This window comes from Halobacillus karajensis, from assembly GCF_900108515.1.
GTDB lineage: Bacteria > Bacillota > Bacilli > Bacillales > Halobacillaceae > Halobacillus > Halobacillus karajensis.
On record NZ_FNWW01000005.1, the window covers coordinates 1 to 115,343 of the forward strand.

103 protein-coding genes, 1 pseudogene and 5 riboswitches (1 of these 109 running past the window's edge) are annotated in these 115,343 nt (G+C 42.6%); of the genes and pseudogenes, 86 read left to right on the top strand and 18 right to left on the bottom strand.

Annotated elements, in window-relative coordinates:
• The 6 genes from BLW54_RS11150 to BLW54_RS20725 all read left to right on the top strand — a co-directional run.
• On the top strand, positions 1-361 hold a 361-nt coding region (locus BLW54_RS11150), incomplete at its 5' end, for a hypothetical protein (RefSeq protein WP_074734680.1).
• A gap of 50 nt (positions 362-411) precedes the next feature.
• The gene (locus BLW54_RS11155; RefSeq protein WP_035508171.1) at positions 412-594 is read left to right on the top strand and encodes a YjzC family protein; all 183 of its coding nucleotides are present in this window, start codon (positions 412-414) and stop codon (positions 592-594) included.
• Between the two features lie 80 nt (positions 595-674).
• Complete coding sequence (locus BLW54_RS11160; protein WP_074734682.1) at positions 675-1,520, top strand: manganese catalase; 846 nt, start codon at positions 675-677, stop codon at positions 1,518-1,520.
• A 15-nt stretch (positions 1,521-1,535) separates the two neighbouring features.
• Complete coding sequence (locus BLW54_RS11165; protein WP_074734684.1) at positions 1,536-1,739, top strand: hypothetical protein; 204 nt, start codon at positions 1,536-1,538, stop codon at positions 1,737-1,739.
• Positions 1,740-1,754: 15 nt separating this feature from the next.
• On the top strand, positions 1,755-2,060 hold the full coding sequence (locus tag BLW54_RS11170) for a spore coat protein (protein ID WP_074734686.1): 306 nt from the start codon (positions 1,755-1,757) through the stop codon (positions 2,058-2,060).
• Between the two features lie 20 nt (positions 2,061-2,080).
• Positions 2,081-2,236 carry a hypothetical protein gene (locus BLW54_RS20725; RefSeq protein WP_167358810.1) on the top strand — a complete coding sequence of 52 codons (156 nt, stop codon included), beginning with the start codon at positions 2,081-2,083 and terminating at the stop codon, positions 2,234-2,236.
• A 256-nt stretch (positions 2,237-2,492) separates the two neighbouring features.
• On the opposite strand, the gene BLW54_RS11175 is transcribed toward BLW54_RS20725, so the two are convergent.
• Positions 2,493-3,191: a DUF421 domain-containing protein gene (locus BLW54_RS11175; RefSeq protein ID WP_074734688.1), complete on the bottom strand. Its 699-nt coding sequence runs from the start codon at positions 3,189-3,191 to the stop codon at positions 2,493-2,495.
• Between the two features lie 266 nt (positions 3,192-3,457).
• Between BLW54_RS11175 and BLW54_RS11180 the strand changes: the two genes are divergently transcribed.
• On the top strand, positions 3,458-4,300 hold the full coding sequence (locus tag BLW54_RS11180) for a manganese catalase (RefSeq protein WP_074734691.1): 843 nt from the start codon (positions 3,458-3,460) through the stop codon (positions 4,298-4,300).
• A gap of 153 nt (positions 4,301-4,453) precedes the next feature.
• Here BLW54_RS11180 and prpB read toward each other — a convergent pair whose 3' ends face one another.
• The 4 genes from prpB to BLW54_RS11200 all read right to left on the bottom strand — a co-directional run bounded on the left by prpB (position 4,454) and on the right by BLW54_RS11200 (position 8,301).
• A complete protein-coding gene (prpB, locus tag BLW54_RS11185; RefSeq protein WP_035508173.1) occupies positions 4,454-5,374 on the bottom strand; it encodes a methylisocitrate lyase in 921 nt (306 codons plus the stop codon).
• A gap of 26 nt (positions 5,375-5,400) precedes the next feature.
• The gene (locus BLW54_RS11190) at positions 5,401-6,849 is read right to left on the bottom strand and encodes a bifunctional 2-methylcitrate dehydratase/aconitate hydratase (protein ID WP_439330198.1); all 1,449 of its coding nucleotides are present in this window, start codon (positions 6,847-6,849) and stop codon (positions 5,401-5,403) included.
• Positions 6,850-6,914: 65 nt separating this feature from the next.
• Positions 6,915-8,030, bottom strand: coding sequence for a citrate synthase (mmgD, locus tag BLW54_RS11195; RefSeq protein WP_074734695.1), 1,116 nt, complete (start codon positions 8,028-8,030; stop codon positions 6,915-6,917).
• A gap of 49 nt (positions 8,031-8,079) precedes the next feature.
• Complete coding sequence (locus BLW54_RS11200) at positions 8,080-8,301, bottom strand: hypothetical protein (RefSeq protein ID WP_035508178.1); 222 nt, start codon at positions 8,299-8,301, stop codon at positions 8,080-8,082.
• Positions 8,302-8,470: 169 nt separating this feature from the next.
• Positions 8,471-8,669: riboswitch (cobalamin riboswitch) on the bottom strand.
• A 268-nt stretch (positions 8,670-8,937) separates the two neighbouring features.
• Positions 8,938-9,136, top strand: a riboswitch (cobalamin riboswitch).
• Positions 9,137-9,449: 313 nt separating this feature from the next.
• On the opposite strand from BLW54_RS11200, the gene BLW54_RS11205 reads away from it, so the two are divergent.
• Genes BLW54_RS11205 through BLW54_RS11225 form a run of 5 tightly spaced genes read left to right on the top strand, consistent with a single transcriptional unit; the run spans position 9,450 to position 15,406 of the window.
• A complete protein-coding gene (locus BLW54_RS11205) occupies positions 9,450-11,141 on the top strand; it encodes an acyl-CoA dehydrogenase FadE (protein ID WP_074734697.1) in 1,692 nt (563 codons plus the stop codon).
• A gap of 19 nt (positions 11,142-11,160) precedes the next feature.
• Complete coding sequence (locus BLW54_RS11210) at positions 11,161-12,048, top strand: NAD(P)-dependent oxidoreductase (RefSeq protein ID WP_074735043.1); 888 nt, start codon at positions 11,161-11,163, stop codon at positions 12,046-12,048.
• Positions 12,049-12,061: 13 nt separating this feature from the next.
• Positions 12,062-13,519 carry a CoA-acylating methylmalonate-semialdehyde dehydrogenase gene (locus tag BLW54_RS11215; protein WP_074734699.1) on the top strand — a complete coding sequence of 486 codons (1,458 nt, stop codon included), beginning with the start codon at positions 12,062-12,064 and terminating at the stop codon, positions 13,517-13,519.
• Between the two features lie 20 nt (positions 13,520-13,539).
• Positions 13,540-14,325 carry an enoyl-CoA hydratase-related protein gene (locus BLW54_RS11220; protein ID WP_074734701.1) on the top strand — a complete coding sequence of 262 codons (786 nt, stop codon included), beginning with the start codon at positions 13,540-13,542 and terminating at the stop codon, positions 14,323-14,325.
• Between the two features lie 10 nt (positions 14,326-14,335).
• Positions 14,336-15,406, top strand: a complete 1,071-nt coding sequence (locus BLW54_RS11225; protein WP_074734703.1) for an enoyl-CoA hydratase/isomerase family protein — start codon at positions 14,336-14,338, stop codon at positions 15,404-15,406.
• 355 nt (positions 15,407-15,761) lie between these two features.
• Here BLW54_RS11225 and BLW54_RS11230 read toward each other — a convergent pair whose 3' ends face one another.
• From BLW54_RS11230 to BLW54_RS11250, 5 genes are all read right to left on the bottom strand, one after another.
• Positions 15,762-16,865: an ABC transporter permease gene (locus tag BLW54_RS11230; protein WP_074734705.1), complete on the bottom strand. Its 1,104-nt coding sequence runs from the start codon at positions 16,863-16,865 to the stop codon at positions 15,762-15,764.
• Entirely contained in the window at positions 16,862-18,139 is a 1,278-nt protein-coding gene (locus BLW54_RS11235; RefSeq protein ID WP_074734707.1) for an ABC transporter permease, read from the bottom strand. The genes BLW54_RS11230 and BLW54_RS11235 overlap by 4 nt, the downstream gene beginning before the upstream one ends.
• A 13-nt stretch (positions 18,140-18,152) precedes the next feature.
• Complete coding sequence (locus tag BLW54_RS11240; protein WP_074734709.1) at positions 18,153-19,085, bottom strand: ABC transporter ATP-binding protein; 933 nt, start codon at positions 19,083-19,085, stop codon at positions 18,153-18,155.
• A 118-nt stretch (positions 19,086-19,203) separates the two neighbouring features.
• Complete coding sequence (locus BLW54_RS11245; protein ID WP_074734711.1) at positions 19,204-19,839, bottom strand: response regulator; 636 nt, start codon at positions 19,837-19,839, stop codon at positions 19,204-19,206.
• Positions 19,817-20,977 (bottom strand): sensor histidine kinase, encoded by a 1,161-nt coding sequence (locus tag BLW54_RS11250; RefSeq protein ID WP_074734713.1) that lies wholly within the window; start codon positions 20,975-20,977, stop codon positions 19,817-19,819. The genes BLW54_RS11245 and BLW54_RS11250 overlap by 23 nt, the downstream gene beginning before the upstream one ends.
• Positions 20,978-21,315: 338 nt before the next feature.
• On the opposite strand from BLW54_RS11250, the pseudogene BLW54_RS11255 reads away from it, so the two are divergent.
• Positions 21,316-21,950 (top strand): annotated as a pseudogene (locus BLW54_RS11255) (2OG-Fe(II) oxygenase).
• A 222-nt stretch (positions 21,951-22,172) separates the two neighbouring features.
• A complete protein-coding gene (locus tag BLW54_RS11265; protein WP_074734717.1) occupies positions 22,173-24,305 on the top strand; it encodes a type IA DNA topoisomerase in 2,133 nt (710 codons plus the stop codon).
• Positions 24,306-24,373: 68 nt separating this feature from the next.
• Here the strand turns inward: BLW54_RS11265 and BLW54_RS11270 are convergent, their stop codons facing one another.
• Positions 24,374-25,888, bottom strand: a complete 1,515-nt coding sequence (locus tag BLW54_RS11270; protein ID WP_074734719.1) for a BCCT family transporter — start codon at positions 25,886-25,888, stop codon at positions 24,374-24,376.
• Positions 25,889-26,418: 530 nt separating this feature from the next.
• Here BLW54_RS11270 and BLW54_RS11275 point away from each other — a divergent pair.
• The 20 genes from BLW54_RS11275 (at position 26,419) to BLW54_RS11370 (ending at position 46,924) form a co-directional block, all read left to right on the top strand.
• Positions 26,419-27,486: an amidohydrolase family protein gene (locus BLW54_RS11275; RefSeq protein WP_051744115.1), complete on the top strand. Its 1,068-nt coding sequence runs from the start codon at positions 26,419-26,421 to the stop codon at positions 27,484-27,486.
• Position 27,487: 1 nt separating this feature from the next.
• Positions 27,488-27,847, top strand: coding sequence for a Rieske (2Fe-2S) protein (locus BLW54_RS11280; protein ID WP_035508206.1), 360 nt, complete (start codon positions 27,488-27,490; stop codon positions 27,845-27,847).
• Positions 27,848-27,870: 23 nt separating this feature from the next.
• Positions 27,871-28,878, top strand: coding sequence for an NAD(P)/FAD-dependent oxidoreductase (locus BLW54_RS11285; RefSeq protein WP_208598922.1), 1,008 nt, complete (start codon positions 27,871-27,873; stop codon positions 28,876-28,878).
• 4 nt (positions 28,879-28,882) lie between these two features.
• On the top strand, positions 28,883-29,467 hold the full coding sequence (locus BLW54_RS11290) for a chromate transporter (RefSeq protein ID WP_081867066.1): 585 nt from the start codon (positions 28,883-28,885) through the stop codon (positions 29,465-29,467).
• Entirely contained in the window at positions 29,442-30,005 is a 564-nt protein-coding gene (locus BLW54_RS11295; protein WP_051744116.1) for a chromate transporter, read from the top strand. The genes BLW54_RS11290 and BLW54_RS11295 overlap by 26 nt, the downstream gene beginning before the upstream one ends.
• A 15-nt stretch (positions 30,006-30,020) precedes the next feature.
• The gene (gene betB / locus BLW54_RS11300; protein WP_392387196.1) at positions 30,021-31,490 is read left to right on the top strand and encodes a betaine-aldehyde dehydrogenase; all 1,470 of its coding nucleotides are present in this window, start codon (positions 30,021-30,023) and stop codon (positions 31,488-31,490) included.
• 218 nt (positions 31,491-31,708) lie between these two features.
• Positions 31,709-32,668, top strand: coding sequence for a 6-phosphofructokinase (gene pfkA, locus BLW54_RS11305; RefSeq protein ID WP_074735049.1), 960 nt, complete (start codon positions 31,709-31,711; stop codon positions 32,666-32,668).
• Between the two features lie 301 nt (positions 32,669-32,969).
• The gene (locus BLW54_RS11310; protein WP_074734721.1) at positions 32,970-34,154 is read left to right on the top strand and encodes an alanyl-tRNA editing protein; all 1,185 of its coding nucleotides are present in this window, start codon (positions 32,970-32,972) and stop codon (positions 34,152-34,154) included.
• Positions 34,155-34,386: 232 nt separating this feature from the next.
• Positions 34,387-36,432 (top strand): BglG family transcription antiterminator, encoded by a 2,046-nt coding sequence (locus BLW54_RS11315; protein WP_074734723.1) that lies wholly within the window; start codon positions 34,387-34,389, stop codon positions 36,430-36,432.
• A 33-nt stretch (positions 36,433-36,465) separates the two neighbouring features.
• Positions 36,466-36,954 carry a PTS sugar transporter subunit IIA gene (locus tag BLW54_RS11320; RefSeq protein WP_341853313.1) on the top strand — a complete coding sequence of 163 codons (489 nt, stop codon included), beginning with the start codon at positions 36,466-36,468 and terminating at the stop codon, positions 36,952-36,954.
• Positions 36,955-36,956: 2 nt separating this feature from the next.
• The gene (locus BLW54_RS11325; RefSeq protein WP_074734725.1) at positions 36,957-37,241 is read left to right on the top strand and encodes a PTS sugar transporter subunit IIB; all 285 of its coding nucleotides are present in this window, start codon (positions 36,957-36,959) and stop codon (positions 37,239-37,241) included.
• 29 nt (positions 37,242-37,270) lie between these two features.
• Positions 37,271-37,555, top strand: a complete 285-nt coding sequence (locus BLW54_RS11330) for a PTS sugar transporter subunit IIB (protein WP_035508216.1) — start codon at positions 37,271-37,273, stop codon at positions 37,553-37,555.
• Positions 37,556-37,601: 46 nt separating this feature from the next.
• Complete coding sequence (locus BLW54_RS11335) at positions 37,602-38,861, top strand: galactitol-specific PTS transporter subunit IIC (protein ID WP_074734727.1); 1,260 nt, start codon at positions 37,602-37,604, stop codon at positions 38,859-38,861.
• Positions 38,862-38,875: 14 nt separating this feature from the next.
• The gene (locus tag BLW54_RS11340) at positions 38,876-39,910 is read left to right on the top strand and encodes a zinc-binding dehydrogenase (protein ID WP_035508220.1); all 1,035 of its coding nucleotides are present in this window, start codon (positions 38,876-38,878) and stop codon (positions 39,908-39,910) included.
• Between the two features lie 21 nt (positions 39,911-39,931).
• On the top strand, positions 39,932-40,111 hold the full coding sequence (locus BLW54_RS11345; protein ID WP_074734729.1) for a hypothetical protein: 180 nt from the start codon (positions 39,932-39,934) through the stop codon (positions 40,109-40,111).
• 12 nt (positions 40,112-40,123) lie between these two features.
• Entirely contained in the window at positions 40,124-41,179 is a 1,056-nt protein-coding gene (locus BLW54_RS11350; RefSeq protein WP_074734731.1) for a galactitol-1-phosphate 5-dehydrogenase, read from the top strand.
• A gap of 172 nt (positions 41,180-41,351) precedes the next feature.
• Complete coding sequence (locus BLW54_RS11355) at positions 41,352-42,968, top strand: metal ABC transporter solute-binding protein, Zn/Mn family (RefSeq protein ID WP_083391523.1); 1,617 nt, start codon at positions 41,352-41,354, stop codon at positions 42,966-42,968.
• Between the two features lie 180 nt (positions 42,969-43,148).
• Positions 43,149-43,667, top strand: coding sequence for a YehS family protein (locus tag BLW54_RS11360; protein WP_074734735.1), 519 nt, complete (start codon positions 43,149-43,151; stop codon positions 43,665-43,667).
• Positions 43,668-43,860: 193 nt separating this feature from the next.
• Complete coding sequence (locus tag BLW54_RS11365) at positions 43,861-44,511, top strand: SDR family oxidoreductase (RefSeq protein ID WP_074734740.1); 651 nt, start codon at positions 43,861-43,863, stop codon at positions 44,509-44,511.
• Between the two features lie 496 nt (positions 44,512-45,007).
• Positions 45,008-46,924, top strand: coding sequence for an LTA synthase family protein (locus BLW54_RS11370; protein ID WP_083391524.1), 1,917 nt, complete (start codon positions 45,008-45,010; stop codon positions 46,922-46,924).
• Between the two features lie 157 nt (positions 46,925-47,081).
• Here BLW54_RS11370 and BLW54_RS11375 read toward each other — a convergent pair whose 3' ends face one another.
• Positions 47,082-47,651 (bottom strand): TetR/AcrR family transcriptional regulator, encoded by a 570-nt coding sequence (locus BLW54_RS11375; protein ID WP_035508231.1) that lies wholly within the window; start codon positions 47,649-47,651, stop codon positions 47,082-47,084.
• 183 nt (positions 47,652-47,834) lie between these two features.
• Here BLW54_RS11375 and BLW54_RS11380 point away from each other — a divergent pair, with 183 nt between their 5' ends.
• The 3 genes from BLW54_RS11380 (at position 47,835) to BLW54_RS11390 (ending at position 52,909) form a co-directional block, all read left to right on the top strand.
• Entirely contained in the window at positions 47,835-49,868 is a 2,034-nt protein-coding gene (locus tag BLW54_RS11380) for an efflux RND transporter permease subunit (RefSeq protein WP_167358811.1), read from the top strand.
• Between the two features lie 2 nt (positions 49,869-49,870).
• A complete protein-coding gene (locus tag BLW54_RS11385) occupies positions 49,871-51,697 on the top strand; it encodes a methyl-accepting chemotaxis protein (RefSeq protein WP_074734742.1) in 1,827 nt (608 codons plus the stop codon).
• A gap of 201 nt (positions 51,698-51,898) precedes the next feature.
• Positions 51,899-52,909, top strand: coding sequence for a DUF3231 family protein (locus BLW54_RS11390; protein WP_074734744.1), 1,011 nt, complete (start codon positions 51,899-51,901; stop codon positions 52,907-52,909).
• A gap of 107 nt (positions 52,910-53,016) precedes the next feature.
• Here the strand turns inward: BLW54_RS11390 and BLW54_RS11395 are convergent, their stop codons facing one another.
• Positions 53,017-53,907 (bottom strand): fructose bisphosphate aldolase, encoded by an 891-nt coding sequence (locus BLW54_RS11395; protein WP_035508236.1) that lies wholly within the window; start codon positions 53,905-53,907, stop codon positions 53,017-53,019.
• A gap of 168 nt (positions 53,908-54,075) precedes the next feature.
• The gene (locus BLW54_RS11400) at positions 54,076-55,275 is read right to left on the bottom strand and encodes a cytochrome P450 family protein (protein ID WP_074734746.1); all 1,200 of its coding nucleotides are present in this window, start codon (positions 55,273-55,275) and stop codon (positions 54,076-54,078) included.
• Between the two features lie 167 nt (positions 55,276-55,442).
• Here BLW54_RS11400 and BLW54_RS11405 point away from each other — a divergent pair, with 167 nt between their 5' ends.
• The 4 genes from BLW54_RS11405 to BLW54_RS11420 all read left to right on the top strand — a co-directional run bounded on the left by BLW54_RS11405 (position 55,443) and on the right by BLW54_RS11420 (position 59,143).
• The gene (locus BLW54_RS11405; protein WP_035508241.1) at positions 55,443-56,363 is read left to right on the top strand and encodes an aldo/keto reductase; all 921 of its coding nucleotides are present in this window, start codon (positions 55,443-55,445) and stop codon (positions 56,361-56,363) included.
• 71 nt (positions 56,364-56,434) lie between these two features.
• On the top strand, positions 56,435-57,211 hold the full coding sequence (locus BLW54_RS11410; protein WP_083391526.1) for a serine hydrolase: 777 nt from the start codon (positions 56,435-56,437) through the stop codon (positions 57,209-57,211).
• A gap of 301 nt (positions 57,212-57,512) precedes the next feature.
• Positions 57,513-57,944 carry a helical membrane plugin domain-containing protein gene (locus BLW54_RS11415; RefSeq protein ID WP_074734748.1) on the top strand — a complete coding sequence of 144 codons (432 nt, stop codon included), beginning with the start codon at positions 57,513-57,515 and terminating at the stop codon, positions 57,942-57,944.
• A gap of 17 nt (positions 57,945-57,961) precedes the next feature.
• A complete protein-coding gene (locus BLW54_RS11420; protein WP_074734750.1) occupies positions 57,962-59,143 on the top strand; it encodes an NAD(P)/FAD-dependent oxidoreductase in 1,182 nt (393 codons plus the stop codon).
• A 183-nt stretch (positions 59,144-59,326) separates the two neighbouring features.
• On the opposite strand, the gene BLW54_RS11425 is transcribed toward BLW54_RS11420, so the two are convergent.
• Both BLW54_RS11425 and BLW54_RS11430 read right to left on the bottom strand, forming a co-directional pair.
• Entirely contained in the window at positions 59,327-59,839 is a 513-nt protein-coding gene (locus BLW54_RS11425) for a hypothetical protein (protein ID WP_035508248.1), read from the bottom strand.
• 113 nt (positions 59,840-59,952) lie between these two features.
• A complete protein-coding gene (locus tag BLW54_RS11430) occupies positions 59,953-60,384 on the bottom strand; it encodes a hypothetical protein (protein WP_074734752.1) in 432 nt (143 codons plus the stop codon).
• A gap of 506 nt (positions 60,385-60,890) precedes the next feature.
• On the opposite strand from BLW54_RS11430, the gene BLW54_RS11440 reads away from it, so the two are divergent.
• From BLW54_RS11440 to BLW54_RS11485, 10 genes are all read left to right on the top strand, one after another.
• Entirely contained in the window at positions 60,891-61,622 is a 732-nt protein-coding gene (locus tag BLW54_RS11440; protein WP_074734756.1) for a ZIP family metal transporter, read from the top strand.
• A gap of 93 nt (positions 61,623-61,715) precedes the next feature.
• The gene (locus BLW54_RS11445) at positions 61,716-62,087 is read left to right on the top strand and encodes a VOC family protein (RefSeq protein WP_035508254.1); all 372 of its coding nucleotides are present in this window, start codon (positions 61,716-61,718) and stop codon (positions 62,085-62,087) included.
• A 260-nt stretch (positions 62,088-62,347) separates the two neighbouring features.
• The gene (locus BLW54_RS11450) at positions 62,348-63,580 is read left to right on the top strand and encodes a hypothetical protein (protein ID WP_074734758.1); all 1,233 of its coding nucleotides are present in this window, start codon (positions 62,348-62,350) and stop codon (positions 63,578-63,580) included.
• A 134-nt stretch (positions 63,581-63,714) separates the two neighbouring features.
• A complete protein-coding gene (locus BLW54_RS11455) occupies positions 63,715-65,244 on the top strand; it encodes a BCCT family transporter (protein ID WP_074734760.1) in 1,530 nt (509 codons plus the stop codon).
• A gap of 99 nt (positions 65,245-65,343) precedes the next feature.
• Positions 65,344-67,368, top strand: a complete 2,025-nt coding sequence (locus BLW54_RS11460; protein ID WP_244153508.1) for a penicillin-binding transpeptidase domain-containing protein — start codon at positions 65,344-65,346, stop codon at positions 67,366-67,368.
• 308 nt (positions 67,369-67,676) lie between these two features.
• Positions 67,677-68,789 (top strand): polysaccharide pyruvyl transferase family protein, encoded by a 1,113-nt coding sequence (locus tag BLW54_RS11465; protein ID WP_083391527.1) that lies wholly within the window; start codon positions 67,677-67,679, stop codon positions 68,787-68,789.
• A 388-nt stretch (positions 68,790-69,177) separates the two neighbouring features.
• Entirely contained in the window at positions 69,178-70,428 is a 1,251-nt protein-coding gene (gene pgsB / locus BLW54_RS11470; RefSeq protein ID WP_083391536.1) for a poly-gamma-glutamate synthase PgsB, read from the top strand.
• Positions 70,429-70,449: 21 nt separating this feature from the next.
• Positions 70,450-70,899 carry a poly-gamma-glutamate biosynthesis protein PgsC gene (gene pgsC / locus BLW54_RS11475; protein WP_074734766.1) on the top strand — a complete coding sequence of 150 codons (450 nt, stop codon included), beginning with the start codon at positions 70,450-70,452 and terminating at the stop codon, positions 70,897-70,899.
• A gap of 13 nt (positions 70,900-70,912) precedes the next feature.
• Positions 70,913-72,169, top strand: coding sequence for a CapA family protein (locus tag BLW54_RS11480; RefSeq protein ID WP_074734769.1), 1,257 nt, complete (start codon positions 70,913-70,915; stop codon positions 72,167-72,169).
• Positions 72,170-72,182: 13 nt separating this feature from the next.
• Positions 72,183-74,030 (top strand): gamma-glutamyltransferase family protein, encoded by a 1,848-nt coding sequence (locus BLW54_RS11485; RefSeq protein ID WP_074734771.1) that lies wholly within the window; start codon positions 72,183-72,185, stop codon positions 74,028-74,030.
• 170 nt (positions 74,031-74,200) lie between these two features.
• Here the strand turns inward: BLW54_RS11485 and BLW54_RS11490 are convergent, their stop codons facing one another.
• Positions 74,201-75,595, bottom strand: a complete 1,395-nt coding sequence (locus tag BLW54_RS11490; RefSeq protein ID WP_074734773.1) for an L-cystine transporter — start codon at positions 75,593-75,595, stop codon at positions 74,201-74,203.
• A 249-nt stretch (positions 75,596-75,844) separates the two neighbouring features.
• On the opposite strand from BLW54_RS11490, the gene BLW54_RS11495 reads away from it, so the two are divergent.
• The 23 genes from BLW54_RS11495 to BLW54_RS11605 all read left to right on the top strand — a co-directional run bounded on the left by BLW54_RS11495 (position 75,845) and on the right by BLW54_RS11605 (position 103,810).
• Entirely contained in the window at positions 75,845-76,828 is a 984-nt protein-coding gene (locus tag BLW54_RS11495; RefSeq protein ID WP_074734775.1) for a ring-cleaving dioxygenase, read from the top strand.
• A gap of 141 nt (positions 76,829-76,969) precedes the next feature.
• The gene (locus BLW54_RS11500) at positions 76,970-78,382 is read left to right on the top strand and encodes a CDP-glycerol glycerophosphotransferase family protein (RefSeq protein ID WP_074734777.1); all 1,413 of its coding nucleotides are present in this window, start codon (positions 76,970-76,972) and stop codon (positions 78,380-78,382) included.
• A gap of 4 nt (positions 78,383-78,386) precedes the next feature.
• The gene (locus BLW54_RS11505; protein WP_074734779.1) at positions 78,387-79,805 is read left to right on the top strand and encodes a CDP-glycerol glycerophosphotransferase family protein; all 1,419 of its coding nucleotides are present in this window, start codon (positions 78,387-78,389) and stop codon (positions 79,803-79,805) included.
• 157 nt (positions 79,806-79,962) lie between these two features.
• Positions 79,963-81,213 (top strand): surface carbohydrate biosynthesis protein, encoded by a 1,251-nt coding sequence (locus BLW54_RS11510; RefSeq protein WP_035508276.1) that lies wholly within the window; start codon positions 79,963-79,965, stop codon positions 81,211-81,213.
• Complete coding sequence (locus BLW54_RS11515) at positions 81,210-82,586, top strand: capsular polysaccharide export protein, LipB/KpsS family (RefSeq protein ID WP_035508279.1); 1,377 nt, start codon at positions 81,210-81,212, stop codon at positions 82,584-82,586. Before BLW54_RS11510 ends, BLW54_RS11515 begins: the two co-directional genes overlap by 4 nt.
• A 203-nt stretch (positions 82,587-82,789) precedes the next feature.
• Positions 82,790-83,794 (top strand): UDP-N-acetylglucosamine 4,6-dehydratase family protein, encoded by a 1,005-nt coding sequence (locus tag BLW54_RS11520; protein WP_035508281.1) that lies wholly within the window; start codon positions 82,790-82,792, stop codon positions 83,792-83,794.
• Between the two features lie 24 nt (positions 83,795-83,818).
• Positions 83,819-85,228 (top strand): glycosyltransferase family protein, encoded by a 1,410-nt coding sequence (locus tag BLW54_RS11525; protein WP_074734781.1) that lies wholly within the window; start codon positions 83,819-83,821, stop codon positions 85,226-85,228.
• 69 nt (positions 85,229-85,297) lie between these two features.
• Positions 85,298-86,242, top strand: a complete 945-nt coding sequence (locus BLW54_RS11530; protein ID WP_074734783.1) for a dTDP-glucose 4,6-dehydratase — start codon at positions 85,298-85,300, stop codon at positions 86,240-86,242.
• 14 nt (positions 86,243-86,256) lie between these two features.
• A complete protein-coding gene (gene pseC / locus BLW54_RS11535) occupies positions 86,257-87,465 on the top strand; it encodes a UDP-4-amino-4,6-dideoxy-N-acetyl-beta-L-altrosamine transaminase (RefSeq protein ID WP_074734785.1) in 1,209 nt (402 codons plus the stop codon).
• The gene (gene pseG, locus BLW54_RS11540; RefSeq protein ID WP_074734787.1) at positions 87,462-88,511 is read left to right on the top strand and encodes a UDP-2,4-diacetamido-2,4,6-trideoxy-beta-L-altropyranose hydrolase; all 1,050 of its coding nucleotides are present in this window, start codon (positions 87,462-87,464) and stop codon (positions 88,509-88,511) included. The genes pseC and pseG overlap by 4 nt, the downstream gene beginning before the upstream one ends.
• On the top strand, positions 88,504-89,058 hold the full coding sequence (gene pseH / locus BLW54_RS11545) for a UDP-4-amino-4,6-dideoxy-N-acetyl-beta-L-altrosamine N-acetyltransferase (RefSeq protein ID WP_083391528.1): 555 nt from the start codon (positions 88,504-88,506) through the stop codon (positions 89,056-89,058). The genes pseG and pseH overlap by 8 nt, the downstream gene beginning before the upstream one ends.
• Positions 89,039-90,088, top strand: a complete 1,050-nt coding sequence (gene pseI, locus BLW54_RS11550) for a pseudaminic acid synthase (protein ID WP_074734791.1) — start codon at positions 89,039-89,041, stop codon at positions 90,086-90,088. The genes pseH and pseI overlap by 20 nt, the downstream gene beginning before the upstream one ends.
• Before the next feature lie 16 nt (positions 90,089-90,104).
• A complete protein-coding gene (locus BLW54_RS11555) occupies positions 90,105-90,839 on the top strand; it encodes a cytidylyltransferase domain-containing protein (RefSeq protein WP_074734793.1) in 735 nt (244 codons plus the stop codon).
• Between the two features lie 54 nt (positions 90,840-90,893).
• A complete protein-coding gene (locus BLW54_RS11560) occupies positions 90,894-91,601 on the top strand; it encodes a hypothetical protein (RefSeq protein WP_139254177.1) in 708 nt (235 codons plus the stop codon).
• A gap of 19 nt (positions 91,602-91,620) precedes the next feature.
• A complete protein-coding gene (locus BLW54_RS11565) occupies positions 91,621-92,937 on the top strand; it encodes a methyltransferase domain-containing protein (protein ID WP_074734797.1) in 1,317 nt (438 codons plus the stop codon).
• A 278-nt stretch (positions 92,938-93,215) separates the two neighbouring features.
• Positions 93,216-93,668 (top strand): hypothetical protein, encoded by a 453-nt coding sequence (locus BLW54_RS11570; protein ID WP_139254179.1) that lies wholly within the window; start codon positions 93,216-93,218, stop codon positions 93,666-93,668.
• A 205-nt stretch (positions 93,669-93,873) separates the two neighbouring features.
• Positions 93,874-94,623 (top strand): cytochrome c biogenesis CcdA family protein, encoded by a 750-nt coding sequence (locus BLW54_RS11575; RefSeq protein WP_035508302.1) that lies wholly within the window; start codon positions 93,874-93,876, stop codon positions 94,621-94,623.
• Between the two features lie 18 nt (positions 94,624-94,641).
• Positions 94,642-95,211, top strand: a complete 570-nt coding sequence (locus BLW54_RS11580; protein WP_074734801.1) for a redoxin domain-containing protein — start codon at positions 94,642-94,644, stop codon at positions 95,209-95,211.
• Positions 95,212-95,760: 549 nt separating this feature from the next.
• Complete coding sequence (locus BLW54_RS11585) at positions 95,761-96,726, top strand: AAA family ATPase (RefSeq protein WP_035508306.1); 966 nt, start codon at positions 95,761-95,763, stop codon at positions 96,724-96,726.
• Positions 96,723-97,988, top strand: a complete 1,266-nt coding sequence (locus BLW54_RS11590; protein WP_074734803.1) for a DUF58 domain-containing protein — start codon at positions 96,723-96,725, stop codon at positions 97,986-97,988. Before BLW54_RS11585 ends, BLW54_RS11590 begins: the two co-directional genes overlap by 4 nt.
• On the top strand, positions 97,988-100,180 hold the full coding sequence (locus tag BLW54_RS11595; RefSeq protein WP_074734805.1) for a transglutaminase TgpA family protein: 2,193 nt from the start codon (positions 97,988-97,990) through the stop codon (positions 100,178-100,180). The genes BLW54_RS11590 and BLW54_RS11595 overlap by 1 nt, the downstream gene beginning before the upstream one ends.
• 34 nt (positions 100,181-100,214) lie before the next feature.
• Positions 100,215-100,316, top strand: a riboswitch (purine riboswitch).
• Between the two features lie 202 nt (positions 100,317-100,518).
• A complete protein-coding gene (guaA, locus tag BLW54_RS11600; RefSeq protein ID WP_074735064.1) occupies positions 100,519-102,057 on the top strand; it encodes a glutamine-hydrolyzing GMP synthase in 1,539 nt (512 codons plus the stop codon).
• A gap of 79 nt (positions 102,058-102,136) precedes the next feature.
• Positions 102,137-102,239, top strand: a riboswitch (purine riboswitch).
• Positions 102,240-102,475: 236 nt separating this feature from the next.
• Entirely contained in the window at positions 102,476-103,810 is a 1,335-nt protein-coding gene (locus BLW54_RS11605) for an NCS2 family permease (protein ID WP_035508314.1), read from the top strand.
• Between the two features lie 108 nt (positions 103,811-103,918).
• Here the strand turns inward: BLW54_RS11605 and BLW54_RS11610 are convergent, their stop codons facing one another.
• Positions 103,919-104,344: an Hsp20/alpha crystallin family protein gene (locus BLW54_RS11610; protein WP_074734808.1), complete on the bottom strand. Its 426-nt coding sequence runs from the start codon at positions 104,342-104,344 to the stop codon at positions 103,919-103,921.
• A gap of 143 nt (positions 104,345-104,487) precedes the next feature.
• Between BLW54_RS11610 and BLW54_RS11615 the strand changes: the two genes are divergently transcribed.
• From BLW54_RS11615 to purN, 12 genes are all read left to right on the top strand, one after another.
• Positions 104,488-105,060 (top strand): DUF2179 domain-containing protein, encoded by a 573-nt coding sequence (locus BLW54_RS11615; protein ID WP_035508319.1) that lies wholly within the window; start codon positions 104,488-104,490, stop codon positions 105,058-105,060.
• On the top strand, positions 105,026-105,229 hold the full coding sequence (locus BLW54_RS11620; protein WP_035508321.1) for an NETI motif-containing protein: 204 nt from the start codon (positions 105,026-105,028) through the stop codon (positions 105,227-105,229). Before BLW54_RS11615 ends, BLW54_RS11620 begins: the two co-directional genes overlap by 35 nt.
• Before the next feature lie 80 nt (positions 105,230-105,309).
• Positions 105,310-105,410: riboswitch (purine riboswitch) on the top strand.
• Between the two features lie 120 nt (positions 105,411-105,530).
• Entirely contained in the window at positions 105,531-106,022 is a 492-nt protein-coding gene (gene purE, locus BLW54_RS11625) for a 5-(carboxyamino)imidazole ribonucleotide mutase (RefSeq protein ID WP_035508322.1), read from the top strand.
• Positions 106,012-107,139: a 5-(carboxyamino)imidazole ribonucleotide synthase gene (gene purK, locus BLW54_RS11630; RefSeq protein WP_074734810.1), complete on the top strand. Its 1,128-nt coding sequence runs from the start codon at positions 106,012-106,014 to the stop codon at positions 107,137-107,139. Before purE ends, purK begins: the two co-directional genes overlap by 11 nt.
• A 10-nt stretch (positions 107,140-107,149) precedes the next feature.
• Positions 107,150-108,442 carry an adenylosuccinate lyase gene (gene purB / locus BLW54_RS11635; RefSeq protein WP_074734812.1) on the top strand — a complete coding sequence of 431 codons (1,293 nt, stop codon included), beginning with the start codon at positions 107,150-107,152 and terminating at the stop codon, positions 108,440-108,442.
• Between the two features lie 86 nt (positions 108,443-108,528).
• Positions 108,529-109,251, top strand: a complete 723-nt coding sequence (gene purC, locus BLW54_RS11640) for a phosphoribosylaminoimidazolesuccinocarboxamide synthase (protein ID WP_074734814.1) — start codon at positions 108,529-108,531, stop codon at positions 109,249-109,251.
• Positions 109,239-109,484, top strand: coding sequence for a phosphoribosylformylglycinamidine synthase subunit PurS (purS, locus tag BLW54_RS11645; protein WP_074734816.1), 246 nt, complete (start codon positions 109,239-109,241; stop codon positions 109,482-109,484). Before purC ends, purS begins: the two co-directional genes overlap by 13 nt.
• Before the next feature lies 1 nt (position 109,485).
• Positions 109,486-110,169 carry a phosphoribosylformylglycinamidine synthase subunit PurQ gene (purQ, locus tag BLW54_RS11650; protein ID WP_074734818.1) on the top strand — a complete coding sequence of 228 codons (684 nt, stop codon included), beginning with the start codon at positions 109,486-109,488 and terminating at the stop codon, positions 110,167-110,169.
• Entirely contained in the window at positions 110,153-112,381 is a 2,229-nt protein-coding gene (gene purL / locus BLW54_RS11655) for a phosphoribosylformylglycinamidine synthase subunit PurL (RefSeq protein ID WP_074734820.1), read from the top strand. The genes purQ and purL overlap by 17 nt, the downstream gene beginning before the upstream one ends.
• On the top strand, positions 112,357-113,769 hold the full coding sequence (gene purF / locus BLW54_RS11660; RefSeq protein WP_074735066.1) for an amidophosphoribosyltransferase: 1,413 nt from the start codon (positions 112,357-112,359) through the stop codon (positions 113,767-113,769). Before purL ends, purF begins: the two co-directional genes overlap by 25 nt.
• Positions 113,770-113,781: 12 nt before the next feature.
• Positions 113,782-114,786, top strand: coding sequence for a phosphoribosylformylglycinamidine cyclo-ligase (gene purM / locus BLW54_RS11665; protein ID WP_074734823.1), 1,005 nt, complete (start codon positions 113,782-113,784; stop codon positions 114,784-114,786).
• Positions 114,783-115,343 carry the 5' portion of a phosphoribosylglycinamide formyltransferase gene (purN, locus tag BLW54_RS11670; protein ID WP_035508337.1) on the top strand. 18 nt of this gene lie beyond the right edge of the window, so only the first 561 of its 579 coding nucleotides appear in the window; it begins with the start codon at positions 114,783-114,785; its stop codon lies off the right edge, out of view. The genes purM and purN overlap by 4 nt, the downstream gene beginning before the upstream one ends.

Genomic DNA, 115,343 nt, shown 5'->3' on the forward strand with positions numbered 1-115,343 from the left:
AGAGGAAGCTGGACGTAAAGGCGGAGAAAAAACGTCCCGTAAATACGATCAAGAGCATTTTGAAGAGATCGGTAAAAAGGGTGGAGAAAAAGTAGCGGAAGAATACAGCCAAGAGCACTTTGAAAACATTGGTCAAAAAGGCGGAGAAACGACTAGCGAAGAATATGGTCAAGATCACTTCGAAGAGATTGGCCAAAAAGGTGGAGAAAAAGTGGCGGAAGAATACAGCCAGGAACACTTTGAAGATATCGGTCAAAAGGGTGGAGAAACCACCAGCGAAAAATACGGGGAAGAACATTATGAGAAAATTGGCCAAAAAGGCGGGCGTAAATCAGGAAACGGCTCCAACCGTAATTCCTAATTTAGGATAATCATTATTCGTAAATTCAAAAATATTGGAGGTGCTTTCATATGGCAAAGAATGAACAATTCAAAACTGGCGAGAAGGCTCCAGAAAGTGGCACATATAAAGTAGACAGCCTAGTCAATGGAAACTCTAGTAAAGATAAGCAAACCATTGAGCTGAGTGAAGGGGATCAGTTCCCACCATCTCCAGCAGATAACGATGCCGCATATTGGGTTAAAACCTCTTAAAAAACCTGCCCCTCTATGAAAGGAGGGGCTCCTTTATTCTCTAAACTAGTGAAAAGAATGTAAAGAAGGAGTGTTGACTTATCTTTTTCCATAGAAAAGAACTACAATTCCACGCGAAACCTGAACGTTCCGATCCTATGTATGCAAAAAAACTCCAAGAGATCCTCGGCGGCCAGTTTGGGGAAATATCTGTGGCGATGCAATATCTCTTCCAAGGCTGGAACGCCAGGGGTGATGAACGGTATAAAGATCTGATAATGGATACAGGTACAGAGGAATTGGGGCACGTAGAAATGATTTCAACGATGATTGCACGTCTTCTTGACGATGCACCTGTGAATGAACAGGAAAAAGCGGCTGAGGATCCGGTCATTGGAGCCATTATGGGTGGTATGAACCCTCACCATGCGATCGTTTCAGGGCTTGGAGCTATGCCTGAAAATAGTACAGGTGTGCCATGGAGCGGGGGGTATATTGTTGCGAGCGGGAACTTGATTACAGATTTACGTGCAAACTTAAATGCAGAGTCTCAAGGAAGACTCCAAGTTGCCCGTTTATATGAAATGACAGATGATCGCGGCGTGAAAGAGATGCTGTCTTTCTTACTTGCGAGGGATACGATGCATCAAAACCAATGGATTGCTGCTCTCAAGGAACTAGAAGAGGAGCATGGAACCACTGTCCCATCCAGTGTACCAAAAGAATGGGAAGCCACTGATTTTTCTTATGATTTGCTTAACTTCTCAGAAGGAGAGGAAAGTAAAGAGGGGAGTTGGACATCTGGAAAAACACCAGATGGAGAAGGAGAGTTTGACTATGTGAAAGAACCCCAATCATATGGAGGAAAGCAAGAATTAAAACCAGCTCCTTCCTATATGCATGGCACGCCACCAAAGAAAAAAGAAAAGAGTGGAAATTTTAAATAAAGAGGAGGAAGTTACATGGGTAAAGGTAATAATTATGCTCAACATGAAGTTTTGGAAGTCCATGAAATGTTGACAGTGAAATCGGCTTGTGCAGCCAAATCCTCCCTAATGCAGGGTTTAGCAACGGATAGCAAACTGAAAGAATTGCTTAAGGAAGACTCTAAAGTTGCCCAGAAAGCGGTAGAAGAATTGAAAGGTATTCTTGAAGAAGCTAAATAAAAGGAGGATACAATCATGTCTGGTATTTTAGATCAAATCAACAATAAAGAATTGATTAATGATGAAGTCATCGCAACAGACTTGTTGGTCTCGGCAAAAGCTGCGGTTAGACATTACTCCGTAGCGATTACAGAAACCGCAAGTCCGGAAATTCATAAAGTGTTAAAAAAACAATTAAATGATGCAATCGATCTTCATCATAAAATCGCCACGTATATGATCGATAATGAGTTGTACCATGCCTATGATATGAAAGAACAGGTTAATCATGATCTTGAAAAGGCAGACTTGGCGCTTAAAATGCCAATAAACAGTCAATAGGTGTTAGGGAGTGTATATGTATGGCTGAAAAGAATGATAAACAAGATAAGCGAGACGGTCTTTCTCCTGAACAGAAGCTGAAGGAGAAAGATCCTAATCGTGATATTGAGCCTCAACGTGAAGTGGAGGATACAAATAAGAAAGAAAGTGAAAAGAATCCTGATGATTATGAATAAAGAATTTTAACCAATGGATTTTCTAGGTGGTTTATGGGGGAGTGCTGAATGCTATTCTTCGCATTCTAATTTCGCCCATAAACCGCCTTATTTTATGATTTAATCATTCCACTATAGGTAAAAAAGGAAGATTGTACCCAAATAAAGGATCCAGGGACAATATTTCAGTTTTCCTAGATCGAATTCCAGGCATGAATGATCCATGCCTGGAACTATCGCTAAGTCGAATAAATCTAAAGTTTATTTTTGGGTAGATTTAATTTGTGAGTGTATCGTCCTTTTTGTCAATATACAAGGATCCATTCGGAAGAACTTCTGCATAAAAGATTTGATCAATATCTTTGATGCCCATATTTTGCAATTGGAGGTAAAGCCAATCCTTATTCTTTCCTAATCTTTGCAAGTTGTTCGTGTTAATTTTACCATCTGTTATTATTTCAGTTGCTAAGGGGTAAATATTATTTTTGGGAAGAATATTCAAATCTTTTTTTGTTACCGGTTGATTACTTTCATATTTCATTACGGAGAGTTGGCCACTTGTCTCGAAAATAGCAAATTGTACATCTTTTAAAGTGAAAATATTTTTTTGTCTGAGCAAGGTTCGGAGAGCATCGATTTCAAGCTGTGTAGACCTAAGAGCATCTTCCATTATCCTTCCTTCTTTAATGACAATGATAGGCTCTCCGGTAGTGAATTTACGGGCTCTTTTTGACTTGATATCAATAAAGGCTATTAAGAGTGTGAAGGCAGTCCATAAGACAAGTGCAATCACTCCGTTTCGAACACTTAGATTCGCATTAACAGCTAAGTTGGCAGTGATGGAACCAATCGAGATGGCTGAAACAAAGTTGAAAAAAGTCATTTGGCTAATCTCTTTTCTCCCCATCATTCTGGTCAGGAGAAAAAGTCCAATAAAGGATAGAGCAACTCTCCAAATAATTTCAGTCGTGGTCATTTAATTTAACTCCTTAAAATGAACTATGGAATACTCTTTACAAACGGGCACTACTTATAGTCCCTTTAAGAAAATTTTTCATTCATACAGCGAAAAAAATGGTCATAATGTTTTGTTTCCCAAAATTAACTTATAAAGTAAAACTTCTCTCAGGAATTTTGAAGAAGGAGCTCATTTTAACTGAGCATCTTTTTTAAATGATGATTTCGTGCATGTAAAAGTAAATGTGGACATATGGTAATTTTGAATTACAAAGGGGGATTAAAATGTTTTATCATGTAAAGGAATTGCAGTACGAAGCAAAAGTTTCTCAGCCGGACCCTATTTTTGCAAAGCAGCTGCAAGAAGTACTGGGAGGACAGTGGGGAGAGATTTCAGTCATGATGCAGTACTTATTTCAAGGGATGAACGTTCGTGGTGGTAATAAGAAATACCGTGACTTGTTGATGGATATTGGTACAGAAGAAATTGCGCATGTGGAAATTCTTGCTACCTTAATTGCTCGTTTATTAGATAATACATCGCTTGAACAACAAGAAAATGCTTATCAATCAGATCCTGCCATAGCTGCAATTATGGGGGGAATGAATCCTCAACATGCTATCGTCTCAGGGTTAGGAGCTATGCCTGCAGATAGTGTTGGAAACCGATGGACAGCGGATTATATTATATCCAGTGGAAATTTATTAGCTGATTTCCGGGCAAATTTAACAGCTGAATCACAAGGAAGACTTCAGGTAGCACGACTGTTTGAGTTAACGGATGATCCTTGCGTTAAAGATACGTTAAGCTTTTTACTAGCAAGAGATACAGCTCATCAAAACCAATGGATTCAGGCTATTAGGGAGATCGAAGCGAAATCAGGAGACGTTGTTGTTCCGACCACCTTCCCAAGGTCGAATGAGAAACAGGCAGTTGCTTATGACTTCTACAATACTTCACGTGGAGAAGCAGATGCTAGTGGACCTTGGGCTCAAGGTGTTGCTCCCGATGGGAGAGGACAGTTTAGATACGTATCGAACCCTGCCCCATATGGAGGACCTGCTAAGCTCTTGCCTGCTCCGCAAGATGTTTACGATACTCCTCCTACTAAAAGAGATAAATTCTAATGAATGTTTGTAACCTCATATCTTTACACCAAATTCTTATGTAACTTCATATAGAAAACACGGTCAATAGTCCCTGCGAACGTTATTGACCGTGTTTATTAAGGTCCATATTTAAAAGTGACCCATTAATTTTACGTTTAGCTGCTTCTTTAATTATTTCTTTTCTTTCCCTATCTCTGGAAGAATAGTTTTTGCTACTTTTTCATCCAGTGCTTCATAGTCATAATACTTAATGGTTTCATAAAGCTCTTCACGCGACTGCATATCCTCGAGCTTTTTCTTCTGCGTGTCCTGCTCCAGTATTTCGGTGAAAACCCGCTCATACGCTTTAGCTGCTACACGAAGGGAGGTGACAGGGTAGATGACCATATCCATCCCAAAGGAGTGAAATTCTTCACCTGTAAAGTAAGGCGTTTTTCCAAATTCGGTCATATTTGCGAGCAAAGGTGCAAGAATGAGGGAGGAGGCATATCGAAAATCTTCCTCACTCGTGAGCGCTTCTGGGAAAATGGCATCGGCCCCGGCTTCAATATATTGATTGGCCCGCTCAATGGCTTTTTCAATCCCTTCCACTGATTTGGCGTCTGTCCGGGCCACTATGACAAGGGTGGGAGCCACTTCTTTAATTGTACGGATTTTTTGCACCATTTCTTTGGTTTCGATCAGCTTTTTCCCGTTTAAGTGGCCACATTTTTTTGGTAAGAGCTGGTCTTCGATTTGTACAGCGGCGACTCCAGCTTCAACCATTTCTCTTGCAGCGCGTGCGACGTTGATCACTCCGCCATAGCCTGTATCAATATCAACAAGTAGAGGGAGGTCCGAAGCACGGATCAGCTCTTGGGCTTTTTCGGCCATTTCATTTGAGTATATGAGCCCGAGATCGGGTAGGGCGCGACTTGCCGTATAAGCGGCTCCGGATAAATAAATAGCCTGAAAGCCCACATCTCTTGCTATTTTCGCCGACATCCCATCATGAGCGCCAGGGATTTTTAATAAATCTGGATGTTTGATCAGTCGTTTGAAAGCTTCTGCTCTTTCCGACTGAGTGGATTTAGGTTCGACAATCCATGACATATATAATTCCTCCTTACAGAATGAAGTTATATTCTGAACAGTTCCATGAATTGATGGACAGGAGTATCTGTCAGTTCATCATAGTCCTCACATAAGTTAAGTATCTGGTTTACTTGACGAAGTGGGAAACGTGTCTTCAAATTGTTTTGGAATTTATTCAGAAGGAGCGGGAGTCCTTCCTCACGGCGCCGTCGGTGACCGATTGGATATTCAATTGCAATCTCATCTGTGCAAGTGCCGTCATGGAAGAACACTTGGACAGCATTAGCAATCGAACGTTTATCTGGATCTAGATAATCTTTACTGTATTGTTCATTTTCGATTGTCTCCATCACATCACGCAACCGATCGATTTCGGGGTTGCGTGCAACCTCATCTTCATAATGGTCTGCATTTAATGATCCATAGAGAAGCCCAATAGCTGTGATGTATTGCAAACAATGATCCCGGTCGGCCGGGTTATGAAGGGGGCCTTTTTTATCGATGATACGGATAGCTGATTCATGTGTAGTAATGGTGACCTTTTTGATATCATCGATTTTTCCTTTTACCTGGTCATGAAGTTCAATGGCTGCTTCCGCTGCTGTTTGGGCATGAAATTCAGCCGGGAAGGATATTTTGAACAGAATGTTTTCCATAACGTATGACCCCAACGGACGAGCTAAAGTCAATTCTTTTCCTCCGAAGAGCACATCTTCAAACCCCCACCCAGGCGCAGACAAGGCTGTTTTATAACCCATTTCTCCCTTCATTGTCATTAAGGCGAGTCTTACACCGCGACTTGTCGCATCACCGGCAGCCCAGGATTTCCGTGATCCTGTGTTTGGTGCATGACGATAAGTACGAAGGCTGGAATTATCAATCCACGCTTGAGAAACAGCGTTAATGACATCTTCTTTACTCCCGCCTAACATAGCGGTCACCACAGCTGTAGTTGCAACTTTGACATAGAGCACATGGTCAAGTCCCTCACGGTTAAGACTATTCTCAAGCGCTAAGACGCCTTGAATTTCGTGAGCTTTTACAATATTTTCAAGAACGGTGTCCATCTTCAATGCTTGTTTTCCTTCTGATATTCGCTTACGGCTGATGTAATCGGAAATCGCTAAAATCCCGCCTAAGTTGTCTGAAGGGTGTCCCCACTCTGCCGCCAGCCATGTATCGTTGTAATCGAGCCAGCGGATCATGCATCCAATATTGAAGGCCGCGTGGACGGGATCCAGTTCGTAGGACGTACCGGGCACCCTTGAACCATTTGGTACTATGGTACCCGGGGCGATGGGCCCTAAGTGCTTGGTACACTCAGGATAACGGAGAGCTAAAAACCCACAGCCTAATGTATCCATCAGTACATATTGCGCGGTTTTTAAAGCTTCATTGCTAGTGATTTCTCCATAAACGGCATATTCCGCGATACGCTCTAATACCTGATCGGTTGTCTGTGCGGGGCTTACTTTTACTTCAGTCATTTTCATCTCCACCTTTTATAAAAATATGTAATGACATTTAAAAGACAGCCGGGACAAGCCCGGCTTATCTTCTAAGGATGCAGCCCACGTGGCCCTGTGTAGAGGACTCTTGGTCTGAACAATTTGTTGTTGGCATATTGTTCAGACACATGGGCGCACAATCCAAGTGTTCGTGCAGCAAAGAAGATTGGTGTGTACAAATCGATAGGGATACCCAGCAGATAATAGACAGGTGCAGCGTAGTAATCCAGGTTCGGATATAGACCTTTTTCTTCTTTCATCAGTTGTTCTCCTGCTTCGCACATTTCAAAAAGGTCTTCCCGTTGTCTCTCTGCAGAAAGTTCTCGTAAGGCTTCTTTCATGAGTGCGGCTCTTGGGTCCATCTTTTTCATGTACACGCGATGTCCGAATCCCATAACTTTTTCTTTATTGGTAAGCTTTTCATAGAGAAGGTGGCGGAACCCATCTGTAGTGCCTCCTTCTAATAACATGTGCATGACCGCTTCATTTGCTCCGCCATGAAGGTTTCCTTTCAATGAAGCTACTGCTCCTGTAAGGGCGCCGTATATATCAGCATTTGTCGAAGCGATTACCCGTGCTGTAAAAGTCGAGTTCGGCATTTCGTGTTCACTATATACCATTAAAGATTGATCAAAATATGCAGCTTCCGCTGCTGTCGGTTCCTTGCCTGTAATCATGTATAGGAAATTCGCGCTATAAGAGAGTGTCTGGTCAGGCTCTATTACAGCTTCATCATGAAGCGTGTGGTAACTGTTGGCGACGATGTTAGGTATTTTTGCTAGAAGTCTAATAGCGGTCTGTCTAATCTCATCTTCCCGGCGTTCATCTAAATCCTTCTCGTATCCTGCCAGTGCGGATATTCCTGTTCGTAAAGCGTCCATGGGATGTGTTTTTTTTGGCAGTTTATGAAAAAGGGAAAAGAAGTCCTCAGGGAGCTCATATTCTTTTTTTAATTCTTTTTCCAGAATGGGTCGTGTGTCTTCATCGGGGAGTTGACCTCGCAATAACAGCTGAACTAAGTCGAGATATTGCTTGCTTTCGGCAAGTTCAATCAGATCATATCCAAGAAGGACGATTTCTTCCGCATCAACATCTAGGTAAGACAGCTTGGTTTCTGTTGCAATCACACCATCTAATCCTTTTTTATAAGTCGTTTGCTCTGGCATAATACTCCTCCTAACCTTAATGGGGAAACGCTTTCAAAAAAGAGGGTACTTAAAATTCTGATCCCGCTCGTATTCTTCCTGAGATTTCTTTATGGATAAGGGAGATAGCTGCTTCAAGGTTTTTTAGTTCTTGATTGTGGTCGGCTTGATCGATGATTTCTTCTTTTAATTGTCTGTAGGTATCTTCTAGCGGGCAAGGAATAGAAGAAAACAGGTGGTTCATGATACAAGATTTGAGCAGGTTTACGTAAGACTCAGTTGAAGTCGTCAAATAAAACACCTCTAGTCAAATAGAAATGAAGACAATAAAAAAACAACTTCTAAAGAAGTTGTTAAGTTGAGATTTGGCAGAAAATCAGAGAGAGTAGGGAATGCACTAGGTATACACACCTGACCATACTCTTTCACTCGCACTTAACACCTCCTATCCTCGTAGGGAATGATGCTCGCTGAAACAGGCAGGTCTCCTGGCTTATGATCATCGCTTGCTGGATCCTTCCCATTCTCGTTACCCCCCGAGAAAAGTGGTCTTCCAGTTCGCTCCCAAATACAGTTGCGGGACAGCATCGGATTATCACCGATTTCCCTTTTAAGCAAATAAGCTGGGCGCTTATCAGCACCTGAATCAAAAATATATTCAGTTGTGACTTTTTTAATATAACAAAGATTCCGAAAATAGACAATTATTTCTAAGGGATGGGGACGAGGAGTCTGGGAATGATTCGTTTCACGGCTGGGGAGGATCATATTTATTACTCAAATGATTGGATATAAGCATTTTAAAGTGAAAAATTTGAAATGTTTCAATCCCCGCGGTTGTAAGAGTTGACACGGGTTTATTTTGAAAGCGCTTCAAAAAGTTAATTGTTAATATTCAAATGATTTGGTATGTTTAATCTGAACAAATGAATATAGTGTAGATTCGGGTGCTGGTAAACCATTGAAGGTTTAATCAGCTTAAAAGGGAAGCCGGTGCGAATCCGGCGCTGTCCCGCAACTGTAAGTAGGAGCAATCCAGCGAACCACTGTACTCTGAAGAGGAGGATGGGAAGGGCTGGAAAGCGTAGATCATAAGCCAGGAGACCTGCCCGGATCAGGAAACACTACATCCTACGAGGATAGGAGGTGTTAAGCACGTCAGAAGAAGCATGCTTTTTTGAACAAGTATGTTTATTTATGGATTTCTGAATGACTTAACAACTTCGATTAAGAAGTTGTTTTTTTATTTTGAGTCTGGGTTAAATCTCTATATCTGAATGCTCAGAATCGAGGGACTATTGGCCATTACGGTAGGAAACTCATACCCTTATATGGCAACTTAAACGATCTTTTAGTCGTTCACATATGAAAAATTAACACTAGGGTTTAATAAAACCTTTGCCAGAAATGCCAAGAGTAAGTATGTAAGGGGAGAAAACGATGGAAATTAGACAAGGATTTTTGCCTTTTCAAAACCGCAGGGATTTCTTCACTCCCGAAGATTTTACGAACGAAGAGGAACTCATGTTGAAGACGACTGAATCCTTTGTAAAAAACCACGTACAACCGCAAATGGAAGCGATTGAACAGCATCAGTATTCTGTTGCGGCTCGCTTATTCAAGGAGGCAGGGGACCTTGGTCTTCTTGGTGTAGAAGTGCCTGAAGAGTACGGGGGTTTATCACTGAGTAAAAAAATCTCAGGCTTAATAGCGGAAAAAATGGGGCATGCGGGATCGTTTAGTGTATCATTCAATATTCACGCAGGCGTTGGAACGTTACCTTTTATTTACTTCGGTACAGAAAAACAAAAACATAAATACCTGCCTAAGCTGGCAAGTGGGCGATGGATCGGGGCTTATGCTTTGACAGAGCCTGATGCAGGGTCAGATGCGTTAAACTCAAAAACCCGTGCTATATGGGATGGAGAGAAGGGGGCATGGGTACTGAATGGAGGAAAGCAATGGATTACGAATGCCCATGTTGCAGATGTTTATGTAGTATTTGCAAAGACCCACCAAGGAATGACCGCCTTTATTGTGGAAAAATCCCTGCCCGGAATATCCGTTGGACCTGAAGAAAAGAAGATGGGGATTAAAGGATCTTCCACAGCTACGCTTGTTTTGGAGGATGTTGAAATCCCATCTGAAAACGTCCTTGGGAAAGTTGGTAACGGACACAGGATTGCGCTCAATATTCTTAACATGGCAAGGCTCAAGTTAGCTTTTTCAAATATTGGAACAGCTAAGCAGGCACTGCAATTAGCGGGAGATTATGCGAAAGAGCGTCTTCAATTTCAATCACCGCTCATTGAATTTACGATGATCCAAGAGAAAATCGCGGATATGGCCATCGCCATTTACGGAGCGGAAAGTGCGGCATATCGAACAGCAGATGGATTGGACCAAGGGATGGAAGGTACAGCAGAAGTTCAAGATGTCAGCGAGTTGATATTTACATTTGCTATGGAGTGTTCAATCAATAAAGTGAACTGTTCGGAAGTGTTGGCTCGAGTAGTGGACGAAGCTGTGCAAATTCATGGCGGATATGGTTATATGCAAGAATATGAAGTGGAGAGGTTATACAGGGATGCGAGAATCAGCCGAATTTTTGAAGGCACGAATGAGATTAACCGTTTAACTATTTCCAAATTGTTTATGAAACACTATCAGAACCATAAACATAGGGAGATAGAAAACATTGAGAGCAATCAAGGTCAAAATGGGAAATGGATGCAGGCTTCTGAACAACTTTTATACTTAGCTTTGAAAGCGCTTACTGAATCGGGTGTTGAGATTGAGCAGGAACAGGAATACTCACGTTTGTTATCTGATATGGTTAGTGATTTATACGTGATGGAATCCGCATTCTTACGATCAGAGAAATCAGGACAGAGGGGACGTCTGAGCATAACCCATAAAGGGATGACGGAGGTCTTATGTGCCGAGAGATACAGGAAAATCGCCGAGGCAGTAAAGACGATCCTCTCTTCAGTGGAGGCGAGTGAGAAGAAACGGAAGGATTGGTTTAATGCTTTGAAAGGCATTGAAGATCCTGAATTTTCAGGAATATTTGAGAAGAAGAGGAACATAGCCAAAGACGTTACCGGCTGGGATGCAGCCCATGCCATTTAAGCAAGGGAGAGGAGAAATAATGATGAAAATAGGATTTATTGGCTTAGGTAACATGGGGTTTCCAATGGCCAAAAATTTGCTTGAAGCTGGTTATTCCGTTTATGGGGTCGATTTGAACAAGCAGGCCGAACAACGTCTCACCGAACATGGCGGAAAAATAGGGACATCCATCCCTGAATTGGCGAAAATCTGTGATTTCATTTTTACTAGTTTACCTTCTTCAGAAGCGGTTGAGGAAATCTACCTTGGCAAGGAAGGACTTATCGAAGAGGGAACCTCTGATGTTCTTTTGATAGATACAAGTACGGTAACCCCAGGGGTTAATAGGAGAATTGCTGAAGCTTGCGAAGGAAAGTCCGTTTCATTTCTGGCGGCGCCTGTCAGCGGAGGAGTCATTGGAGCCGTTAACAAGACGTTGACCTTCATGATCGGCGGTCCTAAAAAAGACTATCATCGTATTTCACCTATTGTAGAAAGGTTGGGTGAAGATATCTTCCATGTAAATGAAGATGTTGATAGTGGAACGAAAGCAAAGCTGATCAACAATCTATTCATTGGTTTTTATACAGCAGGTGTCAGCGAGGCATTGAACCTCGCAAGGGAAAGCGGCATTGATTTGGAGAATCTTTATCATATCCTGAATGTCAGCTATGCGAGCAGCAGGATTTATGATCGGAATTATAACGGGTTCATCAAAGATGAACAGTACGATCCTGGATTCACTTTGAAGCTGCTGAAAAAAGACTTAGGTTTTGCAATGGAATTGGCTGATCAGCATCATTTAGATTTGCCAATCAGCAGAAACTTGCTCTCTATGTATGAAGAAGCCATAGAGGATGGATACGGCGACAAAGATATGTCTGTCCTTTATCGAAAGATTAGAGAACAGGCGAAATCGACCTTATAAGAGGAGTGAGAATATGCTTACGATAAAAGCAGAGAAAGTAAAAAATTATATAAACGGTGAGAAGGTAGAGTCGACAGGCAAGGAAGTTGAGGAAGTTCCAAACCCGGCAACCGGGGAAATCATCGCTTATGTTCCACTATCTTCAGTAGAAGATGTAAACCGTGCAACAGAATCCTGCGCCGCTGCTTATCCATCATGGTCCAGTCAACCAGTGCCTCAGAGGGCACGTCTTTTATATACGTATTTAGAAAAATTGAAGGCGAACCAGGAAGAGCTGGCACAAATCATTACCTTGGAAAGTGGAAAAACGTTGAAGGATGCAAGGGGAGAAGTCCAAAGAGGGATAGAAGTTGTCGAATTGGCGACGTCGACGCCGAACCTGATGATGGGAGATGCTCTTCCCAATATCGCTGAAGGAATTGACGGGTCCATTTTCCGGTATCCCCTGGGAGTTGTAGCTGGGATCACTCCTTTCAACTTTCCAATGATGGTGCCGCTCTGGATGTTCCCTCTTGCGATTGCCTGCGGCAACACGTTTGTCCTAAAGCCCTCGGAACGGACACCTGTCTTAGCTGGGAAACTGGTAGAACTTTTCTATCAATCTGGATTCCCAAAAGGAGTATTAAACCTTGTTCACGGCGGGAAAGCGGTAGTCAATGGGCTGCTTAGTCATCCAGAGATCGAGGCGGTTTCTTTTGTGGGATCCGAGCCGGTGGCTAAGCATGTTTATGAAACTGGAACGGCTCATGGCAAGCGGGTTCAGGCACTGGCAGGAGCGAAAAACCACGCCGTAGTCCTTCCTGACTGCAATTTGGATAAAACAGTCCAGGGAGTGATCGGAGCTGCTTTTGCAAGCAGTGGGGAACGCTGTATGGCTTGCTCCGTAGTGGCTGTGGTGGATGAAGTGGCGGATGTTTTTATCGAAAAGCTGATAGAGGAAACGAATAAGCTTAAGGTTGGCGATGGCTCGAAGGAAGGTAATTTTGTAGGACCACTTATCAGAGAAGTTCATCGTCAGAAGGTCCATGATTATATTGAAAGCGGAGTAAAAGAAGGGGCAGAACTGCGTGTTGATGGGAGGAGTCCAGAGACAACGGAGGAAGGATATTTCGTCGGTGCGACGATCTTCGATCACGTCCAAACCGATATGAGAATCTGGCAGGACGAGTTGTTTGCTCCAGTATTAAGCATTGTAAGAGTTAAAGATTTGAAAGAAGGGATCACGCTAACTAACGAATCGAAGTTCGCTAACGGAGCCGTTATCTATACGGATAGTGGAAAGGCTGCACAGCAGTTCAGAGAGGAAATTGACGCGGGTATGGTCGGTGTCAATGTCAATGTCCCAGCTCCAATGGCCTTTTTCTCTTTTGCAGGAAACAAAGCATCTTTCTATGGGGATTTGGGAACGAATGGAAAAGATGGTGTCCAGTTTTATACACGTAAAAAAGTTATCACCCAACGATGGTTCTAGCTTGAAAGGGGGAGAATTGAATGACGGAAAAGTATGTGAACGTTACCCTTGAACAATCGATTGCTACGGTTGAAATCCAGCATCCGCCTGCGAACGCGCTGTCTTCAGGGTGTATCGATGAATTGCGAAAAACCTTCCGTAATCTCGCAGGTGAAGAAAAGGCGAAAGCTATCATTCTTACGGGATCAGGGCGTTTTTTTGTTGCTGGAGCGGATATAAAAGAGTTTGTTCATGCTTTTGATCATGAGAAGAAATCATACGCGATGGCAGAAGCTGGACAGGCATTATGTGATGAAATTGAAGCCATGAATAAACCTGTTATTGCTGCCATTAATGGGCCTGCTCTTGGAGGCGGCTTAGAAGTGGCCTTAAGCTGCCATTACAGAATAGCTTCCCAAACAGCTATCCTTGGATTACCAGAATTGAAGTTAGGATTGATTCCTTCTTTCGGTGGTACACAGCGTCTAACGGAAATTATCGGAACGGCAAAAGCCCTCGACATGATTTTATCTAGTAAACAACTGAGCGTGGAGGAAGCGGCCGAATTGTGTCTCGTTCAAACGATTGCCGAACCTGATGAGCTTTATCAGACGGCTCACACATTAGCAGCATCCTGGATAGATGGGAAGAGTATGACGAGTGTGACACGTGCCCTCGAATGCATTATCCAAGGATCTCAGGAAACAAGAGAAAATGGACTCCAGAGAGAAAGGCAGAAATTTTCCGAATTATTTTGTACAGAGGATGCAAAAGAAGGGGTACAGGCCTTTATTGATAAACGTAAACCAGAGTTCATCCATGGATAGGAGGGATAGTATGTCAGCTCAAGTACTTTTTTCTCAACAGGAAAATGGAGTAGCATCGATCATATTAAACAGACCTGAGGCCATTCATTCCCTTAATTATGACATGTTGGATGCGATTGGGAAGAAACTGAAGGAGTGGGAGCAGGATGATCGCGTTCTATTTATCCTTTTAAAGGGAACAGAGTCTAAGGGATTTTGCGCTGGTGGAGATATCAAAACATTGTATGAAGCCCAACAAAGTCAAGAAGCAATGGAGAAGGCAGTGAATTTCTTTGAACGAGAGTATGAAGTCGATGAGTTTGTCCATTCCTGCCAGAAGCCGATCGTTGCCTGCCTGGATGGAATCGTTATGGGTGGGGGCGTCGGTCTCAGTTATGGAGCAGACTTCCGAATTGTCACAGAAAAAACAAAATGGGCGATGCCGGAAATGAATATCGGCTTTTTTCCGGATGTGGGCGCGGCTTATTTCCTGAATCGTGCTCCCGGTTATACTGGTCGGTACGTGGCGTTGTCCGCCTCTGTCTTAAGCGGAGCTGATGCGCTTTACATCAAGGCAGCGGATAATTATATGTCGAGAGAGAACCTAAATCATTTTCTTTCCGTTATTGAGGCCACTGATTGGCATAAGAATTCTGTAGAAACTACCTTGCAGCGGAAAATAGAAAAATTTTCAGATTCTCCGTCAGAGCCTAGTGAATTGAGAGACGTGCAGCATGAGATTGATGAACACTTCTCCAAAGCATCCATGGAAGAAATGACAGCGTCTCTCCAAAAGTCAGGCACTACTTTTGCAGAAAAAACCCATGCCACACTCTTATCAAAGTCTCCGTGCTCCCTTAAAGTTACTCTTCAGCAGTTGATTCATGGAGAAGGGAAATCGATAAAGGAATGTCTGGAAAGAGATTTAATCATTGCCAAGAACTTCTTGCTTAACGAGGATTTTTATGAGGGAATCCGGTCGGTATTGATTGATAAAGATCATCGTCCAGACTACAGATTTAAAAGGTTATCTGATGTGGATGATCAACTGGTTCGGAGTTTCTTCACAGATAGGAATATTTTAAAAACAAATGAAATATAGTTCCTCTTGTTTTAGGAAAGGACGTTTGGAATTTTTTCGTGTCCGTGTATCACTGGATGGTCCGGTCTCATGTTTCGCTTTTTGCGATTAGGGTTGGAGAACAGAGGAAACATGATTAGGAATCGATGCGTTTTGGAACAAACATGGATTTAAAGACGTGGAGATAGATTTTTCATCTCCATGTCTTTTTTATCGGTACATAGGTTCCTTTTTTAAGAATTCTCAAGCATGGAACAAGGCCTTTGGACGTTGATGTTTTTTCAGGTTTTATTACAGTAAAAGAAAACACCATTCAGATGAAAGTCATCTAAATGGTGTTAACCATTGAAATATATTGGACGAAAAGGGGGAGAAGTCAGTTCTTCCTTCGTTCCACAAGGTTTACACCAATTCCCATGGCAACCACTCCTATAAGAGTCATGAATAGAAGGGAATGAGTAATATCGTGCAAAGTCCCATCATACATGACTACATTTAAGATCGCATCCATGGCGTGAGAAACGGGAAAAAGGTCTGCGATGAATGTCAGCACAGGATTGCTGATCGTTCCCGGCATCATATAAGCCCCACTGATTAAAGGAATAATCGGAATAACCGAAGGATAAATGGCGTAAAATTGTTCTGGTTTCTTAACTAGTCCTGTTAATAATGTTGCCACACTCACCATACTGAAGGTGAAGAAAGCAATAATAATAATTAATAAATCTAATCGGTCCCCAATGTCATAGTTTAATACGTATTTAAAAGTGAGGATCACACTCAGCGTTTGGACAACCCCGATAAAAAAGGCGTATGCAATGTATGCTGTGTACATGCCTGTTTTGGAAACAGGAGATAAAATCATCCGATCCCATAAACCATAGACTTTATCTTTCAAGATATTATTGATTCGAAAGCCGATGATAAACATCGCTACCAACAAGGTGAAGGCGAACATTAATTGAGTTCCCATATCATAATTTGGAAGTTCATCCCCTGTAATAGAATCAACTTCCATTTCCATAGGGGGGTCTTCCAACTTTGTTTCAATATCTGCCCTCAATCCCTCAGCATCCTCCGACTGTTCTATTGCCGATTGAATGGTTGCTTCCTTTTCAAACACTTTTCTTACGTGTTGATCGACATAGGCAACGGTCGGCAAATTGGATGTGGTCACCAGTCGGTAATCATCTTCCAATAGCTTGATAGCTAGATCTGCTCTCCCTTGTTGGACATCTTCTCTCGCTTCTTCGGAATCAGTGATGACGAATCGCATGTCACTATCCTCATTTAATAGGGGTTCCCATTTTTCCTCAATGGATCGGGCGTTCTCTTCTTCACTGAAAATAGAAACAGTCGTTGGTGATTGGGTTCCATCTGTAAAAATGATTGTTGCTCCAATACTAGCTGCGATAAATATAATGAGCAGGAGTGGATTGCGACATTCTTTTGTCAATTGTGCCAAGAACACTGGAATCATGAGATTTCCCCCCTTCTAGGGTATAACATCGTACTAACTCCAATGGCGATCAGGGTCAGCCCGAGTAAACGGATGGCCGGGAGCCAAAGTGTGGACACGTCTTCAAATTGAAGCCATTCGATTAATATAGCCAGTGTCAGGCCGTTCGGAGTCCATTCCCCGATTTGTTGCAGCCAGTTCGGTAATACATAGATTGGAATGAAATTTCCGCCGATGGTGCCAAAAACCATGAGGATGGTCATGAAAATACCGTCCGCAGCATCCGGGTTTTTCAGTCTTAGTGAAACGGATGTCATAATGGATGACAACCCTGCAATAGCAAGGGCATAGACCGAGGCCATAAAAATCATCCCCATCCAAAATGTAAAGGATCGTTCTGAAAATACGCCTAAAATCAAATGCGACCCTATAAAAATTAATAGGATTTGAAGCAAGGAAAGGACGAAGGTAGCACAGGTTTTACCGAACAGAAAGTGAAGGCCTGGTGTATTCGTTAAAGCGATGCGGTTAAACGTATGTTCACGTTTTTCGATGCCTGTTCTACTTGCAACTGTACTGGCCATAAACAATACAAATAAAGCGCCTATGGATAACGCAAAATATTGATCCATCGTAAGTGAAAAAGAGTGGTCATTATCCACGACTTCCGTGCCACCCTCAGGGTGTTCGACTTGATTCATACTCACTTCGCCACCTGACATGGACACAACATATTGCAGGTTCAATTGTTCTAGGAATCCATCAATGACATCATGAATCATATCTACTTCCACCGCTGTTTCCTTAGCCGAAAATTGTAGAGAAGGAGCTGTCCCTTGATCGAGATATATGTTTTTTAATAATTGCGCTGTATACCCTTCAGGAATGAGGAGCATGGCATTACTTTCACCATTTTCAATCCTTTCTTTCGCCTCACCTTTGGACATGGTTTCTACCGTCAACCAATTTTCTAACTCAGGACTAGTAAGAAAATCCATGAGTGATTCCACAGGAGGATGTTCCTCAACGCCTGCTATCACTTCCTGTTTCCCATTATCAGGTATTCGGTCCGATTGATGGACAGACGCTTTAAATTCTTCGATTGCTTTGCTTTGGTGATCTTCCATCACCAAACTTAAGGCTAAATCATAGTTATCGCTTTGGTTCTCATCAAATAAGCCTGCCATTGAAATACTTAATACAACGACTAATACTAGGGGTAAGAGGATCACGGTCAATACTTCTTTGCGATCGCGCCAAAATAATAGTAAATCCTTCATTAAAAATGTCAGCATTCAGGCCCCCCCCCTAATCTCTCAGTGTCCGACCAGTTAAATGGAGGAAAACATCTTCAAGGCTCGGATTTTCCATTTGGAAGTTCAGAATCTTAATGTTTTGCTGATCGGCAAGTTTGACAAGATTGCTGATGAGATTGGTTGATTTTTTGGCAATGATTTTAATGCCATCTCCTGTTTCTTCCACTTGGCGTATAACATCAATTTCCTGTATGGCTTTTACAAGGCTGTGGCTCATTTGATTTAATTGAACTCTCATTGTATCTTCATTTGAAAGAATGCTTAATAATTCTGATTGACTTCCAGAAGCGATCACTTTTCCGTGATCCATGATGTAGACACGGTCACAAAGTTGTTCGACTTCTTCCATATAATGACTGGTGTAAAGGATTGTTGTTCCACTTTGTTCGTTCAATTGGCGGATCATTTCTAAAATATAGTTGCGCGACTGCGGATCGATTCCGACGGTTGGCTCATCAAGTATTAAAACTTTGGGATGGTGCAGAAGGGCTGAAGCAATATTGATCCGGCGCTTCATTCCCCCGGAAAAGGTTTTGATCCTATCTTTTTGCCGGTCTTTTAGACCCACTAGTTTAAGGGTGGTTTGAATACGCGTTTCCAATTTATCCTTTGGTACTCGGTAAATACGTCCGAAGAATTTCAAATTTTCATAAGCCGTCAGTTCTTGGTAAAGAGCAATTTCCTGTGGAACGACACCGAGTACTTTTCTTAGCTCACTCGGATGTTTGACTACACTTTCCCCATTTAATTTTACGTCCCCTGATGTTGGCTTTAATAAGGATGAAATCATCGATATCGTTGTGGATTTTCCTGCTCCATTAGGGCCAAGTAGACCAACAGATTCTCCCTTATCTAAATAAAGGTCAACATCTTCAACAACGGTTTTCTCTTTGAAATCTTTCCTTAGTTTTATCGTTTCAATCATCGCTGAACCTCCCCGATTGGTTTTGTTTGTACTACAAAAATAAGCGAAAAAAACTAGAGCCGATACTGACTCTAGTCATTTAATCCCTGAAAACCATGACTTCCGTCATTTTATTAACTTACACCAGGTGGTGGCGAATAGCATAGATAGCTAATTGGGTGCGGTCACGTAGATCAAGCTTATCCAGGATGTGGCTCGTATTATTTTTGACAGTGCCGACAGAAAGACCGATTCTTGTGGCGATCTCTTGATTGTTTAACCCTTCCCCTATACATTTTAAGATGGCTCTTTCTCGAGGGGTTAAATGTTCATCCGCTTTTTTTGAAGAAGTTTGTTGTTTCAACAAGGTGGGAACTACTTTAGCTGCTACTTGATCTTCGATGCTTAACCCGCCTGACAAGGCACTTTTAATGGAACGGATCAGTGATTCTGTATCCCCGTTTTTTAACATATAACCGTTGACCCCGAGTTTGAGTGAATCCAACACATATTGATCATCGTCAAAAGTGGTCAACATCAATATTTTTATTGATGGCCATCGTTCACGCAGTATCCGGGCTGTTTCAATACCGTTCATGGTCAGCATGCGTATATCAAGTATCGCAATGTCAAACGCCTGTTTCTCACAAAGTTTAATCGCTGATTTACCTTCATCCGCTTCCCCAGTGACTTTGATATCCGGATCCGATTCAATCATCACTTTTAATCCTTGGCGGACCATAATTTGGTCTTCAGCTAGAAGTACTCGAATCATGAAGATCTCCACGTCCTTTCAACTTTACCCATCCTTTTAAAATAAATTGTTTTTCATTCCTTTGTGCTTCCAGACCTCCGCCTAACTTTTCCAATCTCTCTCGCATGGAGGCAAGCCCATAATCTTCTTTAAACGGGAGGGCGTGTTTGATCGGATTTATGATTTCAAATCTGAAAATGCTCCCCCCAGGTGCCTCGAATGTAATTTGAGCTTCTCTTGCTTGACTATGCTTCATAATATTGGTTAATCCTTCTTGAACGGCACGATAAATGGCAAAAGATTGTTCACCTGTTAATGGGGCTGCGAAAGCTCCATGATGAACAGAGAAATGAATGCGGATAAAGCTTTCTAGCTCCAGTTTCCGAATCAGCCGCATCACCCCTTGTAAGCCTCCGATCTCCTGCTGTTTAAATGTTTTTACTGCTCGGCGTGTTTCTTCCAGACTTTCATTAGCTAACTCTTTCAAACGTTCTACATGAAGTTGTTCGTTTGTGTTGGACTGAATTCTGTAAACTTCTAATTGCATGATGAGGGAGGTGAGTTTATGTCCAACAGAATCATGTATTTCTTTGCCGATCATCTGCCGCTCTTCTTGTCTAGCGTTTTCCTCGTCCTGAGCCAAACGTCTTTTGAGTCGGCGATATTCATTTTGAATATGTTCATGGTGAGATAAAAGCTTCTGATGTTGTTTATCTTTTAGTTTATAATAAATGAACGCTGTGACGAGCATCACGCTAAACAGGATAATAAATAACAGGGACATCCTAGGAATTTCACCAAAAATTAAGAAACTCATGATAGATAGGAAACTGAATAAGTAAGGGACAGCCATGTGCCTGATCGGTAACCGCTCAGCTGCTTCTGCCATAAGTAGGGTATAAACGAATAAAACGGGCATGTTGAATTCGTACGTTTCATGAGGGAAGAAAATGATAGCAGCTATGGCGGCATTGAAACAATACAAGAGTGTTAAAGAGCTGATTTTCTTGTAGAAAAGGGGGGTTATAAAAAATACTAAAAAATAAACCGCTACCCCGGCTAAACGCCATGCATGGAGGTCTAAATCCTTGAATAAAGGGTAAGTTAAGACAGCCCAGACCAATAAGTGCAGGGTTAACCATATTAAAAATGATTTCATTTATATCACCTTATTTCAATATAAAAACTTGTGAAGGGGCTCAACATTGTTTTATTCCGCTATTACCTTAATTCTCAAGCAAAAAAACAGAATATCGGCTGCTCTCTAATCGTAAGGGTAGTCATATATTACCACATTTCACCTGTCAAAAAATGTCCACTCTCTTTATTACCCTTGCAGAAAAGCGAGCCGTTATAGTTGTGAACCATTTTGTGATTTTTATAAAAAACAAAGAATTAATAGTAAGAAGGTGGTAAGATTCAATTATGCTTATAAATTCTTCGCGGATATATGTTTTTGTAAGCGTTTTATCAAAACTGGAAGAGGTTGATGAAAAATTGACAACAAAAGTGAAAGAATTTTCCATTTTCGACCACACGGGAAACAAGATTAGAACGGAAGATCGTGAGATAGCGATTATCGCCCAAATGGAAGATCCTAAAGTGGCTATCCTGGGAAACGTGGCAAGTAAGGCGGAATGTGAGGAACTGATCCGTCTTTCTAAGGATCGGTTGAATCGGTCCAAAATCGGCTCAAAACATGAAGTGAGCGACATTCGAACGAGCAGCAGTACCTTCCTGCCAGAGGACGATGTCACGGCTGGAGTCGAAAAGCGTTTAGCACAAATCATGAATGTACCGGTGTCGCATGGAGAAGGACTTCATATCCTGAATTATAAACCAGGTCAAGAGTATAAAGCCCATTACGATTACTTTAAATCAAAAGGTAACGTAACGAATAACCCAAGAATCAGCACGCTTGTCCTTTACTTGAATGATGTAGAAGAGGGAGGGGAAACCTATTTCCCGCATATGAATCTATCAATCTCTCCACATCAAGGCATGGCCGTCTACTTTGAATATTTTTATTCGGATCCTGAGGTCAATGAACGGACACTTCACGGGGGGCCCCTGTGATAGTCGGAGAGAAATGGGCGACGACGATGTGGGTGCGAAGGAAACAGTATCGATAAATAGAAGTGATTAGGAGGGATCAATCCAATTGTTTGGGTTTGATCTCTTTTTGGGCGAGAAAATTATAATTCTCCGATCGCGCACTATGAAAATCCAGAGCAAACGGGCCGAAGAGCGCGCCAAAGAGCAGGAGTACCAAAGCAAAGAGCATTGGCTTCTCTTGCTTTCCTGTATATCCCATAGTACTCTGGAGGTTCATTGAAGGGAGTGGAGAGACCGTGATGCGAGTGGTCATCTTAGCCGAAAAACCCTCTCAGGCAAAAGCTTATGCAGAGGCTTTTACAATACAGGAAAAAACGAAAACTTATATTCTATTAAAACCGGATGAAACATTTCCTAATGGGGCAACAATTACGTGGGGAGTCGGCCATCTAGTGGAATTAAAAGAACCACATGATTATAAATCAGAATGGAAGAGATGGAAGCTTGATCAATTGCCGATTGTTCCGGATCAGTTCCTTGAGAAGGTATCGAAAGGAAAATGGGAGCAATTCCAAGCGGTGAAGCGGTTGTTCCAGCAAGCAGACATACTCGTTAATGCGGCCGATGTCGATAGGGAAGGGTCGAATATTTTTTATAGCATCCTCAGCTTAACAGGTGTAAAGGGAAGGCCAGTGCGACGATTGTGGATTAATTCTCTCGAGAAGGATGAAGTTCGTAAGGGATTCAAACATTTACAAGACAACGATAAGGACTTGCGATTATTTGATGAGGCGAAGGCACGTCAGATTAGTGATTGGATGGTCGGTATTAATGCGAGCCGACTCTTCACATTGCTTTTGCAAAAGAAAGGTTTCTCAAGCCACCTGACGATCGGACGTGTGCAATCGCCTACTGTTTATCTAATCTATCAGAGGCATAAGGAAATTGAAAATTTTATATCTGAGCCTTTTTACCAAATTGAGGGGCTTTTTCAATCGGAGTCAGGTGCCTACAAAGGACTTGCGAAAATTAAGGAAAAGGATAAGGCTAAAGTACAGGCGCTTATGGAAGAGTATGGACTGAAGGAAAAGGAAGATTTGACAGGAGTTGTCCAACGTGTAGACAGAAAGACCAACTACCAAAAGTCACCGAAACTCCATTCACTTTCCACTTTGCAAAGCATTGCGAACAGACGCTGGAAGTATACACCCTCACAGGTTTTGAAGACGATGCAAAAACTCTACGAAAAGCGTCTGGTCTCCTATCCAAGAACGGATTGCAATTATATTACTGAAAGTGAATTTTCTTATTTAGTCAACAACTTGGAATCTTATCAAAAAACTTTAAAGGTGTCATTCACACCTGTGTCCCTAAAGCCAAATAAACGGTACGTCGACAGTCGGAAAGTCCAAGAACACTATGCGATTATTCCGACAAAATCTGTACCCACTGAGAAAAGGCTGAGCAGCCTGAGTCGTGAGGAAAGCAACATTTACAAGGAAGTACTGGCCACAACTCTTGCCATGTTCCATGGCGATTATGTGTATGAAGAAACGGCAATTTTCACACATGTTCATGATTTACCTTTTAAATCTATAGGTCGACGAGAAGTGAAAAGGGGCTGGAAAGAACTTTTTCCTAAGCCACCCAAGTCTAAACAAGAAAAAGAAGCGCTTCTTCCTCAAGTTCAAAAGGGGGAAAATGTGGGGGCCCGTCTTTATATTAAAGAAAGCATGACGCAGCCTCCGAAGCCCTATACAGAAGGTCAGCTGATCAATATGATGAAAACATGCGGGAAGCTCATGGATGATGAGGAAGACGTGGAGATTTTAAAGGAAGTCGAAGGTTTGGGAACAGAAGCGACCCGCTCTAGTATTATAGAAACGATTAAGACACAGAAATATATTGAAGTAAAGAAGAACAACGTTTATGTAACAGCTAAAGGGGTTATGTTGTGTGAAGCCATTGAAGGAACCCTGTTATCCAGTCCTTCCATGACCGCAAAGTGGGAGTCGTATTTAAAGAAAATCGGCAGCGGTGAAGGATCTAAGCAAATGTTCATTAAACAGACGAATCAATTTATCGAAAAGTTGATTCAGGAAACTCCTGGATCTATCCAGCAGGTTCACGTGCGGGATACAGGAGAGAAAAAGAAATGGAATGCCCCCATAGCTAAGTGCCCTGCCTGTTCTAAGGGATTTATTATGGATCGATATAAGTTTTACGCATGTTCTGACTACAAAGAAGGGTGTAAAGTGAGCTTCCCCAAAAAATTAGCAGGGAAAACGTTAACCAATCATATGATCAAAGCGTTGTGTGAGAAGAAACGAACAAGAGTTTTAAAAGGATTTAAAGGCAAGAAAACGTTCAGTACAGCTCTAATCCTTGATGAAGAATATAAAATAAAATTTGATTTTGCAAAGAAAGCTTAATGGAAGTAAAAAAGTGCCTGTCCTCTAAATAGTCTTGTTTAGAGGACAGGCACTTTCAGTATAAAGGTTTAACTCGCCTTTTTTTGTTTCCTTTTGCGTTGCTTGGACGTTACCTCTGCGTTGGCTGATCTATAAAAAGAGTACCCCATCAGAAGGACGATGACTGAGAAAGGAAAGGCAGCAATGATTAAAACATTTTGTAAACCTTGAGTGCCGCCGAAATACACAATAATGGCAGCTGTAGCGGATAAGCATAACCCCCACAAAACCTTCACCGAACCTGGGGGGTTGAGCGAGCCTCCCGTTGATAACATACCTAAGACGAAAGTAGCTGAATCGGCTGAAGTAATAAAGAAGATGGCAATGATAAATAGTGTGACAAAGGACATCAATATTCCGAGTGGGTATTGTTCCAGCATCGCAAAAGTGGCGGTTTCCATTGGATAATCGGAAATGGCTGCGAGCCCTTGCTGTTCAAGGTCCAAAGCCGATACACCGAATACGGCAAAAAAGATAAAACATACAATGGCAGGGACAAATAAAACACCAAGCATAAATTCCTTTATCGTCCGTCCTCTTGAAATTCTAGCAATGAAGATTCCGACGAAAGGCGACCAGGAGATCCACCAAGCCCAGTAGAAGATCGTCCAGCTGTCAATCCACGCACGGCTGTCTTGATCCATGGGCGCAATTCGAAAACTCATATTAAAAAAGTTGGTGATATAGCCCCCAATGGAATTCGTAAACATATTCAAAATATACAATGTAGGGCCGACGATTAAGAGAAGAATCATCAGAAGGAAGCCAAGCACCATATTGATATTACTCAAATATTTTATTCCTTTGCTGACACCAGACCAGGCTGAAAAGATAAATAAAGCAGTAGAGACCACCAATATGATTAATTGGACTCCATAATTGCTGGGGGTATGAAATAGAAAGGCAAGTCCTTCGTTTATTTGGGCAGAACCGAACCCAAGAGTGGCTGCAACACCAACTACTGTTGCAACGACAGCTAACGTATCGATAATTTTACCTAGAATACCCTCCATCCGTTCTTTTCCGAATATCGGGATAAGAGTGGCACTGATCAATCCGGCATATCCTCTATGAAACTTAAAATACGCAAGCACTAGAGCAACAAGTGCGTAGACCGCCCAGGCGTGAATCCCCCAGTGAAAAAAAGAAAATTGCAGTGATTCTTTAATAGCCTGAGCGCTGCCTTCTTCTGCGTTTGGGCTGCTATTGAAGGCATGGGATATAGGTTCAGCAGTGGTCCAAAATACTAAGCCCATCCCCATTCCAGCACTGAATAGCATAGCAAACCATGATACAAGACTAAACTCTGGTTTTTCATCATCCTTACCTAGCTTAATTTGATTGAAACGGGAAAAAATTAAGTAAATACAAAAAGCCAGCATGACCATGATGATCAATAAATAATACCATCCAAACCGAGTTGAAATAAAAGCGGTTGCAGTTGATGTCATTGTTTTTAAATGTTCAGGACTGACTACGCCCCATAGGACAAAAAGGCCGCAAATCCCAAGGCTATACCAAAATACCCATGAAACATTTTTCATCTATCTCGCTCCTTATGTAAAATTTTGTCGAAAGGCGAAAATTCCAACAACATTTTCATATGTTACATACGATTTGCATCTATTGCAAATGGACTTATCTAAAAAGTAAGTCATCTCCTCCTTTAATAATTAAGGAATAAACCTCACCAATCTCCTATTCTCGGGAAATGGATCGCTTTCCGCGGGAGCATCGGTGAGCCTCCTCAAACTTTTCGTCCTGCGGGGTCTCACTAAGCATTCGCTTCAGCGATCTAAGGAGGCTTGCCGTCTTCTACAAGGAGAGCGAGTAGTTTCTCAGCCACCATAAACTCAACAAGACTCTCGGAACTTAGTGCTTACGATAGGGAGCTTCATAGGAAGTTAACTACGATTTTAAAAATTTAAAAATGTGTCACTGAGCTTCACTGAGACGAACTGAGGAGAACTGAGCTCACTGAGTAGTACTCATCGCCTCTCAGTGGATTTGGAGGCTTTAACTGTTTGGTGGTAGGTTTGTTTTATGCGTAAACAGCCAACAAGGAGGACTAGATATGCCTAAACAAATTCCACTCGTCGATACAGATATTCATGAGCGTGTTCAATATCAGGAACTTCTCGAGTATTTGGACGAACCCTTCAAACATTACATTCAAAATTGTCATTGGATTCAAGAGAAACATATGCCATATACTCAACCTTCCGTAGCAGGAGTTGATCGAGCGGATGCCGTCATACCGGACGGCAGACCAGCTGGATCTGATCTGGCCTTCATGCAGGAACAACTTTTAGATGATATCGGTCATGAGTTCGGTATTTTAACGGGAGCGTTGGACCCATCTCCTTCATCCATGCACGGATGGCACGAGATGGCAGTGGCTTTAGCGTCTGCCTACAACGACTGGCAGATTGATAAATGGTTAGACAAAGACGAACGGTTATATGGTTCCGTCCACGTGGCTGCCCAGGACCGTGACGAAGCGGTAAAAGAGATTGAAAGAGTAGGGACACATCCGAAGATGGTCCAGGTACTACTCCCAATTGATGACATCATGTGGGGCGATCCTTACTATCATCCCATTTTTGAAGCGGCTGAGAAGCACAACTTGATGATCGGCATGCACCACAATGAACCACCTGTTTATTACGGAAAATGGCCAAGGTATTTTATCGAATGGCATACGTTAATCCCTACAGCTCATATGAAACAAGTCACCAATATGATTTTTAACGGCGTGTTCGAAAAGTTCCCGAACCTCGGAATGATTATGATTGAAGGCGGGTTTACATTCATCCCTCATATGATGTGGAAAATGGATCAACAGTATAGGGACTTACGTCATGAAGTTCCATGGTTGAAGAGAAAGCCAAGTGATGTGATGAAGGAGCATGTGCGATTCTGCACACAACCATCAGAAGAATTAAATAAAAAAGATTTTATGTCACTTATTGAGCAAATGGGTACAGACGAAATGATTTGTTTTGCCACGGACTATCCTCACTGGGATTACGATTCCCCACACCGGGCTTTACCAAATTTGGACCCTAAGCTTAAAAAGAAGATTTACTTCGAGAATGCTAAGAACTTTTATCCTAAAATTCCGGACACAAAGGAGAGATAACATGAAGGAACAAGTGGTTTGTAAGACAACGGATATCCAGCCAGGTGAAATGATGGAATCCTATTTTGGAAAACAAAATGTCTTAATCTGCCGTACCCCGGATGGTGAGTTTTACGCCTTCATGAATCAATGCAACCATCAAGGGGCTCCTCTTCATAGGGGCATGATTTGTGGAGCGACCACAGATCAAAGTGAACCCGGGGAATATCATTACTGCCATAAAGGCGAAATTCTCCGCTGTCCTTGGCATGGGAGAGAATTTGATATTAAAAATGAAGGAAGAATGCTGGCTAATCCAGACAAAAAAATCCCAAGTTTTAACATCCGTATTGAAGATGAAAAAGTCATCGTGTATAAATAATTCCCAAAAAGAAGGTGATGAACATGAATATGAACCAAACGGAAAATATATCTGACGTCATTATTATTGGCGGAGGTCCTACTGGCTTATTTGCGGCTTTCTACGGTGGAATGCGGGAAATGTCAGTGAAAGTGATCGACAGCTTACCTCAGCCGGGCGGCCAATTGAGGGCTCTATACCCTGAAAAATATATTTACGATGTGGCTGGATCACCGAAAATCTTAGCTAAAGATCTAGTGCATCAGCTGGAAGAACAAGCCAATCAATTTGATCCAGAAATGTGCTTGGAAGAAAATGTTCAGAATGTAGAAAAACTTGAAGAGCATCTCTTTAAAGTAACAACAACAAAAGCCATCCACTATACGAAAACCGTTTTAATTACGAGTGGCGCAGGGGCCTTTCAGCCACGACGCCTCAAGCATGAATTGGCTGATAAGTATGAAGGGAAAAATCTTTTTTATTCCATTACGGACCTGCAAGCCCATAAAGGGCAGCGTGTATGTATTTCTGGTGGCGGAGATTCTGCCGTTGATTGGGCGCTCATGCTTTCAGAAATTGCAGAGGAAACCACGCTTGTCCATCGGAGAAATCAATTTAGAGCCCATGAACATAGTATCAATCAATTAAAAGAGACAAATGTAAAAATCAAAACCCCGATGGCCATCGATGATCTCGTTGGTACAGAAAATCAGATTCAATCCGTGGTGTTAAAAGAAACCAAGGGGGATAAATCTGAAAACTTAGAAGTCGATGCCCTGATTGTGAACCATGGATTTCTCTCAAGCTTGGGGGCAATTAAAGAGTGGGGACTGGAGATTGAGAAGAATTCAATCGTTGTCAATCAGAAAATGGAAACAAACATTCCAGGAATCTATGCAGCCGGTGATATTACCACCTATGACGGGAAAGTAAAGCTGATTGCAACTGGTTTTGGTGAAGCGCCAACCGCTATTAGTCAGGCGAAACATTATATTGATCCTCACACAAGGGTACAGCCTCCGCATAGTACAAGAGTGTTAGGCGGGGCATAATCCTTTGTTATTACAAGCCAAACGGGCCGACCTGTTCGATAATTATCTAAGTGTTTTATTTGATCTATTTCTTACGTTTATGAAAATCAGCCCCCTCACTTTTGGTGGAGGGATTGCAATCATCCCTCATATTGAAAGTGAAATAGTCAGCAAAAAAAAGTGGTTCTCAAAGGAAGATGTGCCCGAGGTTATAGCAATTGCTCAATCTGCTCCAGGTTCGATCGCTATCAACTCTGCCATTTATATCGGTTACATGGTTCGAGGGCTAGGCGGCGCCCTTGCCGCAATGGCGGGCATGCTGGTTCCCTCTGCTCTTATCATCTTTGGGTTAACTTATCTGTTCTTAACCTATCAGGATTTATCCTTTATTCAGAATGCCTTCAAAGGGATCCGCCCTGCTATTATCGGTCTTATTTTATTTGCTTCTTTTAAAATCGGCAAAAGTGCGGTAAACGATCGCTTCACCCTGTTCTTATTCATCATCGCAGCGGTCTTGCTGTTCTGTTTCCACCTATCTCCTGTGTTTCTGATTATCGGAGGGGCTATAACAGGGTGGTTCTATCATGCTTGGGTTCGTAAAGGGAGCTGAATTTATGCTCTTGTTCCAACTCTTTATTGAATTTTTTATGATTGGTTTGTTTGGGTTTGGCGGAGGATATGCCATGATTCCATTAATCGAACAAGCTGTACGTCAACATGACTGGATGTCCCACCAACAATTCACTGATATCATTGCCATTGCAGGATCAGCCCCTGGACCAATCGCCACAAATTCTGCGATATTTATAGGCTATCAAACAGCGGGAGTTGGGGGAGCCATTATAGCAGCAGGCAGCAATTTACTGCCTTCCTTGCTCATTGTGATCCTGCTCATCCAACTCATTGCCCGTCATGCGCATACTCAAGGGTTGAGTTATAGTTTATATGGGGTTCACCCAGTGGTAACGGCGTTAATTTTTTATGCAGGAATTCGAATGGGGATTCAGAATGATCTTTTTTCAAAATCAGCAGATTATCCTCAATATTTGATCATGTCTTTTGCGGTTATCCTGCTGTTCAAAAAAGTGTCGCCTGTTTGGGTGATCGGTCTTTCAGGCATCTTGGGCATTGTCATTTATGGCTTTTAAAGGAGGAGAAACAGAATGATAAAGAAAAATATGTACATTAACGGAGAATGGGTACCGGCAGAGAATGGTACCACTCGTACGATAATCAATCCCTTCAACCAGGAACCAATAGCAGAGGTTGCTGAAGGGGATGAAACAGATACTCAAGCGGCTATCCATGCAGCCAGATCAGCTTTTGATCAGGGGAAATGGCGTCACACCCCTGCAATGGAACGAGGCAAGCTTGTGCTGAAAATTGCTGAATTGATTGAACGTGATCAACGTGAGTTAGCGGAGCTTGAAACATTGGATTCAGGTAAAACCTTAACGGAAAGCCTTGATGATATGAAGGATATTGCTGAAGTGTTCCGTTATTATGGCGGCCTTGCTGATAAAGATGGAGGGGAAATGATCGAATCCCCGATCCCTGAATCTAAAAGTAAAGTCGTACGTGAGCCTGTAGGCGTTTGCGGGCAGATCACACCGTGGAACTATCCACTCCTACAGGCTTCCTGGAAACTGGCGCCAGCGCTAGCTGCAGGTAATACTCTTATCATTAAACCGAGCGAAATCACTCCTTTGACCACCATTAAAGTGATGGAACTGATTGAAGAAGCAGGTGTACCTAAAGGTGTGGCAAACTTGGTTTTAGGTTCCGGGCCAAAAACAGGTCAGCTGCTTGCTGAGAGCCATTCCGTTGACCTTATTTCCTTTACTGGCGGAATTGAAACGGGACGCAAAATTATGACCGCCGCTTCAGGAAACTTTAAGAAAATCGCGCTTGAACTCGGCGGAAAAAACCCGAATGTTGTCTTTGATGATGCAGACTTTGATACAGCTGTAGACCAGGCATTAAACGGTATTTTCTTTCACGCTGGTCAAGTATGCTCAGCGGGTGCTCGACTTCTCGTTCAAGAGTCGATTCACGATGAATTCATTGAGGCTTTGGTGGAGCGCACGAAGCAAATCAATCTTGGCAATGGATTCAATGACTCTACTCAATCCGGGCCTCTTATCTCCAAAGAACACCGTGATAAGGTGGAAAACTATGTACAAGTCGGCTTACAAGAAGGAGCGAAGCTTGTCGCAGGTGGCAAACGGCCGGAAACGAAAGAACTGCAGGATGGCTTCTTTTTTGAGCCGACGATTTTTACGGAATGTGAAACCTCCATGCGGATTGTTCAAGAAGAAACGTTTGGCCCATTATTAACGGTTGAACGTTTCAGCACCGAAGAACAAGCGGTCGAATTAGCGAATGACTCTAAATATGGACTAGCTGGAGCTGTTTGGACAACCGATATAAGGAAAGCAGAGCGTGTAGCCGGCGAACTACGGATGGGGACCGTATGGATCAACGACTTCCATCCTTATTTTGCCCAAGCACCATGGGGCGGCTATAAAGCTTCTGGCATCGGTCGTGAGCTTGGAAAGCAGGGACTTGAAGAATATACCGAAGTAAAGCATGTATATGAAAACACCAACCCCTCTCCTCTTCATTGGTTTTAAAATCACACCCCTTATATAGAAACGTTTGAATGGTTAAGAAACAGTATACAAAGTTCTAAAGGTAGATCTCCCTTTTGTTTTAGGAAGGGAGGTCTATTTTGTTATCTCTTCCTATGCACACGTTCAGGGTAAGAGGATTTCTCAAGTACTCTTGTTGCTGCAATAGGAAAAGGATAGAATGTGCATAGTAGTGACTAGAAGGAAAGCGAGTGATGAATTTGAATAAAATTGGTGTCTTAACGAGTGGGGAAGATGCACCAGGAATGAATGCGGCTATACGTTCAGTCGTTAGGTCAGGTCTATATTATGGAATAGAAATGGTTGGAATCAAGTATGGTTTCCAAGGCATTTTAGATGAAACAATGGGGGATATGAAGGCAGCATCTGTAGGCTCGATTATTCAGCGAGGAGGAACCATCCTTCAATCATATAAAAGTGAAGAGATTACTACCAATCATGGGCAGCAGAAAGCCATTGAAATATTGAAAAAGCATGGAATTGACGGCCTTGTGGTTATTGGAGGAAGAGATGCTTTAAAAGTTGCCGCCTCATTAGCCGAAAAAAACTACCCTTGTATCGGAATTCCAGCCACCATTGATAATGATATTCCATTTGTAGAAGAGGCGATTGGTTTTGATACAGCTCTCAACACAATCATAGAATATGTAGATCGTATCCGTGATACGGCCTCTTCGCATGAGAAATCCTCGATTATTGAAGTGATGGGAAGAGATACAGGGAACCTTGCATTATGGGCCGGGCTCGCCGGCGGAGCGGAAAATATTCTAATACCAGAAAAGCAAGAAGACGTAGAAGGAATTGTGGAAAAGATTAAAAACGGAAACCCTAGAGACAAAAGGTACAGTATTATCATCGTTGCAGAAGGATGTGTGAGTGGAATCGATCTCAATACCAAGCTTAAAGAGGAAGCAGGTATAGAATCGCGGGTCACTGTGCTGGGCCATACGCAGCGGGGTGGTGCCCCTACCGGTAGAGATCGAGTTTTGGCTAGTCGTTTAGGAGGATATGCCGTTGATCTATTGTTAAATAATGAATTTGGAAAATTAGCAGGGGTGGAAAATAACAAGACTGTGAGTTATCCCTTTAATGAGGTGTTTTCACAAAAACATCATATCAATGAGAGTATGTATGATTTGACTGGAAGATTGTCGATATAAAAGGAAAGGCTCATCATAAAAAGGATCCGCATGACTGATTCTTTTTTGCCCTGAAAACTACGAACTTGGTACTACCCCTGTAAAGCACAAATAGATAAGGGTGTGGAGTCAGGGACAAGCTTGCATATATAACACTACCGTAAAAAGTTACGTGGGAGAGTAAGACACCTGCTCTGGCTAAGCACAAGTATGCTCTAAGTGACAGGTGGGTGCTGTATGGAAGAGGAAGAGATACTTTTTTATTTATCTGCCGTTAGAAGAAATAGGGCGATATTTCTAGGAAGGTCGAGGAGGATTGCTAATGACGCGGAAACTATACTATTTAGATGCCTATCAAATGGAATTCAAATCAAAGGTTACGAACATAGACGAGGATGATCGTGGTCCCTATATTGTGCTGGAGGAGACGGCATTTTACCCGACCGGCGGCGGGCAACCGCATGATATAGGAATATTAAATGGAATCGAAGTGATCGATGTCGAAGAAGTGGAAGGTGAAATCCGTCATTATACAAAAGAAAAATTTCCAGATGGGATAGAAAATGTGCAGGGGACCATTGATTCAAAGCGGAGAATAGACCACATGCAGCAGCATTGCGGGCAGCATATCATCTCCGCGGTTTTCCATGACCAATTCGAGATCCTGACAACGAGTTTCCATTTAGGAAAAAACACCGTGACGATTGACCTGGATACAGAGCGTCTTACTGATGAACTTGTGCGAAGGGCGGAGGACCAAGTAAACCAGATCATTCGGGACAACGCTCCGGTGGAATCGAAGTGGATGTCTGTCGATGAGGCGTCAGATTATCCGCTTCGTAAACCGCTCGTTGTGGAAGGAGATGTTCGTCTTGTTATCATTCCGGGCATTGACTACAACGGATGCGGAGGGACACACCCACGTTTCACTGGTGAAGTGATGGCTGCCAAATTCCTTGGGTGGACAAAGAATAAGAAGAAGGTCCGTTTGGAGTTCGTATGCGGGCATCGGGTTCTTGATAAGCTGGGGCAAAAGCACCGTGTACTAACTGAACTGAAGCGGATCGTTCAGAAGCCAGAATCAGAACTTGTAGCAGAAATCGGCGAGTTAATCAAGTCAAATAAGGAAAGAGACAAGCAGATCGCTGATCTTGAAGAACAAGCTCTTAAATATGAAGCAAAAGACATTATTGCAAATTCGCAGGACAAGCAAGTCATTCAGTGTGTGTTTAAAGACCGCCCCATTCAGACGCTGCAGTCCCTGGGAAAAGCTATTATCGAACAAGCCGCTTATGCTTATCTTATTTTGATCAGTGAACAGGAACATCAGCTGCAGTTCGTGCTCGCTCATGGGGAAGATCTAGATCGGAATATGAATGAAGTCGCTAAAAAAACGATGCCTCTTATTGAGGGAAGAGGCGGAGGTAAACCGAATTTTGTGCAGGGAGGCGGTAAGCGGCTAATAGACGGGGCTGCTTTTGCTGAACGAGTAAAGAGTCTATTATGATGAATGAAACCACTATCTATTAAGTCATGTTGGCCATGATCTTCATATCTTAGGTTTAAAAACAGGGAACTTCCATAAGGGAGGTTCCTTGTTTTTTAATCCCAAATGTTTGAATTCAAAAAAGGTAAATCCCTATGATGTACAATGTATATTCACTATCTTGTGATGAAAGCGTATACATATACATCCCTATGGGTGCTAAAATGAAAATGTGGAAGGGGGGACAGTCGAAGTGGAACTCAACGAAAGAAGTAACAAAATTCTTCACGAATTAGTTGTCAATCCGAGAATTACAAGTACGACACTTAAAAAGAAATATGACCTTACACGGAGACAACTTGGCTACAGTTTCAATAAAATCAACGATTGGTTGGTGTCTCACAATTTTCCCGAAATTGAGCGTACAAGGCAAGGTCAGTTCATCATTGATCAATCCATTTTTGTTCGTATGAACGGAGAACATCAGTCAACGGTAGAAACGGGAGTATTATCGGAAAGGCAAAGGGTTCACTTAATTATCTTGATGCTTTTAAGCAGAGAAGAACTGTCCTTGAACCATTTTACCTTCGAATTGGATTTTAGTAAAAATACGATTTTGAATGACTTGAAGCAGGCCCAGTCTTTCTTGGCTCCCTATGGTGTGACCATTAAATATTCGAGGAAGACAGGCTATTTGCTGGAAGGGAAAGAATTTCAAATTCGTCGCGTTCTGATTAAGATTACTTACGAACTGTTGATGCACACCGGGGCAAGCAAAGTGAAAGAAATGACTCCTCTATCTTCAGAGCAATTGATTAGATTCAAGCAGCAAATTGAGAAATTTGAAGACAAACTTAACATTCAATTCACTGATGAAAAGATTGAAATGATGCCCTACATTCTGGCCTTAACCCTAAGAAGGATTGAAAGAGGTTTCGTCATCTCCAACTTTCCGTTAAAGCATAAGGATGTTTCGAGTACCAATGAATATCAAGTCATAGGAGAAATTTTTGCATCGATCGACATTCCTGAAGAAGAACGTTTATTCATGACCCTTCATTTATTGACGACAAACGTGTATCGGTCTGAGGAACTGGCGGATATTGATTCGATGTCTGATTTAATTGCAATCATCGAACATATGCTTCAGCTTTTTGAGAGAAGTGCTTGTATTTATTTTCAAGATAGAGAGCAGCTGGTTGATAAACTCTTTCAACATATTCGCCCTGCCTACTACCGAATCAAGTATGGGCTGACAGAGACACAAGTCATTCAAGATTCTCTTGCAGATGAACTTAAAGAAATCCACCACCTTGTCAAACGGTCCATCGCTCCTCTGGAAAGCTTCATAGGAACAGAAATTCCAGATAATGAGGTCGCCTATTTGACGATGTTGATCGGTGGGTGGATGACGAGACAGGGAGAGAGTATGGAGAAGAAAATCAAAGCGGTTGTTGTGTGTCCGCAAGGGGTTTCGGTATCTCGCTTGTTGTTCAATCAGTTGACCGAGTTGTTTCCTGAATTTATTTTCTTGGATTCTTTATCCAAACGCGAATACATGGAATATGAATTGGATTTTGATTTTGTTTTTTCCACAACCCCGTTGGAAGGTGATGAAAGGGTGATTGTGTGTCAGGCTATTCTAAATCAGGATGACCGTTTGCGCTTGAGGAAACAAGTCATGATGGAAGTACAAGGATATATCATGAATGATATTCATGTCGACCAGCTCATGGATATCATTAGGAATCATACGAATATCCACAATGAAAAAGCTCTGGTCAAAGAGCTGAATTCATACGTTCACTGTGATGAAGAATCATCCATTAAACAAAGTTTGGAGAGAAGAACTCTTCACTTAGATCAATTGATTTCTTTGGATCACATAACTGTGAAAGATTCGGTCGGTTCTTGGGAGGAAGCTCTCCGAATCGCTTCTGAGCCGCTCGTTATGAGAGGGTATGTGGAGCAAAGGTACGTGGATACGATGGTTCATCAGACGGAAAGGGACCCTTATATTATTATTGCTCCCCATTTTGCTATCCCCCATGCAGCTCCTGAGGATGGAGTGAAAAAAGCAGGGATGAGTTTATTAAGAGTGGAACAAGGGGTTTCTTTTAGCCAGGATGAGACCGTTCATGTCATTGTCGTCATTGCTGCCGAGGATAAGAAAAAGCATATGCATGGGTTGATGCAATTGATGAACTTAGCGGGTTCAGACCGAGATCGGACCAGACTCATTCAAGCGGATGAAGCAAAAGAGATCCACCAGCTGATTCAGACTTATTCTGTTGAATGAAATAGTGAAAATATCTTATATAATGTGGTGAATATGATGAGCAATATCTACTTTAATGAATCTGTCATTCTACTTAACGTAGAGGCAGCTTCCAAAGAAGATGTACTAGAAAAAATGGGTCGTAATTTATTCGAACAGAACTTAGTGAAAGAGAGTTTTATTCCCGCCATTATCGCAAGGGAAGAAGAGTATGCGACGGGACTACCGACAGCAGGAGTAGCGGTGGCGATCCCCCATACAGATGTGGAGCATGTTCTGCGTAAAACTATCAGCGTAGGGGTGTTGAGGGAGACTGTCGAGTTTGGTGTTATGGGTGATGAAATGGAAACGATTCCAGTCCGGATCGTCTTTTTACTAGCTATGGATGAAGCACATTCCCAGTTAACCTTACTTCAACAGTTAATGGGTGTTTTTCAAACAAAAGAAGTTCTATTATCCATTCTTGAAGAAGAAAATAAAACGAGCATCAGAAGTCTTTTAGAAGAAAAGTTGGACTTCGGTGTCCTTGAAGGAGAGAAATAATTATGGCTAAAAAGCAAGTATTGGTTGCGTGTGGAGCAGGAATCGCAACATCGACAATTGTAAGTGGAGCCATTGAAGAGATGGCAAAAGATAAAAACCTGGACCTCGACCTTGTGCAAATTAAAATTGCAGAAGTAGGCGGTTATGAAGATACAGCTGATTTGTTGGTGACAACAGCGATGACGCAGAAAGAATATCCGTTTCCCGTCATCAACGCAAGGTCTTTTTTAACAGGAATCGGAACGGATACAACGAAAAAGGAAATTTTGACAGCGCTTCAAAAATAGAAATCTATTAAAAAAGGAGAGGAATTATTATGGCAAAGAAACAAGTATTGGTTGCGTGTGGAGCAGGAATCGCAACATCGACAGTTGTAAATGGGGCCATTGAAGAGATGGCAAAAGACAACAATTTGGACGTCGACCTCGTCCAAATTAAAATCTCAGAAGTAGGTGGATATGAAGACACGGCCGATTTGTTGGTTACGACAGCTATGACTCAAAAAGATTATCCATTTCCGGTAATCAATGCCAGATCTTTCTTGACTGGGATTGGAACAGAAGAGACAAAAAAAGAAATTCTACAGGAACTTCAAAAGTAAAGGAACAACACTTTTTGTCACCTGTTAGAACGAGGGAGGACTATACATGCAGGGTTTCGTCGACATCGTACAAGGTTTTTTAGACTTAGGGGCAACAGTCATCTTGCCTGTCGCCATTTTCTTATTAGGCTTGCTATTCGGCCAGAAACCAGGGAAAGCCTTTCGATCTGGTTTGACGATCGGAGTAGCATTTGTAGGGATTTTTTTAGTTGTCGATTTGCTTGTCCATAACTTAGGACCAGCGGCACAAGGGATGGTCGATCGTTTAGGCGTGGAGCTAAACGTTATTGATGTAGGGTGGCCGGCCTCTTCTTCGATTGCCTGGGCGTCTGTTGTAGCGGCTTTCATCATCCCATTGGGACTAGTTGTCAACGTTATCATGCTTTTGACAAGAACAACGAAAACAATGAACGTCGATATTTGGAATTTTTGGCATTATACATTTATGGCCGCCATGGTGTATGCGGTATCGGGAAGTATTATTCAAGGGTTGATTGGAGCGGTCATTTTCCAGGTGGTCTGTCTAAAAGTGGCAGACTGGACAGCACCTATGGTCAGTAAGTTCTTTGACCTTCCTGGTGTTTCAATTGCTACAGGAAGTACCATCTCTTATGCTCCCGGAATCTTTTTAGTTCAACTATTGAATAAAGTTCCTATCGTGAAAAATTGGAATGCAGATCCGGATACGATTCAGAAGCGGTTTGGGATTTTCGGAGAATCCATTTTCATCGGCTTATTTTTGGGCGCAGCGATTGGAGTTCTTGCTGGTTACAGTGTGGGAGAAGTCATTGAAATCGGGATGGCTATGGCGGCAGTTATGGTTCTGATGCCTAGAATGGTTAAAATTCTTATGGAAGGATTAATGCCGGTGTCTGAATCTGCACGTGAATGGTTATCGAAACGCTTTGGTGATCGAGAAATTTATATTGGATTAGATGCAGCTGTTGCTTTAGGACACCCGGCTGTTATCTCAACGGCTCTGATTCTAGTCCCTATTACAGTTGTTCTAGCCGTCATCCTGCCAGGGAATTCTCTTCTTCCATTCGGGGATTTAGCCACCATTCCATTCGTTGTCGCTTTTATTGTTGGAGCCGCACGGGGAAATATCGTTCATTCCGTCATCGTCGGAACACTGATGATTGCCTTATCTCTCTATATGGCTACGGACGTTGCCCCCGTGTTCACAGAGATGGCAGTAAATGCTGATTTTGATATGCCGGAGGGGTCTGCCAAAATCTCAAGCATCGACCAAGGTGGAAACTTGGTCAATTGGATGATCTTCAAAGTATTTAGCTTGTTCAATTAACTGGAGGGATAAGGTTGAAAGCACTTGTGAAGACGGAGCTTGGATATGGAAATTTAGAAGTTCAAGATAAACAGGAACCAGAAGTCGGCAAAGGACAGGTTAAAATTGAAGTGAAATATACGGGGATATGCGGATCGGACATCCACACATATGAAGGGCACTATAAAGTGAAAGTTCCTATTACGCTGGGACATGAATTCTCTGGAGTTGTTGTCGATGTTGGAGATGACGTCACAGAGTTTGAAATTGGTGATCGCGTCACCTCTGAAACGACCTTCTATGTCTGTGGGGAATGCAAATATTGTAAAAGCGAGGACTACAACCTTTGTAATCATCGTAAAGGATTGGGTACTCAGCAGGATGGCGGATTCGCCAAGTACTTAATTGCCAGGAAGGAAAGTGTCCATCACCTTCCATCACAAGTGGATTACAAATCAGGAGCGATGACAGAGCCACTTGCTTGCACTTATCATGCTGTTGAAAAAACGGTGATCAAGCCCGGGGATTTAGTTGTCGTCATTGGACCAGGACCCATTGGGTTGTTTACAGCTCAAATCGCTAAAAGCCGAGGAGCCAGAGTTGTCATTGCTGGGTTGCCCCATGACCAAATTCGATTAAGTAAAGCAGAAGAGTTTGGTATTGACTATGCCATAGATATTCAAAAACGAGATCTCCAAGAGTTAGTCAATAGTCTTACGGATGGGTACGGAGCAGATGTAGTCTACGAATGTTCGGGAGCGGTCCCAGCTGCAAGTCTAGCCTTAGACCTGTTGAGGAAAAAAGGACAATATGGACAAGTCGGGATATTTGCGAAGCCGGAAATTGAGTTTAACTTAGAAAAAATTATCCAAAAAGAAATTCAGGTCATCGGCAGTCGCAGTCAAAAATCTGCCGATTGGAAGCCCTGTCTCGATCTGATGAACAGCGGCCGAGTGAACGCTCGCTCACTGGTCACTCATGAATTCCCAATTACAGAATGGGACCAAGCCTATCAAACCATCAAAAAAGGAGAAGCCATCAAAGTTTTGTTGACTCCGGTTGATGAATAAAAAAGAAATGAGGTTTTTAAATTGGTAGATGCATTTCTTGAATTTCTGCTAGGGCCGATGCGATCTATTGGAGAGGTTTATTTTGAAAACCAAATGATCTTCAATTCAGTCATTGTAGGTGGAGCATGTGTAAAAATATTGAATAAAAGATCTTTATCCCGTTCCGAGTCTGTAGAGGAAACGGAAAATGTGCAGGAATAGAAGGTGAGATACATGAAGACTCTGAACCTTTATGGAACACAAGATTTACGATACGAAGAGAGGCCTAATCCCGTTATGACCGGGGAGAATGACGTTGTTATAAAAGTGATGGCCGTAGGGATTTGTGGGTCAGATGTTTCCAGGTATAAGAAACTTGGACCTTATATAGAGGGGATGACCTTTGGCCATGAATTCTCCGGTGAAGTTGTTGAAACAGGATTAAAGGTGGACCAGATCAACGTAGGAGACCGTGTGGCAGGATGTCCAACTTTTTACTGTGGAAAATGCCATAGTTGCTTAAAGGGAAACATATCCCAATGCGAAAAATTGACATTGATTGGAGCACGTCACCCGGGTGCTTACGCTGAATTCGTCCGTCTTCCTGCCACACATGTTCTTCCCCTTCCTGACAACGTTAATTATGAAGCTGCAGCTATGGTTGAACCGTCATCTGTAGTCGCTCACGGATTTTATCGAACGAGTTTACAACCAGGATCCACTGTAGCCATCATGGGCTGTGGAAGTATAGGGTTATTGGCTGTTCAATGGGCGAAAATTTTTGGCGCGAAACAAGTAATCGCTATTGATATTGATGATCAGAAACTGGAAATAGCAGAGGAAATAGGGGCAGATGTGTTGATCAATCCTACGGTTCATTCCCCTTATAAGCGTGTAGCAGAAGCCACAGATAAGTTAGGGGCTGATTTAGCTGTCGAATGCGCAGGCTCTCCGATCACTTCCGAACAAATACTTGCTCTTCCTAAGAAGGGTGGGGAGGTTCTCTATATGGGGATTCCTTATGCTAATGTAGATATCGAACGGTTTTATTTTGAAAGAATCGTCCGTAATGAGCTAAGAGTGATTGGGTCTTGGAATGCTATTTCCGCGCCTTTTCCAGGGAAAGAGTGGGAATCAACGCTTCACTACATGAGTCGTGGGCAGTTGAATATTCAACCATTAATTTCTCATCGATTGTCATTAAAAGAAGGACCCGCTATGTTCGAGAATTTGATCAATCAAAGCGGTTCTTTCATTAAAGTTATGTTTTATCCGCATCATACCATTTAAGAGTGTAGATATAGGCCGCTGCTCGCGGTCTTTTTTTATGTCAAAAAAATTTAACTTCCATGATTGTAGAGGTTTTCATGAAAAGACAACAAAAAATAAAGAGTAATTATTACTGTTTACAAATAGTAATCATTACGATAATATATTTGTTATCAAAAGGAGGTAGGAAAGTTTGAAGAAATTATGGGGGATATTTAGTTTAGTTACTGTTTTGTTTGTATTGGCCGCATGTGGGGAAGAGAAAACAACCAGTAGTGAAAGTCAACAGGGGGAGCAGGAATCGAAGGAAGAATTAAAGATATTCACGACGGTCTATCCTCTTCAGTTCTTTACTGAACAAATCGCAGGAGGTGCGGCTTCCGTGGAATCTATTTTGCCACCAGGGTCTGATCCGCATACCTATGAACCAACCACCAAAGAAATGATAGCTATTGCAGAAGCGGATGCTTTCATTTATAACGGAGCTGGTTTGGAGCCATATGCCCATCAAATCTCTGATTCTATTGAATCGGAAGACGTGCAGATTCTAGAAGCATCAAATGGAATTGACTTAGAAGAGCATGTACATAACCATGCGGGAGAAGGTGCGGGTGATGATCCACATACGCACGAAGAGGAAGAAGGTCATCACGATGAGGAAGATGGCCATCATCACGGTGATGAAGATCCTCATATATGGCTTGATCCTTTGCGTTCCATCCAAATGGCGGAGCATATCAAAGGCACGCTTGTAGAATTGCTGCCAGAGCAAGAAGAAGCGTTTAACAAAAATTTTGAAGCGCTAAAGGGGAAACTCGAAGATTTAGACCAGGAATTTCATACGGAAATTGAAGGCTTACCTGGGAATAAAATGATTGTTTCTCATGCAGCTTATGGGTATTGGGAGCAAGCATATGGGATTGAACAGCTTGCGATTTCCGGTTTGAGCCCAACGAATGAACCTTCCCAGAAAGAAGTGCAAACCATAATTGATTTGGCTGAAGAATATGGGCTGAACCATGTGTTTTTTGAACAAAACGTGACTCCTAAAGTGGGAGAGGTCGTGCGAGAGGAAATAAGTGCTGAGATTTTGCGGATTCATAATCTATCCGTCCTCACAGAAGAGGATATTCAAAATAAGGAAGACTATTTTTCCATTATGCAGCACAATTTAAAAGCGTTAACTAAGGCGTTAGCCGATTCGAAACCAGTTTCTGAAAAAGAGGAGAAGGACGGACATGACCATGATCACAATCATTCCCATGATCAAGGGGAAGAAAAAATATATGAGGGATATTTCAAGGATAGTCAAGTGAAAGATCGTCCGCTATCCGATTGGGAAGGAGATTGGCAATCGGTTTACCCGTATCTTCAAGATGGGACACTTGATGACGTGTTCGCTCATAAAGCTGAAGAAGGAGACAAGACGGCGAAAGAATATAAAGAGTATTACACAGAAGGATACCAAACAGATGTTGATCGGATCGTTATTCGGGGCAATACGGTATCGTTTTATGAAAAGGGTAAAGAAACATCTGGTGAGTATCACTACGATGGGTACGAAATTCTGACATATGAAGCTGGAAATAGAGGGGTACGGTATATTTTTAAACGAAGCGAAGAAGTAGAAGAGCTCCCTGCCTATATTCAATTTAGTGACCACAGCATTGATCCGACAGTGGCTGATCACTATCACTTGTATTGGGGAGACGATCGAAATGCTTTATTGGAGGAAGTCACCAATTGGCCGACATACTATCCATCCCACATGAATGGTCAAGAAATTGCTCGTGAAATGATGGCACATTGATTTAATGATTTAAATGAGTAGGGCTGAACAATGAGAGGAGGGGGTATCGCTACCATAGCCTCCGATCCCCGCTTAGAACTTTTCCTATTCGGTTAGACTAACTTGTATTGGAACATGTTATGATTAGGACCTTGGATTATTTCTAACATAGCTTTTAGTCAATGATGGGGAGGTTTATAAATGGATAATAATGATATTGTCATTAGGTTAAGATATGCCTTGGATATAAAAGACTCAGATATGGTTGAAATCTTTAAACTTGGAGGATTCGATCTCACTCAGGAAGAAGTGAAAAAGGTCCTCACTAAGGCAGAAGATCATTATGATAACGAAGATGATGAAGTTTACGAAGATGAAGATCATATCAAATGCACGAATAGTATGCTGGAGTCGTTCTTGAATGGTCTGATTATATTCAAACGAGGACCGCAAGAACCTAAAAACGGTCAGCCGAATAAACCAGACCGATCAATCAAGAACCATTCCAGTGTGAATAATGTCATGCTGAAAAAAGTGAAAATTGCATTAAAATTAACGAGTGAAGATATTATCGATATTTTAGATGCTGCAGGGGTCACCATTACCAAGGGCGAATTAAGTGGTTTATTAAGGAAAGAAGGACACAAGAATTATCGGCAATTTGGTGATCAATACGCTAGGAATTTCTTGAAAGGATTAACGATTAAGTATAGGGGGTAAGTAAGCTCCCTTGCTCTGTTTCTTTTCATTAAAGAGGGCTTTCCATTCAATGGGCCCTCTTTTGTTTAATCTATCTAAAAAATGACAGAAGGAATGTCATAACATGAAGTGTAAGCCGTTTTCTTTATTTCCATTTGTTTTCCTTATAAGATAGAAAGTAGGTTAATCATTTTGTATAGAAAGGATGAAACATATGAAGGTTCTCGTTGTTGGTGCTAATGGTCAAGTGGGGAAACATCTTGTACAGATGATTCAAGCTAGTGAAAGCTTAAAAGCGAAAGCAATGATCCGTAAAGAAGAACAAGCTTCCTATTTTAATGAGTTAGGGGCAGAAACCGTCGTGGTAAACTTGGAAGATAACACCGATACTATTGCTAAAGCTTTTTCTGACGTAGATGCGGTTGTATTCACGGCTGGTTCTGGACCAAACACAGGACCTGATAAGACAATCTTAATCGACTTAGATGGGGCTGTTAAAACCATTGAAGCAGCGAAGAAAACAGGTGTCGAGCGTTTTGTCATGATTAGTTCATTTGATACTACCCGTAAGGCCATTCAGAGTGCTCCTTCATCATTTGCCCCATATGTCGTTGCTAAGCATTATGCAGATGACTGGTTACGAAGAACGAATTTGGATTATACGATTATTCATCCAGGAATACTTACGAATGATAAGGGGAACGCACAGGTAGAGGCTGCTGAAGCAGTTGATAGAGGTGAAATTCCTAGAGAAGATGTAGCAGCTGTGATTTTAGCTGCATTGAAAAATGAATCGACAATCGGTAAAGAATTCCAAATCGTTGGTGGGAAGGAATCGGTGGAGAAAGCCATCCAATCCCTTTGAAAAAGTATCCGGAAGGTAAGGCAATCTGCAGGGGAGCAGATTGCCTTTCTTTATAATCGGGTTATAACCTATCTGGAGGATCGATCGAGATATTTTTCCTTTTAATGGTGTGAATTAGGTGTTTTTTTTGTTTATATCACAGGTACATATTTATGAATTGAACAATAATCTATAAATATTCTTCCTATGATTTTAGAAAAATAGGTTTAATGAAATGAACGATCGGGAATTAAGGATATAAGCCTTTCAAGACTGTGAACTCTTGAGAGGCTTATATTTATGTTTTTAATTTGTGTGTAATTATTATGTAATATCATTAAATTAATATAACAGTTGAGTGGTTAATGGTTGTATTATTAAAAAATGTGTTATTATAAGTTTTGTGAAACAACCCACTTACCATTATTCTTGTGTTTTATCATAGTATTTGTTAGTATATAAAACTTGATTAAGGAAACAACAATAGATTGTGTTTATAATTAACGGAGGTTTTAAGATGTTTTCAAAGTTTAAAAAGAAAATGAAAGACCCCGCATTTAAAAAGAAATTTTGGATCTATACTGCTGTTATAGCGATTTTCTGGGCAAAGATGTCCTTTGTTCAAGGAGGCATTTTTACACTGGATGTCGAAAATGCTAACGAAGCAGCTATTTTAGCTTTTAATCCATTGAGCAGTATATTCCTCTTATTTGGAGTGGGGATTCTTCTAGCAGGTCGAAAAGGGCTGCTGGGCATGTATATTCTTGGATCAATTTTATTATATGTAAACGTCTTGTTTTATCGAGAGTACCATGACTTCCTAACCATCCCTATGTTAGGACAAGCGGCCAACTTGGCAGGGTTAGGTGGAAGTATTACCGATATTTTATCTGTCACTGATATTTTCTTATTTATAGATATCTTTGCTGCTGTTTTTCTATTATTCTATTTAAAACCAGGACGCCTCCAAAGTTTTCTCCCTAAACGAAAAGAAGGGTTGATTCTGGCTATGATTGCGATTCCTTTGTTCCTCGTGAACTTAGGGTGGGCACAAACGGAGCGTACGGAGTTGTTACAACGAGCGTTTGATCGCAATATGCTCGTTAAATATATAGGTGTTCTCAACTTCCATGCCTATGATATCGTCCTGCAGGGACAAACAGAAGCGAAAAAAACTTTTGCTGATAGTAATGCGCTTGCCCCTGTATTGAACTATTTGAATGAGAAAGAGACAGAGCCGAACAGGGATATGACTGGAGTAGCGGAAGGGAAAAACGTGATCGCTATTTCTCTCGAGAGTACCCAGACCTTTGTGGTTGATAATACACTGAATGGGAAAGAACTCACCCCATATTTCAACGACCTTAAAGAGGAAGGAGCTTACTTTAGTAACTTCTATCACCAGGTGAAACAAGGACGTACCTCTGACTCTGAGTTTATGCTCGATAATTCATTGTATGGATTGAACCGCGGTGCGGCTTTCTTTACCCATGCAGGGAATGAATATCAAGCGACTCCGGAAGTGCTTGGGGAAGAAGGGTACACGACTTCCTCTATGCACGCCAATGATGAAACTTTCTGGAACCGTAATGTGATGTATGATTCACTTGGCTATGACAAGTTTTATTCGAAGGAAGATTATAATGTAACAGAAGAAAAATCCTATGGGTGGGGTTATCTGGATGAATATTTCTTTAGTGAATCCTTAGAGAAAATGGAAGAAATGGATCAGCCGTTTTATAACAAAATGATCACATTAACGAACCACCATCCGTTTACACTTCCTGAGGATAAGAAATTCATTGAGGAAGGTAACACATCCAGTGAAACGTTGAATCGTTACTTCCAAACGATCCGCTACCAGGACGAAGCGTTGAAACAATTCGTTGAGGAATTTAAAAAGTCCGATTTGTATGATGATACAATTCTGGTCATCTATGGGGATCACTTCGGAATTTCCGAAAATCACCAGCGAGCCATGGGAGAATATCTGGATAAAGATATTAACGAATATGAACAGTTTCAACTTCAGCGCGTCCCTCTTCTTATGATCGGGGAAGGCATTGAACCACAGGAACATGATACCGTTGGTGGGCAAATTGATTTACGTCCAACCATTATGAACCTTCTAGGCGTCGAAGATGAAAATCCTATCCAATTTGGACAGGATCTCTTCAGTAAAGATCGTCGTGAAATGATGATTACCCGAGATGGGAACTTTGCCAACGAGAAATATGTCGGTGTGAATGGAAATTGTTATGAACGAGAAACAGGTGAAAAAGTAGAAAGCGAACAAGCATGTGCTCCTGGATTTAAGGAAGCAGAGGAAGAACTTGCTCTCTCTGATTCCGTTGTTTATGGAGATCTCCTTCGTTACCTTGATGAGATCAAAATGATTGAGGAAAAGGACTCCTCTGACAAGAAGAAAGAATAAGATCTGGCAAATAAGCTTGTAGAGACACTTAGGTGTCTCTACAAGCTTTTTTATTTTCCTCTGCATGATAAATAGATTCATTTTGAATCATTTTAATAAGGAGGATTATCCTGCTTCCGTAACAGTCATTGATTTAAAAAGCAAGACCCAGAACCGTTCACCCCTCCAAAGTAGAAAGTCCATAGTTAATGAAATGATTGATCATGACAGCCATTTCCTTCGGTGATTGATCCATATCATTTTCGATCCAATCTTTAATGACGTGAATGGCCCCACTTATTACAAACGTACTTAAATATTCGGATTCTTCCCATTTTACGGCAGAATCCTTCATCCAGTTATTCATCATAAATTGTTGCGTTAATTCCATCATTCGCTTTTCAAAAGTAGGAATGGCCTCTTTATTCAGCAAGGTTTGGAACATGAGTTTATTTTCTGTGACGTATTCTAAAATTTTCTCGGTCATTTGAATAGACTCTTCTTCTCGTTCGTAGCTGTAGCTATGTAGGTATTGGTTCATATCGGCCGTGATTTCTTCTTCTATTTTACTTAATAAGTCGTACTGGTCAGCGTAATGGGTGTAAAAGGTGGAACGGTTGATATCCGCAATGGCACATATTTCTTTCACAGTAATGTCTGATAATGGCTTTTGGGCTAAAAGGGTAATCAGGCTTTCTTTTAATACTTTCCGAGTATATTTTTTTCTTCGGTCTAATTTCTTGTTCATATAAGAAGCTCCTTTTTGTTAAATTTATGTGACAATCCAACAGATGTATTCGATATGTTGGGAAACTAACGATAAATAAGGAACTGTTTGTTGAATATCCAACACAGTGTTAATAAAATGATAAAGTGAGTAAATGGGATTTGCAAGAGAGGGTGACGTCTTATTGATGGTTTGATATCAAGGATGATTAAGCATAAGAAAAGTATTGTCATTATATTTATGATTATAACCTTACTCAGTACGGTCGCGCAGTTCGCCGTCTCGGTCAATTATAATATGGTTGATTATCTTCCGAAGGATTCTCCGTCCATGGAGGCGATGGATCTGATGGAAGATGAGTTCGATGAACCTGTGGAGAATGCGCGTGTCATGGTTAAAGAGGTCTCGATTACAGAGGCCCTTACCTATAAGGAAGAATTAGAATCGATTGAAGGAGTCAGTCAGGTTACCTGGCTTGATGATGTCGTCGATCTAAAAGTGCCTCTGGAAATGGGCAATTCGGATACGATTGAGTCCTATTACCAGAACAATTCCGCTTTGTACTCTTTGCATATTGATGAGGGATATGAAGTAGAGGCAACGGATGAGATTTATCAACTAATTGGTGAAGAGAATGCGGTTTCTGGGGAAGCCGTGAATACGGCAACATCACAGAAAATGGCCGGTAGTGAATCGATGTATGCCGGAGCCCTGCTTGTTCCGATCATTATACTGATTTTGATCTTATCCACGAATTCATGGATGGAGCCAGTGTTCTTCTTGACAGCAATCGGGGTATCTGTGCTTATAAACTTAGGAACAAATATTTTTATTGGAGAGGTGTCCTTTGTAACCCAGTCAGTAGCCCCTATTCTGCAACTGGCGGTTTCGCTTGATTATGCGATTTTCCTTCTCCATAGTTTTTCTGATTTCCGTAAAGAAGTCTCAGACCCTAAGCAAGCGATGCAGCTTGCGATTAAACGGTCCTTTCCTGCGATTGTTGCTAGTGCATCGACAACCTTTTTCGGGTTTACAGCTCTTACCTTCATGGACTTCGGCATCGGAGCCGATCTCGGATTAAATTTGTTGAAAGGTATTTTATTGAGTTTCATCAGTGTCATGGTCTTTTTACCAGCATTGACATTGATGTTCTACCATTGGATTGACCGCACTCAGCACCGTTCTTTTGTGCCCGATTTTAAAAATATCGGCAAGCGTGTCATGAAATTACGTATTCCAAGTTTAGTTCTAATCGTATTGATTATTGTTCCTGCCTTTTTGGCCCAAAGCCATACATCATTTATCTACGGAACTGGTGAACATCCGCAGAACACGAGGGCAGGTCAAGATGTAACAGCGATTCAGGAAGAGTTCGGGAAGAATATGCCGATGGTTTTACTCGTTCCTGAAGGAGATAGAGGGAAAGAGGAAGAGCTTGTCCAAGAGTTAGAGGACCTTCCACAAGTTTCTAGTGTGCTTTCATATGTCAATACGGTAAGCGCAGCGATTCCGCCGGCCTATATAGAAGAATCGGTGACCGAGTCTTTTTATTCCGGTAATTATGCTCGAATTACTCTATATACGGATACGGATGCCGAAGGAGAAGAAGCTTTTTCTCTAATTGAAGAAGTTCAAGCGAAGGCGGATTCTTATTATGATGAAACCCATCTTTTAGGGGAAAGTGTAACATTATATGACATGAAAAATATCGTTCAAGATGACAACAAGCTAGTGAATTGGATGACGATCCTTACAGTAACACTGGTCCTCTTGGTAACATTCAAGTCGATCTCTATTCCACTTGTGTTGTTATTGACGATACAAGCCTCCGTCTGGGTTAACTTGTCATTTCCATACTTCATGGAGACCCCGCTTGTTTATGTCGGCTATCTGCTCATTAGCACCATCCAGTTAGCAGCGACCGTCGACTATGCGATATTATTTACGGAAAATTATAACCATCTTCGAAAAGAAATGTCTGCACGGCCAGCGATTAAGAAAACCATCGATGATAAAATTTTTGCCATTTTTGTATCGGCTTCGATTTTATCAAGTGTTGGGTTTATTTTATGGGTGACCTCTTCCAATCCAATTGTGTCATCCATTGGATTACTGCTTGGACGCGGGGCACTGCTTGCATTCATTATGGTTGTATTCGTGCTTCCCGCCTTGTTGGTTGTACTGGACTATATAATTAAAAAGACAACATGGAAAGCAAACTTTTATAAGGAGAAATGATAATGAGAGCACAACGTATGACTGCAATATTCCTTGCGTTTCTTCTTGTTCTTGGGACTGCTCCGGTTGCTCCGGTATCGGCAGAGAAAAATGACTCATCAGAAGAAGGAGATAAGGAGAAAAAAGGGTCCTATTCCGAAAAGCATGAAGTGGTCTATGCGACACTTAACGCAGCTGGTGATCAAGAAGAAATGTATGTCGTCAACAATTTTACGATTGAAGATCAGGGGAAGATTGTCGATTATGGCCCTTACACAAGCGTCCAGAATCTGACAGACCTCACTGAAATTCAACAAAAAGAAGAGAAAATTGAGTTAACAGCACAAGAAGAAGAGTTTTATTACCAAGGAAATTTGGAGGGGAAGCCCCTTCCTTGGGATATCAATGTTTCCTATCAATTGAATGGGGAAACGTTGCCCCCGGAAGAATTGGCTGGAAAAGACGGTGAGCTTCAGATTAATATTGATACTCAGAAAGATGAAAAGGTCGAAGAAGTCTTTTTCAATAATTATTTGATGCAAATTACACTTCAATTCGATTCCAATATTTATGAAAACATTCAAGCTCCAGAAGGATCGGTGGCGAATGCCGGGAAAAACCGACAAGTGACGTTTACTGTTATGCCTGAAAAAGAGGGGAGTTTTGCTGTAAAGGCAGATGTTTCAGACATGGAAATGGAAAGCATCGAGTTTGCTGCCATTCCATCTTCCATGTCCATTGATGCTCCTGATGTCGGTGGCATGAAGAACGATATGAGTTCCTTATCTGATGCTACAGCAGAAATTAATAAAGGTGTAGGTGAGCTGAAGACAGGAATTTCTGACCTAAACAATGGAGCCGCAAGTCTCTATGACGGTTCTAAGGAATATAAAAGCGGGATTCAGGGGGTGAGTAACGGTTCTTCAGAGCTCGTTGAAGGATCAGCTTCTATTAAAGCCCTCCTACAGCAAATGAGTGATTCTGTCCGTGCAGGTTCCGGTGAAATAGATCTAAGTGACTTGACGAAGATGGAAGATGGACTCCGCCAAATTGCTGGAGGACTGAAGAAAACGGAAGAAGGCCTTACGAATTTAAAAGATCGGTATGGGCAAGCTAACCAGGCATTGAGCCAGTCGATTGAGTCCCTGCCTGCTTCCCAAATTTCAGAAGAAGACATTCAGAAATTGTATGAAAGTGGAGCAGATAAGGAAGTCGTCGACAAGCTTGTGGAAACTTATAAGGCGGCAAAAACAACAAAAGAAACATACGCAAATGTAAAAGAAGCTTTTAATGCCGTTGGCCCTTCCTTAGAAAAGAGTATCGGCTCCCTGAGTGAAATGAGTAGCAGCCTCCATTCGATAGCTGACCAAGTAGGGAACAGTCTTGACAACATGGACATTGCACAATCGCTGAAGGAACTGCAGCAAGGATTGCAATCCATGTCGTCCAACTATAATGAATTTCATGCAGGTCTTACTGAATACACGAGCGGTGTTGATCAGCTCGCTGGTTCATATGGAGAACTCCATAGCGGTATCGGGGAATTGACCAATGGAACGTCCAAATTGGAAAGCGGTGCAGCTGAACTTCATAATGGAACTTCAGAACTGGCCTCATCCACAAGTGATCTCCCTGGTCAAATTGATTCAGAGATTGACCAAATGGTAGATGAATATGATAAATCTGATTTTGACCCCGTCTCATTTGTATCCTCACAAAATGAAAACGTAGGTTCTGTACAATTTGTCATAAAAACAGAAAGTATAAAAAAAGAGGAAGAAGAAAAGCAAGCTCCCGAGGAAGAAGAGGAAAAAAGCTTCTGGGATCGCTTGTTGGACCTCTTTAGATAAAAAATTAAAAGCCTTCTCTCTATTTAACAATGAGGGAAGGCTTTTAATTTTTTAGATCATAAGGCAACCAAACGTTAATTTAAAGGATTGGCTTAAATTTGTGGGAAATCAATCGCCCTCTTGTCCATTTATTCTTTGGTGTATGAATATCGATCGGTCTGCACAAATTAAGGAAAAGAAGAATGGTAAGGGAGGTTTCAAATGAGTAATGAGAAAATAGACCTGACAGCTTCTGAACTTGGAAGTTTGTGGACCTCCTACTTATACGATAGTATGTCTCTCCAATTCGTTCGATTTATGTATGAAAAAGTGAGGGATGAGGAAGTAAAGACGGTTATTTATAAAGCCTTAAAGATAGCTGAACAGCAGGTCGACCACATGGAGTCCATTTTTCAAAAAGAGAACTTACCCACTCCTTATGGATTCTCAGAAAAGGATATAGAACTTCAAGCCCCGGATCTTTTTACGGATATTTTTAAGCTTACATTTATGCTGCATATGGGGCGTGTAGGCATGCTCGTTCATTCCACTAACTTATCGATTGCTTCCAGAAGAGATGTTCAGGATTATTATGGACAAGCATTAAATCAGGTACAGGATTTATACCGGACGGCTTCTGAGGTTGCTTTAGACAAGGGAGTGTTCTTAAAGAAGCCGTATATCCCCTACCCCAAACAGTTTTCTTTTATTAACGATGTTGGATATTTGAGCGGACTCAATCCTTTAAAAAAGCATCGCACTTTAAATGCTATTGAGATCACTCATTTAAGCTTGAACATAGAGACTAATCAGATTGGGCTCATGCTTATGTCGAGTTTTATGCAGTCTTCTCGATCTAAAGAAGTGAGCCAGTTTATGAGAAGGGGAAAGGACATTTCAAAGAAGCATATTCAACTTCTTTCTGAGGCCTTAATAAACGATGATATTCAGGCCCCTATTTCTTCTGATCATGCAGTCACGGACAGTACAATTCCTGTTTTTTCGGATAGATTGATGATGTTTCAAGTGAGTCTCCTTACTTCAGCAGGTTTAGGCAATTATGCCACAGCAGCTGCTGCGAGTCAGAGAAGCGATTTGGTTTTGAATTATGAACGACTATCCCTTGAGGTGGGGCGATTTGGGAAAGATGGGGTAGAGCTGATGATAAAGAATAAATGGATGGAAGAGCCACCAGCGGCACCCGATCGAGATCAACTGGGAAAAGAAAAGTGATCACCTGAAAAATGAAAAGCCTAAGGCTGTCAACAGCTTTAGGCTTTTTTCCAATTAGTTATGGAAAGCTAGAATGTAATGATGATTGATGAAGTGTCTGGCTCTTCCTACTTCTTATTCATAGAAGCATCGAAAATGGAAGTTACCGCCTCTTGTAAGGATTGATTGAATTCTTCATCGGATTGTTTAGCATTTAAGTCTGCAGCCAAAGCCCGGGAGAAACTTGCAATAAGACCTTCATTTTCTTTCAATTTTTCATTTGCCTCTTCTCGGGAGTAGCCACCGGAAAGAGCGACGACACGAATAACTCGTGGGTGGTCGACCAACTCTTTATAAGCGTTCGGCTGTGTTGGAATAGTGAGCTTCAGCATGACATTTTCATCTTCAGACAATCCATTGAGATGTTGCAAAATCTCATCATGGAGGATTTCTTCACATTTTTCTTTATTCTCGCTATGAATATTTACTTCCGGTTCGATGATCGGGATGAGATCAGAATCGATAATACGTTGACCGATTTCAAACTGCTGATCCACGACACTTTTAATACCGCTCTTGTTCGGCTCGTGAATGACGGATCTCATTTTGGTACCAAAAATATTTCGTTCCTTGGCACGTCGGAGTGTCTCGTCTAAATCATTGATCGGTTTCATTAACTGAACCCCGTTTTCTTTTTCAGCTAATCCTTTATCTACTTTAAGGAAAGGCACAATTCCTTTGCCGGCAAGATAATCAGCTGTATATTGTCCTTTAATTTCACGGTCCATGGTCTGTTCAAATAAAATGGCGCCAAGAATTTGATCCGCGTTAAAAGCAGGGGATGTAATAATTCTTGTCCGCATCTCATGAACAAGGTCAAACATCTCATCCTCTTCGGAATAAGAATCTTCCGGTACACCATAAGCCGCTAATGCTTTGGGGGTACTTCCACCGCTTTGGTCGAGAGCAGCGATAAAGCCTTTTCCGTTTTTAATCTTATCGAATTGTTGGTTATTCATGCTTTCCACTCCTTTTTCTAGTGTGAAAAAATAATTCCTATCCTACCTTTCCCCACATTCTTTCATACATAACCTCACATGAGAAGAGAAGTTTTAATATCATCCTGGAAGCGTAAAAATACAGGGCTGCTGCTTGGTTTATCGGCGTTTATTCATTCAGTGGGACTCTTAAGATTCACTATTTAACACCACAGGAAGAGCTTCTAATCCTCGTAGAAGAAAGACAGAGCGCCACTGTGGTGCTGGTGATGTTTCATCCAAACCAATCTTAGGAAAGGCATGTAACAATTTTTCCAGTGCTATTTTTCCTTCCATTCGGGCGAGCGGAGCTCCAAGGCAGAAGTGAATGCCAAATCCAAAGGCAACGTGGGCGTTTCGCTTTCTAGTTATATCAAACAAATGAGGATGATCGAATTTCTCTTCATCTCTGTTGGCAGAGCTGATGGACGCCATAACCAGGTCGCCACGACGAATGATCTGGCCGTGAAAATTCAGGTCATTTTCTGCCCACCGAGCTGTAGAAAAATCGACAGGGCTGTAATAACGGAGGCCTTCTTCAATCGCCCCTGGGATAAGGGCTGGGTCATTTTTGAGGCTTTCCAGTTGATTCGGGTGCTTAAACAAAGCATACATCGTATTGCCGATGAGGTTGACAGTGGTTTCATGCCCGGCAATGATCAGCAAAACAACCATTGAATAAAGTTCGTTTCTTGTCAGTTGTTCCCCATCTTCTTCGGTTTTCAACAGGTGGGAGATCAAATCGTCTGCAGGGTGGTTCTTTCTTTGTTCAAAAAGGTCTGTTAAGTATGTAGTGAAAGCTTGGACATCTTCCATAAAATCGGTTTCCATTTCATTGGAAGCAGAAACAATCGTATTGGACCATTTTCTGAATATGTCCCGATCTTCTGCTGGTACACCAAGCAGTTCACTAATAACAATGATTGGAAGGGGGAAGGCATAGTCATCAATTAAATCTACAGGTGTATCTTTTTGTTTCATTTCCTCTAAAAGGTTATCAGAAATTTCGCGAATGCGTGGTTCTAATTGTTTTATGGTTTTAGGATTGAAGTAAGGCTGGACAAGTTTACGGAGTCTCGTATGGTCAGGTGGATCGACGTCAAGCATCATATTTTGAAAGATGTTAAATTCATCGCTTTCCCGTGTAGAAGAAAGGAATTTACTTTGGTCTTTAATGAAGCTGTTGGATTTCAATAATTCTTTTACATGATCATATTTTGTTATGATCCAGGATTGACGGTTTCCATCATATGGCATCGGGAAAATGGGTTGGTGTTTACGCTGATTACAATAAAAAGAGTAGGCATCCTTTTTGAAGTTGGATTGATAAAGACTTTCTAAATTCCCCATTTCATTCTTCCTCCTTAGATTAAATCAAAATAGCTCCCTATAAATGGATTATAAAGGAAATACTCCTGCCTCCACAAACCATATATTCCAGAGGGAGTGTTAATCATTAAGGTTCTTGGTGGAAAGTGATAGGATGGGAGTGAATATAGATGGAGGGGTGAGGGATTTTGAGGAAATTAAAGTTAGGGAAGAGTGATTTAGAGGTTGGCGCTATTTCTCTTGGATGTATGAGAATGGGAGAACTTCCTATTAGGGATGCGTCTGAAGTGCTTGCCAATGCTCTAGAAAATGGAGTGGACTTGTTCGACCATGCAGATATTTATGGAAAAGGGGAATCCGAATCTGTTTTTGCTCAAGCTTTGAATTTAAATGAGGATGGGCGAGAAAGCATTAAAATTCAGACAAAGTGTGGGATTCGCAAGGGATTTTTTGATTTTTCGAAAGAACATATTTTAGCGTCCGTGGAGGGGAGCTTAAAGCGTTTAAACACTGACTATATTGACAGCTTGCTCCTTCATCGTCCTGATGTATTAATAGAACCGGAAGAAGTTGCCGAAGCATTTGCAGTCCTAAAAGAAAGTGGAAAAGTACGTTTCTTTGGAGTCAGCAATCAAAATCCAATGCAAATGGAATTGCTCAACAAATATCTAGGGGATGAACATCTAATGATCAATCAACTACAGTTGAGTCTTGTGCATACACCAATGATTGATGCAGGATTTAATGTGAATATGCAGAATGACCCTTCCATTAATAGAGATGGTCATGTGTTAGATTACTGCCGTTTGAATGACATTACGGTCCAGGCATGGTCTCCTTTCCAGCATGGGATGATTGAAGGTCCTTTTGTGGGGAATGATTCCTTTCCCGAAGTGAACAAGAAGCTTCAAGAACTTGCGGAGAAATACGAGGTTACCGATTCTGCCATTGCAATAGCGTGGATTCTTCGTCACCCCGCAAATATCCAGCCGGTGGTAGGGACAATGAATACCCAGCGATTGACGGACATAACTAAAGCTTTTGATATAACACTATCCCGCCAGGAGTGGTACGAGCTCTACCGGTCCGCTGGAAACAACCTTCCTTAAGTGATACAAAAGACTAATCATACCATTGTGGAAGCTTTGTTGGTTGAGAAGGGAAAGGAAGTCAAACAGATATGTCTTGGGACGTTTCTATTGCGAAACTAGCCGCGAACGTGGATGCTGAAGTAAGTATTTTTATTCGATATGGGGATCATTCCGTTCGAATAAATGAAGACTGTGTCCTCCCCGCAGCAAGCACTATAAAAATCCCTATACTTATGGAAGCATTTAGACAAAGAGATGAAGAAATGATCGATTTCTCTGAGAGGATTTCGATTTCCCCTAAAGACCGTGTGGGTGGGGATGGGGTCCTTTCTCTTTTAACAGAAAGCGCTTGCATGGAATTTGAAGATTTATTGACCCTGATGATTGTGGTATCGGATAATACCGCCTCTAATATTCTCATGGATGAACTTGGGATTTCTGCAATCAATGATCTATGCCAAAGCTTAGGATGCCCATCTACAAAAATCCGTCGTCTTTTCATGGATTTCGATGCGATGCAGGCGGGGATAAATAACACGACAACTGCTTCAGATATGATGCGGCTTATAACTGCTTTGGATCAGGGGAAAATCGGCGGGAAAAGCGGAGCCACACAGATGATAGAGATCTTACAGCACCAACGATATACCTCAGGACTTCCAGCATATATGACGGATTCGAACATTAAGTTCGCTACGAAAACGGGCCAACTCCCGGGTATATGTCATGATCTCGGCATTTTTAAGTATCGGGAGCAAAAGGTTTATGCTGTTGTAATGTTTCACCAACTCGCAGAAGGTGAAGCTGGGCGAAGAGCGCTGGGGGACATCGGAAAAGTAATCAAGGAGGAAATCTTTCGTTTATAATTCGTTCTTCTCATTTTCCTAAGAATGAGAAAAGAACTTTAGCGAATGATAAAAATAGAGATACAAGAGAAATTTTGTAAGAAAATGTTGAGGAACAAGCGTGGAAATGAAAAATTTCTATCATGAAAGCAGTTATTTTGTCAGAATGTGTTGTGCTTCACAAGATTATATTTTACTCTAGTAACGTTGGATATAAAAATGGCTCTTCTTTCTGTTTTAGAACAGAAAAGCCTTTCATTGCTTGTACTATTTAATTTACTTATAAAAAATGAGCTCTTGGCTCAAAAAAGGAGAAGTGGATATGGCAGATTCATTCACAACAGAAAAAGACGGGCAGACAAATGTTGCTCGTGACGAGCGTGAACTGCTCGACCAACTATTGGAGCCTGAAGTACAGGAATCCTTAACTGTTCTTGTGAAGGAGCTTCCGAAACTTACCGAATTGGTTAAGATTCTTTCCAGCTCTTACGACACGGTTCAATCGCTGGCATCAGACGAAGTTCTTAAGCGCGACACGGTTGAGTTCATGTCAGAAGTGGCTGAGCCCTTGAAAGCTTCTGCTAAAGAAGTGGCGCAGAACGCAATTGAAGCGAAAGACCAGGCGGATAACAGCTCAGAAGTTATCGGACTATTCGGCTTGATGAAGATGTTGAAAGATCCTCAAGCTCAAAAAATGTTCCGCTTCATTAATGCATACTTGAAAGTATCCGCTGAACGTAATCACAAAGAGTAAGAAATGGAGGAATCAACATGTCAAAAGAAATCGTCATTTTAGGCGGCGGCTACGGAGGCCTTTTAGCTGCTTTGTCTGTCCGTCAATACATGGATGCATCAGAAGCGAATGTTACCATCGTTAATAAAACGCCAACACACCAAATTATTACCGAATTGCACCGCTTGGCGTCGGGTAATATTTCCGAGCAGGCGGCGGCGCTTCCTCTTGAGAAACTGCTAAAAGGTAAAAACATCAATTTGAAGGTAGCGACTGTTGAATCTTTTTCAGCAGACAACAAGAAAGTAACTCTTCAGGATGGTTCTGAACTTTTCTATGATGCCTTGGTTGTTGCGCTTGGTAGTGTGACAAACTACTTCGGCATTCCTGGTCTTAAAGAGCACAGCATGGTACTGAAATCTGCAGAAGATGCGAATAAGATTCGTGAACATGTCGAATCCCGCATTCGTGATTATGCGGCATCGAATAATGAAGCAGATGCGCACATTGTTATTGGCGGCGGTGGCTTGACAGGCGTTGAGCTTGTTGGAGAATTAGCTGATGAGACACCGGCTATGGCTAAGAAATACGGTGTCAACCCAGATGAAATCAAGCTGACTCTTGTGGAAGCTATGCCGAAAATCCTTCCGATGCTACCTGATCACTTGATTGAAAGAGCAACGAAGAGCCTTGAAGCGCGCGGTGTTGAATTCTTAACAGAACTTCCTGTAACGAACGTAGAAGGAAATGTGATTGAATTAAAAGACGGGCGTAAGCTTACAGCAAACACGTTTGTCTGGACAGGTGGAGTAGCAGGGAACCCGCTTGTCGGTGAATCCGGAATTGAAGTGAATCGCGGCCGTGCGTCTGTGAATAATTATCTTCAATCCGTCTCCCACGAAGACGTATTTGTCGTTGGTGACAGTGCTGTTTACTTTAAACCGGGTGAAGAGCGTCCACAGCCGCCAACCGCACAAATCGCTTGGCAGATGGGTGAAACAGTTGGTTACAATTTGTTTGCCTACCTGCAGGATAAGAGCTTCGAAGAGTTTGAACCAGTGAACTCAGGTACGCTTGCAAGCCTTGGTCGTAAAGATGCGGTCGCCTTCGTTGGTGCAAACCAGACACCATTGAAAGGACTTCCGGCTTCTGTTATGAAAGAAGCTAGTAACGTACGTTATCTTTCCCACATTAAAGGGCTTTTTGCACTAGCTTACTAATTTTATTCGTATCATTGGAATGATCCTAACCAAACGCCTGTTTCCATCCGTTACATAAAGGATGGAAACAGGCGTTTTTATGTTTTTAGTGAAGTCTCATATTTTCCAGATTATTGTGAAAAGGTGATAAATTATAAATTAAAAGAGCTGCTCCCTATTTCCGTAGGGGACAGCTCTTTTAATTTATTTGATTTGCGCTCGTTTGACTGATGGGTGATCTTCCTCGTAATTTTTAAACGAAGGATCAGGCTTCAATGCAATCGTCTCTTCCCCGGATGTTTTTTGCTTTCCTAGAGATTTATATTTAATATGAAATTCTTCCTCAACTTCTGGACTTTCCTTTGTGGAAGGGGAAGGTGACTGCTTCATACCTGTAATCCATTTGTCGAAATCATACATCCCCCGATCAATGATCATGCCTAAATCCTCCAGTGACTGGGTTAATTCATTCAAGCAATCCAAGCCATTCCTTAGGATAATCCCTTTTTCTCTGGCTTTATCCACGGAATGTTCTAAACAATATCCTTCTCCCTGGTATGTAAACTCTACATAACAACTGTTACGATCCCAATTAAAATTAAAATCGTCTACCTTGAAGCGTTTGATAACGTTGACTAATCTCTTCTCACAAATGCTTTGTTCTTTATGCGGCATCCATCGGAATAGAACATTCTTGAATAAACGATTCTTGAACATACCATTCACCTTCCTTTTTTATTAAGCGTAATCATGTAGTGACTGTTAACTATTTCTACAAATTGTATCCAATGACCTTCCACTTCTATAGATATTTTACAAAATTAAAAAATTTATTTTAGACCCTGGATGAGTTCCTCGTCTCTTTCACGCATAAGGTCATAAGATTCTATAAGAGAATCAGGGACTAAAGTACGGCCATATTCCCAGGCGTTCGTTTCAATCGTAGACTTCAGTTCCTCTACTTCTTCATCTTCCCCGTACATAAGCGTCCTAAGGTCATGCTTATGTTTTTTGAAAGTAAGATAATAGCCAATCTCATGATAAAGGATAATTTTAACAAAATTTTCCTCTGACTCCTTTATCTTTATCTTTATCTTACTTATATACCCATTGATTTGTAGATAGTTAAAATTCACTGTATTTGTAGAAACATTATAACTCATCGGAGCAGGAAGCTTATTATTAATTTCATAATTGATATCCAAACCGTGTTCCTGAAGCGTGTTTTTAATGATCTCTTCAATCTTCCATATATAAAGCATGACAAAATCACGTACCTTTCATAAAACTATTATAGTAAGTATAATTTAAACTTTAATTCTTACCAAGGTACTATGCGCTCATATAAGGACAGATCGTTATTTTTCATTGTCTGGATTAATAAACCTGTTGTTCGATCACTCATCGAGGTGTCTGCTATTTTGTGAGGGGAACGCATGGTTGGCGATTTTGATCGGAACTCTAATGATCATGGATATGGAGACTCCCCATTTTATCGGAAGAGGGGGTAGAAAGTTGTTCGCTCCCACGGCATACAAGGAACTTTATAAGGATGGGAGATCTCGGGGGATGTGAAGGTGGCTCTTGTCGTTGTAGCGATGCCCCTGCCGCAAGTCCGTACGATTTCCTTTTATAGATGGGGTGGAATGGGTTATTTCTGGGAGGATAAAACGCCTCCTGATGGAGGACATTCATATGGGCAAGCAGTGCTATCATTTTGCCATGGCACATATATTTTCTTAAGCGAGGGGCCGGAGGTGGACACACGATGGAGTGGAATTTTATAGTCATGATCCTATCCGCTTTTGCAACAGGAGTTGGAGCTATTCCTGCACTGTTGTTCAAAAACATATCTCACAGACGGATGGACAGTATCTTAGCCTACACGGCTGGGATTATGGTGGCAGCCTCTACATATGGACTCATTCCAGCATCTTTGAAATTAACAAATTTGTATGTACTTTGTTTCGGAGTACTGGCAGGAGCGTTATTATTGAATATCCTTGAATACGTCATTCCGCATATGGATGTTGACCACACTCGTACAGATGTGGTATTGCCCCAGCAGTCAGTTATGCTCCTTTTGGCTATGACCTTGCACAATATACCAGAAGGTTTATCGGTTGGGGCTGGTTTGGCGAGTGAGGTGGAGAACCTCGGCTTTGTGGTCGCCCTTTCTATGGGATTGCAGAATGCACCGGAAGGGTTTCTTGTTGCGATGTTTTTACTGAATCAAGATGCGCGCCGGAGAGTGGCAATCATGCTGGCGTTTGGTACAGGACTTATCGAATGTCTGGCCAGTTTTATTGGATACTCTTTAGTTCACGTCGCTTTATTTCTTGTCCCTTATGGACTAGCATTTGCTGCCGGCGCTATGTTGTTCATTGTTTACAAGGAACTGATTCCGGAAACACACGGTCATGGATACGAACGTCTTGCTACATTTTCCTTTCTATTTGGATTGCTGAGCATGATTGGTATCGTTGAGTGGTTCAGATAGTCATGAAATCCAAAATAAATCTGGATATTGGAAGTTTTGAGATTTCTTTATGATCGATTACACTGATAGAAAAGAAGAAGAGGAGTGGAAGCAATGTATGAAGGGATTCATCACGTATCCATATTGGTAGCAGATATCGAGAGGGCTAAACACTTTTATGGGGACATATTGGGGTTTGAGGAAAGTCCGGACCGGCCGGATTTCGGATTTCCAGGAGCTTGGTATCAGGTTGGTTTGACCCAGGTTCACCTGATTGAATATAAAGAAGGTCGAACATTCCGGGGAACGACAGTAATCGATTCCCGTGATGGCCACTTTGCGGTAAGAGTGAAAGATATCGAAGCCTTTATCAGCCGAATGGAAGAACAGGAAGTGGAAATTTTGAATAAGCCCGAAAATAAAACGGAATGGCATCAAGTGTACATCAGTGACCCTGACGGGAATTTAATCGAATTCAACCAATAATAAAATATTAAAAAAGCCCGGAGAGTTCTTGTTCTGGGCTTTTTTTGGCGGAAAAAGCAATTTTACAAGAAAGAGGATGTTTTGTGGAGTCCTCTTTTTTTTATGCTGTTGATAGGTGGGGGATGGAGATCGACACCATTCTAGTTTTGTCGCATTTAGAAAAGGATTTTCTACAAAATTCCTTTTCTATCCGTTTAAAGAATTTATTTTTGGTTATATATTTTTAGGCGATAAAAATCTGAGAAACAGGAGGGGAGATCATGAGCAAATCAACGAAAAAGATAGGCTTAATTACTGCGCCAGGATACCCCAAAGAACTAGGGGAGAAATTAAACAATCAATTGCCTGATTTGCTCAGCTATTACGTAGAGGACCGTTACGACTGGGATGTGAAGTATATGGTGGACCCACTGACGGGGGCGACGGAAGAGTCTAGCGAGGTATTGAGGGCAACACTGGAAAAAAAGTCTGAGGAAGGGTGGGATTTTGCAGTCTGTATGACCGATCTGCCTTTATTCAAAGGGAAAAGACCCATTATAGCGGAGGCTTATGAAGAGGGGAATGTGGCCTTAATCAGCCTCCCGGGTCTGGGTTCAACTCCCATGTTTAAGCGGGTCAGGGAGTCCATTCTCCAATTGGTCAATGAAATGTATTATGGTAGTTCCGAAAAAGATAGGAAACAAGCGGAAGAAAGAATTCAATCAAAAGATAATAAGCACGAGGACGAACTGAAAAATAAAAGTTCGAAAAGACTAATTGGCAAGAGAGGGGTGGACATACTCTCTCGAATTCAACGGGAAACCCCTGATGATGACGAATCAAATATTGACGTCCGATTCACGGTGAAATCGCAGATTAGCGGTGCATTGCGGCTCTTATCAGGAATGGTACGTGCTAATAGGCCGTGGGCCATGTTCCCGGCGTTTATGAAGGTCATTATTATTGCTTTTACAACGGGGGCTTATGCACTCGTTTTCCCTACTTTATGGATGCTGAGTGATAATTATGGCGTTTGGCGTATGTTCATGCTTTCAATTTTGTCGATTTTGGCAATGGTTGGATGGATCATCCTTGCCCACAAGTTGTGGGAGAAACCAAATGAAAACAGGGCCGATTATCTCCGAAAATTATATAATACCGCTACGATTCTTACCCTATTGGTTACTGTTACTTTGTATTATTTTTTATTGTTTCTCTTATTCTCTGTCGCAGTAATCGCAATCATTCCAATGGGGATGCTAGAGTCCCAATTATCAGGGGATGTAGGATATATCAATTATTTCTATATTGCGTGGACGGCGACAAGTGTGTCAACCATCATCGGTGCTTTAGGGTCAGCTCTTGAAAAAGAAGAAGTGGTGTTGTCTTCGACTTATGGGTATCGGCAGCAGCAACGTTACAAACAAATGAAAGAGGTTGAAGAAGAGGAAAGAAATAAACAGGGAAATAATGGAGATAGAGAGGGAACCCAGATATTAGAGAAAATAAAATAGTCGTTTATCGGTAGAGTGAAGAGGACGGAATTATCCTGACCTATGAACCTCTAAAAAATTCCATCCCTTTTTATGTTATGGAGCAGGGGGGAGCGGGTAGAGTTTGAGAAGAAACTTACATAGAGGAGGATTGTATGAGTAAGAAGTTGATTGATTATAAGATTTTTATCCCATCCATTATTATTATGATCGGAATCAGCATTCCATTTGCCTTGTATGAATCTGAGTCTTTGGAGGTGCTGAATTCTATATTCGATTCCATTGTTGAGATGTTCAGTTGGGGTTACTTATGGTATGGCGTAATATTGGTGGTGGCTGGTTTGTATATATCTTTTTCTAAATATGGTCAGGTTGTCCTTGGTGACCCTAAACAGAAACCACGCTTCACCTTATTTGAATATGCGTCTATATTAATAGCTATGGGTGTAGGATCAACGATTATGCGGACGGGCATGCTACAATGGACATCTGTAGCCAACGATCCTCCGGCAGGGGTGGAAGCAGGCTCCCCGGAGTCTATATTGTGGGGGAATGCCTACAGTATGTTTTTGTGGGGATTCCAAGTCTTTGCGATTTTCGTCATGATTGCCCCGGCGATGGGGTATATTCTCCATGTACGTAAACGCCCGTTAATGAGAATATCAGAAGCGTGCCGTGTCCTTTTTGGGGATCGATTTACCGATGGTGTCGGCGGGAAAATTCTCGATATTCTCTTCCTGATTAGTATTCTTGCGGGGGCTTCGGTAACGCTGGGGCTTGGTGCACCGATCATTACACAGAATTTATCCCATCTATTTGGAATTGAAGTGAACTTCACCCTGACCATTACGGTGACGATCATCTGGGTCCTATTATTCTCGTTAAGTGCTTATCTTGGTATCGAAAGAGGGATTAAGAGATTAAGCACGTGGAATATGTATCTCGCAGGTTTTTTTGCTGTGTTTATATTAATCGGAGGCCCAGGCGTATTTATCCTCAATTATTTTTCTGATAGTGTATCATTTCTGTTATCGAATTATTTAAACATGTCACTGAATACAGATTCTGTTCATCAGGGGAAAGCATCCCATATTCAGAGCAATACCGTATTCTGGTTTGCTTATAGTGCCACGTGGGCAATGCTCCACAGCGTGTTTGCTGCCAAAATATCCAGAGGGCGCACAATCAAGGAAATGATATTGACCTACCTGCTGGCCCCTACATTAATTTCCTGGATAGCCACAGGCGTTCTTGGTGGACTTGGTGTACACCGTTACCTTACTGGTGAATTGTCTGTACTGCGCTTGGTAGAAGAAAATGACCGGATGGCGGCTATTCCTGAGATTCTATCGACGCTGCCATTCGGAGGAATAGCTATCATTATATTTATGGTTGTTGCGCTTATTTTCTTGACTACGACCCTTGATTCGACCACCTACACCATAGCTGCTTATACAAGTACACGAGATATGAGTAAATTTGAACCGCCCAAAATATTAAGAATCATTATTGCTGCTATTATTACCGCATTTGCTTTAGTTCTTATGAGAATCGGAGGGTTGGCTCCGCTTGAGGTTGTTTCAGGGATGATGGGATTTCCTGTGATTATTATTCAGTTTATTCTCATCTATGCCGCGAAGCGAATGATGGATAAGGATGAAGCGTGGAAGAATAATATAAGATAGAACTACAGTCCCCTTCATAGTGTTATGGAGGGGACTTTTTCTTTAAGTAGGATTCTGTTCAATAAAGCGAGAGTGTACTATGATTAAGGGAGGAGATTATTGTCTATTTATGTAAAAGGGGAGAGTTATATGAAATGGTGGAGGTTTATATTCATATCGTTAGGTTTGTTTCTGTTAACGGCTTGTTCAGAACAGCCGAAGCCTGAGGACACGTTCCGATCTTATATGGAGAGCTGGGAGAGCGGTGAGTATGCCGAAATGTATGAACTTTTGAGTGAAAACTCGAAAGAGTTAATAAGCGAAGAAGCATTTGTTGATCGCTATACAACGATTTATAAGGGGATTGAAATGGAGGATCTTGTCTTTACATACGATCTTCCAGAAGAAGAACAAGAGTATGAAAAAGGGGATTCTCCTTCTTTTGAATACCAAGCTTCGATGGAATCTTTAGGGGGAACCATTGAATTTTCCCATGCGGCTTCGCTTGTTTACGAAGAAGGAGAAGAGAAGGACCGTTGGGCGATGAAGTGGAATTCTTCGATGATTTTCCCTCAAATGGAAGAAGGTGATGTGGTGAAAGCTTGGCCTTTGGAACCACATCGGGGAGAAATTTTTGATATTAATGGCGAACCATTGGCTGTCAATGGAGGAATCCAGGAAGTCGGCCTTGTCCCAGGATGGATGGAAGAACACTCGGAAGAGGAACGTGAATTACTGAAAACGAGGATAGCAGATATTTTAGATACATCTGTTGAGGAAATCGATAACCAATTGAATCAATCGTGGGTGACCGCAAATTCTTTCGTTCCTGTTGGAGCCGTGGCGAAAAACGATGAAGAATCCATTGAAGCGTTAAAAAGTGATGAGCTGCCACGAGGCATTAAATTTAAAAAAGACGATGATGCAAGGAGCTATCCATTAGGTATGGCTGCCGCTCACTTGATTGGCTATGTGGATGAGATTAATGCAGAGGAACTAGAAGATTTAAAGGATGAAGGTTATGCAGCTGGAGATACACTTGGAAAAACCGGCCTTGAAAGTGTTTTTGAAGAGCAGTTGCGGGGAGAAGAAGGGGGGAAGGTTGTTATCCGGAATGAAAATGGTGAAACAAAGGAGGAACTGGCAGAGACTTCTGCTGTTGATGGAGAAGACCTCCATCTGACGATTTCGTCTGAAGTCCAAAAGAAAATTTATGAACAAATGAAAGAAGAATCAGGTTCTGCATCAGCTATAAACCCAGAGACAGGGGAGGTCAAGGCGCTCGTTAGTTCCCCGTCCTACGATCCGAATGATCTTGTGCTTGGACGAGAAGAAAAACCGACACTCAACAAATTTAATCGAACATATTCGCCTGGATCTACTTTCAAACCGATTACGGCAGCCATTGGTCTTGAGCAAGGAGTCATTACACCTGAAGAAGAATTATCGATTACTGGGAGAACATATGAACAAAACGGTTACAAAGTTACAAGAGTGCCAGGGGCTGCAGAGGATGAGCAAGTGAATTTAAAGGATGCGATTGTTCGTTCCGACAATATTTATTTTGCACGTAAGATACTAGAAATTGGAGGGGAGACCTTTTTAGAGGAAACAGATAAATTTGGCTTTGGGGAGAAATTGGATATGGCTTATCCGATAGAAACTTCGCAAATCCTTAATGGGGATACGTTTAATCGTGACGCATTACTGGGGGATACTGGGTTTGGTCAGGGAGAAGTTCAAATGAGCAGTCTTCACTTAGCACTGACCTACACGCCTTTTGTCACTGGCGGAGACCTGCTTAAACCGAGTTTACTAGCTGAAGAAAAAGAAGCTCAAGTATGGCATGAAAACGTGATGAGTGAAGAAACAGTCTCCATTATCAGGGAAGATTTGAAAGCAGTCGTTGATAATCCTGCAGGCACGGCCCATGAGCCAGTAGTGGAAGGGCTGAATCTGGCAGGTAAAACGGGAACAGCTGAATTGAAACAATCCCAGGGTGAGGAAGGAAAGGAAAACGGATGGTTCATTGCCTGGGATACAGAAACCAATGATTTAATGATATCTATGATGATAGAAGGTGCGGAAGCGGGAAGTCATTCTGCTGTTCCCAAAGTTAAACATGTCTTTCGCGAGTTACAATAAAGTTTTCTTGAGAGGCTCTGTCTGCATCCACAGACAGAGCCTTTTGTTTATTGGGATGGTTAAACCTCCGTGTTGAGATCCTTGTTTTCCAGAACTGTTTCTTCAATTTAAGAGGATGAAGCGTCCTTTGTTTAAGCCTGGATAGGCTTGTCGTTTACTATGGGTAGCGATTCATCTTCCTTAACGAGCCTTGGGCTTCAAAAGATTTCGTACAGCGTTAAACATAGACTTTGAGAAAGTTCACATATATAAATGAAATCCCCCGTAGAAATAAACAGACGAGGTTCAGTATAAGCGTGGGGGGACTTATGATGACTTATTTAGTACTATCTACATTTCCTGCAAATGGTTCAGGGAATTCTGGTGATGCCCTGATTACCAAAAGTCTTATTCAATTAATCCATAAAGTAAAAGGATATAAACAGATAGATGTTAAACGATTGGCTGAGGAAGATATTGATCAGGTTCAGGATTTCAGCAAGTATAAAGCGGTGATCTTTGCGGGGTTTGCGCCAAAAGTTGATGGGGCTGGACTTGCGCCAAGATATCGCAACCGCTATTTGCAAGAAGCTGTGAAGAGGTCGATCCCTGTCTTTGTATTTGGATCAGGCTGGACTGTGTATCCAGGGAACGTTAATCAAAGTAAGAGGCTGCGTCTGGCTGATGATGAAAAGGAATTGCTTGTCCGGACTTTTGGATATACAGGAGAGTCTCTTCAAAAAAACGTCTTTTCCACCCGAGATCAGCCGACAGAAAGACTTCTTACTAAGAATGGTGTGAAAACCTATGGGACAATCGGAGACTGCGCCCTTTTCGATGTGGATCAGTTGTTTACTAAACCAAAACTTCCTGAATCAATCCAAAGGGTTGCTGTATCTATGCCTCATAATTCTGCTCACTTTCTGTTTGCTTATGAATTAGCAAAAGCCATTAAGAAGGATTTTTCCTGTGATGTTTCGCTCACCTTGCACAGTAAATGGAGTAAAAAAAGAATGGCATTGTGGGGGAAAGATGATATTCCGTTGATAGATCTTGCGGGAGGTGCAAAAAAGCTTTCTCATTATAAAAACTACGACTTACATGTAGGGTTCCGTTTACATGGTCATATTTGGTTCCTGCGTAACCGAAAGCCAAGCCTTTTACTGGGAGAAGACGGTCGCGGTTTTGGTCATTTGCAAACATTCAGAGGTCTTGGCGGTTCCGTAGTACCGAAGCATTATTTGGATCATACCCTTGAAAGGATTGAGGTTAAAGACCCACTGTATCAAACGATGAAGAAATCCCTGCCTGACTTTGATCCCTTAGAGATGATGAAAGAAGAAATCATTGCTGGTTATCCAGTTACCAAAAGGACATTAGAGCAAATTGATCGCTTATGGGTGAAAAAGATGGAACCTATGCTTCGTATGCTTCCAGATTGATATAAATGGCTCTTAGTCCAAGGAACTTCATTCCTTTTTTATAACAAAAAGATAGAGGGGTATAGTGGGAAAGAAAGAGTTCTGTTTCCTCAGGGGAAGCAGAACTCTATTTTTATTGTCTAAGAAAGGGAGGGCCTGATGGCTGCTGATTCATTCCCTAAAAGGTCATAAAAATCGAGAAGGAGACGAATAATTATGTGAAAGAATTTTCTTCGGAATATTTTCGAGGAAATTCTTTTATTTTTTCGAGGATAGGGTATGGAAGGATAGTAGAGTATGCGAATGTTGGTGTAATATGTTATAATCTGTTAGTTTTAGAGTTGGTGTATTCATGGTATCTTTGAACTAGATAAGGATGTGAAATATAGTGGATGAGTTAGCATACCTGATGATCTTTTTTATATTTGTGCTAGTTGTGGGTCTTTGGGAGAAATATAAACTTGATCGTCGTCTGAAAAAAATTCCTACAAGGATTCTTGTCAATGGAATCAGAGGGAAATCGACAGTTACTCGTCTTGTAATGGGAATACTTAAACAGGATGGGCGGAGAGTGATCGGTAAAACGACTGGAACGTCTGCAAGAATGTTTTATTGGGACCAGGAAGAGGAAGAGCCGATCATTCGTGGGTTACAGGGTCCAAACATTAATGAACAAATGAGGATTACGGAACGAGTGGTGAAACGACGGGCAGATGCTTTTGTTAGTGAATGCATGGCGGTCAATCCAGAATACCAGAAAATATTTCAGGAGAGGCTTGTTAAGGCGAATATAACGATTATCGCCAACGTTATTGAAGACCATATGGATGTCATGGGTCCGACACTTGATGATATAGCAGAGGCCTTTAGTTCGACTATTCCGGATAATGGCTACGTGATTATCCCGGAAACGCCTTATCAGAAATACTTTGAGAAAATCGCCCGCCAGAAGAATTCTAAAGTTGTCGTTGCCGACGAAAGTTGGATTGATGAGGACTATTTACAGAAGTTTCCGTTCATGATCTTTCCACAGAATGCGGCGCTTGCCATGGCTGTGGCTGAGATTTTGAATATAGATCATGAGGTGGCTCTCGAAGGGATGCTCCAGGCTCCTGTAGATCCCGGTGCGATGCGTGTTCACCGCTTTGGAAAAGAAGAAGCACCAAAGTACTTCTTTAATGGCTTCGCTGCCAACGATACAACCTCCACCTTGAACATCTGGGAAAGAATCCAGCAGCTTGATTATCCGGATGAGGAGCGTACTATTGTCATGAGTTGTCGAAGTGACAGGGTAGAGCGAACAATAGACTTTGCCGAAAATGTACTGCCCCATATTGAAATGGAGCGGTTGATTGTCATGGGCGAAAGTGTTTGGCCAATTACACAGGCCTATGAAGAAGGAAAGATTAGACCTCTTAATCTTTTAAACTTGGAAAAGGCATCGACGGAAGTTATTGTTGATCAATTGCAACAGCTTCCGGATCATAGTGTTATCTATGGAATAGGAAATATCGTCGGAGCTGGGGAGAAAGTGGCTGCTGCCATAGAAGAGCTAGAAGTCCTCCCCTCTCAAGGAGAAGAGACAGGTTGGGATGAAGTGATTGAATCCACTTCAGATAGTCACGCGTTTTCAAATCGAGTTCTCCAGACGAACAAATAATGGTAGGGAGTTGGAGTCCACGTGTTTGGTACTGATTTATATATCGCAATAGTTATTGGAGTTTTATTAAGTTTGTTGTATGCAGAAAAAACTGGAATCGTACCTGCGGGTTTGGTTGTCCCTGGCTATATAGCCTTGATATTTGACCAAGTTATGTATGTATTAGCGGTTGGTTTGCTCAGCTTGCTCACATACTTACTCGTGTCTCAGGTTCTAGCAAGGTTCACGGTCTTATATGGCCGACGTAAATTTGCTGCGATGCTGACCGTCGGAGTGTTGATGAAGATGGCGATGGATTATTTATATCCTCTCACCCCTTTTCCAGTCATGGAATTACGGGGGATCGGGGTTATTGTTCCGGGGCTGATCGCCAACTCGATACAAAAACAAGGGGTATTACCGACTTTCAGTGCCACTTTTTTAATCTCATTTGTCACCTTTGTATTGATTACGGCGTATCACTTGATTTAGAGGAGATTTCCCAATGGAAGAAAAAGACCTTAAGTATAAGATGAAGGTATGGACGAAGAAACATAAAAAGAAAGCCACGTTCCATTCGGTTGTGCTTGCGGCTCTATTAGCTGTACCGTTTTTCGGTCATCAATGGATCGACAAGCCTGCGATGCCTGAAAACACACGTCCGGATGATGTGGATTTTAGAATATCGATGGTTGGAGATATGATGCTTGGTCGTCACGTTCGGGATGCCGCAGTAAGAAGCGGAGAGCCGATCGGACGTGTGTTTGACTATGTGACCCCTTATTTTGAAGAGTCGGATTATGTGACAGGGAACTTTGAGAACCCTGTCATTGATGCAGACGATCCAGGTGTTGAGGCGGTCATGGAAGACTTTGAATTGCGCAATAAAGATATTCACTTGTATGCAGAAAAAGGAGCAGAAAAGGCCCTGGTGGAAGCAGGGTTTGATTCTGTCAATCTGGCAAACAACCATATGATGGACTATGGAAATCTTTCTTTGGAAGAGACATTGAAACATATGGAAAAAGTAGATCTTGATCTAATCGGCATCGGTCGTGCTCTTGATCCTGCTGAAGATTTGTTTAACGAAGATGAAACCATGACGGATGCCGGTGAAATCAAATATTTCGATGCAAATGATCGGAGGGTTGCGATTTTAGGATTTACAGATGTCTTCGTTCAAGGGTATAGTGCGAGTGAATACGTCGGTGGCGTGTTAACAAACGCAGGTCTGGGCGTATTACAAAACCGCATTCGTGAAGCGAAACAACAGGCGGATATTGTCATGGTTCATACACACTGGGGAGAGGAGTATCAAGTCGGTTCCAATGAAACTCAGGAAGCACTTGCGTATCTGATGACAGATATGGGAGCGGATGTCATCATAGGTCACCACTCTCACGTACTAGAGCCAGTCACTCGTGTGCATATCGAAGGGAATCCGGACGATCCAGAAAGTGAAGATAAAACATCGATTGTTATGAACAGCCTTGGAAATTTCGTTTTTGACCAGGGGTGGTCGCGGACAAAAGATTCGACGATGGCTCAACTCGATTTCTTGGACAACGGTGGAGTGGAACTTTCTTTTGTTCCGATGCAAATTTCAGATACACGCCCGCGGGAAACCAACGGTATCTTAAAACCATTCCGGGATTACCGCATCTTCCGGACATTACGGAAAGAGCTTGATCAAGAACTTTGGCGAATGGAAAATGGCAGACTCGTGATTGATTTGAAAAAAGCGGGCGTTATAGAGGGATAGGAGGTCTATCGGTTTGAATCATTTGAAAGTGACCTATATACTTGCCGGCATCATCTTTGTCGGTCTGGTCGCGTGGAATGTTTATTTTGAAGAAGAGTTCGATCAGTTTCGTGAACCGTATACAGTAGAGGATCGTGAGACCACTGTAGAAGTGGATACCTCCAGTGAAGAGGAGGGCTTTGTATATGGTGTGAGTGCTGTCCACCCTTTGGCTGTAGAAGCGGGGATGAAGGTACTTAATCAAGGAGGAAATGCGGCGGAGGCTGCGATCGCCGTCTCCTTTGTCCTGAATGTTGTTGAGCCTTATGGATCAGGCATCGGCGGGGGCGGTCAAATGATCGTTCACGAACCTGATAAAGGTGCGATGACTTATGATTATCGAGAGGCAGCTCCAGTTAGTGGAGCACGTCCTCAACGTGGAATAGCTGTACCCGGTTTTGTGAAAGGAATGGAAGAGATCTACGCCGATTATGGTGGTGAAATGAAGTGGAGCGAACTGCTGGAAGATGCCGTAAAACATAGTGAAGAAGGGGTTAAAGTTGGCCGCATCTTCAATGAACAATTACAGAATTCGATGCGCTTTATCCAGTCAGGGAATAAAGATCCAGATGTCTATCAAATGTTTTATCCCGATGATCGTCCTTTGCAGATCAATGATACCCTTGTTCAAAAAGACCTTGCTGAAACATTGAAAAAATTGCAGCAAGAAGGTCCTGAAGCCTTTTATGAAGGTGAAATTGCAGATTCTCTTACAAGTCAGATTGGATTTGAACCGGGGGATCTGGCGGCATATGAGGTAGGGAAACGGCCGGCTCCAAAGGGAGAATTCAATGGGCAGACGCTTTATGCAGGTTCTTCTCCAACCTCAGGGATTATTGTTATACAGGCACTGAAGATGCTTGAGAACCTTGATGAGAACCTTGATGAGGTATTGGAAGAAGAATATGCTCTTCCTGACGGTGGATGGCCCTCCTTCCTAGAGGGGAACCTGCCTCAAAGCATGGAAGAAATCGTCAATAACCCGCAATATAAAGATATCTATATCCACCTTGTCAACAAAATCATTAACCGGGTGTACACGGACAGGGTTTACACACTCGGCGATCCTGAATTTGAAGAGGTGGATCAGGAAAGGTTGACGTCTACAGCCTATACAAATCAGTTGTTTAAAGAAGAATTCTCTGCCGGAGGAAAAAGCCTGACGAGTGCAGACGATATGTATACGGCTCCAGGTGAAAAAGCTGATCACCGGAATACCACTCACTTCGTTGTTGTCGATAAAGATGGAATGATGGCATCCACAACAAATTCACTTGGTAAGTTTTTTGGATCAGGGTTGTACGTAGATGGATTCTTTTTGAATCATCAAATGAATAACTTTGATAACGCGGAGGATTCCATGAATGCCTATGAACCTGGAAAACGTCCCCGCTCGTTCGTTTCTCCTATGATCTTTGAGAAAGATGGAAAAGCGGTGCTCGGTATCGGTTCTCCAGGAGGGAAAAGAATTCCGGCCATGTTGATTCAAACCTTGATTCAATATGAATACGGAAGAAATCAAGATACAGGTGAACCCCTTACCTTACAAGGTGCAATCAGACGCAATCGTTTCTATACGGAAGATAACGTTGTTCATGTAGAAAATTTACTTGAACAGGGGCCAATGGCTCGGTTAAGAGAGATAAAAGGATATTCCGTTATTGAACATGATTCTCCTGTCTTTTATGGAGGGGTTCAAGGTCTTGGAATCCGGACGAATGGTGAAATGCTACAAATGTACGGTGGCGGTGATCCTCGACGTTTAGGGACATGGCAGATCGGGAATCAAAATGGTATGGATGATGTGAGTACAGCAGAATAAAGATAAAAGGCTCTCCGTAATGGGGAGTCTTTTGTACTATCTAAGAATTTAGGGGGGCATCCAGCTTCAGCGCTTCTCTGTTGAGGTCTAAAATGGGTTAAGTACCTTGCCCTTTTATATATTGGTATACGTAAAAAAAGTGACCTCTTTACTTGAGGTCACCTTTCATATTATACGGCTATATCTTTTTCGACCGCCTTCTTGTCATTGAAACGGTCTACATTGAGAGTTTTCATAACACGTGATGTTAATGTACCTGAAGTCATTGCACCATTAACGTTTAACGCGGTCCGCCCCATATCAATCAAAGGCTCAATAGTAATGAGCAATCCTGCAAGAGCGACAGGAAGATTCATGGAAGACAGAACAATTAAGGCTGCGAATGTAGCCCCGCCTCCGACACCTGCGACTCCGAAAGAACTGATGGCAACGATCAAAACAAGCTGGATTAAGAACCCAGGACTTAATGGGTCAATACCAACAGATGGAGCAATCATGACAGCGAGCATGGCCGGATAAATCCCTGCACATCCATTCTGTCCAATGGTCGCTCCAAAGGATGCCGACATGTTGGCCACACCTTCGTCGACACCGAGGCTGTTTTTCTGGGCCGATATGTTTAATGGGATGGTTCCCGCACTGGATCTTGATGTGAATGCAAAGGTAAGGACGGGCAATACCTTGCGTAAATATGTGAACGGATTAAGTCCAAATAGGCTGATCAAAACAAGGTGAATAACGAACATGACACCTAGAGCCACATAAGACGCAAGAACGAATTTACCTAATTCGAGAATCCCGGCGATATCTGTCTTAGCAACTGTGGTAGCCATCAATCCTAAAATACCGATAGGGGTCAAACGGAGGACGAGTGTTACGATCCTCATGACCACGGCATAAAGGGAATTGGTGATTTTAACGAACATCTCCGCATGTTCTGGTTGTTTACGTCTTACACCGAGAACAGCAATCCCGATAATGGCTGAGAAAATGACGACAGCAATGGTAGATGTTGCTCGATCTCCTGTCATATCGAGAAAAGGATTGGCTGGTATGAATTCAAGAATTTTTTGAGGGGTGGACATATCCTCAACATCTGTCAATGTTTCTTCCAAATAGAGTCCACGGTTTTCTTCGGCCTGGCCGGCTTCAATTTCACTTGCATTCAAGTCGAACAAGAAGGAGCTTCCAATCCCGACAAGAGCTGCGATAGCAGTCGTTCCTACCAGAACACCGATAATCCAGAGCGATATTTTTCCAAGCTGCGATGTTTTTTCAAGGTTAATAATGGATTGAATGATGGACACCATAATCAATGGAATCACGATCATCATCAGTAAGCGCACATAGCCGCGCCCAGCGATGTTATACCATTCTGATGTTTGGGCAGTTACGTTGGAATCGGTCCCAAAAACCACCTGCAAATACACCCCTAACAGGACCCCAAGCCCAAGACCGGCGAAAACCCGTTTACTGAATGAAATGTGTTTTTGCTGCATACGGATGAGGAAAAAAATAAATCCTAAAATAAGTGCGATGTTGACGATAACAAGAAATGTTTCCATGTTCATGTACCTCCTTTATTTAATTAAACTCATAATGCTGATGAGAAAGGTCAGGATTAAATTTACATGAGGATCCCACCTCTGTCAACGATAATAAGAAAAATATAAATCTTTTCTATTCAAACGATATGCCTGACGCGTATTGGGTATGAGCTCCAATAAATTGACAAAGGTTGTTTTATATATTATATTTATCTTGAAACTGAGATAAATGAAAATGAATGATAGATGAGCTGGAGGGAATATAGAATGAATGCATTGAAGGGGATTCACCATGTAACAGCCATTACAAGCAGTGCTGAAAAGAACTATGAATTTTTTACGTATACACTTGGGATGCGTCTTGTGAAAAAAACAGTCAACCAGGATGATATCGAAACGTATCACCTGTTTTTTGCAGATGATGAAGGAAATCCAGGTACGGATATGACGTTCTTTGATTTTCCAGGTATTCCAAAAGGTTCCCATGGGACGAATGAAATTGCGAAGACATCCTTCCGTGTACCGACTGACCAGTCCCTGGATTACTGGGTGAAACGATTTGACAGGCTAGAGGTGAAGCACAAAGGGATACAGGAACGTTTCGGCAAAAAAGTGCTGCCTTTTGTAGATTTTGATGATCAGGCTTATGAGCTTGTCTCCGATGAAATGGATAATGGGGTGGCTACAGGGACACCGTGGCAAGACGGTCCTATACCTTTGGAGTACGCTATTACAGGACTCGGCCCCTTATATGTAAGAGTGGACAATGGGAAGTATTTCAAGGATATGCTTGAAAAAGTAATGAATTTCCGTGAGGTGGCGGAAGAAGGAGCTTTCCGATTATTCGAGGTTGGGGACGGTGGCAATGGTGCTTCTGTTATTGTAGAATACAACGCTGTTCTCCCGCCTGCCCGTCAAGGGTTTGGGACAGTCCACCATGCCGCCTTCCGAGTCGATGATAAGAATGCATTGGACGAATGGAATGATCGCTTGTCTAAATTCGGATTCCGCACATCAGGATTTGTCGATCGCCATTACTTCGGTTCTTTATATGCAAGAGTAGCTCCACAAATTTTATTTGAGTGGGCAACTGATGGGCCTGGGTTTATGGGTGACGAACCCTATGAGACTCTTGGTGAAAAGTTGTCGTTACCTCCTAAGCTTGAACCGAAGCGGAGGGACATTGAGAATTACGTACGGCCGATTGACACAGTGAGAAGTACGAAGACCATTGAGAAAGAATACGAATAAATAGAAGCCAGGGTACATGGATGTACCTTGGCTTTTTTACTTCTATTAATTTTTCTACACGTCTTTACATAAGATGATTCAGGGTAGAACTATGCTGATGAGAAATTATACCTTTCAGATATAAGGAGGGAGCAATGGGGAATGAACAACTTCGAACGCAATTATTGGGCCTCCTGCCTGGACTTTATCCAGGCTTTCAAACAGCTCTCCTACCTTGGTGTACCACTTCCGTTAGTTTGTCCATACTATTTGCTTGTGAATGGGAATGAAGCCGTTTTGCAAAAGTTGGAAAGTGAATCCACGGTCTTGAAAACGAACTTGTCCAGCGAAAGTCAAATTCAGGCTTTGTTTGATGACCATTTTGCTCCATTTAAGAAGCAGGGGAGTAACACCAAAGGGAAAGTGGTTTTCTATGACAATGTTCTCCGATTTCCTGATCAGCTCATGAGAGCCAATTTCACTCCATCCAAATGCCTGGTGCTGAAGAGGAAGTCAAAAGTACATGGATCGAGTTCAAGGAGGGAAGTACCGGTTGATAGTCTGGAACGTTATCAAAACATCCAGGCGCATACAATTAAAGATTTTCAACGAAAGGCCACACTCCATTTTGAAAAAGCAAACAACCACCCCATCTATAAAAATAAAGGTTTCCGCGAGAGATTCATTAAGCAGATTCCTAATATAATGAGGCAGATTCTTGCTGCGAAAATATTTTTTGAAAAGAATCAAGTTGCCTGTCTAGTGACGGGGACCACGAACAGCAGTGATACAAGGATCCTTACCTTAGTTGCCGCTTCTAAAGGGATTCCAAGCATTTGCCTTCAACATGGTGTCGTGATGCTTGAGTTTGGTTATCTCCCGAAGGTAGCTACGTACCAGGCGGTTTACGGTCCCAAAGACATTCAGTGGTATACGACGAAGGGACTGCAAGCTGATTCATTAAAATCAATTGGTCATCCAAGATTTGATGAGCTGGTGACAAGGCACACACTTAGTGAAAAGGCGTTTGCCGATCATTTCAAATTGGATAGAGAAAAGAAGACCATATTGATGGTCATTCATCATATCGAAACAGAGTTTCCGGAAGCTATACTTGAAGATTTAGATGAGAAAGGCAATGTCAATATTATTATTAAACAAAGGAACGGGAAACAAAGGAAATCAGCCCAGACACTTGCGTTACAAAAAAAGTTTCCCCACCTGAAATTTGCGGATGATATCCATCTCTATGATTTGTTGAACAATGTGGATGCTGTGGTAAGTTATGAATCTACCATTGTCCTTGAAGCGATGCTTGCCCAGAAACCAGTCTATATATGGAGGCTCAAAAGTCTGCACTCCAGTTCGACGAATTACTATAATGAACTCAGCATGTATATTCACGACAGTCCTCAAGAGCTGGTTGATCAGATGATCGCTGTTATGAATGCCCCGCGGAATAAAAATTGGGAAAAACGGCGCCAAAAATTTCTTTCCACACATTACCCGCATAAGTCAGGAACCAGCAGTGCGAAATTAAGAGCATTGGTTGATTCTATTATAAATAAGGGGTGAAACTATGGATACATTCGAAAGAAATTTTTGGTCTCTCTACCTGGAGTTTATTGAAACTTTCCAAGAAGTAAAATATAAAGGGATTTCCATCCCTTATTTATGCCATTTTCGTAGTCTATTTACAAATAACGAGGAATTGAAGAAAAACCTTTCTACAGATGCTTTCATCCATCAACTGTCCCATAAGGTGAAAGACAAACGTTCCTTCCAGCAACGATTTACCGACTTTAAAAACTTGCATCTGAATAAACAAATGGAAAGGAAAGCGAATGGAAAAGTGGCTTTATATAATGCAGCTAATCTTCTCCGCTTTCCTACGGAAATTACAAAAAAACATTTCAAGCCGGATTGTACTTTGGTTATTCGTGATATACGGGGAAAGAGGACATCGAAGAATCCCGTAACCGCTGAAGGGCTGCCTGCGCATTACCTGAATGATTATGATGAGTCCATTGATGGTCATGTAACAGCGATTCAAAAACAAGCGGAGGGCATCATTGCCAAACATAAAAAGCATCCCTTATTTGATCACCCGACTTTTAAGGTGGCACTAAATAACCAAATCGACCGGATTGCTCATCGAATTGTTGAATCTTATAACATGATTGCAAAATTGCCGATTTCATGCATAGTTTTTTCTTCGACCCATTATTACCAGAGTAGGACACTTGCGGTGGTAGCTGCAAAACATAATATACCAACCATCTGTATGCAACACGGAATCGTAGCCAGTGAGAATGGGTATATGCCGAAAATAGCAGATGTTGATGCCGTTTACGGGTATTTTGAAGTGAATTGGTTCAAAAGCATTGGTGTATCCAGCGAGGGGGTTAAAGTGGTCGGTCATCCACGCTTTGATTTAATAAGCAAAGACCCAAAGATGACAAAGAAAGCGCTTTTCAGTAAACTCGGTCTTGATCATCAGAAGAAAACGATTTTATTAATCGTCCGTGGAAATGCGTATATGAAGTATTGGCGGAAGTTGTTAGATTCGTTAGAGAAATTCGGCTTTTATAATGTGATCATCAAAGATTTCCCTGTTCGAACGCCCCATCCCTTGACTGAAAATTATACGTTTGCTTTCTCCTCAAAAAGTTATCACCTGTACGACCTCTTGCCTCATGTGGATGTAGTAGTTGCCTATCTGTCTACGGTTGGATTAGAAGCAATGATTGCTGGAAAGCCGGTGTTTCTATTGTCGACCCCTGCTCCAACGTATTCCGGTTATTATGACCGGCTGGGACGAATGATCCAGGATGATCCGCAAGGGCTTGCTAATATCGTCCACCGATATTTTAATAATGAGGAGTTTCGTGTAAAAGTTAATTCCAAGCGAAAGAAGTTTCTCGCTTATGCTTATCCAAATGGAAAAACTTCCAGCCAGAAACTGATGGATCTTATTACTGAGATGACGAAATCTTAGGAAGGGACGTGATGGATTTCGTTCATCACGTTTTCCTTTGTCTCTTTGTTTCTAGCCCTCTCATAGTTGAGCAATAGGCGTAATCCACTAGTTCTTATGAAAAACGAAGAAAGATTGGATCTTTAGATCATATAGTGAAGCAAAGGGGTTGGAAGTGATGCTCTATTTGCCGATTGAAATTAAAACGAGGGAACTGCATGGGAAGTTGCTGCTCGCTTATCATGCGTTACTAAAAGGAAAAAACGTGATCATTGGGGAGCATAGCAAAGTGGAAGAGGCAGCACAAATTTATCCGAAGGGGATATTTTTGTGTAAAGGGTACCCGAGCGGTTATATGAAGCGAGTAGTGGTAACTGCTAAACAGGCTAACCACATGGTTGCCAATCTTGATGAAGAAGGGCTGATTTATACGGACCCCAATTTCTACTTGAAAACTAGGATGAATAGGAAATGGATGCCTTACCTCGATCATGTGTATTGCTGGGGACGGAAACAACAGCAAATGATTGAAAGGACTTATCCTGAAATGAAGGGGAAGTGCATATCATCTGGTAATCCGCGATTTGATCTACTTACTCCTAAGTATCGGGAGTTGTACAGGGAAGAATCGAATCAGATGAAGAAGACATTCGGACCTTACATATTGGTCAACACACGATTTACTTTGTTTAACACTATCAAAGGAAAAAAGGAGAAAGGTTTAACTCCTCATGCAAGGTATATCCGAGATCTTTATAATCAATTCGTTTTCATGATTAAACGAATCAGCAAGGACTTTCCTGATATTACAATTATCGTACGTCCCCATCCTGCCGAGAGAAAGGAAAGTTATAGCGAAGAATTGAGGGGTTGCAGTAATGTTCTGGTCGAGAATGAAGGGGCGGTCATTCACTGGTTAATGGGGGCAGAAGCACTTATCCATAATGGCTGTACCACGGGTATTGAAGCATACCTTCTTGAAAAGCCCGTTTTTTCCTATGAACCTATGACATCCCCCGTATACGATGTTTTCCTTACTCAGGATGTGAGCATAAGAATAAAAGATTCAGAAGATCTATCTAGTCAGCTGAGAGAAGTTTTGAAAAAGGGGGGGAGGGTGGAGATACCGGTATCTTCGGTGTTTAGAGACTACTATGTGAATGTAAAAGTGGAAGGTTATGCTTATCTGCGGATGTTAGACCCTATGGAAAAAGCAGGTCTCGAAACAAACGCTCCTGTCCGTCCGATTGCTCATCGCTATCCAAAAGACCGAAGGAAAAAAACCCGCTATCTATTCCCTTCCCTAACAGAAGGTGAAATTCAATCGTTCTTCAATAAAATCAATAAAATTGAACGAGAGAGGCTGTGTGTCCAAATGTTTCCACTGGCTGATCGGTTGTTTCTACTGACTGCGGAGGGGCGCAGATGAACACATTGGAAAAAAAATATTGGGGACTCTACATGGATTTTTTAGAATCATTCGGGGATTTGGAATATCGTGGCATCTCTGTATCGTTGTGTACTCATTTTTACAGCCTGATTCAGAGCATGCCATATCTGGAAGAATCGATCGTGGATCCCTCTTATATGGAGGAATGGAAGGATGGATCAGTTCTACAGGAACGGTTTGAAAACCATCTTCTCTTAGGTAAAAGAGGGAGCTATCGGGGAAAAGTCGTTTATTATGACAAATTGCTGCGTATCCCTTATTCCTTTTATAAAGAATTATCCCCGCTAACAGAAACGATCTTACTCAAACCGGATGTTACAAATATGAGAGGCCATCCAATCCCTGGGGGAACTTTGAGGGGGTTGAATCAATACGGGGATGCTGTAGATGGAGAGGTCAGGAAGCAGCTGAAGCGGTTCAGCAAGATCGCCGGTAACTATAAAAGCCACCCTTTGTTCGGAAAACGGCACTTCTTAAAAGAGATGAAGAAGCAAATGGCAAAAATTATTTATTTTATAGAAGCATCCGAACGTTTCCTTATGAAAGAAGAAGCTTCCCTTATTGTCCTTGGAGAGACGAACAGTATGGATACACGAGCGCTCACATTATCAGCGAGAAAAAGGGGGATCCCTTCCATCACCCTCCAGCACGGTGCTATGATATCTTCATTTGGTTACCTTCCGAAAGTAGCGGGGTACCAATGCGTTTACGGAAAGTATGAACAATCTCTTTTTGAAAAGCGGGGAGTAGATCGCAAATTTGTGCCAATGATCGGGCATCCGCGTTTTGATGAAATGAAAACAAAAGCCCCCCTCCACCCCTCGCAGCTCTATAAAAAAATAAAAGTCAGTCCCAGCCGGAAAAAGGTACTCCTCATAGACCATCATACAGATAAAACGCAGACTCATAGGATCATTAAGCTTTTATTGAAAAAAGTCCCGGATGTAGAGTTGATGATTAAAGTTCAAAAAGGGATCAGGGCTTTTGATATATATGCGAAAAATAAGCGGGTTCATCTGATAAAAGGAATCCATCTCTACGACTTGTTTGCTTATGTGGATGCGGTCATCAGTTACGAGTCGACGGTTGTATTGGAAGCCCTGTTGTCTGGAAAAAGAACGTTTGTATGGAAACTTAATCAACCGGGTTTAACGAACTATTATTCTCAGTTACCTGTGACCACTTATCAGGAGGCGGATCAGCTTGTTCATGAGTTACTCCCTTGTCTAAGCAATAGAAATCCCAGCAACGGAGATAGGATCACGGAACAGCTTTATCCTACTTTTTATATTGATTCCACGCAAAAATCGACTTTTCTACTGAAAGCGTTGATCGAATCCGTACGTGCTTAATGTGCGGGTATAGATCGACGCTTTTTATTGTAGTCGATGGAGAGCTCGGCAGTCCTTCTTTCAAGCGTTATAGGTAGGGATCTATTTTTTTCACCGAATTCTAGTTTTTGAATATATATGTAATCAGCAGCTATGAAATAGATTCCTTTATCTAGTTTATTGGGTGAAGGAACTAGATTATGACAAGAAGGAAGGGAATATGAGTGTTTTTCAAAGGAAAGAAGGTATTAGTCATAGGAGGTACGGGGACGATTGGGCGAAGTATTGTCCAGACGATCCTTCGGCAATCTCCAGAAGTTATTTGGGTTTTAAGCAGAGATGAACATAAACAGCATGAGTTACAGAATCACCTGGGGTCAAGGAATGATGTCCGTTATTTAATCGGGGATGTCAGGGATTATGATCGTGTGCATACGGCGATGCAAGGCATCGATTATGTCTTTCATCTGGCGGCAATGAAGCATGTCCCTTCCTGTGAATACAACCCATATGAAGCCGTACTCACAAATGTTCATGGAACGAATAATGTGATTCGGGCAGCTCTGGCGCAAGGTGTAAAAAAAGTAGTTTTCACAAGTACAGATAAGGCGATTTCCCCGACGAATGCTTATGGGGCGAGCAAACTAACGGCTGAGCGTCTGATCACCTCAGCTGAATATAGTAAAGGACAGGGGCAGACAGTATTTGCAAGCGTACGTTTCGGGAATGTCATGGGGTCGCGTGGATCGGTCATCCCTCTTTTTAAGAAACAGATCCTTGATCATGGGAAAATCACGGTAACGGATCGTTCTATGACCAGATTTATGATGACATTGGAACAGGCAACTTCTTTAACTATCAAGGCATTGGAGGAAGCGCAGGGTGGAGAGATTTTTGTCTTGAAAATGCCCATTGTTTCTCTTGATGATTTAGCAACTCTTGTCATTAAAGAAACATGCAGACAACTACACAAAGACCCTCAACAAATCATCATTGAAGAAATTGGCCTGCGCCCTGGTGAGAAAATGTATGAAGAACTAATGACACATGAAGAGTCATTAACGGCTTGGGAACTGCCCGATATGTATGTCATTCCATATTCTTATAAAAAAGATGTCCCCTATAAGAACGCCAGAAAAGCTACGCCTGGCATGTACAGTTCCTCGGAACTTGCCCCGATCTCTCCTGATGAATTATATCAGTTGTTAAAAAGTCAACACCTCATATAAGAATAAAGAAAGAGGAGGAAGAAGATGGACACGTTCTCCAAAAATTATTGGGGCCTATATCTAGATTTTTTAGATGATTTCAAAGGATTGATTTATAAAGGGTACCCCATTGCTTATTTATGTCATTACCGAAGTTTAATTCGGGGGAACAAGAGATTGATGGCGAATCTTGAATCCGACGCCTTTACAAAAAAATTAAAAAGTAAAGGACAGCAACCCACGGACGTCCAAGCGACATTCAATACATTCAAAGCAAACATACAGAAAAAGCAAACAAAGAGAAAGGGTGGAAAGGTCGTTCTCCATGATGTTTATGATTTGCTGCGTTTTCCAGAAAAAACACTCCATAAGCATTTCAATAAATCGACGACTCTCATCCTTGAAGAAAAAGGAAGGAAAAAAAGAAAAGAATCATTCCCGCGAGCAAAAGGGTTTACCTACCAATCTTTCTCTTTATATCGTGTTGATGCAGCAGATGCGATAAAGAAAGTTAAACGTAAAGCAAGAGACATCATTGCCTCTCACCCTGAGCATCCCATGTATATCCACAAAGAATTTCAAAAAAGATTCATGCTTCAAATTGAAAAAATTATAAACCGGATTAACGAATCAATTCAGTTGTTTCAACGAATGAGTGTCTCGGTTATTATTGTCCCTTCTACTCATTATCCTGAATCGAGAACATTGGTCATGATGGCAGCTAAATATGGCATTCCAACAGTATGTATGCAGCATGGAATCATTTCCGGAGAATTTGGCTATTTGCCTAAAATAGCAGATATAGATGCGGTTTATGGCCCATTTGAAAAGGATTGGTTTAAGGCAAAGGGAGTCAAAGCGACTGGTATGGAAATTATTGGACATCCGAGGTTTGATTTAATCAACAAGCCACCGTCGGCCAGCCGGACGAAATTGACAAAGAAATTAGGGTTGGATTCTTCCAAAAGGAACGTCTTATTAATCGTTCGTGGACAGAAAAAATACAAAGAGTGGGATCAGTTTTTGAAAAAACTTACCGTTAAACAAAAGGTCAACATCATCCTCAAAGATTTCCCTAATCATCGCAAGCATTCTCTTTTAAAAAGCCATTCTTATATACACAGCTCGATCGGACATAAGCTGTATGATCTGATTCATATGTCTGATGTCGTGGTGACCTATTTTTCAACGGTTGCACTGGAAGCCATGCTTGCTGGAAAAACGGTCTTTATTTTGGACAGTCCCTTTGGGGGGTACTCAGGCTACTTCTCAAAGATGGGTAAACTCTCACAGGAAGATCCAAAGAAATTGGCTACTCTATTCTCCGATTATATTCAGGCGAATAAGATGAAAATATATGCCGATCGAACAGTGAAAGAATTTGTTTCTTATGCTTATCCGACGAAACAGTCATCAAGCAAACGATTAATGAATTTATTGAAGAGATGGCTATGATGAACGAAATCAAGAATATAGTCATCTATTGAAAAATAAGAATGGTGAATATAAGGGAGGGGTGTGTCCGTGAATATTCTCGTAACAGGAGGCGCTGGCTTTATCGGGCGCTGGGTAGTGAAGAAATTACTGGATGATCAACACCAAGTATGGGTGTTGGATGACTTATCGAACGGAAGAATTGAAAATATTGATGAATTATTGGCTCACAAAAACTTTAGAGCCTTTATTCATGGGGATATCAAAGATGAAAAGACAGTAGAAAGCCTGTTTTATCCAGGGATCGACTTGTGTTATCACTTGGCAGCAAGTATAAACGTTCAAGATAGCATTGATGATCCAGAAACGACTTTCAACAACGATACGATCGGAACCTTTTATTTGTTGGAGCAGTGCCGTAAACATGGGGTGAAAATGGTGTTTATGAGTACGTGTATGGTCTATGATCGGGCAGAGGACGATGGAGGAATTTCTGAGAAAGATCCCGTAAAACCAGCTTCACCGTATGCTGGTGCCAAGATTGCTGCTGAAAATATGGTCTTGTCCTACTACCATGCCTATGGCCTTCCGATGACGGTCATCCGACCATTTAACACTTACGGTCCGTTTCAAAAGACGGGAGGAGAGGGCGGAGTAGTTGCTATTTTCATTAAAAATAAATTGAATGGTCTGCCGTTACAAATATACGGGGATGGCATGCAGACACGGGACCTTTTGTATGTGGAAGATTGCGCACGCTTTGTTGTTCAGGCAGGTTACCGGGATGAAGTAAACGGAGAAATTGTGAATGCGGGCCTTGGGCGGGATATAGCGATAAATGATTTGGCTGAATTGATAGCGGATGACCCAAGCCGGATTATGCATATTGAACATATACATCCGCAAAGCGAGATTCCAAAATTATTATGCGATTACAGCAAAGCAAAGCGATTATTGGGCTGGGAACCTGCCGTGACATTAGAAGAAGGAATTAAACGAACAGAGGAATGGATTGAGAGAACGAAATTAATTTAAAGGAGTACATCAGAGTGGGAGATACGTTAGCGATTTTTGGGGGAGACCCCGTTCGTGATACGCTGCTGCCTTATGGCAGACAGTCCATTGACGATCAAGATATTGAATCGGTTGTGGCCGCATTGCAGAGCGACTATATTACGACAGGACCTGAGATTGATGCCTTTGAAAAGGGCTTGGCTGATTATGTAGGGGCATCGTATGCGGTCGCTTTTTCCAACGGGACCGCAGCTTTGCATGCCGCATGCTTCGCGGCTGGTATTACCAATGGTGATGAAGTCATCACAACCCCATTAACTTTTGTCGCGAGTGCGAACTGTGTCCTTTATACGGGAGGGAAACCGGTATTTGCGGACGTCAATCCGAAAACATATAACATCGAACCCTCTTCGATTGAATCATTAATCACACCAAGAACAAAAGCGATTATCCCGGTGGATTTCACTGGCCAACCGGCGGATTATGATCAGATTAAGGCGATAGCCGATAAGTATAGGCTTGTCATCATTGAAGATGCCGCTCATGCCTTAGGAGCTGGTTATAAAGGGAAAAAAGTCGGGTCCTATAGTGATATGACCATGTTCAGCTTTCACCCTGTGAAGCATATTACCACAGGGGAAGGGGGCGTCATTACGACAAACAATAGAAAGTATTATGAGAAACTAATGATGTTTCGTACCCATGGAATCACTAGAGATCCAGCAAAACTGCTGGAGAAACGCCACCCATGGGAATATGAAATGCAATTTCTAGGGTTTAATTATCGAATGACAGATTTACAAGCTGCCCTTGGAAGCAGCCAGCTTAAAAAAATGGATTCTTTTGTGGCCAAGCGAAAAGCATATGTGAAAGCTTATAATCAATCATTCAGAAAGATGGAAAATATCCTCACACCTACCCAGCTTCCTGGAACAGATTCGTCCTATCACCTTTATGTTATCCGCTTGTCGGGTCCTCTTAAAGGGTTAAGAAAAGAGGTTTTTGAGGCGCTTCGCGCCGAAAACATCGGGGTCAATGTCCATTACATGCCTGTCCATACCCAGCCTTATTACAAAAATCGTGGCTATACAAAAGGGATGTGCCCGATCGCAGAAAAGGTTTATGAGCAAATCATCAGTCTGCCATTATTTCCGGGCATGACGGATGAGGATGCAGCAGATGTAGTGAAAGCCGTAAAAAAAGTAATGGCTTATTATGAAGCGGATGCAGGTGGAGAAGGATGAGGATCGGATTCAGAGTGGATGCTTCAACAAACGGTGGAACAGGACACGTGATGCGCTGCCTTACGCTCGCGAATGAACTTCGTACACTTGGAGCAGAGGTTTTTTTTATGTGCCGAAGACGTCCGGGAGATTTGGTTGAATTTATCCAGGAGCATGGTTATCCCGTTTACGAAATGACAGGGGCGGATCAAGTATCCTGGAGAGAAGATGCTGTCCGGGTAATACAGATATTGGACAATGTAGGATGGGTAGATTGGCTGGTTGTCGATCATTATGAGCTAGATGCGCGCTGGGAGAAGTCGATAAGCCCCCACGTCAAAAAATTGATGGTTATTGATGATCTCGCTGATCGTGCGCACGATTGTGATTTGCTGCTCGATCAAAATTTATATAAAAGAATGGAAGAAAGATATGTGGGGCTTGTACCTGAACGGACCACGCTTCTTCTAGGGCCGGCTTACACACTTTTACGGGAAGAATTTTTTCTATCTTCCCCTTCAAAGGAGGAGTGGGATGGAAAAATCAGAAGAATTCTAGTGTCCTTTGGGGGGAGCGATCCCACGAATGAAACGATGAAAGCTCTTCAGGCTGTTGAGAGGCTTAAAATTACTCCGAGGGTGGATGTGGTGATTGGGAAAAATCATCCACACAAACAAGCAATCACTCGTTTATGTGAGCGGCATGAAAAGGTGGAACTTCATATCCAGACAAGGGAAATGGCCCGGCTTATGGAACGTGCGGATTTAGCTATAGGGGCGGGAGGGAGTTCTGTGTGGGAACGGTGTTACATGGAACTTCCATCCTTAGTCATTGAAACAGCCGCCAATCAAACAGAAGTCATCTCCTCTTTACGAGAAACGGGGGCCATTTTCTATCTGGGGAAAAGTTCAGAAGTAAATGTCGGGCGGCTTTCTCAAAGTCTTGCAAGGTTAATGGATGCTCCTCAACGGATGAAGAATGCGTGGGAATCTGTGAAGGAATTGATGAAAGGTCATAAGCGTTATGAGGTTTCTAAGTTTATAATGGGGGGTGGTACAAATGGATGATTTTCACTTGCGTGACATCGAGCGCGCGGACCTGCCTGTGGTATGGAAATGGCGAAACGCGGAGCATATACGGAAGCATATGTATAAGGATCAATGGATTCCGTGGGAAGAGCATGTCACATGGTTCGAAAAGGAACAAAAAAATCCATCTTCTTATGCAAAGTTATTTATCCACAAAGACCGTCCTCTTGGAGTTGTACGGTTCACGAATGTAGACTTTGAACACGGGACTTGTGAATGGGGGTTCTATATTGGGGATCAAGAGGCTCCAAGAGGGGCAGGGACCATCATGGGAGTGTTAGCCCTGAATTTTATTTTCGATACGGTAGGCATGAGAAAAATTTGTGCAGAAGTTCTGGACGTTAATGTAACGAGCCTCCGTTATCATGAGAAACTCGGTTTTGTGCAGGAAGGGCGGTTGATGGAACAACTAAGACGCGGGGGAAATCTTATAGATGTTATTCCAATGGCGCTGTTTAAAGAAGTGTGGGAAAAGAGACGTGAGATTTTAAAAAGGAGGAAGCTTAATGGAGATCCATATCGGTGAACAGCGAATCGGTCCTGACCATCCTCCATTCATCATTGCGGAAATGTCAGGGAATCACAATCACTCCCTTGATCGTGCTCTGGAAATTGTGGAGAAGGCAGCATCAGCTGGTGCTCATGCCCTGAAAGTCCAGACATATACAGCAGATACGATGACTCTCAATCATAAAGGGGACGAATTTCAAATCAGAGATGGAGAAAGTCTTTGGAAAGGAAAGAGTCTCTACGAACTTTATCAGGAAGCTTACACCCCCTGGGAGTGGCATGCAAAAATCTTTGACCGATGCCGTGAGTTGGGGATGATTGGATTTAGTACACCGTTTGATGAATCATCGGTCGACTTTTTAGAAAGCCTGCACGTTCCCATGTATAAAATTGCCTCCTTTGAAAATACAGATTTGCCTTTAATACGGAAAGTGGCGAAGACAGGTAAGCCTGTCATCATCTCGACAGGAATGGCGACGGCGGGTGAAATTGCTGAGATGGCAGAAGCTTTCGAATCAGCCGGAGGAAAGGAGCTTATCCTGCTGAAATGCACAAGCAGTTATCCGGCTACACCGGAGAACTCGAATATAGCTACCATCCCTCATCTGAAAGATTTGTTTTCGTGCCAGGTTGGTTTGTCCGATCATACCCTTGGCACAGGTGTGGCGGTGGCAAGTGTGGCCCTCGGTGCAACGGTTGTGGAGAAACACTTTACCCTAGCGCGTAAAGATGGAGGCGTAGATGCACAATTTTCGCTAGAGCCGGAGGAAATGAGAGCACTAGTCGAAGAAACCAAACGGGCATGGCAGGCACTCGGAAAGGTGAATTATGGCCCAACCACCAGTGAAAAATCATCAGGGAAGTACCGGCGGTCTTTATATATTACAAAAGACTTAAAGGCAGGAGAAACATTGACGGAAGACAATTTCCGCGCAATCCGGCCCGGATATGGATTACCCCCTAAGTATTATGAAGTACTTTTAGGAAAAAAAGTGAATGCCGATATAAAACGAGGGACTCCCATGTCTTGGGATCTTATTGGTTAGTATAGGAGGTGAGCCGATGAAAGTCATAGCTATTGTTCAGGCACGAATGGGTTCGACAAGGCTTCCGGGAAAGGTTTTAAAACAAGTAAATGGGAAACCTTTATTGGAGTACCAGATTGAAAGAATGAAAAGATCGAAGAGGATTGACCAACTTGTGATCAGCACATCGAAGAGGTCCTTGGATGACCCGATCATTGATTTGTGTCGGGATTTGGACGTTGATACCTTCCGTGGGTCGGAGCGGGATGTTTTAGGGAGGTTCTATGAAACGTGTGCGTACTATAAGGCAGACGCTGTTGTCAGGCTGACAGCAGATTGTCCATTAATCGATCCGGCTGTCATCGATAAAGTCATCCAATACTTCTTAAATCATTATCCCCGCTACATGTATGTTTCCAACACAAGAAAACGCTCCTACCCAAGAGGGATGGACACAGAAGTGTTCACATATGAAGTCCTCAAGGATGCCTACATGAATGCTAACTCTCCCCATGATCTTGAACACGTGACCCCTTTTATTGTGAATCGGATCGGAGCCTTGGGGATAGCCCAGGTTTCGCACCATTCCGATGAAAGTCACCACCGTTGGACGGTTGATACGCCAGAGGATTTTCAATTTGTCTCGAAGGTTCTTAAGCACCTGTACCCAAAAAGTCCAGCGTTTACTTTCGAAGATACATTGAAGATCTTGGAAAGGAATCCCGATTGGTTGGAGATTAATCGCCAAGTCAAGCAGAAAGGGGATCCTTAATCCGCTTAAAAGAAAGGGATGTGAAGGAGATGAGTTTAAAAAGGGTGGATGGTTGTGGCAGTTCCAAGAGGGTTTAGTGCCTTAGAAAGTTCTGCAGAGATAGTGAATATTCCCTTGGCGATGTGCTGTGACTGGCAAGGTTTTACCTACACAAAGAGCGGGTGGCATTATTTTGGTGAGATGCTGAGAGAGTATAAAGTGAAACCTAAAATCAATTACCGAGATTCTATTTTAAAGAAGTATTATGACAATTATCAGCCAAAGTCCACGTTTGAATGTTTCTTATGTGAAGAAGAGTATGATCCTCTTCGGCATTCTACCCCATGGGTGCCGCTTCCATGGGAAAGCTCCTTTCAAGTAAGTCTTTCAGATAATCAGCATTTCGGTCCCAATTCCAATACTTTCATTAGAAAAGAGTTTGTGCGAACCATTTCGCTTTATCACAGGTTGGAAGCTCAAGGATATCAGCCACAGAAAAATAAAGATGGATATATCCGTGGGCATTTCTTAAAAAAGGGGAAGAATTATCGATTCAAAGTTTCCGCGGGGCAGCATAGAATGGCGGTATTAGGAGTGATCGGTCAAAAAGATCTCAATGTTAAAATCCAGCCGTATTGGAAAAGAATTATCGATATTCGGCACATTCATCATTGGGAGCATGTCAAAAATGGGACTTATAGTGAAAAGGCAGCTAGAAAAATATTTAACTTCTATTTTGAAACAACAGGAATAGAAAAAGCTGAAAAATACGGGTTGCTTTAAGGAGGGAGAAATCTGGGATATGACAATACCAACAGGGGTGGAGGCTTTGGATAGTACTTCTCCAACGGTTATGGTCCCTTTAGATAAATGTGTGGATTGGCAAGGGTTCACCTATACGGCAAAAGGTTGGCACTATTTGTGTGAGACAATCAAAGAATATAGAAAGAAACCGAAAATCACTTATCGACACTCGATTCTCTATCAATACTATTCTCTTTACCAACCAAAATCGATGTTTGAATGTCTGATGTGTGAAGATGCTTATGATCCGGTGAATAGTGATGGACCCTGGGTGCCTTTACCGTGGGGGATGGGACATCGGCGTGTCCCTGAAGAAGGCAATCAACATTATGGACCTAATACCAAAACATTCATTAGAAAAGAGTTTAAGAGATTGGTTCATATTTACGAAAAATTAAAAGAAGAAGGTTATCAGCCTACTCACCATCATGATGGGTTCATAAAAGGTCATTTCCTTAAGAAGGGAAGGGATTACCGTTTTTTAATTACGGGAGGTCAGCACCGCATCGCTGCTTTAGCCATGTTAGGGTATGAATCTATTCTGGCGAGAATTCCACCCCGAAGAAAGAGAGTGATCGATCTAGAGGACATGATGGGGTGGGACCAAGTCGTGAACGGGAATTACCCACCAGAAGTGGCCACACATGTATTTCATATGTACTTTGATTTGAATGGAAGGGAAAAAGCATCCTTATATGGGTTGGCAGACATGGACGAAAAGAAATATTTTCTTAGGGGGAATCGGTTCGTGTATCAGGATATTTGGGTGAAAGGGAAACTTGTCAAGAAAGGTCAAAGGGAGTGTGCAAACAGGTATGAAAAGGTTAAAGAAAAAATGAAGGAATGGGATGATCGGTTTACCGTTCTTGACCTCGGAGCTAACAATGGCTATTTTTCTTATCGAATAGCGGAGGATTTCCAAGTTCCAGTGACAATGATTGAAGCGAAAAAAGAAGCCCGGAAAATTTATGATAGGAATGAAAATCCTCACGTAACGCTCATAAACCGACGGGTGGATGTAAAAGAATTGAAGGAACTTTGTGAAAAACAGAAATTTGGTGTAGTTCTCGCTTTGAGTGTCCTGCACCATTTCGATAACTATGAGGAGGTTATCGATGTACTATTTGCTCATTCCAAACATTTATTTATTGAATCTTCGGCACTGGAAGAGGCAGAAGGTGGATGTAGAGATCATACGGTGGAAGGAATCCATAAGCTTTTACAAGCTAAAAAACCTGAGACTTTGACGTATACAGATAATATCAGGGGACTTGGAAAGCGCCCCCTTATGTATTTTAATAATCAGATAGGATAATGACTCCCCTTTACTGGATACTTTTCCGGATAAAGGGGTTTTGCCTCTCATCATATTTTCACACCTCTGTTTTATACTTGGAACAACGAAGGTAGATCTTTCGAGAAGGAATGGAGGGAATCAATGATTATACAGCCTTTAATTTTGATCCGGGCAGCCGCCATTGCAGTCGGTCTGGTGGTTTTTGGGGTTTTGCAGAATGACCATAGGAAAAAAGGATAGAAAGTTTTTTATCACTTATAATGACTTGGGTTCTTACTTTTATTGCAGCAAAGCTTGTGACTAGGTGGGATCTTCTATTCGATTATCCTTTATCCATACTTTCCTACCCGGGCGGGACGAGAGAGTTGTATATTGCGACGATTGCAACGGTCGTGTTTGAATGGCGCAAAAGGGATAAGCACAGTCATTTTGTGGATTCATCCTTCCTTATTTTTGTAACAAGCCTTTTAGGATTTGCGCTTTTAAGGCAGCTTATACTGGATCAGGGCCATTTGGTGGATATGCTTTTTGCTTTTGTATTATTTCTGCTGGTTGTATTAGTGAAGTGGGGCGTTGGGAATATTGCGATTGCTTCCTCTGTCGGGGTATTACTCGGCTTGGTTTACCGATCGCCAGAGCTTATGGGATACAGAATTGATGTATGGTTTTACATAATCATCAGTCTCCTTGTCTGGACATACATATGGTTAGGAAGCCAGAAGCTAAAGGATAATCGTAAGGGATGCTAAAAACACGGAAACCTCTCTTAGTGGGACGAACGGTCTCGTTACTTGTGAAGCGGAATGGGTACCTCAAGCACTCTTCCCCCACAGGAATCACTATTCCAATCAGGTAGTGTAGGCTCTAATCGTAAAGTTGGAGAGCTTCCTTTCTACTTTCAAAATGAAAAGTCATACCAGTGTTTAACGATTTGATTTAAAAGGAGGGAAGATGATGGGGAGTGATGTAACGGTTTGGCTCGCATTTGGTGCGGGGATTATTTCATTCTTATCCCCATGTACGCTGCCATTATTTCCTGCCTATTTATCTTATATTACAGGAATGAGTGTCAAAGAAATCAAAGAGGACCGACGTTTGAAGGTGAAGAGGAGAGTTTTGGTTCATTCCGTATTGTTTCTGCTTGGTGTTTCTTCTATATTTCTTGGCTTAGGAGTGGGAGCCTCGTATTTAGGGAATACGCTTCAACGTTTTTTAGCCGGCGAGACAGGGGTATTGCTTCAGCGAATGGCGGGTGTCTTTATTATATTGATGGGGCTTTTCGTCGCTGGCTGGTTGAAGATAGAGTGGTTGATGAAGACGAGACGGATAAATAGGAAACCAAAATCTTCTCTTAGTTCTCTAGGCACCTTTTTTGCCGGGGTAGGATTTGCGGCAGGTTGGACCCCTTGTATCGGTCCGGTTTTTGCATCGATATTGTTGCTGGCTGCCAGTAACCCAGCGCAAGGGACCTTATATACGATCGTTTATGTGATTGGTTTCGCTCTTCCGTTTCTCGTGTTCTCCTTCTTTATTGGATCGACGAGGGCGATTTTGAAATATAGTGATCGAATTCTGAAAATAGGAGGAGTGGCGATGGTAATCGTCGGTGTTTTCCTATATACCGGTTATATGACCAGAATTTCGACTATGCTACTGAATTTGGTACAGGATACGTGGTTATCCAATCTTGGAGTCCTACTTTAATAAAAAAGGAGCAGAAGGATGAAAAAATGGGGGATTATACTAATCATGGCTGTGCTGTTTGGCTGGGCCGCCTATGATTTTGTTTCTAAAGAAAAGGGGCAGATCCAGGAACAGGTAACAGAAAATGGGGAGATGGCTGCAGAAAACTCAGCTACGGAAAAAGCAGCGGTGGGCTTGGAAAAAGGACAACAAGCCCCTGACTTCACCTTACAAACGTTAAGTGGCGAGGAAACATCGTTATCGGATTATCGTGGGAAGAAAGTGATGATCAATTTCTGGGCAACGTGGTGCCCGCCATGTCGTGCTGAAATGCCGGATATGCAAAAGTTTTCGGAAAAGGAAGATATCCAGATCCTTGCTGTTAATCTCACTGAAACAGAGTCCAGTGTGAAGGGTGTCCAAGACTTTGCGGACGAGTTTGGATTAACCTTCCCAATCTTGCTAGATAAAGATGATTCTGTTGCCAATAAGTATGAAATAAATCCGGTACCGACATCTATATTTGTCAACGAAGAAGGGAAAATCAGTTCAGTTATGCTAGGAGTCATGAATTACGATAGGATGGTACAAAGGCTGGAAGAAATGTAAGGGTGATCTTATAAGAAGACTAATTGTAAAAGATGACCGGAAAATAAAAAGAATGTCGAAAGTTATGGGAGTCATATCGAAGTAGAGACGATCGGAACCAGTCCTTTTTTGTTTGTTTGCCAGTTAAAGCGTAGACGTTTATCGTCTGCGCTTTTTGTCTTGGAAAATAATAGGAAGAAACACTTATAAATAGCAATGAAGCTTATACGCATAAATAAAGCCCCAGCATTATGCTGAGGCCCTGCCACCTATCCCTATACAAACCTTCGTCTCTTTTGGATCATTTTATCTTTAATTAAGATGGCTCAAATTAAAGATACCATAAAAAGTCATGAAAGTTAACCATTTTTTGAAAAATCATCCTCTGAGATGAAGGCCCGATTCAACTTTTCTCGACCATTTTTTTATCGAATGTTTGTGAAATCATGACCGGATTCCCGACAACGTGCAATAGGTATAATCCTTTGTCCAGTGCTTTAGCTTATAGTATAGTTAGGATGAGCTTGATTATTCTGAAAATATAAACGCAGGGAGAAAGGGGTGCGCCAAATGACTCAACAAACATTTTTGTATCAGCCAAAAATATCGGAGGTACTTAAAAATATGAGGAAAGTCATGATTGGGAAGGAAGAACCAGCCATGTTAAGTCTTGTTGCTTTGCTGGCAAAAGGTCATGTGCTTTTGGAGGATGTGCCGGGTGTCGGAAAGACGATGCTTGTCAAAACACTGGCCAGATCCTTGGATTGTGATTTCAAACGAATTCAATTCACACCAGATCTGCTTCCTTCTGACGTGACGGGTGTATCTATATATAATCCGAAAAATATGGAATTTGAGTTTCGTCCAGGTCCGATCCTCGGGCATATTGTATTAGCAGATGAAATTAACCGCACTTCACCGAAAACCCAGTCGGCATTACTGGAAGGAATGGAGGAGGCGAGTATTACTGTGGATGGAAATACCGTTCCGCTCCCTGATCCTTTCTTCGTAATGGCGACACAAAACCCAATTGAATATGAAGGGACGTACCCATTACCCGAAGCGCAACTCGATCGTTTTCTAATCAAAATGAAGATGGGCTATCCCACAGCGAAACAGGAAATGGAAATGCTGGCACGGTCATCGAACAGACATCCCATTGAGGATATTGCAGCCGTGCTTACCCGTGATGATCTTGTCAGCCTGCAAAGTGAGGTAGCGGATGTATATGTGGACAGAACCGTCCATCGATATATCATTGATCTCGTCACAGGGACAAGAGAACAGGGGGGAGTATTTCTCGGAGTCAGTCCGCGTGGTTCGATTGCTTTAATGAAAGCAGCGAAAGCTTATGCATTCATTCATGATCGTGATTATGTCGTCCCTGACGATGTGCAATATTTGGCTCCTTTTGTACTTGCTCACCGGATGATTCTAACCTCTGAGGCAAGGTTTGAAGGGGAGACGGCGGAATCCATGATCGAACATCTTCTATCAGCCACTTCCATCCCTGTTAAGAGGAATATCAGTGAATGAGAAACATGTTAGGCTTCATTGTTAAAAGTCTGATCGTAGCGTTTTTATTCGCTGTCTTATTTGCATATGCGATGTTTCAAGGTGGTTTTGTCAGCTGGTTTCTCTTTTACGCCTTTTTACCTTTTCTTCTATATATGGCTGCTTTGCTCATATATCCAGTGCACGACTGGAAAGTGGAGAGAAGGTTATCGAAGCGGATGGCGGTAGGAGGGGAAACGATTGAGGTCGAAGTGACACTTAAGCGCAGACTCCCTTTTCCTATTTATTATTGTGTAATAGAAGAACATTTACCGCACTCTTTGAAGAAAGTGGACAAGCACTTAGAGAAATACAAGGATATGGAAGAAACCGATCATTATTATAAACCACGCAAGGTAAAACGTGTGGTGTTTCCTTGGTTCAACAAGGCCATCACTTATCGTTATCAGCTTGATCAGGTCCCTCGCGGAGAACATGTACTTAAAACTTTCCGGATTAAAACCGGAGATTTCTTCAGTTTCGTGAAAAAGGAGCATATCTATCAACATGAAAGTAAACTGCTCGTATTTCCCTATGTGCGCCCCGTAAAGATGAAAGACAGAGTGAACAGCTTTGAAAAAGGAGCAAGCCCGTCTTTCAAATGGAATGAAAAGAATACAAACATCGTGACAGGTGTACGTGAGTATATGCCTGGTGATCGTTTTGCCTGGGTAGATTGGAAAACAACAGCGAAGAAGAATGAGATGATGACCAAGGAGTTTGAACAAGAGAAAAGTGTGGATATGATGCTGATATTGAATGGAGTCTATCATCCGGACGGGAGCTCTTTGAGCTTTGAGGGAGCGGTCGAATTCACGGCTTCTATGTTAAAAGAATACCACAAGTATTCCTCCCCCCTTTCGTTTATGTCACTTGGAGACGAAAGAAAGTATTATCCTTTTCGACCAGATCACACCTATCAACAGAAAATACAAGAACACCTGGCACGAATCCGCCATACCGGTAAGATTCCCTTTGCCCAACAGCTGGACCGGGAAAAATCCTTAATTCCAAGCGGAATCCTGCTCATGATCGTCAGCCACTATTTAGATAAGGACCTTCAAAACGAGATAAGTAAATGGATGAAACGTAGCAAACGTATCGTCTTTTTTTATGTTTGCCCTCATAATCAGCTATCATTTCAGGATCACCAAGCTATAAAGCAATTGAAAAGCGAGGGAATCGTTGTCAACATATTAAGTGAAGATCAATTGACACAACAACAATTTGAGGTGAACACGTAATGGAAGAGCGACAATTGTTCATCTATAAACTCGTTCTCTATGTCACTGGTTTTCTATTATTCTGTGAATGGTTGAGGCCTTTGGAGACGATCTCCCACACAGAGGACGTCAAGATATTTTTCATTTATGCGGTGTTTTGCTTTTTTGTTTCCTTTTTGCAGGTTCCATGGTATGTATCGATTCCACTAAAAGGAATGGCCCTCGCGTTCATCATGGATGGTTTATATATCGCAGAAAGAATTTTTTCAGGGGCCTGGTTTTCGGTCTTCTATGAACAAATTATTTTTAACACCCAAATGATTCAATTTCAGGAATGGTGGCAGATGACACCATTGTTTCGAAGTTTGCTCTTTTTAATTCTCTTATGGCTGATGAGTTATTTGCTTTACTACTGGTTCGTCATTGCGCGTCGGATGTTCTTTTTTGTGCTGTTAACCTTGATTTATGTGACTGTCGTCGATACGTTTACTGTCTTTGATGGCAAATGGTCGATTATAAGGACATTTGTAATCGGGATGATAGCGCTCGGCTTATCCAGCTTTGCTAGAGAGATGGATAAAGAGTCGATTCCTTTCAAAGGGTTGCACAAAGCCAGGGTATGGACCATCCCTCTCATTGCCGTCATTCTTTTATCTTCGGCAGCTGCCTATGCCTCCCCGAAGTTCGATCCGCAATGGCCGGATCCTGTCCCCTATCTAGAAAGTGCCGCGGGTGGAGCAGGACCGGGTGGAAGTAGGAATGGAACCGTGCAAAAAGTAGGATATGGGGAGGATGACAGTCGTTTAGGCGGTTCGTTTATCCAAGATGACACCCCTGTTTTTGAAGCGGTCGCGGATGGTGAACGCTATTGGAGAATTGAATCAAAGGATACCTATACAGGAAAAGGGTGGGAGGATACGCTCGATGAATCTGTGACAAATATGGATCCGGAAAATATTACATTTGAAACTTTTTCTGAAGAGGTGGAAGTGGAAGAACAAACCGCTTTCATTACAATGGAAAGACAAGCTTCATTTAAGAAATTAGTTTACCCATATGGGCTTTCATCCCTGGTAAGGTTCCCATCTGATTATGAGCTTCTTGTCCATGTTCATACAGGGGAAATGGATACAGTTAAAGGCGGATCTCCGGCTAAACTAGGGGAGTTTGTTGCTAACTATGAATTCCCTTCTTTTGAATACAATCAACTGAGGGAGGCGGGGGATGATGATCCTCAAGAAATTCGCGATCGTTATTTGCAACTGCCGGAAAGTCTTCCGAATAGAGTGAGGAATCTGGCCAGTCAGATTGTCGGCGAGGAAGATAATCGCTACGACCGGGTGAAAGCAGTAGAGTCATATTTTTCATCCAACGGATTTGAATACTCAACGACAGATGTCCCCGTTCCGGACGAAAATGATGATTATGTGGATCAATTTCTATTTGAATCTCAGCTCGGTTATTGTGACAACTTCTCTACTTCCATGGTAATTCTGCTGCGCTCTGAAGGGATCCCTGCCCGCTGGGTTAAGGGATTTACGGGAGGTGAACGAATCGATACCCGTGAGTTTAATGATAATGTGCAGAATGTGTATCAGGTGACGAGTGGCAACGCCCATTCTTGGGTAGAAGTGTATTTTCCTGAAGTAGGGTGGGTACCATTTGAGCCGACAAAAGGGTTTACGAACACTACAGATTTCTATACAGATGTTGATACACAAGATAGCGAAGATTCTGCTGCTACTCCTGAAGATGGGGAGATATCTGAGGACAACTTAGGAAATCCTCAACAAATGGATGGGGAGGAACAGAGTTCAGACCAAGCAGGAGCTGGTTCTTCAGATCAACATAATACGTGGATAGTGGTGTTGTCCGTTGGATTTCTCATAATAGCCGTGATTCTTTTCGTTACCAGATATCGCTGGATGTCTATGTTCTTGATTCGTAAGTATCGTAAGAATAGTGATGAACAAACTTATGAAAAAGCCTATTTATATCTTTTGAAAGTCCTGGACTATAAGGGATTTAAGCGTAAGCCTGAACAGACTTTACGGGATTTTGCGAGAACCGTGGATCAGCATTATCAGTCTAACGATATGCGCCGACTGACGGATGATTATGAACGGGTGGTTTATGGGAATGAATCACAAAGGACACAGTGGCCGAAAGTCACAGAATTATGGGAAGATTTAATCAAAAAGACATTGTCTTGATTCCTTGTCACGCGGTTGATAGAATGAATGAAAATTATTAGATGCATTCTTCCTTCGTATATCCTCGGGAATATGGTCCGAGAGTCTCTACCGGGGCACCGTAAAAGCCCTGACTATGGAGGTGGGAATCACGTGACATGTATGGACACACATGGATGGATTTCTGCCTTCGTTGTTTAATGAAAACGGTGGATCTCCATCCATTTTTTATTGTCTAGGAAAAAAATAGAGGAGCGCCCTTATTGAAGGGGCCGTATCATCAAGTTGCAGCTTTTTTGCTCTTGAATAAGGGAAGTTTACAACAAGTAGTTAAGTTTGATAAACAAGGAGTGGACCAAATGGAACAAGTACAAGGCATGATCCTCGTTCTGGACTTCGGGAGCCAGTACAACCAATTGATCACACGGCGGATCCGTGAATTCGGTGTATATAGTGAGCTTCACTCACACAAGATGAGCATCGAGGAAATTAAAGCAATGAACCCAAGCGGCATTATTTTATCGGGTGGACCGAACAGTGTTTATGGAGAAGACAGCTTCCGTTGTGATGAGCAGATTTTTGAATTGGGCATTCCGGTTCTCGGAATCTGCTATGGTATGCAGCTGATGACCCACCATTTTAAAGGGAAAGTCGAACGTGCGAAACAGCGGGAATATGGAAAAGCTGATATCCACATCGACGAAGATCCGGTCATTTTTGCTAAGACTCCTCGTGAACAGACGGTTTGGATGAGTCACAGCGATAAAGTTATTGAAGCTCCTGAAGGATTTAAGGTCGATGCGACAAGTCCTTCTTGCCCGGTAGCGGCGATCAGCAATGATGAGACGCAAATGTACGGGGTACAGTTCCATCCGGAAGTCCGTCACTCCGAGTACGGGAATGACATTCTACGCAGCTTTGTGTTCGATGTTTGTGAAGCGACAGATGATTGGACTATGGAACACGTAGTCGAGATGGAAGTGGAGAAAATCCGTGAAAAAGTTGGAGACCGCAAAGTGCTATGTGCATTAAGCGGAGGTGTCGATTCTTCTGTCGTGGCCGCACTGATCCATCGAGCTATCGGAGATCAGCTGACATGTATTTTTGTGGACCATGGTCTACTTCGTAAAAATGAAGCCGATGATGTGATGCGTACACTGGGGGATGGTTTTAATATGAACATCATTAAAATCGATGCCAAGGATCGTTTCATGAGTAAGCTTGAAGGTGTTTCCGACCCAGAGAAGAAGCGGAAGATTATCGGCAATGAATTTATATATGTATTTGATGATGAAGCAGAGAAATTAAAAGATATTGACTTCCTCGCTCAAGGAACGCTGTACACGGATATCATCGAAAGTGGAACGGAAACAGCCCAGACTATTAAATCCCATCATAATGTAGGTGGCCTTCCTGAAGATATGGAGTTTGATTTGATTGAACCGTTAAACACATTGTTCAAAGATGAGGTTCGGGCTCTAGGTACAGAACTGGGTGTACCTGAACACATCGTTTGGCGCCAGCCTTTCCCGGGACCGGGGCTTGCCATTCGAGTGCTTGGCGAAGTGACAGAAGAAAAGCTAGAAATCGTCCGCGAATCGGACGCGGTTCTTCGGGATGAAATTAAAAAAGCTGGACTCGACCGTGACATCTGGCAATACTTTACGGTGCTGCCGGATATTCGCTCCGTCGGTGTTATGGGGGATGAACGTACCTATGACTACACGATCGGCATACGAGCGGTCACATCGATTGATGGCATGACATCCGACTGGGCCCGTATTCCGTGGGATGTGTTGGAGAAAATCTCTACACGTATTGTGAATGAAGTTGATCATATTAACCGAGTCGTTTATGATGTGACAAGCAAGCCGCCAGCAACGATTGAATGGGAATAATCGAACGTTAGATGTTTTTTTGGAAATAATGTTCGGTTTTAATGTTGACGAAAGGTGTCGGACCTTGTAAGATAAAGATAAATTCATAATGCAACACCGCCGTATAATTTTGGGAATAGGGCCCATGAGTTTCTACCAGACTGCCGTAAATTAGTCTGACTACGTTGGTGAATAGATGATGGGAGACCTTTATAGGCTATCCTATCGTCCGTTTCCTTCGTATAGATGTAGACACTCTTGGAGCTTCCAAGAGTGTCTTTTTTAATGGTGCCAGGTACAGAAAAAGAAAGCTCCAACCTGGTACCGATGTTATCACCTCCGTATCAGGTACGGAAAAACGACTGGGGTGTATAAGGTACGAAAAAAAGAAAAGAATGTACCGTGTACAGAATGGATAGAGATAGGGGAGGAAATGGTAATGAGTAAATTTTTTAGGTTCAAAGAATTTGGTACATCGTACCGCAGAGAATTCATAGCGGGACTTACTACATTCCTGGCAATGGCATACATTTTGTTCGTTAACCCTTCAACGTTAGCATTGGATGGGGTTGAGCAGCTTCCTGAAGGTGTCACACGTATCGATAAAGGGGCAGTATTTACATCTACTGCCATCGCTGCAGCAGTCGGGACCCTTATTATGGGGGTATTTGCAAAGTATCCGATCGCCTTGGCACCTGGGATGGGATTAAATGCCTTCTTTGCTTACACAGTTGTCTTAGGTTTCGGTATTCCTTGGGAAACGGCGCTCGCAGGCGTATTGGCTTCTGGACTTATTTTTATTGTATTAACTGTAACCGGCCTGCGTACGTTGATCATTGACGCTATCCCGCCGAATTTGAAACTGGCGGTCGGTGCGGGAATTGGTTTGTATATCGCATTCATTGGTTTTCAAAATTCGGGTATTGTTCAAAATAGTGATGCAACATTAGTGCAGCTTGGCGATCTGACAGCAGGTCCAACTATGCTGGCGATTTTCGGTATTATAGTTAGTGTCATTCTGATGGCTATGGGGCTAAAAGGGGGTATATTTTACGGAATGGTTCTCACTTCCATTGCTGGAATGGTGACAGGGTTGATCGCACCACCGTCTGGAATGGGAGATGTCATTGGCTCAGTTCCTAGTGTAGCCCCTACGTTCGGCGCAGCTTTCACTCATTTTGGGGATATTTTCACTATTGAAATGCTTGTCGTTATTTTAACGTTTTTATTTGTTGATTTCTTTGATACAGCAGGAACGCTTGTGGCGGTAGCGACACAGGCAGGGTTTATGAAAGAAAACAAATTGCCGCGAGCCAATCGTGCCTTGTTCTCTGACTCTGCTGCGACTGTGGTCGGGGCTGTTGTGGGGACATCTACGACGACTTCCTATATTGAGTCTACTGCGGGTGTTGGCGCAGGAGGACGTACAGGATTCACGTCTGTTGTCACTGCTGGATTCTTTATTTTGGCCCTTTTCTTCTCGCCATTATTATCTGTGGTCACTGCAGAAGTGACTGCGCCGGCGTTAATCATCGTGGGGGTTTTAATGGCGTCCACATTGAAAAATATTGACTGGGATCAGTTTGAAATTGCCGTACCTGCGTTCTTTACGATTGCTGCTATGCCGATGACGTACAGTATCGCAACAGGGATTGCTATGGGCTTCATTTTCTATCCGATTACCATGATTTTAAAAGGGCGGAGTAAAGAAATTCACCCGATTATGTACTTCTTGTTTGTCATCTTCGTTCTGTATTTTATCTTCCTTGCATAAAAGGTACCGGTCACATCGAGGACTGAACTATAGAGAGAAAACAGCAGAAATGTATCAGCCTTCCGTGCTAACAAAAAGAACCGGCAGTTTGTAAAGAAACTGCCGGTTTTATTCATCTTCAAGGTGGCGGATGGTAATCGGACGCTGACGGGTTGAATCGGAAATATACCGATGCATCTGAACAATGAGCAGTCCGTGTTTATACGTAGCTTCCACTTTGTCATGTCGTACAGGAAAGGGGAGTTCGATGCTGCGTTCGAAAGCACCATCAGCAATTTCTGATTTAATTTGGTGACCGCCGCGGTGATTGATTTCTATTTTCCCTGTCAGCGTTAATGTGGAATGGTCGACAAGGACATCCACGTTTTTGGGATGGTTCATTCCAGGGATATTGACAAAGCAGAGCAGCTCATTATCATATTGATACAAATTAATCGCAGGGATGGCAGGTTTCATGATTCCTTCGAAATCCCCCCAGAAATCTTGGCCAAAGAAGCGTTCGAGATTGTTTTTCCAATCATTAAATTGATTCATATATATCAGCCTCCAAAATTTGTCATGGTTTGCGTTAAAAACTTATTGTGTACGTCTCTTCCCATGGTTTATAGTGTATGCAAAGAACATCGTCTAGGTGAATGTCCCGGTTTGTGGAAACCTTGGCGTAGGAGGCTGCATCTATGTTTGATAATCCATTGATGATTATAGGGATCATCTTAGCTGTCAACGTTGTCTATGTTTCGTTTTTTACCCTCCGTATGATTTTCACACTGAAGGGACAACGCTACTTTGCTGCGTTCATCAGTATGTTTGAAATCGTCGTGTACATCTATGGGCTTGGCCTTGTGCTTGATCGGTTGGATCAGATTGAGAACGTCATTGCTTATGCGGTGGGGTACGGGTTGGGCGTCATCGTCGGGATGAAGATTGAAGAGAAGCTCGCTCTCGGGTATATTACAGTTAATGTGATATCTTCAGACCCAGACATCGATTTTACCCGCCAGCTCCGCGATAAAGGCTATGGTGTTACAAGCTGGTATGCGTATGGCATGGAGGGTGACCGCCTTGCGATGCAGATTCTGACACCAAGGAAGTATGAGATCGCCCTTTACGAAACGATCCGCTATATTGATCCGAAAGCATTTATCGTGGCCTATGAGCCGAAACAGATTCATGGTGGATTCTGGGTGAAATCTGTGAAGAGAGGAAAGATTCGTGATGCCCAAAAAGAACAACAAGAAGAAGCGCTTTGAAGTCGGTGAAAAGGAAACGATCGGCCAGTGTCTTGATCGCATGAAAAAAGAAGGGTACACACCGGTCCGGCGTGTTGAAGAGCCGATTTTCCGTGAAGAATCCCGAAATGGGGAAAAAGTGATGGAACCTATTGGAAAAACCATCATATTTCATGCGGTTAAGCAATAAAACCGAACGATGTAATATATTATTTTTATAATGTTCGACATTAGCGTTGACATTTGCAAACAGTACTTGATATGATGAAAACAGAATTGCATAGACGACCTCATATATGACGGGGATAAGGCCCGTACGTCTCTACCTGGGAACCGTAAATTTCCGGACTATGAGGGGAGTTTAAGCGTGCTTAGCTTTTTCAGACCGGACATACGTGTGCCTGTTTGACTCCTCTCATTAATGAGGGGGCGTCGAACAGGCTTTTTTTATGATATATGAACTCACTTTTTAAATAGGAAAGAGGGATTCGATGGCAAGTGTTGGAGTAATCATGGGAAGTATTTCAGATTGGGAAACCATGAAAGAAGCATGTGCCGTACTTGATGAACTGTCAATCAAATACGAAAAAGAAATTATTTCGGCCCACCGGACGCCGGAAGAGATGTTCACCTATGCTGAGTCTGCCCGCGATAAAGGGCTGAAGGTCATTATCGCAGGAGCGGGAGGGGCGGCACACCTTCCAGGAATGGTTGCTGCTAAAACCACATTGCCGGTTATTGGAGTCCCGGTGGAATCGAAAGCTTTGCAAGGCTTAGACTCACTTCTATCAATTGTACAAATGCCCCGGGGTGTTCCTGTTGCCACGGTCGCGATAGGAAAAGCTGGAGCTGGGAATGCCGGGGTTCTGGCAGCAGAAATGATTGGCGCCTTCGATCAGGAAGTCGCTTCTAAACTATTGGACTACCGCCGGCAGATGGTGGAGAAAGTCGATGGGATGAGGAGGGATCTGCTTGAAACCTAACGTCATTCGACCAGGAAGTACGATCGGAATTTTAGGAGGAGGTCAGCTAGGGCGTATGATGGCGGTTGCTGCCCGGCATATGGGATACAGAATTGCTGTTCTGGATCCGGCAGAGCATTGTCCGTGTGCACCGGTTGCTGATGAACACATTGTCGCGGCCTATGACGACATGGAAGCAGCTGAGAAGCTAAGCGATATCAGCGATGTCATTACTTACGAATTTGAGAACGTGGATCTTGAAGTGGCCCGTCTTTTTGAAGAAAAAGGGAAACTTCCGCAAGGTTCTTTCGCCCTTGAAGTGACCCAGAACAGGGCAAAGGAAAAGGAAGTGGCGGTTGAATCAGGTCTTCCGGTACCTCCTTACCGTCTTGTATCCTCATGGGAACAGTTCATGGAGGCATTGGAAACCATTGGCTATCCAGCGGTTATTAAAACTGTAAGTGGTGGTTATGACGGAAAAGGTCAGGTGAAAATCGAACAAGAGGGCGACTTGGAAGAGGTCCGTTCGTTTATCAAAGAAGATGATATTTATATTGTGGAACAGTGGTTGACTTTCGATCTGGAAATCTCCCAAGTCTTTACAAGGGGACAGGAAGGACGAATCGTTCCCTTCCCTATTGCGGAAAATATTCATAAGAACCATATTCTTCATGAATCTCGCGTTCCTGCGAACATTCCGAAACGAATGGCAGATAAGACGCTCGAAGCCGTTGAGTTATTAGCTGAACGGGTAGGAGTGGTTGGTACTTTTGCCGTAGAAATGTTTGTGAAAGACAAGAAGATCTTTATCAATGAAATGGCTCCGAGACCACACAATTCCGGACATTATACGATCGAAGCGTGCAATGTATCTCAATTCGAACAGCACGTCCGTGCGATTTGCGGCTTACCATTACTCCCGGTTCATTCCTTCGGTGCTGCGGTCATGGTGAACATGCTGGGAAAACACCGAAGTATTTTGCAGGAACGCCTGGAAGAATACCAAGGTTTTCATTTTCACGATTACGGAAAAGAAGCAGTCCGGCAAAATCGCAAAATGGGGCACCTTACATTTATCGGGAACGACCTAGAAGAAATCGACAAAATCATTCAACAAAATCACATTCATTTATGGTAGGAGGAAGACAATGATTGAACGTTATACGCGCCCTGAGATGGGGGCCATTTGGACAGAAGAAAACCGCTATCAGGCATGGCTTGAGGTAGAACTTCTAGCCTGTGAAGCCTGGAGTGAGCTCGGCGTCATCCCAAAAGACGATGTAGACAAATTACGAGAACGTGCCTCTTTCTCGATCGATCGTATCCATGAGATTGAAGCGGAGACAAGGCATGATGTAGTAGCCTTTACACGTGCCGTTTCGGAAACGGTTGGAGAAGAACGGAAATGGGTCCATTACGGCCTTACTTCGACGGACGTTGTAGATACGGCGCTTTCATATCAATTGAAGCAAGCCAACGATATCATCCGCAAAGACCTGGTGAATTTCATCAGCATTCTTGGGGAAAAAGCGAAGGAACATAAGCATACGGTCATGATGGGACGTACACACGGTGTCCATGCCGAACCAACGACATTTGGTTTGAAACTCGCTTTGTATTACGAAGAAATGAAGCGTAACTTGGAGCGTCTGGACTTGGCGATTGAACAGATCCATGTCGGAAAGCTTTCTGGAGCTGTAGGAACTTATGCGAACATCGACCCTTACGTAGAAGAGTATGTATGTGAAAAGCTTGGTTTAACCCCGGCACCTGTTTCTACACAAACTCTTCAACGTGACCGTCATGCTCACTATATTTCTACGTTAGCTTTAATCGCTACATCCATTGAAAAAGTGGCTGTGGAAGTTCGCGGCCTTCAAAAAACGGAAACGCGGGAAGTGGAAGAGTTCTTTGCCAAAGGTCAGAAAGGATCGTCCGCGATGCCGCATAAACGCAACCCGATCGGATCTGAAAATATGACAGGAATGGCCAGAGTATTGCGTGGAAATATGCTGACGGCCTTTGAAAATGTTCCTTTATGGCATGAACGGGATATCTCCCACTCTTCTGCAGAGCGCATTATTCTGCCTGATGCCACGATTGCTTTAAATTACATGCTGAATCGTTTCGGGAATATCATCAAGAATTTGACAGTCTTTCCTGAACGTATGCAGGAAAATATGGAAAAAACGTATGGCCTTATTTTCTCTCAGCGTGTCTTACTGACATTAATTGATGAAGGGATGGTACGCGAAGAAGCGTATGATCTTGTTCAGCCAAAGGCCATGGAGGCCTGGGAGCGCGGTGTACCGTTTCGTGATTTGATTGAAGCAGATGATAAAATTACATCCACTTTGTCACAAGATCAACTGGATGCCTGCTTTGATTACAAGCATCACTTGAAACAAGTCGACCGCATCTTCGACCGCATCGGACTTTAATGGTAAAAACTGTATGGCCTGGTACACCAGTTTCTGGTGTACCAGGCCATACAAAAAATCCCAATTCCTTAGCGAGGTGTTTCTTCATGAAGGGTTCACTGTTATATGAAGGGAAAGCGAAACGTGTTTATTATACAACGGGCGATTCAGATCAGCTCGTTCTATCCTATAAAGATGACGCTACAGCATTTAATGGAAAGAAAAAAGACGAGTTTGCAGGCAAAGGGCGCCTCAACAACTTGATCACCTCTAAAGTATTCCAATACTTACACCAGCAGAACATCCAAACACACTTCATTGAAGCTTTGAACGATACAGAACAGTTAGTTCATCAGACGACCATCATTCCTCTTGAAGTCGTTGTCCGTAACCAGGCCGCTGGCAGTATTACACGCCGGCTTGGCATTCAGGAAAAAAACAGCTTCATTCCGCCAATTATAGAATTATTTTATAAAAAAGATGAATTGAATGACCCACTCATCAATGATGTGCACGCCTATCATCTTACAGACATCACAGAACAAGAACTCACATTCATCAAACAACAAGCATTAGAAATCAATAGTCAACTGCAGGAACTTTTCCACTCAGCAGGACTGATTCTAGTCGATTTTAAGCTCGAATTCGGGCGCCTTAACGACGGTGCAATCGTCCTTTCTGATGAAATATCTCCGGATACATGCAGACTTTGGGATACCCATACAGGTGAAAAGATGGACAAGGACGTTTTTCGCGAAGGCCTTGGTTCTTTAATAGATACCTATGAAAAAATTCTAAATCGACTGGAGGAGAACGTATGCACAAAGTAAAGATCCACATTACATTGAAAGAAGGAGTCCTTGATCCGCAGGGAAAGGCGGTTCAGAACTCTTTGCAATCCCTTGAATATAGCAATGTCCAGGATGTACGAGTCGGAAAGTACATGGAAGTATACCTGGAAGAAAGCGAAAATCTTGAATCTCAAATCGATCGAATGTGTGATCAGCTTCTTGCCAACCCCGTCATTGAAAATTACACCTATACGATCGAGGAGGCAGGTTAACGTGAAATTCGCTGTTATTGTTTTTCCAGGATCCAATTGTGACCGGGACATGTACCATGCTGTCAAAGATCAACTCGGGGAAGAAGCAGATCTTGTCTGGTATAAGGAGGCCAATCTAGCAGACTATGACGCTATTCTTTTACCTGGAGGCTTTTCCTACGGGGATTATCTGCGTTCAGGAGCGATTGCAGCCACCTCTGATATCATTGCGCAAATCAGTAAGGCAGCCAAAGCAGGCAAACCTGTCCTTGGTGTTTGCAATGGGTTTCAAATCCTTCTTGAAATGGGGCTGCTCCCAGGAGCGATGCTACCTAATGAAAAGTTGAAATTCATGTGCCATTACGAGACTCTCATCGTCGAGAACAGTGACACGATGTTTACGCGTTCTTATGACCATCAGGAAAAAATTGAAATTCCAATCGCACATGGAGACGGGAATTATTTTTGTGATGAACAAACGCTTAGGGAGCTTCGTGATAATAATCAGATTGTCTTCACTTATGATCAAAACCCGAATGGATCTGTCGGTAATATTGCAGGAATTATGAATGAAAAAGGCAATGTACTCGGTATGATGCCACACCCGGAAAGGGCTGTAGAGGCTTTACTCGGACATGATGACGGACGCCGTCTATTTGAATCGATTTTGACACACTGGAGGGAACAACATGCCATCAATGCTTGAGATTAACCCGGAAAAAATTGAAGACCAGCGTCTTTATGCAGAGATGGGGCTGAAGGATGAGGAGTATCGTTCCATCTGCTCAATACTTGGGCGTCGTCCTAATTATACAGAGGTCGGTTTGTTCTCTGTCATGTGGTCGGAACATTGCAGTTATAAAAATTCTAAACCGTTGTTAAAGAAGTTCCCCACCGAGGGGGCACATGTACTCCAAGGTCCAGGTGAAGGAGCTGGGATTATTGATATTGGCGATAATCAGGCGGTGGTTTTCAAAATCGAAAGTCATAATCACCCCTCTGCCGTTGAGCCCTATCAAGGTGCGGCGACTGGGGTAGGTGGAATCCTGCGTGATGTTTTTTCTATGGGTGCCCGCCCGATTGCTCTCCTGAATTCGCTCAGATTCGGATCTTTAAGTCAGCCACGGGTAAAGTACTTATTTGAAGAAGTCGTCCGCGGCATCGCCGGATACGGCAACTGTGTCGGGGTTCCGACGGTTGGTGGCGAAGTGCAGTTCGATGATGCCTATAATGGGAATCCACTTGTGAATGCCATGTGTGTCGGCTTGATCGACCATAAAGATATTCAAAAAGGAATCGCGGCTGGGATTGGAAACACGGTCATGTATGTGGGAGCGAAAACGGGGCGCGACGGGATCCATGGAGCGACTTTCGCATCGGAGGAATTGTCGGAAGAGTCCGAAGAAAAGCGCCCTTCTGTTCAGGTTGGCGATCCGTTCATGGAAAAATTGCTTATAGAAGCTTGTCTGGATGTTATCCATCATGAAGCCCTTGTTGGGATTCAGGACATGGGAGCTGCCGGACTCACTTCATCGGCCAGTGAAATGGCGAGTAAAGCAGGAACTGGGATGACGATGAACCTTGATCTCATTCCGCAGCGTGAACAAGACATGACAGCCTATGAAATGATGCTTTCCGAGTCTCAGGAACGCATGCTTCTCGTTGTAGAGAAAGGTCGTAAAGAGGAGATTGCGAACGTCTTCCGTAAATATAACCTAGAAGCTGTAGCGGTCGGGGAAGTGACAGACACCAAGCGTTTCCGTCTCGTCCATCACGACGAAGTTGTTGCCGATGTACCTGTCGATTCGCTTGCAGAAGACGCACCGGTTTATCATCAACCGTCCCGTATCCCTGAATATTATGAAGAGTTTCAAAGAATGGAACCTTATGTCCCGAAACCATTAGACTATCTGAGCACCTTATTGAATCTATTAAAACAGCCGACCATCGCTAGTAAGGAGTGGGTGTACGATCAATATGATTCCATGGTGCAGACGAATACGGTGGTTACACCGGGATCGGATGCAGCTGTTCTTCGGGTGCGGGGTACGGAAAAAGCCCTTGCCATGACAACGGACTGTAACTCCCGCTACCTTTATGTCGACCCAGAGGCCGGTGGAAAAATTGCGGTCGCTGAAGCTGCTCGCAACATTGTCTGTTCCGGGGGACGTCCGCTTGGCATTACAGACGGGCTTAACTTCGGTTCTCCAGAAAATCCGGAAATTTTCTGGCAGATGGAGAAAAGTGTCGAGGGCATGAGTGAGGCTTGCCGGGAATTAGAAACTCCGGTCATCGGTGGAAATGTTAGTTTGTACAATGAATCATTTGGCGGACAGGCCATTTATCCAACTCCAATCGTTGGAATGGTTGGCTTAATTGATGATGTGGCTCATATTACTCGTTCCCATGCGAAGAAATCGGGAGACCTCGTTTACCTTATCGGTGATACCTATGCAGAATTTGGGGGCAGTGAATTGCAGGGATTGTTAGAAGGCAGACACTTTGGAAAAGCTCCATCCCTTGATTTGCAAACCGAAGTGAATCGTCAAAAACAACTACTGACAGCTATTCGATCAGGCCTTGTCGCGTCTGCTCATGATGTAGCGGAAGGCGGACTTGCTGTGGCTCTAGCTGAGAAATTGTTCGAAAATGAGCTTGGTTGTGAAGTGATATTGGAAGGCGACCTTACTTCAGAGCTATTCTCTGAAACACAATCCCGCTTCCTCGTTACTGTTTCGAAGGAGAATAAGCAATCTTTCGAACATATTATCACAGATGCTCACCAAATCGGGACCATTACAGAAGATGGGGTATACCGGGTTAAGCAAGACACTGTTGTCGTTCTTGAAGAACAAACATCAACGCTTAAGGAAGCATGGAAAGGAGCGATCGGATGCTTGGTGAAATCAAAGGGCTGAATGAAGAATGCGGCATCTTCGGCGTCTGGGGACATCCGGAATCTGCCCAGCTGACGTATTACGGCTTACATGCCCTCCAACACCGGGGCCAGGAAGGTGCAGGAATCGTCACAACTGATGGCGAGCAGCTCAAGCTTGCCAAAGGTCACGGCTTGATACAGGAGGTTTTCTCTGAAAATCGACTAGAAGATTTAAACGGCCATGCTTCCATCGGCCACGTTCGCTATGCAACGGCAGGAGACGGGGGTTATGAAAATATTCAGCCGCTTCTTTTTCGCTCTCAGACAGGCGGACTTACGCTTGCTCACAACGGAAACCTTGTTAATGCGCAAGCTTTGAAAAACCAGCTTGAGGCACAAGGGAGCATTTTACAAACAACTTCTGACACAGAAGTTGTGGCTCACTTAATTAAACGAGCCCGCCATTTACCGCTCGATCAGGCCATTATGGAAGCCTTGTCCATGATTAAGGGGGCCTATGCCTTTTTAGTCATGACTGAAGACCGAATGTTTGTAGCCAATGACCCGAGGGGATTGCGTCCACTGAGTCTCGGACATCTCGGGGACTCTTGGGTTGTCTCCTCGGAAACGTGCGCCTTTGATGTAGTTGGGGCGGAATATGATCGGGAAATTATGCCTGGTGAATTGCTAATTATCTCTAGTGAAGGTGTTGAATCCAAGCGTTTTTCAGCTCCCATTCAACGCACACTTTGTTCAATGGAATATGTCTATTTCTCAAGGCCTGATAGCAATATCGATGGCAAGAATGTGCACGCGTCTCGTAAGCGGATGGGAAAAACGCTTGCTGAAGAAGCTCCGATTGAGGCGGATGTTGTGACAGGCGTACCAGATTCAAGCATTTCCGCGGCTATTGGTTATGCTGAATCGTCCGGGATTCCTTATGAACTCGGGTTGATAAAAAACCGGTATGTCGGACGTACCTTTATCCAGCCATCACAGGAACTTCGTGAACAAGGAGTGAAGATGAAACTGTCCGCCGTCCGGGGGATCGTTGAAGGGAAGAAGGTCGTCATGGTTGATGATTCGATTGTACGCGGGACGACAAGCCGGAGGATCGTAAAAATGTTGAAGGAAGCGGGAGCGAAAGAAGTCCATGTCCGTATTGCCTCTCCTCCGATTCAGAATCCTTGCTATTACGGGATTGATACATCCAACAGTGGTGAACTCATAGCAGCCAACCATTCGGTGGATGGAATAGAAGCGCAGATTGGCGCGGACAGCCTAGCATTTTTATCCGTGAAGGGACTAAATGACAGCATTTATCAAGGTGAAGAATCACTCGAGCACGGCGGCTGTATGGCCTGTTTCACCGGTAATTACCCGACGGAAATCTATCCGAACACAATGCACCCATATGAAAAAGCGTAGGAGGGAAGAAGAATGAGCCACTCATATAAACAAGCAGGCGTCGATGTCGAGGCTGGCTATGAAGCTGTTGAACGGATGAAAAAACACGTTTCTCGCACGATGCGGACAGAAGTATTGGGGGGGCTCGGTTCTTTTGGGGGTTTGTTTGACATCAGTGGAATGACCTATGAAGAACCTGTCCTTGTTACTGGGACGGATGGGGTCGGAACGAAGCTCAAACTCGCCTTTGAAATGGATCGCCACGATACGATAGGGGTGGATGTTGTTGCTATGTGTGTCAACGATATCGTCGCTCAAGGAGCCGATCCCCTTCTCTTTTTAGATTATATTGCCTGTGGAAAAAATGACCCAGACCGAATTGAACAGATCGTCAAAGGAATCGCTGATGGTTGTGAACAATCTGGTTCCGCGCTGATCGGGGGAGAAACAGCGGAAATGCCTGGGATGTATGAAGTGGACGAATACGACCTGGCCGGATTCGTTGTCGGTATGGCAGATAAACAAAAGCTTATTACAGGGGAAGACATCCAAGCAGGGGACATTATAATCGGACTTCCATCTTCGGGGGTTCATTCAAATGGGTTTTCGCTGGTTCGTTCCCTAGTGGCTGACCTTGATTTAGAGAGGGTATACCATCCTCTAGACAGCCCGCTTGGTGACGAATTACTTACCCCGACAACCATTTACGTTGAAGCGGTACAAAAGCTGAAAAAAGCCGTCCATATTAAAGGGATCGCTCATATTACAGGGGGCGGATTCTATGAAAATATCCCAAGGGCACTCCCTGATGGTCTTGGTTGTGAGCTTGACCGGACGAGTTGGGAAACACCTGTAATTTTCCAATTCTTACAGGAGAAAGGAACGATCAGTGAGGAAGAAATGTATGGGGTCTTTAATATGGGTGTCGGGATGGTCGTCATTGTCGATCCATCAGATGTTGATTCAGCCGTTGCCTCTTGTGAAGGTTCCTTTGTGATGGGGAAAGTGACAGAGACAGCGGGGGTGCAGTGGTCATGAACAACATTGCCATCTTCGCCTCAGGATCTGGATCGAATTTTGATGCCATCGTCCAAAAGGTAGAAAAAGGGGAACTGGATGTGAATATTGCATTGCTTGTCTGTGATCGCATCGGGGCCCCAGTAATTGAAAAGGCCCAGAAGTATGAAATCGATACCGTTGTGTACCGTCCAAAAAGTTTTTCGGATAAATCGGAGTATGAGAGGGCCGTGCTGGATGACTGCCGGAAGCGTGATGTGGAATTCATTGTGCTTGCAGGGTATATGCGCCTGATTGGTCCAACCTTGCTGCAACCATTTGAACAGAGAATTATTAACATTCACCCTTCACTGCTTCCTGCTTTTCCAGGAAAGGACGCCATTGGCCAGGCCCTTGAGAAAAGAGTAAAAGTGACCGGTGTAACCATCCATTTCGTTGATGGCGGGATGGATACAGGGCCGATCATTGCACAAGAAGCCATTGAAGTCTCAGATGCAGATACAGCCATAGATATTAAACGTAAAATACAGGCGGTTGAGCACCGTCTCTATCCAAAAGTGATCCAATCATTATTCATC

What these genes read in the sequence shown, in the direction of transcription:
- BLW54_RS11605 (WP_035508314.1), top strand. Translation starts at nt 102,476, where the DNA reads ATGAGTAAATTTTTTAGGTTCAAAGAATTTGGTACATCGTACCGCAGA.
- BLW54_RS11365 (WP_074734740.1), top strand. Translation starts at nt 43,861, where the DNA reads ATGAAGGTTCTCGTTGTTGGTGCTAATGGTCAAGTGGGGAAACATCTT.
- BLW54_RS11515 (WP_035508279.1), top strand. Translation starts at nt 81,210, where the DNA reads ATGAACACATTGGAAAAAAAATATTGGGGACTCTACATGGATTTTTTA.
- BLW54_RS11275 (WP_051744115.1), top strand. Translation starts at nt 26,419, where the DNA reads ATGCCTAAACAAATTCCACTCGTCGATACAGATATTCATGAGCGTGTT.
- BLW54_RS11350 (WP_074734731.1), top strand. Translation starts at nt 40,124, where the DNA reads ATGAAGACTCTGAACCTTTATGGAACACAAGATTTACGATACGAAGAG.
- pgsB (WP_083391536.1), top strand. Translation starts at nt 69,178, where the DNA reads ATGATCTTTTTTATATTTGTGCTAGTTGTGGGTCTTTGGGAGAAATAT.
- BLW54_RS11370 (WP_083391524.1), top strand. Translation starts at nt 45,008, where the DNA reads ATGTTTTCAAAGTTTAAAAAGAAAATGAAAGACCCCGCATTTAAAAAG.
- purS (WP_074734816.1), top strand. Translation starts at nt 109,239, where the DNA reads ATGCACAAAGTAAAGATCCACATTACATTGAAAGAAGGAGTCCTTGAT.
- BLW54_RS11235 (WP_074734707.1), bottom strand. Translation starts at nt 18,139, where the DNA reads ATGCTGACATTTTTAATGAAGGATTTACTATTATTTTGGCGCGATCGC.
- BLW54_RS11410 (WP_083391526.1), top strand. Translation starts at nt 56,435, where the DNA reads ATGTCTTGGGACGTTTCTATTGCGAAACTAGCCGCGAACGTGGATGCT.
- BLW54_RS11265 (WP_074734717.1), top strand. Translation starts at nt 22,173, where the DNA reads ATGCGAGTGGTCATCTTAGCCGAAAAACCCTCTCAGGCAAAAGCTTAT.
- BLW54_RS11165 (WP_074734684.1), top strand. Translation starts at nt 1,536, where the DNA reads ATGGGTAAAGGTAATAATTATGCTCAACATGAAGTTTTGGAAGTCCAT.
- BLW54_RS11490 (WP_074734773.1), bottom strand. Translation starts at nt 75,595, where the DNA reads ATGGAAACATTTCTTGTTATCGTCAACATCGCACTTATTTTAGGATTT.
- pseI (WP_074734791.1), top strand. Translation starts at nt 89,039, where the DNA reads ATGGAGATCCATATCGGTGAACAGCGAATCGGTCCTGACCATCCTCCA.
- pseH (WP_083391528.1), top strand. Translation starts at nt 88,504, where the DNA reads ATGGATGATTTTCACTTGCGTGACATCGAGCGCGCGGACCTGCCTGTG.
- BLW54_RS11575 (WP_035508302.1), top strand. Translation starts at nt 93,874, where the DNA reads ATGGGGAGTGATGTAACGGTTTGGCTCGCATTTGGTGCGGGGATTATT.
- BLW54_RS11385 (WP_074734742.1), top strand. Translation starts at nt 49,871, where the DNA reads ATGAGAGCACAACGTATGACTGCAATATTCCTTGCGTTTCTTCTTGTT.
- guaA (WP_074735064.1), top strand. Translation starts at nt 100,519, where the DNA reads ATGGAACAAGTACAAGGCATGATCCTCGTTCTGGACTTCGGGAGCCAG.
- BLW54_RS11440 (WP_074734756.1), top strand. Translation starts at nt 60,891, where the DNA reads ATGGAGTGGAATTTTATAGTCATGATCCTATCCGCTTTTGCAACAGGA.
- BLW54_RS11510 (WP_035508276.1), top strand. Translation starts at nt 79,963, where the DNA reads ATGCTCTATTTGCCGATTGAAATTAAAACGAGGGAACTGCATGGGAAG.
- mmgD (WP_074734695.1), bottom strand. Translation starts at nt 8,030, where the DNA reads ATGCCAGAGCAAACGACTTATAAAAAAGGATTAGATGGTGTGATTGCA.
- BLW54_RS11555 (WP_074734793.1), top strand. Translation starts at nt 90,105, where the DNA reads ATGAAAGTCATAGCTATTGTTCAGGCACGAATGGGTTCGACAAGGCTT.
- purL (WP_074734820.1), top strand. Translation starts at nt 110,153, where the DNA reads ATGCCATCAATGCTTGAGATTAACCCGGAAAAAATTGAAGACCAGCGT.
- BLW54_RS11495 (WP_074734775.1), top strand. Translation starts at nt 75,845, where the DNA reads ATGAATGCATTGAAGGGGATTCACCATGTAACAGCCATTACAAGCAGT.
- BLW54_RS11210 (WP_074735043.1), top strand. Translation starts at nt 11,161, where the DNA reads ATGATGAAAATAGGATTTATTGGCTTAGGTAACATGGGGTTTCCAATG.
- BLW54_RS11225 (WP_074734703.1), top strand. Translation starts at nt 14,336, where the DNA reads ATGTCAGCTCAAGTACTTTTTTCTCAACAGGAAAATGGAGTAGCATCG.
- BLW54_RS11590 (WP_074734803.1), top strand. Translation starts at nt 96,723, where the DNA reads ATGAGAAACATGTTAGGCTTCATTGTTAAAAGTCTGATCGTAGCGTTT.
- purC (WP_074734814.1), top strand. Translation starts at nt 108,529, where the DNA reads ATGAAGGGTTCACTGTTATATGAAGGGAAAGCGAAACGTGTTTATTAT.
- BLW54_RS11415 (WP_074734748.1), top strand. Translation starts at nt 57,513, where the DNA reads ATGGCAGATTCATTCACAACAGAAAAAGACGGGCAGACAAATGTTGCT.
- BLW54_RS11335 (WP_074734727.1), top strand. Translation starts at nt 37,602, where the DNA reads ATGCAGGGTTTCGTCGACATCGTACAAGGTTTTTTAGACTTAGGGGCA.
- BLW54_RS11295 (WP_051744116.1), top strand. Translation starts at nt 29,442, where the DNA reads ATGCTTGGGTTCGTAAAGGGAGCTGAATTTATGCTCTTGTTCCAACTC.
- BLW54_RS11615 (WP_035508319.1), top strand. Translation starts at nt 104,488, where the DNA reads ATGTTTGATAATCCATTGATGATTATAGGGATCATCTTAGCTGTCAAC.
- BLW54_RS11360 (WP_074734735.1), top strand. Translation starts at nt 43,149, where the DNA reads ATGGATAATAATGATATTGTCATTAGGTTAAGATATGCCTTGGATATA.
- purF (WP_074735066.1), top strand. Translation starts at nt 112,357, where the DNA reads ATGCTTGGTGAAATCAAAGGGCTGAATGAAGAATGCGGCATCTTCGGC.
- BLW54_RS11610 (WP_074734808.1), bottom strand. Translation starts at nt 104,344, where the DNA reads ATGAATCAATTTAATGATTGGAAAAACAATCTCGAACGCTTCTTTGGC.
- purB (WP_074734812.1), top strand. Translation starts at nt 107,150, where the DNA reads ATGATTGAACGTTATACGCGCCCTGAGATGGGGGCCATTTGGACAGAA.
- BLW54_RS11400 (WP_074734746.1), bottom strand. Translation starts at nt 55,275, where the DNA reads ATGGGGAATTTAGAAAGTCTTTATCAATCCAACTTCAAAAAGGATGCC.
- BLW54_RS11500 (WP_074734777.1), top strand. Translation starts at nt 76,970, where the DNA reads ATGAACAACTTCGAACGCAATTATTGGGCCTCCTGCCTGGACTTTATC.
- BLW54_RS11580 (WP_074734801.1), top strand. Translation starts at nt 94,642, where the DNA reads ATGAAAAAATGGGGGATTATACTAATCATGGCTGTGCTGTTTGGCTGG.
- BLW54_RS11205 (WP_074734697.1), top strand. Translation starts at nt 9,450, where the DNA reads ATGGAAATTAGACAAGGATTTTTGCCTTTTCAAAACCGCAGGGATTTC.
- BLW54_RS11425 (WP_035508248.1), bottom strand. Translation starts at nt 59,839, where the DNA reads ATGTTCAAGAATCGTTTATTCAAGAATGTTCTATTCCGATGGATGCCG.
- BLW54_RS11480 (WP_074734769.1), top strand. Translation starts at nt 70,913, where the DNA reads ATGGAAGAAAAAGACCTTAAGTATAAGATGAAGGTATGGACGAAGAAA.
- BLW54_RS11190 (WP_439330198.1), bottom strand. Translation starts at nt 6,849, where the DNA reads ATGAAAATGACTGAAGTAAAAGTAAGCCCCGCACAGACAACCGATCAG.
- BLW54_RS11250 (WP_074734713.1), bottom strand. Translation starts at nt 20,977, where the DNA reads ATGAAATCATTTTTAATATGGTTAACCCTGCACTTATTGGTCTGGGCT.
- BLW54_RS11420 (WP_074734750.1), top strand. Translation starts at nt 57,962, where the DNA reads ATGTCAAAAGAAATCGTCATTTTAGGCGGCGGCTACGGAGGCCTTTTA.
- prpB (WP_035508173.1), bottom strand. Translation starts at nt 5,374, where the DNA reads ATGTCATGGATTGTCGAACCTAAATCCACTCAGTCGGAAAGAGCAGAA.
- BLW54_RS11180 (WP_074734691.1), top strand. Translation starts at nt 3,458, where the DNA reads ATGTTTTATCATGTAAAGGAATTGCAGTACGAAGCAAAAGTTTCTCAG.
- BLW54_RS11620 (WP_035508321.1), top strand. Translation starts at nt 105,026, where the DNA reads ATGCCCAAAAAGAACAACAAGAAGAAGCGCTTTGAAGTCGGTGAAAAG.
- BLW54_RS11270 (WP_074734719.1), bottom strand. Translation starts at nt 25,888, where the DNA reads ATGAAAAATGTTTCATGGGTATTTTGGTATAGCCTTGGGATTTGCGGC.
- BLW54_RS11215 (WP_074734699.1), top strand. Translation starts at nt 12,062, where the DNA reads ATGCTTACGATAAAAGCAGAGAAAGTAAAAAATTATATAAACGGTGAG.
- BLW54_RS11390 (WP_074734744.1), top strand. Translation starts at nt 51,899, where the DNA reads ATGAGTAATGAGAAAATAGACCTGACAGCTTCTGAACTTGGAAGTTTG.
- BLW54_RS11245 (WP_074734711.1), bottom strand. Translation starts at nt 19,839, where the DNA reads ATGATTCGAGTACTTCTAGCTGAAGACCAAATTATGGTCCGCCAAGGA.
- BLW54_RS20725 (WP_167358810.1), top strand. Translation starts at nt 2,081, where the DNA reads ATGGCTGAAAAGAATGATAAACAAGATAAGCGAGACGGTCTTTCTCCT.
- BLW54_RS11380 (WP_167358811.1), top strand. Translation starts at nt 47,835, where the DNA reads ATGATTAAGCATAAGAAAAGTATTGTCATTATATTTATGATTATAACC.
- BLW54_RS11175 (WP_074734688.1), bottom strand. Translation starts at nt 3,191, where the DNA reads ATGACCACGACTGAAATTATTTGGAGAGTTGCTCTATCCTTTATTGGA.
- BLW54_RS11595 (WP_074734805.1), top strand. Translation starts at nt 97,988, where the DNA reads ATGGAAGAGCGACAATTGTTCATCTATAAACTCGTTCTCTATGTCACT.
- BLW54_RS11525 (WP_074734781.1), top strand. Translation starts at nt 83,819, where the DNA reads ATGGACACGTTCTCCAAAAATTATTGGGGCCTATATCTAGATTTTTTA.
- BLW54_RS11320 (WP_341853313.1), top strand. Translation starts at nt 36,466, where the DNA reads ATGATGAGCAATATCTACTTTAATGAATCTGTCATTCTACTTAACGTA.
- BLW54_RS11450 (WP_074734758.1), top strand. Translation starts at nt 62,348, where the DNA reads ATGAGCAAATCAACGAAAAAGATAGGCTTAATTACTGCGCCAGGATAC.
- BLW54_RS11375 (WP_035508231.1), bottom strand. Translation starts at nt 47,651, where the DNA reads ATGAACAAGAAATTAGACCGAAGAAAAAAATATACTCGGAAAGTATTA.
- BLW54_RS11505 (WP_074734779.1), top strand. Translation starts at nt 78,387, where the DNA reads ATGGATACATTCGAAAGAAATTTTTGGTCTCTCTACCTGGAGTTTATT.
- BLW54_RS11585 (WP_035508306.1), top strand. Translation starts at nt 95,761, where the DNA reads ATGACTCAACAAACATTTTTGTATCAGCCAAAAATATCGGAGGTACTT.
- BLW54_RS11170 (WP_074734686.1), top strand. Translation starts at nt 1,755, where the DNA reads ATGTCTGGTATTTTAGATCAAATCAACAATAAAGAATTGATTAATGAT.
- BLW54_RS11445 (WP_035508254.1), top strand. Translation starts at nt 61,716, where the DNA reads ATGTATGAAGGGATTCATCACGTATCCATATTGGTAGCAGATATCGAG.
- BLW54_RS11310 (WP_074734721.1), top strand. Translation starts at nt 32,970, where the DNA reads ATGACGCGGAAACTATACTATTTAGATGCCTATCAAATGGAATTCAAA.
- BLW54_RS11330 (WP_035508216.1), top strand. Translation starts at nt 37,271, where the DNA reads ATGGCAAAGAAACAAGTATTGGTTGCGTGTGGAGCAGGAATCGCAACA.
- BLW54_RS11325 (WP_074734725.1), top strand. Translation starts at nt 36,957, where the DNA reads ATGGCTAAAAAGCAAGTATTGGTTGCGTGTGGAGCAGGAATCGCAACA.
- BLW54_RS11565 (WP_074734797.1), top strand. Translation starts at nt 91,621, where the DNA reads ATGACAATACCAACAGGGGTGGAGGCTTTGGATAGTACTTCTCCAACG.
- BLW54_RS11240 (WP_074734709.1), bottom strand. Translation starts at nt 19,085, where the DNA reads ATGATTGAAACGATAAAACTAAGGAAAGATTTCAAAGAGAAAACCGTT.
- pseG (WP_074734787.1), top strand. Translation starts at nt 87,462, where the DNA reads ATGAGGATCGGATTCAGAGTGGATGCTTCAACAAACGGTGGAACAGGA.
- BLW54_RS11230 (WP_074734705.1), bottom strand. Translation starts at nt 16,865, where the DNA reads ATGATTCCAGTGTTCTTGGCACAATTGACAAAAGAATGTCGCAATCCA.
- purE (WP_035508322.1), top strand. Translation starts at nt 105,531, where the DNA reads ATGGCAAGTGTTGGAGTAATCATGGGAAGTATTTCAGATTGGGAAACC.
- purM (WP_074734823.1), top strand. Translation starts at nt 113,782, where the DNA reads ATGAGCCACTCATATAAACAAGCAGGCGTCGATGTCGAGGCTGGCTAT.
- BLW54_RS11280 (WP_035508206.1), top strand. Translation starts at nt 27,488, where the DNA reads ATGAAGGAACAAGTGGTTTGTAAGACAACGGATATCCAGCCAGGTGAA.
- betB (WP_392387196.1), top strand. Translation starts at nt 30,021, where the DNA reads ATGATAAAGAAAAATATGTACATTAACGGAGAATGGGTACCGGCAGAG.
- BLW54_RS11220 (WP_074734701.1), top strand. Translation starts at nt 13,540, where the DNA reads ATGACGGAAAAGTATGTGAACGTTACCCTTGAACAATCGATTGCTACG.
- BLW54_RS11155 (WP_035508171.1), top strand. Translation starts at nt 412, where the DNA reads ATGGCAAAGAATGAACAATTCAAAACTGGCGAGAAGGCTCCAGAAAGT.
- BLW54_RS11285 (WP_208598922.1), top strand. Translation starts at nt 27,871, where the DNA reads ATGAATATGAACCAAACGGAAAATATATCTGACGTCATTATTATTGGC.
- BLW54_RS11465 (WP_083391527.1), top strand. Translation starts at nt 67,677, where the DNA reads ATGATGACTTATTTAGTACTATCTACATTTCCTGCAAATGGTTCAGGG.
- BLW54_RS11455 (WP_074734760.1), top strand. Translation starts at nt 63,715, where the DNA reads ATGAGTAAGAAGTTGATTGATTATAAGATTTTTATCCCATCCATTATT.
- BLW54_RS11430 (WP_074734752.1), bottom strand. Translation starts at nt 60,384, where the DNA reads ATGCTTTATATATGGAAGATTGAAGAGATCATTAAAAACACGCTTCAG.
- BLW54_RS11395 (WP_035508236.1), bottom strand. Translation starts at nt 53,907, where the DNA reads ATGAATAACCAACAATTCGATAAGATTAAAAACGGAAAAGGCTTTATC.